The following is an 82,768-nucleotide window of genomic DNA, read 5'->3' on the forward strand; positions in this document are numbered from 1 at the left end:
ATTCTGCCTCAATAATTTTAACCTTTTTGCGTTCACACAAATCTCTCAAGATTTTTCCTACATCTTGTTTTAACTGGCGATAAATTGCCTGTCTACGATACTTTGGTGCAAAAACAATATGATATTTGCAACGCCATTTGCTATGTGATAAACTTTTCACGTCGTTCATCGACAAAACCTCCTATACTTTTTCTCCGCGGTTGCCAGACCACGCAGATTGTAGCATAGGAGGTTTTTTACTAAAAGAAATTTTTACTTACCACCAGCATAGCTGGTGGTTTAATATCGCCTATTCGGCTACCAATAAAAAAATCGGGCAGGATTTCTCCTGTCCGATTTCGTTTTTACGCCTTTATCCGATATCAGGCACCTGTAAAGCCCTGAATAAGCTTCAATTTATCCGATCGGGTCCGGTTCGTATGAACCGCTGCGCACTGCCATTTCGCTGCGGCCCTTGAAGATACCGCCGTCGGAAATGTTCAGGCTTCTGACCTTTACATCGCCTATAAGCTGGCCCGTCTCCTGGATGCTGAGGTTGCCGTCAACATCCGCATTGCCGGTGACACTTCCTGCTACCATGAGACTGGCTGCCTTAATATCTCCATTCACAATGCCGGACTCGCCGATAACAGCATCGCCCTCAACAGCGATTCCGCCGTCCACACGACCGTCAACACGTATGTTTCCGCTGCCGGAAATCTGTCCGTTGATTGCGGTATTTCTTCCGATTATCGTTTCGATGTCATCTCTAGGATTGTCCACGCGTCTTTTCATGCTCTCAAACATGGTTTATAACCTCTTTCTTAGAACAAATAGTTCGCAGGATTCACAATCTCGCCGTTAACATGGACCTCATAATGAACATGCGGGCCTGTGCTGAAGCCTGTGCTTCCCATATAGGCTATGACCTGGCCTTTTTTAACAGTCTGGCCTGCCGACACAACGACCTCCTGGGCGTGACCGTAGCGTGTCCAGATGCCGTTGCCGTGGTCAATATCGACCATGTTGCCGTAGCCGCCGGAGTTCCAGCCTGCTTCAGTAACGACACCGTCTGCCGCCGCATAAATCGGCGTGCCGTAGTCGTTGGCAATATCAATGCCTGGGTGGAAATCACTGCCGCCCCAGCGCATACCGAATGGTGAGCTTACATCTCCGGACGACGGCCAGATTGTAGGCGTCGACGCGTTCAGGCGTTCATGGAGCGCCGCAATCTGCTGCTGCTCTGCCAGCGCGGAACGGATAGCCTCGAGATTCGCACGGCTCTTTTCCAGACGCTGCTCAATATTATCCAGTGCCATACGCACATTTTTTACATCAGGCTTTACCCACGGGCCGCCCTGACCGTCATGAGCCGGTTCTGCCGCCTCGACATCAGGAATGGCTCCCGAAATCTGCTGAAGCTCTTTTTCAATCTGATGAATCTGGTCCATCTGGTCCTGAAGGGTATTTGCTTTTTTCGAAAGCTGCGAAAGCTGCTCCTGCTGCATAGTATTTACCTGCTGGAGCTCACTGATTTCACTCTTGTCACTTGCCTTGGAAAAAGCACTGTAGGTAGCGAAGCTTGCAGCACCTACGAAAAGCAGCGCACCTGCTGCCAGAGATGCAAGTCCGTATTTAAACAGACGGCGCGGTACTCTTATACTGTGTACCGTTTCCCCCTGATGGGGAATAATCTTGATCGTATATTCCCGGCGATCCTCCGGTTCAATCTGCCTTGCCAAGAAAAATCCTCCAAACTTACACTAACAACGGGAAATACTCACGGCATTTCCTCTATATTATACTCAAAAGCACACAGCGGTGCAGAATTAATTATATCATATTGCATGCTTCTCGTCACGCTTCTTTATTCCCGTATTCTCCACCCTAAAGTCCTATATTTCCGTTTTATAGGTTAATTTTTCCTAAGTCTCAAATATTCGGGAGCTGCCAGTCAATAGGTGTCTGCCCCGTCCGCTTCAGAAAATCATTCACCTGTGAAAAAGGTCTGCTTCCGAAAAAGCCTGCATAAGCGGACAGCGGACTTGGGTGCGGCGACTCAACAACAAAATGGTTCGGATTTGTTATCATCGCCTTCTTCATGCGGGCAGGACGTCCCCAAAGTATGAACGCCATGGGCTTTTCACGTTCGTTCAGAATGGAAATGATTCTGTCGGTGAATATCTCCCAGCCTTTTCCCTTGTGCGAGTTTGCCTGATGAGCCCGCACTGTCAGCACCGTGTTCAAAAGAAGAACTCCCTGGTCAGCCCACGGCTTCAGGCATCCGTTGTTGGGGATGGTGCAGCCAAGGTCAGTGGAAAGCTCCTTGAAAATATTTATAAGGGACGGCGGAGGCTGTACCCCCGGCTTCACCGAAAAGCTCAGACCGTGTGCCTGCCCCGGCTCGTGGTACGGGTCCTGCCCCAGAATAACCACCTTGGTATCCGCAAGACTCGTGTAGTGAAGCGCGTTGAAAATATCATACATATCAGGGAAAATCTGCCGCGTGCGGTACTCAGTTATCAAAAATTTCCTGAGCTCCCGGTAGTACTGCTGCTCAAGCTCAGGTGCCAGCGGTGTTTTCCAGTCGTTATGAAAAATTTCCATTTTTCCATCTCCCGCATAGAGTTTACCTATATGATACCACCTTCAATCAATATTTGTGCAAAAAACATCCGTACCACTCGGGCACGGATGTTTTTGAGTTATCTGTATTAAACTTTGAACTTATCAACAGCTGATTTAAGCTCGTCAGCCAGCGATGCAAGGCTGCGGCTTGCGGAAGCAACCTCCTGCATGGAAGCGGACTGCTCCTCTGTCGCAGCGGAAACCGTCTGCGCTTCGTCAGAGTTCTTCGTGCTGATATCCTTGATGGAAATCATGGATTTACGCATATCCTCAGTCTGTCCTGCCATTTCACGGACGCTTGTGGATACTTCACTTACGCCGTCTGCAAGAGTCGTGATGGCTCCGCTGATGTTAGCGAATACCTCATCTGCGGACGCAACTGCCTCACGGCCGTTCTTAACGCTGTCTGTACCTGCTTTGCCGGCCTCGACAGCCTTCTGCATATCAATATTATTCTGGGCAACGAGGTCCGCAATCTGTTTGGAGGATTTACCGGATTCCTCAGCCAGCTTTCTGACTTCGTCAGCAACAACCGCAAAGCCGCGGCCATGCTCACCTGCGCGGGCAGCCTCGATGGCAGCGTTGAGCGCAAGAAGATTCGTCTGCTCTGCAATGCTTGTGATGAGCTCGACGATGGAACGGATTTCCTCAGAGCCCTTTGCCAGCTCCTCGATGGATTTCTGAACCGTAGCGGTTGCTTCATTAATAGTATCCATATGCTGGACAACCTGCTGGATAGAAGCACGTCCGCCTGCAACCTGCTCAACAGCAGAATGCGTGTCACGCGCAAGGGAATCCGTGCGGTCTGCAATACCCTCTGCAGCCTCAGCCATGGAAGCTGATACCTTGTTGGCATTCTCCGCATCATGGGACTGCTCAGTAACACCTGCAGCAATCTCCGTAATGGAGCCTGCAACCTGGTTAGCCGCCTCAGCGGACTGATGAGCCGCTGCTGTCAGCTCCTCACTGGAGGAAGCAACGCTCTCGGATTTCTCGTGAATGCCCTTCAAAAGCTTGCGCATTGTACGGCGCATTTCGTTGAAGCCTTCTGCGAGAGCACCGATTTCATCATTGGAGTCAACAACAACACGGTCCTGACGCAGGTCTCCGCCATTGATGATACGACATTCCTCAAGGAGTGCCTTGATCGGGTCGGAGACTCTCTTCGCGAACATGAAGATAACTCCTACAGCGATAAGAATCGTAATAATTGAAATACCCAGCATAGCCTTCAGAAGCATGGTGGATGCCGCCTCAACCTCGCTTACCGGTGCGCATGCGATAGCCACCCATCTGCGGCCTGCATGATGCACAGGTGTCAAAACTGCTTTGTTATGCACGCCCTTGCGTGTCGTATAATAAGTGGAAACAACCTTATCAGTCTCCAGTACCTCCTTGAATCCATCAACAAGACGCTGATCAAGAGGCTGCTCCTTATCAGACTTGGTGAGATCCAGTTTTCCTACGGCCTCAGGAAGCTGCTTATATCCGATGCAGATACCGCTTTCATCTATCACGTAGACATAGCCTGTGTCCATGAACTTGAACTCTCCGACTATATCCGAAAGAGCCTCAAGCTCAATGGTGCCGTAAACAATTCCCGTTGTACGGCCGTTTTCAAGAATCGGATACGAGATAACAGATATGAGTTTTCCAGTCGAACGTGAAACACTGGGGCCTCCCATAACAGGCTTGCCGGTTGACATTACTTTCTGGAAGGATTTACTTGAGGAACGATCTATCTCAAGATTCTTATCGGTGATGGCAGGCCCGGTTGCCGGCTGATACCCGACGAGAGCCAGTCCCTTCTCGTGCTCCCGGGTTTCGGCAAGCGTTGCCACACGCTGTTCCCGTGTACCGTTACGGATTACAGGATGATAGGAAAGATCATTCAGGCGTATTTCCTTTTCCTGAACGATTTTTTCAAGCTCCTTTGCTGCCTGACCGGCAACCGCACGCGCATACTCGTCAGCATTGCTCACGAGAGCGTTGTTTGATACGTAGTAGCTAATACCCGATAAAGCAATAAAGCATATCAAAAACAACGGAAGAAGCACTACCAAAAATTTTGTCCTTATTGATGAAAACATCATATTCCCCTCCTGACAACAACAAGATTTCCATAACTAAATTCTATAATATATCGTTATACCATTCAATATTCGTATCTTATTGTTAATTGTAATTTAAATTGCCTGACATTGAATTAAGCCATATCCAATCTTCATATAATCAAGGCAGCGTTTTTTTAATTCGTAGAAATATGCTTAATATTTCATCGAATAAGGTGCTGGTCCGTCAGTGAAAATACCTCCGCGGAAACTTTGCCTATGGCAAACTTCAATTGAAGGCATTATAATTATTCTGACAATTACTTTCGGAAAGGACTGAACTCCTTGGAAAAGGAAACCATCATCGAAAACCTCCGTGCCCTTTATCACACGAATCCCTTCGTGAGACTGCTGGATATCTTTATTGACGATGCGGGCCCCGGCATAGCAAAGAGCCACATGGTCGTCCGCCCTGAGCTTGTGAACATGGCAGGCTATCTCCACGGAGGCGCTCTCGAAACCCTGGTGGACAATCTCTGCGGAGTCGCGGGACGCACCCTGGGGAAGGATGTAGTCACGCAGAATATCTCCCTCAGCTACATAAAAAATATAAAGGAAGGCGATACCGCTCACGCGGAGGTGCATGTGCTCCACAGCGGAAGCCACACACTGGTGATGAAATTTGATGCCGTCTCCGACAGCGGCGCGCTCCTCTGCGAAGGAACTGCCACAATGTTTGTCATGCGCACGGACGAGAATTTCACCAACATCTGGGATGAAGGGAGCAGCAGCATTGGATAAAGAAACCTGCCTCAGCATAATACAGGACATTTTCAGCACGAACGAATTCGTGAAGCACTGCGGCATCATAATCGATGATGTGGAATGCGGCGTTTCGCATCTGCACATGGATATAAAAAGCGACATCCATACGAATCTCACAGGCTATGTTCACGGCGGCGCCCTGAACACCCTGGCGAACACCGCCGTGGGAGTCGCCTGCTGCACAGTAGGCGCGCGGACAGTCACCCTGAACATCACAACGGATTTCATATCCAACCTTCAGGCGGGACATACCGCATGGGCTGAATCCCGGGTGAAGCACCGGGGCCACTCCACTATAGTGCTCACCTGCGACATATTCGAAAAAATGCCCGACGGCACAAAGCGTCCCCTGACACACTCCATCGCGTCAATGTACGTCAAAGCCGACGACGACCGCGTACCGAAAAAATGGTAATCAAAAAGCTCTGCTCCCATAATATCCGGGCACAGAGCTTTTATTTATTTGATTATTCGTTACATCTGCGTTACAATTTACATACATAATAGTCGTGAAAGGATGTACCATCATGGAAAAGACCGCAACACTAAATCTTCGACTTAATAGTGATGTCAAAAGAAACGCAGAGGCCGTCCTGTCCTCTCTTGGACTCTCCATGTCCGCTGCAATTACAATTTATTTGAAACAAATAGCGTTGCATGGAGGAATTCCTTTTGACCTGAAGCTTCCAAAAGGACCAAATTCACTCAATACTGACCTCATGTCCGCAGAAGAAATCCGCTCCTTCATTGACAAGGGATTAGATGATATCGACAAAGGCAAGGTTGTTAAAGCAAAAAAATTCTTCGCAGATTTCAGGAGCACACACGCAAATGACTGAATATGAGGTAAACTTATCCGAACAAGCCGCAAAAGACATGTCCGATATATACGATTACATAGCAACGTCCATAGGCATGCCGCAAACCGCAATGGAACAGTTCAATCGTATTGCCGATGCCATCGAAACCCTTTCGCAGTTTCCTGAAAGAATTAAGGTAATGCATGATCCGAAGCGTCCGACCATACAATTTCGACAGTTGTTTGTAGACAATTTTTCAATAATATTCGTCATCAGTGACAAGACTGTGAATGTTCTCCGAGTTGCATATTCTCCATCTAACATTGCAGCGAAACTCGAAAACATCTGAAGCAAATTCAAAAGGCATAAAAGGGTTGTGAAAAAATGCAAAAAAGCCTTCTCCTTTAGGAGAAGGTGGCTGCGAAGCAGTCGGATGAGGTGCTCCCCAAAGTGCCCACTATGTTGATAGTGGCAAGCCTTTGTGTACCTCCTCCACCGCTGACGCGGTCCCAGCCAATATGCCACAGGCATATTGACACCCCTAAAGGGGAAGGCCAAGAAAGAGCATTTTTCACAGCCCTTTATTTCAATTTAGATATATCCAATCCTTCGAGTCCGTCCAGCAGCTCGGCCATCTTTTTTATGATTTCCGCAACGCTTCCCTTTTCACGGCCTTCCACGTTCATCGGCATAAGGGGATCGTGGAGCGACATACGGAGAAGTGCCCAGCCCTGTGGGAATATCAGGCGTACACCCTCATAGGACGGTGATGCGATGCCGATTCCTGCGGCCTTTGCGCGCTTTTCAAGCTCCACAAGAACCACGTCTCCTGCCGCGTGTGCGTCCTCTGCCGTGACAGGCAGGCGGATTTCCTTGCTCTCGGCAGGCTCCCTGAGTGTCGCAACAAGAGAGCCCAAATCCTTTCCTTCATTATGAAGCTTTGCAGCCGCAATCAGAAGTTTAACAGCCAGGAACGCCCCGTCATCGAGATAATAGTTTTCGCTCAGGGCCCCGTGTCCCGAGGTCTCGATAGCGAGAGGAGAAACAACCCCTTCCTTATCAAGACGGATGCTCTCGTTGATTACATTCTTATATCCGCGCTGGAAGCGGTGATGCTTAAGACCCAGCTCCTTTTCCAGGAACACCGTAAGCTCGTCGGAAGTCACGGAGTCGGTGACAATAGTGCTGCCCGGATAATCCGGCGCAAGGATTGCCGCCATCATGGCGATAAGAGCGTTACGGCAGATTTCCCGTCCGTCGGAAAGCACCGCGCTCATGCGGTCAACGTCAGTATCAAAGATAAGTCCCAAGTCAGCCCTGTTTTTGCGAACCGCAGACTGTATAGCCTCCATAGCCTCTTTGTTCTCAGGATTCGGGATGTGGTTCGGGAAATGTCCGTCCGGCTCAAGGAACTGGCTGCCCGAAATATCCGCTCCCAGAGGCTCAAGCACCTCTGTAGCGAAAAATCCGCCTGCGCCGTTTCCGGCATCCACAATAATATGCATACCCTTGAGGGGCTGGGAATCTTCACCTATGCCGTCGCGGATTTTATCCCTGAGGAATCTTGCGTAGCGTGTAATAAGCGCGCAGGGATGCGCTCCACGGTCAGTAGACTGGGGAAGAATAGTTACCGCACTCGTCAAAAGCTCCTTGATGTCCGCCTTCTCAAGACCGCCATCCTTCGTGAAAAACTTCATTCCGTTGCGGTTAAAGGGAAGATGGCTTGCCGTCAGCATGATGGAGCCGTCAGCCTGCGTTTCCTCGAATATTATGGACATGAACATGGCAGGCGTGGACGCAAGACCGCAGTCAAGAGCGCGTGCCCCTGTGGCAGCGATTGCCTGCAGCGCCTCATAACGGAGAGAATCAGCCGTAATGCGGGAATCATTTCCAACAGCAACAGTAAGCTCACGGGCAGGCTTTCCCGTGCGTTTCTCAAGCCACTGCACAAAAGAACCTGCAATGCGGTTTACCACATCAGGCGTAAGATTTACATTTTCTCCCTCTACACCCTCCATGGCCACGCCACGGACATCGCTTCCGTTTTGAAGCTTTAACAACATTTTTTCATCAACCATTCAATTCTCTCCTTATTCAAACTATCTGAGAAAATTATCCCTTAACCTGCTTCGGATACTGCAGATCAAGATCCGATACAGGAATACACAGCGGCTCCTTGCCTCCGTTCAAAAGCTTCGCATTGAGATAAACCTCCGCTGCTTCCTCCACGTACGCGGCCTTCAAAAGTGCCTCGTCAAGAGACTCCCTGTCCACCGTCAGGACCCCGTGTGCCGCCATCAAAAGCGCATCCGCACGGCGAAGCGGCGCCCGCACTGCCTCAGCCAGTGCCTCAGAACCCTGCCGTCCGTACTCAGCGACGGGAATCACCCCGTCAGTAAGGCCGAGATGCCCCATCTCCGCCATTATGCAGGGGATAGGCTGGCGAAGCACCGCAAAAACCAGCGCAAATTTGGAATGAGTATGCACGATGGCCGTGATATCAGGTCTCTCATCATACGCCGCGATGTGCATGAGCGCCTCACTGGTTGGCTTCAGCCCTGAAAGAGACTCCACAACCCGGGCATCCATATCCATGACCACCACATCATCAGGGCGCATAGTCTGCCTGTCCACCCCTGTAGGAGTCATGCAGATAAGACCTGTCTCCTTGTCCCTCATGCTGAAATTTCCCGAACGATGCCGGCAAAGCCCCATATTCTCGGCCGCCCTTGCCGTGCACACGACTTCCTTTTTCAATCCTTCAAGCAATGCGGAACACTTCCTTTCATATAAATATAATATCACACCTGTGCGATAGACAAAAGAAAAGAATATGTGTGGTGGATATCACACGAACCCCACAGAACCAAAAACACCCCGCAAATTGAGCGGGGTGCTTTGTGTGTTTCATGCCTTGTATGTTATTTCTCGAAGAATTCTTCCTCTGCGGCGATGCAGAGCATGTGGTATACAGGCAGATGATATTCCTGTATTTTATAGGTTTCATTTGAGGGAACGCGGATGCAGATATCTGCGAAATCCTTCAGCTTTCCGCCGGATTCTCCCGTCAGCGCGATGGTTTTCATGCCCTTCGCCCTGGCCATCTCGCAGGCATAGACAACATTTTTCGAGTTGCCTGAGGTGGAGATTGCTATGAGCACATCACCTTTTTTCCCGAGGCCCAGCACCTGCTGTGCCATGCAGAGGTCAGGGGCCTGGTCGTTTGCGAAGGCGGTATTGATTGCCACCTGGTCTACCAGTGAAATCGCGGAAAGCGTACCCTGCAGGTTCTTTATGAGGTATTCCGCGTCAGGACAGTCTTCACGGAGCGCCTTCTGCATTTCTTCATCCAGTGGACGTTTTTTTAGGAAGCCCTTCATGAGCTCTCCGACGATATGCTCGGCATCCGCCGCGCTGCCGCCGTTGCCGCAGGTCAGTATTTTCCCGTCTGCCCTGTAGCATTCCACGATTGCCGCAACTGCCGCATCCATATCTGCCCTGCAGCTTTCGAGAGCAGGATACCTCTCTATAAGCTCTCCGACTGTGTTCCTGGTTGTTTCCTTCATATCTCTGCTCCCCTTATCTATCAGTGACGGCGATACCAGTCCGCGGTACGCTTCGGGTCATAGTCGGCTCCGCCTGCGTCACGCTTCGGCGGACGGATGTCGGGGATTTCGTCGTCTCCCCAGTCCGTGCCGGAACTGTAGGACCTGTCATAGTTATTGGAGAAATCCGCCCTGTTTGCATGGTACGGATCACTTGTCTCGCTTGCTCCGCGTCTCCCGAAAAGACGGCGGAACGCCCATATCGCAACGCTGATAATGGCGCCGTAGAGAAGGATGTTAAAGAGGATTCCGAGAATAGTGGAAAAGCCTCCCATTGTTCCGAAGCCCAGCAGATTGCTGAGAAGGCTTCCAAGCATCATGCCGCCTGCAAAAATTCCTATGCCACGGAGTATTCCGCCGAAACCGCCTGAAGTATTTCTGTTCGTAGAGGTCTGGGGTTTTGCCGGTGACTGTGCCGGCTTCGTTGTTGAATTCTTCTGCGTTGAATTTTTCGGCGCAGATGGTTTAGGCGACGACGGTCTCGAGGTCGACGGACGGGACGGCGACGAACGGAAGGAGCCGCCCTTTGCCGCGTACGCAACGGATGGATTTACCGCTGCGGTTTCAACAGTTCCAATCAATACGAATGCGGTAAATACCGCACACAAAAAAGCACTAAATTTTTTCAAGGTCATTAAAGGTCATTCCTCCGAGTCTGTCTTGATATCCTCAGGGAAAGCATAAATTTCGCTGAGTGTGTCCAGCTCTCCCGTGAGATAGCGATCGATGTCCTCTACATCTATCGTAAAATTGCAGGAAACATCGAGATATCTTTCTCCGTTTCCCGAAGCCTCCCGCAGCTTGCGTCTCAGCGCCTCACATTCCGTGCGGGTGGCATGAATGTCCAGTTTTATTACAGGAACGCCGTATTCCTTCAGCACTTCCTGCATTGTCATACGCTCTGACATTTGTCTGCCTCCAAAACTTTTATTTTTCCTATTTTCGTACAGTAATCTGAAAAAATACAGAAAAAAAACTATTTTTTTCCTTTTGGATTAGGCAGCTGACACAGCATGACGGAAAAAGCCCCGGCTATTCATCAGCGCGTTGTATTTCTTTGTCTAAAATCCGCTGCAAAGTACGGATAGTATGCAGATGTGTCTCGTAATCCAAATCGTTTGAGTCTATTTCAAGTCTTTTTTTCAGCGCGTCCACCTGCGCCTGCAGACGCGCGCGCTGTTCGGCGGTCATTGCCATATATTTTCACCCCGCATATATTTTACAATATTTCCCGAACTTTCCAACCCTGTATACCGCAAAACCTTTTGCGCGGTTGAAAAAAACCTTCAATTATGGTTTACTTAGTAATGTAGCATTTTTACAGGAGTGTGTTTTTCATGGAATATATTTTACTCGTCGTTCTTCTTGGTCTTTTGGGACTTTTCCTCAGCGAGATGTACCGCCAGGTCACGAAGCTCAACACTGTGCGCCGTCTCATTGATACCTACGAGCATGACACGGAAAACCCGAAGGTCATCGACGAAATGTATGCCTTCTGCCTGAAGGACAGAAAGCTCAAGAAGGTCATGGCAAAGTACAATCCGACGAAAAAGGATTTCGATATGATATATCATAAGCTTTTGATGTACGGAAATTTCCGCAAAATCAACCGCTTCGTGCCGATTTCATCCTTCTTCGCGGTATATACGCTGGATTATCTGCTGAAAAACAAGGATTTGGACGCATACACACTGACAAAGCGTACAATGAACTTCTTTAATATCTGAAAAGGCGTAAAAAAAGCGCGGTGCCCCTCAGAGCATCGCGCTTTTTTCATTTGTCGCCGAACACCCCGAACAGGGGTGTTTCTCCGTACAGCAGCTTTTCTTTTTCGTCCCACAGTGTCGCGGTGAGGTCCTTCACCGCGTGGGCGTTTCTAAAGCCTGTCATACGCAGAGCTTCCACGTCCCAATAGGGGCGCTTGACTCCGCTCAGGGGAAGCTCCCGCGCATCAAAGGGCTCGCTTATCGGTGTATCACTTTCGAAATCTGCTCCGTAAATACGTATGCATTCCTTGTGACGGCGGTTGTTTTCCCGGTCAAGCGCTTCATCATAAAGACACAGCTGCCAGTTGGCATCAAAAAGCAGCACACGCCCCAGCGGACGAAGCACACGGTACACATCAGCGTACACCTTCCGCGGGTCTGAAAGCGTCCATGTGACATTCCGACTGAGCACGGCATCAAAGGAGTCGTCAGAAAAATCCATGTCCGATACGTCCATCACCTTAAATGTGATTTTGTCCGACAGTCCCGCGCTTTCCGCGTTTTTGCGCGCACGGGAAAGCATTCCCTCTGAGCAGTCAATGGCCGTGACCTTATAGCCCATATCAGCCAGAATGATGCTGAAAAATCCCGGGCCGCAGCCGAAATCAAGCACCTCACAGGCGTTTTTCGGCATCTGCTTTTTCAAAAGCTCCTGCCACGCGCTCACGCGAAAGCTCGAAAGCTCGTCCTCGATGATTTTTCCATAGTTGTCCGCGTCCTCTGACCAGTAACGCGCCATTTTTTCAATATCCATTAACCGCTCTCCCTTTATGTCTTTCAACCTCACCCCTCAAAGCCTTCTTCAAAAAGGGCTGCCTCCAGAAGCTCCCGTGCCGCCGAGGACTTAGGATGTGAGGTTATATCCACTGTACTTCCTGCTTCCACGATTTTTCCTTTTTCCATGACAGCGACAGAGTCTGCCACGTCGTTAAGAAGTGCCAGGTCATGGGTGATGAAGATGCAGGTCATGCCTTTTTCTATTAGGCTTCTTATCAGCGCCGTGATTTCACGCTGTATGGTGACGTCCAGTGCGCTGGTGATTTCATCGCATATCAGCAGCTTCGGATTGAGGGCAAGCGCTCTTGCGATTGCGGCTCTTTGACATTCGCCGCCGCTGACCTCATGGGGATAGCGCTCCGCGTAGTCAGTGTCAAGCCCTACCTCTCTCAAAAGCTGTGCCGTGCGCTCGCGGCAGTCACCTTCAGAAACGCCATGCCTTCTCAACGGCTCGGATATGCTCCAGCCCAGAAGCCGCCGCGGATTAAAGGAGCTTTCGGGCTGCTGGAAAATCATCTGCAGTCCGTCGTAGACATGCCGCAGTCCGTTTCCCTTAAGCTCTGTGATATCACTGCCGTCAAAAAGGATTTTTCCACCGTCAGCTTCCGTGAGCCGCGAGGCAATCCTTGCAAGGGTGCTCTTTCCGCAGCCGCTCTGTCCTACGAGGCCCAGGCATTTTCCTTCCTCTACTGAAACCGTCACATTATCAAGGACGCGCACAGGCTTTCCGTCCTTTTGAAAGCTCTTTACTATATCATGAAGCTCCAAAAGTGCCATCAGCCCACCGCCTTTCCTCTAGGGACACAGGGTACCGCGTCAATAAGGCATCTGGTGTAGGCTTCCTGCGGATTAAGGAAAATCTGCTCCGCTGTGCCGTACTCCACGGCATGTCCCTTTTTCATCACCAGCACCTTGTCCGCCATGGCCCGCGCCACTCCCATGTGATGGGTGACGAGAAGAATCGCCGAGCGCTCTTTTTTCCTGATTTTCAAAAGCTCCCGTACCACCTTCATCTGGGTAACGGTATCAAGCGCAGAGGTTGGCTCATCGGCAAGGAGAAGCTCAGGAGAAAGCATCATGGCAGAGAGGATTCCCGCACGCTGTCCCATGCCTCCCGAAAGAGAAAATGGATAGGCATCCCATACCGAATGCTCAAGCCCTATTGCGTCCATAAGCTCCTCGGCACGGGCGCGTATCTGCTCCCTGCTCCAGTCCTCATGGGCACGGATGCTCTCCGTAATCTGCGTTCCGATACGGCGTATCGGGCAGAAGGACGCCCCGGCATTCTGGAATATCATAGCCATGCCGCGTCCGTTAAGCCCGCGCCTCTCCCTGTCCGAAAGAGACAAAAGCTCCCTTCCGCGGAGGCGTATGCTTCCATATACTTCGGCTTCCTTTCCCAAAAGTCCGATAACTGCCTTCAGGACAGTGCTCTTGCCGCTGCCGGATTCACCGACAATGGCAAGCACCTCAGAGGGCTTCATGGAAAAGGAAATCCCATCCACAGCCATCTTATTTCTATAGGAAACTTTTAAATTTTCAACCTCAAGAAGATTTCCTTCTGCTTCTGTCATTCCTTATCAAGCTCCGATGTGATTTCGTAATAGTCCGAAGGATGTGCCGTGAGGCCCTTTATTCCCTTTTTCATTATGAGACTCATGCGAAGATGGGAGGCGTAGATGTACGCGCAGTCGTCGAGGGCCAGCTGCTCCATGCGGATAGCCAGCTTCGCTCTTGCCTCGGCACCGAAGGCGTTGTGCAGCTCACGTCCGAGAGCGTCCATGGTGGGGTTGCTGTAGAAGCCGTAGTTATAGGACGCGCCCGTAAGGTAATGAGTAGAGAGATAATATTCAGGGTCTCCTGTAGGCGCGGTTACGAAGGCGTTTGCAAACATGTCGTACTCACCGTTTTTGCGGAAGCTCTTGTAGTTATCCGTTACGTTGACATTTAGCTTTACGCCGATTTTCTTCAGGCTTGCCTGTGCTGACTCCGCGAGAAGCGGCAGCTCCTGACGGGACGGATAGGAAAGGTAGCGCAGCTCAAGGTTTTTGCCATTCTTGTCCACGTAACCGTCACCGTCCGTATCCTGATAGCCTGCTTCCTTCAGGAGTGCCTTTGCCCCCTCCAGGTCATAGGCAGATGCCGTGACAGCCTTTCCGCCGAAGGTCATGCTGTCTGGATACGGACCAACTGCAGGAGCGCCGTTGCCCTTCAGCAGCACCTTCGTAAAGCCTTCCTTGTCGATTGCCATGGAGATTGCCTTGCGGACCTTGACATCCTGCAGCTCAGGAGTCTTGAAATTGAAGTCGATTTCAAAGACACGGGAGGTGTTCGCCTGACTCTTTGTGAATTTCGCCGTGTCGTTGAAAAGCTCATGACTTGCATAGGGAAGTCCCTGTGCCGCGTCAATTTCGCCGTTCTGCAGCGCCATGGTAAGCGTGTCACCGTCCAGGATTCCCTTGACAACGATTTTATCCAGCTTCGGTTTTACCGCGCCCCAGTATTTGTCATTTTTCTTCAGCACGATTTCGTTATCCGTAACGGAGACAGCCACATACGGGCCTGTACCCACAACGATACGGTCCTTTTCACCGGCCTCCACGTCGATGATGCAGCCGTACGGGTCAGAAAGGTAATTCAAAAGCGCGGGAGTCTTTTCCTTGCTCTTTATAGTTACCGACTGTCCCTCTGCGGTGATGGATTCGATTTTCAGGTCTCCCGGCGCACGGTCATGATTTTTTATAAGAGCCTCAAGGCATGCCTTGACAGCCTCGCCTGTGACCTTCTTACCGTTGGAGAATGTGATATTGTCCTTCAGATTGATTTTCACAGTGTTGTCGTCAATCTGCTGATAATCCTTTGCCAGCCACGGCTCAAGCTCCAGGTTATCCTTGAAGCGGAACAGCGTCTCACCGATACCGTAGCGTATGGTCGTCCAGCCCACATAGGAATTATGCGGATTTGTTCCCGCGTTTTCGTTGGACGCGCTGTACGCTGTCGTGCCGTAGGTGAATACCTTTTCCTTGGACGCCTGCTGCTTCTCTCCGCCGCCGCAGCCTGCCAGGAGAACAGCTCCACCCAGTGCCAGCGCTGCAAGGACTGCAGCCTTCTTCGAATTCATCATAATCTTCTCTCCTTTATGTTATTTTGGATCAAACACATCACGAAGCTTGTCGCCAAGCATATTGAAAACCGCCACGGACACGAAAATAGCCATGCCCGGAGCAAGGATAACCCACGGAGCCGTCTGAATCATGCTCCTGCCGTTCGACATCATGGCGCCCCACTCTGCCGCAGGAGGCATTGCGCCAAGGCCCAGGAAGGAAAGCCCTGCCAGCTCCATGATGATAGTACCGAGATTAAGCGCCGCCGTCACGAGTATGGGCCCTGCGATATTCCCCAGTACATGGTCGAAAAGAATCTCCCTGTCGCTGCTGCCGCTCATCCGCGCCGCCTCAAGATAAGGCATGGAGCGAATGGTAAGCACGAGCCCTCTTGCAAGACGCGCGTATTTCGGCCAGCTTATGAGAATCAGCGCCATTGCAGCGCCTGCGATGCCTCCGCCTATGACACTTGCCGCCGCAATGGCAAAAACCATTTCAGGAAAAGCAAGAAACACATCGGAAAGGCGCATGACGATAGTATCAAGCCGTCCTCCGCGAAGACCGCAGAGAGCACCAACAACGCTGCCGAAAACCGTCGTCGCGACAAGAAGCAGCAGCGAGGAGCATATAGTAATCTGCGAGCCTACAATGACACGGGACAGCACATCGCGTCCGTACCGGTCCGTGCCCAAAAGATTCACGCTGTCAGGCGGACGAAGAGCCAGGGATAAATCCTGCGCATAGGGATCCATGGGTGCCAGATACGGCGCAAAGACCGCCAGCAAAATTATGAGTCCTGCCGCCAAAGCGTAAGGGAAAAGCCCACGATATCTTCCCATTACCCATCCCCCCTTCCGAGCCGCACCCGCGGGTCAAGGAAATGGTAGAGGATATCCGCCAAAAGATTTACCATGACAAAAATAAACGCCATCCACACCACATAGGTCTGTATCAGAGGATAATCACGCGACAGAATCGCTTCCACCGCAAGCTTTCCAACGCCGTCCCACATGAAAATTGTTTCAACTATGGCTGCACCGCCAAGGAGCGAGCCGACGGAAAGGGCAAGAAGCGTTACAAGCGTTACCAGGGAAGATTTCAGTACACTCTTTACAAGAATCACGGCCTCGGATACGCCGCGGGACCGCGCCCCGGCAACATAATCCTTCCCCAGCTCCTCAAGAACAACCGCGCGAATCTGACGCGTATACTTCGCTCCCATGGAAACGGCGAGAGTCATCGCAGGCATGAGAACACTCCTCCAGTCGGCGGAGCTTCCCATAACAGGAAGAAGATGCAGCTTCACCGCAAGAAAATAAATCAAAAGCAGCGCCACGAAAAAATTCGGCATGGAGTTTCCCACGAAGCTCAAAAAACGGATAACCCTGTCAACAGCGCTTCCCTTCATCACCGCCGAGATAATGCCGAGAGGCAGAGCAAAAACAAGTGTCATAAGAATAGATACCAGCATCAGCTCCACAGTGGCAGGCAGCTTCGTCATAATACTTTCCAAGACAGGCCTTCCAGAGATATATGATTTCCCCATATCCCCTGTCACGATACCGCCAAGCCAGCTTCCATACTGAACAAGGAACGGCTTATCAAGTCCCAGTTCCGCGCGCCTTGCCGCCTTGACCTCCTCGGATACGGCGCCGTTTTTATCATAAAACACATCCACCGCGTCATCATTCGTCAGGCGCATAAGCCCGAAGCTCAGGAGCGTGATACCCAGAAGAATCGGAATCAGGTGCAGCAGCCGCTTCACTATATATTTTTTCACACTATACCCCCCTAGGTATATTGAAGTTGTTATATTTATAGCACAAATTCATTATAAAATCCAATAAAAAAATTTTAAGCCCCCTATGCGGATAGTAAATCCCTATGGGGGGCTTAAAAATTTTACTGAACTTCTCTACAATATTAATTAATAAAATGAAATGAGGCTTTCTTATGAATAAAAATAATTTATCAAAAGTGCAGCAGGAAACCTTTGACCCTGCCATACTGAACGACATTGAAGGCTACTGGAACGAACGCAGCAAGACCTTCAGCGAAACACGTAAAAAGGAAATGTCAGGTCCCGGCGGCGCCGCATGGCTGAAGCTTTTGTCGGAACATCTGCCGACGGGCAGAACCCTCAAGGTACTGGATATCGGCACAGGCGCGGGCTTCTTCGCGATTCTTCTCGCAAAGCTGGGCCATGACGTGACAGGTATCGACATGTCCGCAGACATGCTTCATCAGGCAAAGCTCAACACAGTTGCTCTCGGCGTCCGCGCGAAATTCCAAAAGATGAACGCCCAGGAAACGGACTTTGACGACAACACCTTTGATGCCATCATCAGCCGCAACCTCACGTGGACTCTCCCCGATGCAATGGAAGCCTACCACGAGTGGCACAGAATCCTGAAGCCCGGCGGACTTCTCATGAACTTCGACGGTGACTACGGCAAGGCTGACTTCACGCGCCACGACGATAAGGAAAACGTCCACGCCAATATCCGTCAGGAGCTTGTAGACACCTGCAACCGCATCAAAAACTCCCTGCGCATCAGCACCCACCGCCGCCCCGCGTGGGATATCGAGGTGCTGAAAAATCTCGGCATGCAGGTGGAATATGAAGAAGATATATCCCCCATTGTCTATAACGACCCTGAAATGCACTACGACGGCATACCCCTCTTTGCCATCTACGCAGTAAAATAAGCTGTTATTGGTACTTTCGCAATTAAAAAACTCTCGCAACTTGCAAAAGATTTCTTTTTAACTGCCATTGACTACAGTCATCAAAAAATTTATACTTTAAGTGCTTGTTTGAAGGATATTCGTATCCTTAAATTTAATCCCCCTGCGTGTTGGTAGCACCAGGGGGATTTCTTATTCCTCGAAGAGAAATTCACGGATTAATGCACGAAAGGACTTCCCATTTAGAAACGGCATTTCAAGTAAGTCCTTAAAATTTTCATTTGAAATAACTTCCTTGAAAGCCGGTTGTGTGACAATAGCGTACCTATGTCCAATACGGGTTACCATATACTCCTGCCCGTCATACCAAAATAATGTTTCAACTGTCAGCGGTGGATTATCCTCCCGTTCTGGCCATTCGTCCCAGCTTTGCCATTTTATATATTCATCCATTGTTATTCGAATTACGTGCTTTCCATTGGGCCCACGCATAATCTCTCCTCTCCCTCCACACATCACTGATAAGACTTGCAAGCTTCTTTTCCTTAACCGTCAGTTTTGATGCACCTTTTGGGGAATCGTTTTCGTTGTGCTCATATCCGTGATGAATATGCGGCATCATTCCCGCATGTCCATGCTGAAGGTCAATCTGCTTTTCCTTCTTATTTGACTTGTCGTAATATGAAATATACTTCGGCTCCCCCGTAACTCTATCAAGCGTCACGTACACTCTGTTATTTGTCATGGTTTCTTTGGGAGCTTTCGTATTCCCGTTATTAACAACCACAAATTTTATGTTTCCATATGTAAGCAGCGATGAATACTCTGACCCATATCTTTTTCCCTGTACACTCACACCGGAGCTGCTTCCTCTTCCACCCATTACCTACCCACCTTTCCGAAGGCAGGATAATCTACGGCGATTATATTCCCTTCCATTTCCTCAAATGGTCTGCCAACGCAAAGAATCGCTTCTGGCTCAATTCTTCGAAGCATTTCTCTATATCCGGCCAAAAATTCCTCCTTTGCGTGCTTACATCCTATCATTCCTATTGCAACGGTTGACCCCTTTTCTACTGCATCAAAGCAAAAATCATAAGACGCCTTCGTGCTCCAGCCAATTGTCGGAATAACTTTAACTCCCTGACTTTGCCAAAACGCACCGCACCATCTGCTGTGACCAACACTCTCTATCTGACGCCAATAATTCATGTCTGCGTAAGCAGAGAAATCCGGAGTGCACGCAAACATGTATTGTGAAACCTTTTCCAAAAATTTCTCCGGATTATTATAGGCTGCTAAAAATTTATAGTCATCTACAAAAAAATGCAGTCCCTTTTTCCTGTTTTCCTCGCTATCATTATATTTTGCGTCAGTTGCGGAAATGAGCCTAATTTTGAACAAATCAACGTCCTGTTTCCTTATACGCGGAAATTGGAATTTCCCCTCTGTTTCAAATTCATTTCGAAGGAACAGAGGATTACTACGGTAATCTTTTGATTTCATATTTATTTTCCTCACTTTCTTACGTGAGGATACGAAACTCAACTGCTTGTTTGAAGAATATCCGTATCCTCAAATTTGTTGAATAAACCCTGCTATTGGTAGTAGCGAAGTTTATCTATGCCCAGGTATTGCCGTATTTCAACCCCCTTTCTCCGTAGCTTTACACACCAAACAAATAAATCACATAGCCGCTCACCTCCTAATCAATTTCTTATTATTCCCAACAAATCATAGTAGTAAAATGTCCTGTTTCTCTGTTTGCCATTTGTATATAAGATTTTGTTCTCCAGAAGGATATTTAGGAATCTGTTCAATGTAGCCGTTGGCATCTTCAGCATATTGGAAAGCTGTTTCACAGTCGTAACGGGGCATTTGTAAAGTGAGGTTATCACTTGAACAATATTAGGAGAATTAGATTTTTCCATCGCTAAGCTCAAGTGCTTTTCATACAGATTATTTATTTCTGAAATAATCATTATGTACTTGTCGCACTGCTTGGCTACCGTCTCTAGGAAAAACTTAATCCACTCGTTCCAATCATTATTTGTTCTTATATTCGTGAGCAATGTATAGTATTTGTGTTTGTCGTGTTCCAATGCCTCACTGATAAAAAAGCACGGCAAATCTATCTGCTTCTTATAGAACAAATACATCGGAATAAGCATTCTGCCTACACGCCCGTTACCGTCCATGAAAGGATGTATCGTTTCAAACTGCGCGTGTATAATCGCAGTACGTACTAACGGTCTGTACGAATCATTAGGGTTATTCATATATTCAATTAAATTCGCCATCAGCTCATGAACTTCTTCCGCAGCCGGCGGAATAAACGTAATTGTATGCACGGGATCATTTTTCCCTATATAATTTTGCTTCACTCTATACTTTCCAATAAGCTCTGGTTTTCTTACATTTCCACGCATCAATGCTATATGCATCTCATAGAAAAAATCGTCAGTGAATTTTTCTCTCGCAAGTATCCTATACCCCAATGTCGTTGCATAATGATAATTCAACACTTCATTCAGATTTTGATCATTTGTTTTTTCTTCCGTCTGATATGTGAGCACACCGTCCAAAGTTGCCTGAGTTCCTTCAATTGCAGAGGATGCTAATGCCTCCTTCTGCTGCAGCGTTGGCATAAACCACTCACTACCAAGTTTGCTGTCATGAATTTTTTCCTTATATACTTCCAGTTTAGCTGTAGCATCAATTAATTCTTCCACAAAATACGAATAATCTATTACTCCGCTAGGCAAAGGCAATTTACTTGCTTTGTAAGACTCATTCATCAGCATTAACCCTCCTTTCAACTCGATTATACCAGAATAAGAATCATTTTTCAAGATTTTTGATTCTTATTTTCTTATAGCTATCTTTTTTATTCATTTTTCCTTTTATCGTTATCATGTAAAATCATACTAATTTGCAAAACTCGCTAAAATTCAAGCAAACAGAAACATTAGAATGATTCTTGCTCTCGTAAATGAGTCTAACTTGAAATGCACTACGACGGCATACCCCTCTTTGCCATCTATGCAGTAAAATAAACTCTTATCCCTTCCCCCGGCAGACTAAAACTCGTCCTGTCGGGGACTTTTTTACCTTTTATTTATTTTTCACTTATCGTACAATAAAAAAAACGATACATGTGTATAAGGAACTATTTATTTATTATTTTTTCAGGGAGGGAAAAATAATGATGATCGAAAAGGATTCCGCAGGTTCCATGAGTTCCATGCTGTCAGCAGGCTACAACATAGGAAAATACACGGGGACACTGGCAGAAAAGCTTCAGAAGGCGCGCGTGGATGAGCGTCAGGAGATGGAGCGGGCAGTCCACAACATCCAAAATCCTGCGGGGCAGGGAAACAAGCTTGAGCACCCTGTGGGCATTGGAGGAAAGCTGGAAAATATTTCCCCTTCGATGACAGGAAAGCTTGATACCGAGCACACATGGGACAAGCAGCCCTATGCCGTAGAAATCAGCGTTCAGGGACGTGAAATGCAAAAGCAGTCAAACCCTGATATCAGCAAAGAGGGCCTGGAAATACTGAAGAGAGTAAACCCCAATATCAGCGAGGACGCGATTAAGAATCCTGCCGGGCTGCCTGATATAACATCGGTTGACTCTGCCCACTACCGCTGGACCAAGGAAGACGGTATCGTTGAAAAAATGACCGTGGAGGAAGAAATCGAAATGAGAAAGGCGACTGCCGCCACCGCCATTCATAACAACCTCAGCGGACACATAAGCGACATCATAGGGCAAATCCTGAAACCCTACGATACATACGAGGAAGCGGCATACGAGCTTTACATTAAGGGGCAGGATAATACATGGCTAGGCACGGATGATGAGCTTCGCGTCACATGGTATCTCAGGAACAGCGAAGGCAATCTCCCCGGACGTTTCGGTCAGTTCGCAAACGCTCTTAACAACTACCTTGATGTCTTTGGAAAGGATGCCGAGTATTTCACCAAGCTCGACGAAGCGCTGAGCAAGCTGGAGGACGGCGACAACGCTCTTGTTGCTGAAATGCGCAAGATGATTGCCCAGGTGCAGAGCGGAAACAGAATAAACACCAACAGCGAAGAGTTTAACGAAGATGTCAAAACAGCCGTAGCCAAGGTCTACAGGCAGGACGAAGAAGAAATGGACGCCAAGCCCAACAAGAAAAAGGACGCGGTGCAGGCGCAGGGAAAAAACGGACTTTCCTTTGACGAACTGAGAATGATGTCCTTGGAAGAGGACAAGGAAACCCTTGATAAAATGATGGGCAGGGATAGCGAAGATTCCTCCAAAAAAGACCTCAGCTCCCTTCTCGACAAAAACAAAAAGACAGATGAAACTGACGGTACAAAGGAACGCATCCGCCAGCTGAACAAGGATTTGCTGAAGGACGCAGAAAAAGAAGGCTCGGACCCCCTCATACCGACAGGAAAGGATGCTGAGGAAAAAGAAAAACACCCTATCGACCCTGCCGAACAGAAAAAGCAGGAATCAATAGCTGCTTCATGGAAAAAAATCCGAGATGAATACGGCTGGGGCCCGAAGCCCGGTACGCTGTCTATGGATGAATGATAAAAAAACGCCGACAATCCCGTCGGCGTTTTTTGTACCCATTAGCAGATATTTTTTAGCCAAACCGCTTCAATGTTTCCTTGGCAGAGATGAACAAAATACCTGTCCCGCCAGCTTTTTCCCACTCCTTGATATTTTTCTCATAATCATCTATCAGAATGCAGTCTCTCCCGGTAACATAATTTTTCTTTTCTTCCCTGTAAACGATATTGACCTTGATGTGCTCCCCAAGGTTTCTGCGTACCCATTCGATTTTATCATCAGCGGCTGTGTCAATACCCCTTCTCGGCTTAGGAATACCGCTCAAAATTTCACAGGCACCCGGGTATTTTTTATCAAGCAGCTGAAACATCTCCCTGGCACCATCGCAAAACTCCAGCTTATTATAATGCCTTTAATCAAAGTTTGCCATAGGCAAACTTTCCTCTGCGGCATTTCAACGAGGCGGGAGATATGCTCACCGCCTGTTATTTGTCTTAACCCCCACTTACAGAAGTGGGGGACATCTTGGGGCCGAGTTATAAAAATGCTCTACCGCCCTAATGGCCCCAAACAAACGGTCATCGTCGCCTTTATTTTTATTACTCTGATCAACAGGCTCCATTCCGCATAATTCCCTTACACCTCGATCAAAATCTGCCAATACTCCGTCCAAATCAAAATATATCTTTTGTATTTCCATATATGTGCCCCCGTATATATTCCATGCAATAATATATCTCTGTTAAGCTAACCCTGCATATATTTCGTGATACCTTGCGGTATTCGCCCGGAATTTGGCTTAATGAGCCATCAAGCTCTTGATAACCTTTTCCGGCAATTCGGGATATGTCTCTTTGTAGATTGCTCCGACTTCCTCCGGCGTTTTCGCCTTGGAGAGCTTCTTGTACATCGCGGACAGTTTCTTTTCTATTGAGTAAAACTCTTCTCTCGTTACCATAACAACCGCCTCCTTCGTTATGATTTAACAACAATCTGCTTTCCGTCTATTGATTAATTAATCTTTTCATTCTCCTTAGGGAACTTTTCGATGACCTTCAACCCTATACGGATATTCCCGTCTTTGTGTATTACATTTTCAATGCAGCCTGCTGCTTTTAGAATCGTATCAATACTCACCGGCGGAATCTGCCCATGCTCTTCTTTATAGCCTGCTAAATAATCTACAGTACCCGGATTATCTATTCCCAAGCGGTTACAGCATATCCAGCATGCAGTTTCAGCTTCAAATTCTTCAATTTCCTTGGTCAGGTCATCGCGCACAGGAATGTGCTTCATGCCGAAGGTACCTAGGTGTCCGCAGAAGAAGTGCCCTAATTCGTGCAAAACAGTTATGAATTTCTCAGTAGGCTTGAGGCTGCTGTTTACGACAATACAGGCATGCTGCTCAACAAAATGATTCGCTACGCTTGTCGTTTTTACGAGATGTTTTGAATCTATTCTTTCCATCCTTATGATCTGGCCGCCCATTGTCGTTCCATAGGGTTCTTCACGGTAGCGGATTCCCTCACGGTGAAGCTTTTCGGTGAAATCATACAGAGTTTCCGCATCCACTACCTGCTCGGCACGAAACGGCTCCACGAAATGCTTGCGTATCATTTCATCCGTCACTTCACGCCCCTCCGTGTCCCCATATTCATATACAAATGAAATCGGCCCAAATGGACGCATAATGACAAGAGGTCGGCTTCCTGGTTTAGGATAGCGCCCAAAACGGTCTTTCCACTGACCGGCAGACAAAACCCATCTGCTCCCCGGCTTCTGCATCTGAACCAGCATAGCATTAAACGGTGCAAGGTTCGGAAGCGGCTTCAAGCTTTTCAACATATCCTGAAATGCGTCGATTTCCCTGTATTCTCTTACTTCATCATATAATATATCAATCTGCGCCCGTGTATCTTTCATTTTTCCACCTCAAAACGCTGTGTACTGCGATTCCGCCCGTCTGCATTTTCACTGCTTTCGTTTTTTCTCATCCATGTCCGCCAGTTTTCAACCGTCATTCGCCCGGTGCGTATCGGATAGGTGAGATGCTCAAGCTCTGACAAAAGCTTCTGCTCATCCTTTGCCGAAAGCAGCTCCGATTCTCTGTTCATGCCGATACTTCACCTTATTTCAAAGCAGTGACCATCTCATAATGAGATTTCGGCCTACACTATTTTTCTTACCTTTAGTCTAGCAAAACCAGATGCCGAACAGGTCGCTTTGATAGAGACATTTTATTTTACAAGCAAAGGAAGGCCGTAGTGCGCCAGAAGTTCATTGACGACCATAACGTCATAGATTTGATTATCAAAGCAGAAACGTATAACAACGTCTTCCTTTTGCATTTTGTTCAACGAATAACCGATGAAGGAAAGAAATTCGTCGGCTTCTTCTCGTGAAAGATGAAGCGCCAGCGCAATAGCTATCGTCGTATTTTTGCCCGGATGGTATGATTTTTCGTTGCGGATTTTTGAAAACACACGGCGGTCCAGGCCCGCTTCCTTATATACATCAATATCCTCACGACCTTTTTTAATCAGCCATTCCCTTATATAATCTGCCAGTGACTGCTGTTCTTCCTGAATCGCTTCGTCCAGCTGCTGATAGCCATCGACGGATATGCTGTAATGAATATTTACCCGTTCATTAACACCTGTAGAGATATAATGTCGTGAAATATACGAATCCAGCGACTTTATTAACGATTCATCAAGCATAAAGCATCCTCCCATCTGCATGTGCTTCTAATGTATTTATTAGACAATACGCCCTAAAATCCTGCATGTTTCAAAACTGATTTGTAGAAAAGAACAAAGAGAAGCACCTGTTCTCTCCCGTAATTTAAGGCATTATAACACTAATAAAAACGCCGACAATCCCGTCGGCGTTTTTTATGCCCGTTGGCAAATATTTTTTAGCCATTTAGCGTATTTTTGACTGGCGAGTTGGCACATTTTTAACTAGCCAGTTGGCACTTTTTTGACTGGCGAGTTGGCAGATTCCGTTTTCAATATAATTAAAACCATCCGTTCAACGGGTGGTTTGCCGTGTTATCCATTCACCTTGATTGAGTATGATACAATATGTATGTATTTGGAGAAGTTTAGACAATACGTACAGCAAGGAGATATATATGGCGGATTTACATACGAGAGAATCAGCGTATGCTTCAACCAGACGGCGTAATTTGATGCTGGCAGTTGGGTTCGGGGCAGTCAGTATAACGCTGTGGCTTTTGTGGGCGAAGGATATCATTTACGGCACGGCATTTGACCATCCCATACAATTAAAATTACTGCACTTGGTTGTTTTCGGAGCAACGGGATGGCTGGCTACCCATTTTTGGCAGAACTACAGGAAAACAGCTTCGGGGGATACCGGAGTCGAGCGTTCACTGGATATTTTGAGTGAGCTTCCTGACGGATATCACGTATTCAGCAATCTGCACGTCGATGGAGCGTTCGTTGGTACTGTGGTTGTCGGCAGGAATGGTGTTTTTATCATCAATACGAAAAATCATAACGGGGAAATTACTCCGTCCGATGACCATGAATGGACGCAGAAAAAGGTTGGGCGTGGAGGAACAGAATATACAGCCACGCTTCGAAATCCTGTGAAGCAGACAAAAAAGCAAATCTACAGCATGTCGCAGTTCCTGAAAAAGAATAATATCCGCGCGTGGGTAGACGGCATTGTGTATTTTACGAACCCCGATTTGATTCTTAACGGTACGGGTGACGCGTACACAAACAGAGGGCGCGCGGTTTTGGAGTTTATATTGGATTACCCCGTGCGTACACCGCTGGATGACAGTACTGTTGACGGGATTGTGAAACTGTTTTAAGGCAGCTCGTGTGCAGAGGTTTGACTGAATCATCTATAGGCAAAACCATTTGCATACAACTTTGCGCATGATATATTTTCGACAAAATATTTCCCTTGGCGTTATAATATTCTAAACGTATTTCATGCACGGACATTTCACAGTAAAGGACGAATCGAATGGACTCAAAAAATATCAAGCCGGGCGCTAACGCTTCGGCGCTGCTGCCAATACTAATATTTCTCGTTTTCTATCTGGGCGCGGGTATATGGTATGAATATATCTCCCCGGTGGAAGGACGGATGGGCTTTTATGTGATGTCGGTAGTTGTCGCCTTCGGGCTGGCGCTTATAGTGGCGTTCATGCAGAACAGCAACCGGACGTTCCTGGAAAATATTCACCTCTGCTCCCAAAGCATAGGCAACGACAACATCACCATCATGCTCTTTATTTTCCTTATGGCAGGAGCCTTCGGCGGTATCGCAAAGGCCGCGGGAGGCGTGCAGAGCACGGCGCACCTTCTTTTGAACTTTGTTCCCGGCACGTTTGCAATACCGGGGCTTTTCGTCATCGCGTGTCTTATATCAATGTCCATGGGCACAAGCTGCGGCACTATCACGGTGCTTGTTCCCATAGCCGCTTCCGTGGCGCAGGACGCTGGGCTGAGCCTGCCCTTTGCGGTTGGTTCCGTAGTGGGCGGTGCCATGTTCGGAGACAATCTTTCCTTTATATCCGATACCACGATAGCCGCCACCCGTACACAGGGTACTCAGATGAAGGATAAATTTTATGCGAATCTCAAGGTCGCTGTTCCTGCGGCCGTCCTTACTCTTATTTTGCTTTTGGGGCTTTCCATGAGCGGAAGCCATGTAGACCTTGGAACCTTTGATTACTCCCTGCTTCTGGCGCTGCCGTATTTCATAGTTCTTATTATGGCGCTCAGGGGAATGAATGTGTTTTTCGTTCTCGGCACGGGAATACTTCTTTTCTTTGTTCTCGGAATTGCCGCAGGGCCTATGACAATCCCTGACGCGTTTTCGGCTATGGGCGCGGGTACAAGCGGTATGTTTGAGACAATGATAGTCACCATCCTGGCCGCTTCCATAAGTGCCATCATGCGCGACGGCGGCGGATTTGAGGCAATTCTTACCTTTATCCGCACATATTTCAAGGGACAGCGCGGAGGAAGCTTCGGCATCGGGCTTCTGACGATACTGATGGATATCGCCACAGCCAACAATACCGTAGCGATTGTGGTGGCAGGGCCGATAGCAAAGACCATAAGCGAGGAATACGGCATCGAGCCCAGGGAGAGCGCGTCCCTTCTCGATACCTGCTCCTGCATCGCCCAGGGCATAATCCCCTACGGCGCGCAGCTTCTCATAGCTTCCGCCCTCGCAGGCATCGCAAGCCTCGCTATCATCCCGTATCTTTTCTACCCGTTCTTCCTCGCGGCATGCGTAATAGTATCTATTATGCTGAGCGCAAAAAAGTAATCATAACTACAGAAAACCCACGGCAGAGAATCTCTTTACCGTGGGTTTTATTTTGTTTAAACAACTCGTATGTATTAAAACAAGTCACTGTGAGTTCCCGTGCGTGCTAAAAGCAACGTGAGCTTATCTTCATAAATCCTATATACCAGAATCCAATCCGGCTGAATATGACATTCTCTATAACCGGCATAATTACCCGTAAGCGGATGGTCCTTGTATCTGCCGTCCAGCTTCTGCCCGGTTCTTAAAAGCTCAATAACATCTTTAAGCAGATTAGTATTCAGATTCCGTTTCTTCGCAAGCTTTATGTCTTTTTGAAATTTGTTTGTAAATTGAACTTTTAGAATCATATCCCCAAATCCTTATAAAGCTCCTCCGTGTCCGTATAAACCTTGCTGAGACCTTTTCCGGCTTCGATTTCACGTATAGTTTTTAATAACTCCGAATCCTTCCCGGCAACAGTAAAAGGAATACGGTTCTGATTATCAATTTGGTGAAGCAGCATATTAACTGCAGTACTCATGTTCAATCCCATTGTTTTAAGTTTTTCCTCAACACGCTTCTTTAGTTCGCTCTCAACACGAACCTGTACTATAGCAGTCGCCATAATAATCACCTCCGCAGTTCTATTATATAATAATTACAATATATATACAATGTCCTGCTGCTATCCTATTGTGCATAACACAAAAACCCGCCGTCCAAAGACAGCGGGTTTTGTTATTTTCGTATTTCTGTCATTCCGCAGGCAGCTCGCTTGTGCAGTGCGGGCAGCGGGTAGCATCATCCGCGATGGTACTCTTGCAGAAGGGGCATGTTCTTGCAGGCTTTTCCTCTTTCTTCGGGAAGAGCTTATTGACCTGCTGAATCATGAGGAACACTGCGAAGGCGACTATCAGAAAGTCGATAACGCCATTGATGAAATGACCGTAGGCGATAACAGGAAGTCCTGCCTTCTGTGCCTCTGCCAGCGTTGCCGCAGGTGTGGAGGACAGGTTGATGAACAGGTTGGAAAAATCCACGCGGCCCATCAGCATCCCGAGAGGCCCCATGAGAATATCGCTTACGAATGAGGACGCGACCTTACCGAACGCCGCGCCGATGATAACGCCGACAGCCATATCCATGACATTGCCGCGCATGATAAACTTCTTGAACTCTTCAAACATAGAATCGCTCCTTCGTTTTAGTTATAACTGTGACGAAACGGCCATCATTCATTGCGCTCCGCCGCCTTTTCCAGAATCTTCTTCTGCTCCTTGGATATAGGGAAGATATACGAGCGGATATCCGCGTCACGGAGTACCTCCTCCAGCGCGTCCATAGTCAGCGCCTGAACATCTATGGAAAGGCTGTATTCGTCCCGCTCCCAGCGGCTCGCGTGATAATCCTTCACCTTGTCGGATTTCTTGTCATAGACATAGAGAGAAAGCGAGGCAATACTCTCCACCATGAAGCTGCTGTCCCAATTCATCGAAAGGAATTCCCGCTGATAATGTGTCTCCACAACGGCACATATAACAAGGTCTGCGGGAACTGTCTCCGAAACGCTGCGAATCGCATCGGCATAGATTGATTTTTTACGCCCGCTTTTAAGACCGTCCTTAAAGGCATATTCCACATCAGTATAGGGCAGATGCTCAACCCAGTGCATTGTTTCGTTAAGGGGAACATGAATTTCCTGCTCCATACGCTCGAGAATCTCATCCATCTCGCCCCTGCTTATCCATCCGCCTGTGCGGTCCACAACAGGAACCAGGGCAATCCTCAGAGGCTTTTCACGATTCTCCAGGGGCGCGGGCGCCGGGGCAGCTGTACTCTGCTCCGCCGCTTCGCCAAATGGAATGGAAAGAAGCATTATCCACAAAAAAAGAAACGCTGAAAAAATCCTTCGCATGTCCATTCCTCCCCGGAATCATCCCTCTTTGAAGTTGCGAACCTTTCCTGTAGCACACGGCGCGAGATCCATCAGGTCCGCCAGCTCAATGTCACCCTTGAGGTTAGCCATGATGATGTCGCGAATCTTGAACTCTGCCATGACCTGGCAGCAGGCTCCGCAGGGAACACACGGCTCGTCCGTGTCTGCAACCACCGCGATGGCATCAAACTCACGCTTGCTGTCGGCAACCGCCTTGAAAATGGCGACACGCTCCGCGCAGCAGGAGCTTCCGTATGCTGCGTTCTCGATGCTGCAGCCTCCGTAAAGCGTACCGTCGCTGGCGAGTACACAGGCGCCTACCGGACGTCCCGAGTATGGGCTGTGCGCTTTTGCCATTGCGTCCTTTGCCATACGTATCATCGTATCAATAATTTCTTCATTGATCATTATTTTTCGCCCCCCTCTCTGCCCTTACCTATAATTTAATTTCTGTTTTCATCATACGGTTTTTGTGCCTAAAAATCAAGGATATCAAGCATATATATACACATTATCCACAAAATAGTGGATAATTTACCCCCATGCCTGTGGATAATGTTAATAACTTGGTGCATAACTCAATATATCGGAGTAAAAATTTGTCAACCGCAAGATTTAGTTCAGATTATTTTCAGCTTTCCACAGTTTTTTGGGGAAAGCTTTTTTCTCAGATTTCATCCTTCCATTCACTGAAGGGATGCTCCGCGAGATTTGAGTTGTAATAGTGAGGATCTCCCGATACCTCACGCCCCAGCCATTCGGGACGGCTGAAAGCCTCGTCCTCGGATTTAAGCTCCACCTCGGCAATCATAAGCCCTTCATTCTCCCCGAAGAACTTATCCACCTCCCAGGTGTGCACACCGTCCTCCGCGGGAATGAGATAACGTGTCTTATCTATAAGAGGCCGCCTGCAGAACTCAAACAGCTTTTCCGCGTCATCCACAGGAATAGGATATTCAAACTCCGCCCGTGTGATGCCTGTAGTCTTTCCCTTCAACGTCAGAAACGCCTTGTCATCCTGCCTGCGGACGCGCACCAGCATAGTACCGTCTCCCTGAAGATAGCCCTGCTTTACGCGGATGCCCTTCTCAGGCTGCCGGAACAGCTTTTCATCCACAAGAAACTTCCGCTCAATCTCTAGTGCCATATCTTTTCCTCCTGTACCTTCCTTTTTCTTTTCATTCATATTATATATCATAATTTTGCTGTGAAAAGTTTGTCGCAGACAAACTCTAAACAAACATGCTATAATAGCAACAATGATGATAACAGATTTCTATTGAAATTATTAAATTGAAAAGAAAGAAGTCGTTTTTTTGGGCAAGAAGAAAAACTACAAACCGGCACATGCGAAAAAGAAAAGCCACATATGGATGTGGGTTCTGATGGTTGTCGTGTTCCTCGTCGCAGCAGCGGCAGGAGCGCTTTTTGCTTCCTCCAGTCTTTTTGATACGGAGAAGCTTGACCGCAAGGAGAAAAAGGAATTTACCATGCTGGTGGCAAAGGACAAGGCCACAGTCATGATTATGGGTGTCGATGAGCGTGCCGATGACGCGGGGCGTTCGGATACGCTGATGTTTGCATCCATCGACCCGAAGAAAAGACAGGCATCGCTTCTCTCCATTCCCCGTGATACCCGAGTAAAAATCAAGGGCTACGGCTGGGACAAAATCAACGCTGCCTACGCTTACGGCGGACGGCGGCTCACCCAGTCAACGGTGGAGGATTTCCTCGATACCCCCGTTGACCACTACATATCCATCAACACCCGCGCCTTCCCGCGCATCATTGACGCCATCGGCGGCATTGATATAAACGTAGAAAAGCGCATGTACTACATTGATGAATGGGATGACGCAGTACCGGGCGGCCTCGTCATCGACCTGTACCCCGGCATGCAGCACATGGACGGCGTCACCGCCATGAGCTATGTCCGCTACCGTGACGAAGAGGGCGATATCGGACGAATCGCGCGGCAGCAGAAATTCATGCGCGCCGTCATGGACAAGGTCACATCTCCATCCATCATCATGAAGCTCCCCTCCGCTGTCAGCGAGGTAATAAGCTCCGTTGATACAGACCTCTCGGTAAGACAGCTTCTTGAATTCGCGGGCGCGCTGAAGGAAGCACAGGTCAACGGACTTCATACGGAAATGGTGGAAGGACGTCCTCTGTATATCGACGGAATCAGCTACTGGATTCCTGACATCACAAAGACAAGACGCCAGCTGGCATCAATGCTGGGCATAACAATGAGTCAGCGCGCGCTGGCTGAAATGGAACGCGAGGATGCGGAGTACGAAAGCTCCATTCCTGACGGAGCCTCCGAGGTTCCCGAGGACGACAAGAGCATCGGACGCATACTTAATCCCCGCAGGGATTCAAGGGACGCAAAAAATTCTAAGGACATAAGGGACAGCAGAGACCTAAGAGATCCAAGCGGAAGACCGCTTCCGTCACTGCCGGCAGGCCCGCAGTCCAAGCTTCCTCCGTCGGCAGCTTCTTCCGAGGATGCAGACGAGGAAGAAACGGAAAGCCGCACGGAAAACAGCCGCACAACGGCACCTACGGCTCCAACAGCACCATCCGCTCCATCAGCTCCCGTCGCACCTTCCACAAACGTGCCCAGCATGGGTTCAAGCGGAAAAAGCAGATAAAAACCAAAAGACCGTCGCACGAAAATGTGCGGCGGTCTTTTTTACTTGCGCATGTAAAAATAGTGTAATTTTAGTGTAAAAAATGCTGCTTTTTCTTTTATTCTTTACTCTTTGCCCAGCATTCCGATTTCTATCGGAGCCTCGCCCTTTATGCAGTAATAATATTTTCCGTCCCTGAACACAACTGCCGCGGATTCCTTCGCAGCCTGCAGCCGCGTCATATTTTCTTCGGAAATTCCGTAGATGCGCGCCACCTCCGCAGGTGACTGCGGGGGAAATTCCTTTCTTCTCTGCTTTTTATGAAAGCGCAGCCAGTTGTAGAACTGCCAGCCTCCCAGCACCACAGCGGCGCCGATGGAGGACACGAAAAGTATGAAGAAAATCTGCTCAAGGCTGTCATTTGCTTCAACGTAAAGCTTGATGTAAAGCGTATGTATCAGAAATATCCACATCGCCGCAGTGAGGATAAAGGCTGTAAGGGATTCCAGCGCCCTTACCAGGATACTCCTTCTGTCCTTTGCGTCGTATACCAGCTTCGCAAGCCCATGAGCTTTATTTTGATGTATTACATTTTCCATTAAGGCTTAATCCCCCTGTCCGGGCTGGCCCATACCGCCATGGTGCTCATGTCCCTTCTCAGCCCCGCTGGAGCAGCCGAAACTGCCGCGAGAGCGTTGAAAATCCAGTACACCACAGGATACCAGACAACCCAAAAGTAATTTTTCATCAGCGTTCTGTCGTAATGTCCGTCGATAAAGATGCTCACCGCAAACTGTATCAGGCAAACCAGTGATATGACAGAACCCTTCCAGTTAATCAGGGGATTTCCTATATCGGGAAGATACACGGCATAGTTTACGCCCATGTATTCCATCAAAAGCATAACCGACCAAAGCATCGTGCAGAAAAGGAAGGAATAGGACCAGAACATCCCGAGAAAATACTCAGCGTACACGGGCCAGATACGGCGCTCCTTCCAGCTGCGCCACACGTCGGCATGGGTGCGCATGACCTCTACGCCGCCCTGCGCCCAGCGCTTCCGCTGATTCCATATTCCCGTGAGCGTCTCAGGCACCAGCATCCAGCAGACCATTTTAGGCTCATAGCGCACATCCCAGAACTTCGTTTCCATCTTCCAGGTCATCTCTATATCGTCGGTGATGGCGTTGTTGCTCCAAAGGCCCGCATTGATTATGGCAGTACGCCGCCATGCCGCCACGACTCCCGATACCGTCATGACCTTTCCCAGTATCCGCTGGGTACGCTTTATCAACCCGATAACACTGGAATACTCCGCAGTCTGGATTTTCGCCAGAAGCGATGTGCGGTTCCTGACTCTCGGATTTCCCGTGACCGCGCCCACCCGGGGGAAATTGTTGAAATGCCACACAGCCCACTCGATGGCATGCTCGTCCAGCATGGAATCCGCATCCAGTGTCAGTATGATTTCCCCGTGGCTCATGGCAAGAGCGAGATTCAGACCGTTTGCCTTGCCGAGATTCTTCTCCAGCTTCAGAATCCGAAGCTTCGGATATTCCTCCGTGAGCCCTTCCAGAACCTCCTGTGTGCCGTCGGTGCTGGCATCATTTATTACAATGACCTCCAGCTGCCTGTACCTGTTGGCAAAAATCGAATGAACCGCGTCGGCTATATCCCGCTCCTCGTTATGCGCCGGGATAAGCACAGACACCAGCGGATATTTATCAAGCTTCGGCGCTGTCTCCTCTCTTCCCTTTTCCCATCTAAGATAAAAGCATATTCCGCCAATCATCCACAAAATGCTCATAATCAGCGGATAATAAAACACAAACTCAGCCAACCATGAAATAAAACTGTATATCAAACCATTCATCCTTACAACTCTAAACAAAAAATCAAAAATCAGTTATTCCAGTAAAAATACCCCAGAGGATAGTACCCCATATTTTTTATGCCTTCCTTTTTAAGAGTACTCATCTGACGCTTCATGACATCATCGGAAAGCCATTCCTTCCCGTGCCAGTCATAGGCCTGCACCTTTATTATCGTCTTATCTGAACCGCCCTTCGCTTTTACGATATCGGCGATTTTCTTCAGATACTCATAGGGCTTTTCTTCCTTGTCCATGAAGGGATACGCCATCACAACAGCGTAATCATACCGCTTCAGATAATCCTCATAGCTCTGGCCCAGCCACTCCTCAGCGCCCGGGTAAAGCACAGCTCCCGCGTAGATGTCCCTCATGATGATGCCAAAAGGACGGACAGACCTGAAGGCATTGACCGCGCCCTCCGCGGCCTCGTCCAGAGCGTTGACCTTCCAGAGTATTTTCTCCCCTTTGTCAGCCTCGGAAAGCTCCTTCCCGTACCTCGAGAGGAAATCCTGCCGCGCAGGCTCCGACACATCCTCGTCCTGATTAAGATACAAATCATCCTGCAGGAGAATACCCTCCACCTGAGTATTCGCGGCCAAATCATAAAAAAGCCTGTTCACACGGGAGAGAGCCTCACGGTCAAAGGGACTTAATCGGTTGTACCAGCCCTTTTCCCCTGCCGACTGCACGGCGTTGCTGCCGTCAGCCCTTATAAGACTCTGATAGTTCAGCACAGGAATCCACGCCAGCGTTGTTATTCCCTGCTGCTGGATACGTGTCACCACATCACTGAATATATCCGCCTCCACAGGAATCACGCTGTTCGCGAAATAAACCCTGTCAACATTCCCGTCCCCGTCGCCGTCGGCAAATGCCTGCACCGCCGCCACGTTTATATTATTGGAAAGAAGGCTGTCAACAAGACTGCGGACATTGCGCTCGTACTGCGCCGGGTCCTCATCGTAGATATTGTCCAGATCCACCTGCGCCATGCGGAGATTTTTTGAATTCCACTCATCATGGTCCACGGTAAGAAGCCTTCCAATATCAGAATCCCTTTCCATGATGATGCGCCGCGCGTAAAGACGTGCATCATCTCCCTGTCCGTTTACCCCTCCATCAAGAAGGAATGTGGCCTCCATGCCCGACTCCACAGCCAGCATGACGGACTGCTTCGTGTATATGCCGTAGGGCCATACCATTGCCCTCGCCCTGTGACCGAGATTTTCCGTGAAAAGCCTCTGAGCCTCAGCCATATCATTTGCGATACGCGACGTATAGGCTTCATCAGTCTCATAGGCATCATTCACATAAAGACGGCTCCCCGCGGCACCGTTTCGGCTGCCCTGAGGATTCACCGCCTTCTGCTTGTGCAGGGCGTGGCTGTGGGATACCACCGTCACCAGGCCGCTTTGCTCCATCTCCCGAAGCTCCTGCCATGAAGCAACCGCCCCCACATCGCTTGGATGCTCCTCGCCGTTGGTCCAGGAGCTGACTATGGCCAGCATCCCCGGCACCCTGTATTTCCGCAGCAGAGGATAAACCTTCGTATAAAAGGAGCGGTAGCCGTCGTCAAAGGTTATCATGACACTCTTTTCCGGCAGGCTGATTTCCCCTTTTGTATAGGCAATATACTCATCAAGGCTCACAAAGTGATACCCGTTATTCTTCATCCACTCAAGCTGCCCTTCAAACCGCGAGGCGGTAACGGAAAAAACATCATTTTCCCTGTCCACCTCGTGATAACAAAGAACAACCACCTTCGCCTCCGCCATGCCCAATGGCATAAGGAAGCAGACCAGAAGGCACAGAAGTGCCGCTGTTTTTCTAAGCATACCGTTACCATCCCCAGTTATAGCTTATATCCAAAGCATATCCGCTTTTGCGGTGCTTTCTCTCATCATCGGATTCTTCCTTGTTGAAATATCTCACCAATGTCACCCCGACAACAAGACTCTGATTATCCGCGAAGCCCTTTGTATACTCCAGCCTCATGCCGGGGGCAAAGCTCGTTTTCTCGTCGTTGTCACGGCTCCAGCCCAAACCAGTCGTCAATTCCCATGAGGTCTGTATCTTCGAGAAATCCCACTTACGGGCAAAGCCTACGCTGTAGTCGTCGCGGCGCCACGGAGAATCATAGGCCCTGTCCTCTGCATATTTTTCCTTGCTGTATTCGGCCCTCAGCTTATCCCTGAAATTGTGCCTTACCTGAAGAAGATATTCCACATCAGCGCTGTAGGAACGGAACTTGTTATCATCCGAAAGCCTTGCCCATTCATAGCTTCCCTCAACAGTGAGCCTCGGGGTAAGTATGTGGCTCAGTCTGACGCTCCTGTAGTTTTCGCTGACACCTTCCGCTACAGCAGCCGCGTGACGATGCATACGCCGCCCCACCTCAAGACTCAGCTTCGTCAAATCATTGAACTCATATTCAAGCTCTGCCCTGAAACCATACTTCTTCCCGGTTCCGCTGTATCTCGTCAGCTCTCCGTAAACGCTTCCCCAGTCAAACTGTCTCCTGAGGCCCGAAGCACTCTGCCAGTACACAGCCTTCGTCTCGCCGTTTCTCAGCCAGAAACGGCTCACCTCGCGGCTTACATAGAAGTTGTTTCCCCAGTAGCTTTCATAGGCTGCCCCTGCGCTGCGCTCCCTGTTGTTATCATCATCAAGAGATTCCCTGTAGAACGTCTTCAGCTCATGCTGCGGATTTCTTTCGTATTCGCTCTTTACCGCCAGCGCGGCCGCGTCCCCTGCATCAGCCTCCAGCAGCTTCTTAAGCCCCCTGCGGCTGTCGGCAAGAAGCCCCTTATGGAGCCTGTTGGCATACCTTCCCACCTCCGCGTCGTGAGCAATATCGGGATTGGAGCTTTTCTCAAGCCTCCTGAGGATTCCCTCCGCCTCATGATAAAAATTCCTGTCCCCCAGAAGCTCATCACGCCTGAAATTCAGAGCATCATTATCGTAGTCCTTCCCCACGTTCACCAACGCCAGCGCATAGCGCAGCTGATACTCCTCACGCTCACTCTCCGTCGCGCCCAAAAGCCCGTAGAGCCTCCGCGCAAAACCGACACGTCCCTCGGAAAGGAACGCGTCTCCGTCCCCTGCGATGACATTGTTCAGCCGCTGACTGACATTCGCCATCTTCCCGTAGGCAGAAACAGCTTCCTTATAATGGCCGAGCCTCGCCAGCGCATAAGCATAGCCAAGCTGCACAAAGGGAACATCCTCCGCCTTTTCCCGCGTCAGAATATGAAGATAAATATCCCTTGCCTTCTCATACCTCTTCTGCCTGAGATAAATATCCCCCGCGTTCTGAAGTCCGTAAACAGGCATGCTGCTCCAGTCCGTGACATACCTCTCGAACACCGCCATGGCTTCCTCAGGCTTGTTGTTAAAACGGAGAGCCATGAGATAATCGCTGAGCATGTACATGTCCATGCCCCTCCCCAGATAAGGCGCGAGAATAATCTCCGCACGGCTCGGCTCATTGCTGTTTATGTACATCGCCGCCCGCCGCGCGTCCATTTCCTTTATAAAATCCCGGCTGCCGTTTCTCTCCGCTTCCTCACGGGCACGGCGGAAATAATTTTCCGCCTCCGCGTAATCCTGCCTTTTTATAGCCTCCTGCCCCAGCCTGTTCAAAGAATCCATATTCTGAAACGCTTCGCCGTTTTCATCATTCACAGCAGACGCGTACACAGGCATGCAGATACTCTCCACAAGCATAAGCCCTGCCAGCAAACTGATTTTATTCGTATAAGAACTCATTTCAATCCTTCCTTAATATACATGCATTGATACAAAAAGTAATTATAGCACAATAAACTTTATAATCAAAATCAATGCAATTTCGTATGAAATTTCCGAAAATTAAAAAAAGTTTTTTCGCCCCGTTGTTTTTTCCCTCCCTCACGGCATGTATGTGAGTGAAAGGAGGTGATGAACATGGCAGTTAAGAAAGAGGCACTTTCCACGAAGCTCATTCTGAAGCTCCAGAAAGGCACCAACGAAAACGGGCAGCCGGTATATGCCCAGCGTTCCATCGGAAACATCAACCCGGCAGTCTCTGACGACGACTTCTCCGCCATCGGCGAAGGCATCGGAAGCCTGCAGACACTTCCTGTAGACTCCGTCAACCGTCAGGACCAGGCAGCACTCGTTAACGAAGGCTGATGAACGGACCAAAACTAAAGAAAGGAGGAAAAGACCATGACTGACACGCTTAAAATGACCTTCAACCTCGAAGACGGAAAAACAACCAGCATCTCGCTGGCATCTCCCAAAGAGAGCATCACCGCGGAGGAAGTAAAGCCTGTGATGGAAAACATCATCACGAAGGAAGCAATCCTTGTCAAAGGCCAGAAAGCCGTAAGCATCAAGGACGCCGTCGTACGAACAGTCGAAGAGCACAAACTCTTCTAACCCCAATGCCCGAGGATAAGCCCTCGGGCATTTTCAATTGAAAGGAGAAATCAAAAATGCAGATAGCACGACTTCACATAGTTGACCTCTGTGTCGTACTCACCCTCGGCATATCCCTTTTCGCCTCCATATGGGTAGAAAACTCAGAGCTCTCAACAAGCATCACCAGCGGCCTTCTGGGCTACCTGGGAGGAGTAAAGCTCGCGGCCCAGCAGGGAATCCGCTAAGGAAAGGAGAACAAAATGCGGAAGCTCATGATAAACGAAACCTTCCTCGACACAGAAGCAGACAGCTACATGACGAGAAGAGAAACAAACGCCGTAGTAATCCACCACACAGGCACCCTGGAGGATGCCGACGTATCCGCCGATGAAATCGACTGCACCCATAAAGGCCTGGGCTGGACCGGAATCGGCTACCACTACGTAATACGAAAGGACGGAACAATAGAAAGAGGCCGCCCCCACAGCGCCATAGGAGCCCACGCCTACGGACGGAACTCCGACACCATAGGCATAGCCCTCAGCGGAAACTTCGAACTCACCGAGCCCACACCTCAGCAGATCGAAAGCACCGCCCTCCTCACAGCGCACCTCACATACCGCTATGAAATCCCCATAGACGCAACCCACATCCTCGGGCACAGGGACATCAACGCCACAGCCTGCCCCGGCAGGAACCTGGGCCGCATGCTGCCAACCATCATAGGAAAAGCAATATGGTATCAGGAGCACTAACGCACTAAAAACCCCCATAGGTCAGAAAACACCCTGGCCTATGGGGGTTAATTTTATGCAAACCAACAGTTCTAACGTGCCAAAATTTTATCCATTTTACAGCATTTTAGCGAGCTTTTGATAATATATTATCCATATATTTCAAAACATTATGAACTTCATAGCGGAAAAATCACCTGATGAAAGTATCCCCAACAATCTGCACGCAGGGCCTGTAGGATGAGTGGTCCCTCTTTCCCACGCTTCAACGGTTTTACATGAAACTCCCATACAGTCAGCAAATGTTTTTTGAGTCATTCCGACCTTTTTCCGAATACCCTTTATTTCATGATTAGACAACCTTTTTACAGGTTCGATTTTATAGGTTGTAACCTTAGCTGAGCCTTTGCCCTTCTCATAATCAATGGCTTCCTGAAGTCCTTGGCGCAAATCATCAAATAACGCTCCCATATTTATCGCCCCCTGTTTTTCGCAGCTTCCTCTTTAAGCATCTTAACAAGCTTTTTAAGAACACTCTTCTCAGCAGCAGATAGATTTTCCTGCTCTTTCTTGGTAAACGCCGTAATCAAACTACATTGTATCCCCTATAAAATAGGGTGTCAATTATCAAACAATTACCTCTTCAAAAGCAAACCCGTGCCGACTCAGCCCCTACTCGTCCTTTGTCCACGGCACCTCCCTCCGCTAAAGTATAACCAGCGCGAATACAGAGGAACCGGTTCCTCACCACAAGGTGAGGAAATTGACAAACGAAGAACAGCTTATAGACCTGGCAAAAAAAGGAGACAAAAACGCCATGACAGAACTCTACCTCGGCTACGAAGGACTCATAATAAAGGCCGCGCATCAGACGCACCTTTTCACCATCGAAGAAGAAGCCGTATGCGCCGCGAAGGAAAGCTTCATAAACGCGGTACTGAACTTTGACAGCACCCTCGGCATACACTTTCCTGCCTACGCAAAAGCAAAAATCTACGGAGACCTGCGGACACTTTTCAAACAATACCAAAGACAGTGGAACAGAGAAGTATACCCCGCTGAAACGAATGATGAAATATCCTTCTGGGACACGGTCGAGGACACAGGAACAAGACCTGATAACTTCGCCGACGAAAACACCTTTGAAGAAATAATAAAAGCACTTCCGCCAAGGCAGCAGACACTTCTGAGGCTCATGTACCAAAAAGAATGCACACAAAAAAAGGCCGCCGCCCTGATGGGGATAACCCCACAGGCAGCAGCCGCCATAAAAAAACGTGCCATTGCTTCGCTCCGCACGAAACTATTGAGAGGATGAAATGCGCGGAATAATCACATACCCGTTACCGAACTGCGCCGACCATTTTCAGACGGCGCAGAATTTTTTCGTCCAAAATTTCCAAAAGCTCCCTGCATATACTGAACGCCCTGTCCAGATGCTCCTGCGTAGTCTCAGGCTTCCAGAGAGACCTCAGCTTATGCCCTCCCGCAGTCAGAAGCAGCGTTCCCTCGTCCTCCTTCAACCTGACACCGGCAGCAGCATTTACACACCCCATGATAGCATCCCCGGCCACCCTCGGATGTCTCGCCCTGTACGGCATCAGCACAAGCTCCTCATCCAAAGGCAGAGGATTGTTCAGCCTCTTATGCGTATGCTCCGCAGACCACTCCCTGAGCCGACATATATCCCTGCATGAACGGTACGCAAGAAACTTCAGCACAGTCTTCAGAGTCACATCAATGACATAGTCGCTCCCATCTCTGAGATACACATGCGTCGCATCACCCTTCTCAGTGTACTCAGGCACTAAAGCATCAATTTCACGGTTTTTTGGAAAATCCATTTCCCATCCTCCTGTTTGCAGAACTTCTGTTCCTTTTTAATTTACTTTTATTTTATCACCGTGAAACAAAAAATCAATAGATGAATCAATTTATTTAAGGTTCAATTAGACTTTTTTTTCAAACATTAAATTTTCAGTATTAATTTATGCAAATTTTTCTGCATCTAACCCGATTTCAAATCTCCTGCTACGCGATATTCCACTCCAGCTTTTCCTGCTCCGTAATATGCCTGTAAAACGCACCACACAATCAAAATTATAACTACCGCATCGTAACAGGAGCTTACAGAGAAGGCAACGCATTATCTTCCGAGATCAAAAGTTCAACGTATTAACCATAAAAATGTAGAAATTTTGTTAATACCATTGATTTTAGAATATACGTTTTATATAATAGCATATAAAGAATTAGTGTTCGCTTTGGGGGGTAAAATTTATTACTGCCTGGACTTTTATTTTTTTTGATATTATACTATAGTTATGAACTGTGGTGAAAGGAGCTAACGTTATGTATTATGCCATAGATTTATTTTGTGGTGCTGGTGGATGTTCTGAAGGATTATTACAGGCTGGATTTAATATCTTATTTAGTTCTGATATTAGTCCAATGGTTGAAGAAACATATAAAAACAGACATAAACAGCTTGGCTTAATACAAGGAGAGAATACTTGGTTCCAACGTGCGGATATAAGAAATCTAACTGGGAAAATCATAAAGAAATATATTTCTTCATTAAAGATAATGAAAGGCAAGGATATTCCAGATATAGATTTAATTATTGGCGGTCCTAGTTGTCAAGGTTTTTCAAGAGCAGGCCGCCGAGACAAGTCTGATCCCAGAAATTTATTATTTGGCGAATATGTACGTGTAATAAGTGAGATAAAACCTAAATATATTGTTTTGGAAAATGTTGAAGGTTTTATGGATATGCAGTTTATTGGATATAAAGGAATTACAGGTATAGAATATCCAGATGGAACTGTTACTCCAGACATTCTCAGACGTGAACTTAAAGAGATAGGATATAATACCTTAGAACCTAGAATACTAAACGCCGCTGACTATGGTGTTCCTCAAAGAAGAAATCGGGTAATATTCATAGGCTATAGAAAAGATATGCAAGAACCTGAGTATCCAGAGCCTACAACACCCAATAATCATATATCCTTAAAACAAGCTATAGGAGATTTGATTACTAACAGAGCAGATGATGTAACTTTATCACAATATCAAAAAGAAAGCCGTATAGGCCGAACCCCAGCAGTAAATGGGCAGCCAATTGCAGCTAAAAAAATTGTAAATACTGAGCTATCTAAAATTACTGAAATAGTTGAAGAAAGATTTAGTTTATTTATGCCTGGTGAAACGGGTACACTATTAAAAAGACGCGTTTTAGAAAAAGGTATTGATATAAGCCAAAAACCTGCTCTAATTAAGCTATGTTCTGACAAGTTAGGATTAACTACGGATGAAGTAGTAAAAACCTTTAAAAAAGCAGAAGCTACTCCTGAACAAGTAGAAGTTTTATTAACCAAAAAAAATATTAGACAGCGTTTTAGTGAAGATTTACCATCGGCGACAGTAGTAAGTATAGCTGATGATTATATTAGTCCTTGGGAAGATAGAACTTTTAGTGTAAGAGAACTTGCTAGATTACAGTCTTTTGATGATTCTTTTGTTTTCTGTGGTAAGCGTACAACTGGAGGATTAAAACGACGAGTTGAAGTTCCTCAATTTACACAAGTTGGTAATGCTGTACCACCGTTATTAGCAAAGGCAGTTGCGGAAAAAATCATAGAAGTATTGTAATATAAATAGGCTACTTCAAATTGAAGTAGCCTATTTATATTACAGAGATAACTCTTCCATACTATCAAAAAGCATATTCGTGTAACGCTTATTAATACGCCATGCATTACCATGGTTTTTCCCAGAATATTTTCCTTCCGGAGTAGTATATCCACGCCAATCGTAACTAATAATTCCTCTCTCAATTAGATTAATAAAAGTTGTAAAGTTAGGAGAACGTGAGAAATAAATTTTATTGTATTTAAAGAGCGCTTTTACTCCTTCAGCTCCTTCACGTTCTACTACTGAATTAATCCAAAGTGTTGAAGGATGCTTCTTAACCAATTCATCGCGCAAGGAACCGAAATCCCAGAAAGCAGTTACCACACTTTCGTTTTCCTCAATATGTATCAGTTCCACACGATGAGTATCATAGTTAACATTAAGATAGAAATTCTGATTATTGCGCGGTGAAGGTTGTGCTGCAATAGTGATGTATAGAGATTTCATTTCAGGATGTGCATCAGAAAAATAGCCATATTTTCTAGTGAATGCTGATACACGATTTCTATCAATATGCTCTATTTCAGCTATAGGCGTACCATCAAAGCAAGGGCGTAATGAAAATAAAGTGTCCAGAGTATTTGATCTCTTCGTTTTAAACTCAATAAGACCTCTATAATCCGCCCCTGTAAAATTGTTAGTTTGAATTCCAACAAGGAATTCAAATGTATCGCCGACATCTTTATCGGCAATTTTACCTTCTCCTTTGTTATTCTCATATGGCCCATTATTAACAATACTACTTAGGATTGGTCGCAATTCATTCAATGCATTTGTTATTTCATCACCACTTAAAATACTTCTCAGAAAATCATCCGATGGAACATTGTGAGTGGTATTAATCATATAAACATGATTATTATCTTTGTCATCACTAACAATAAAAATATATAGTAAATCATCTATCTCAATTTCGTGGTTTCTTACTTTTTCAGCTATCTTTTCGATAGAAAAGCGACGATCCCCTCTATTATTGGTTACCCGATACATATTAATAGTAAAGTCCGAAGTTTTGTCAAACTGAATAAATGTTGCTTTAATCGAAACCTTATTGACAGCACCATTATTCAAACTGGAATAATCAACAATATTGGCATCTTCAAAAATTCTCCTAAAATTATCATTTGCGTCAATATTATTTTTTGCAACCATGGTAGGCGTCACACGAATAATTGTATAGTCAGCATTCGTGAACTGATGAATTCTTGCAATAACGGATGCCTCTGAAAATGTTGGTGTAAAAATCATTTTGCCTCCTTGTTTTTAAAAAAATTATTCAGCCGGTTGTAAAAGGTACGTATCTATATACTCATCTTTAACAACCATTTTTCCTTCATCATAAGAAAATCTTAAATAATTATTATTGACAAAAAGCATCGCCAAGTCAGACCATGAATAACCACAGCATAAGGCGATACATCCCAAGGTACTAACATTACAGTCATGGCACAAACCATAACGCAGAATCTTGTTTGTATTACTTCGGCTTATAAAGTCATCGTTTCCAACGTCAGTCCATTCTTTTGGGAATGCCTTTGGGTTATAAATCTTATTAATTTTAAGGTTCTGTTTCTCAAGAGTTTTGTTGATATTACCAATAAAATTTCTAATAAAAAAATCTAATCGGAAATCTGCTTTGTAGGAACGCATCTTAAGTTGCCGATTGTAATTTTCATAATCATCTTTTTTGTAATCACTCCCAAAGATGAATGAAAATATTTCCTCGGCTTCGTTTGAAAATAATACTGGAAAATTAATATTTAACCTTATAGAAAAGTTAAGTACTGTCGAGAGTAGAATATCATTTTTACTTTGCAATTTAGAATATTTATCTCGAGCATAACCTAGAAAATTTGCCGCCTGAGTATCATTGCATGGTTTAAAAGAATCATAAGAAAAATTTCCGTATTTGTTATCAAAAAAGCGCCTTAAATTTGTTGAAATAATAGGACTAATTTTTTTTGACATATCTTTAGCACATCCTCGCTTTGGTTCCATATTACTATATAAAATTGTAAAAAATGTCTATTTCAAGCTATAAATATTAAGGTTGCCATTATTAAAATACAATTATTTAGATATAAAATATAAATCAATATATACGCTATTATTTGTCTATCATAAAAAAATACCCGAGGTTTCCCCCGGGTATTTCTCTAGATCAGTATGTCTCCTGCCGCCGTATTAACACTAAACTTTTTCAGCGATTCATCAAAACATTGTCATTCATTCAGTAAAAAATCACGGATATTCATGTGTATTATACCGTCACGGCTCATATCAAATTCGTCCATTGAAAGAACATATTTGGGATAGTTGTCGCGGATATTTTTATACACACCGAATTCTCTTTCAATCGTTTCAGGTGTGCCAGAAGGTAGCAGACCTGTACGTATATTACATCTGCCCGTCGCTGTGCTATGAAGTCAATTCCTTTTTCCTTTATTATAAAATCACCTTTTTGAAAGCTATAACCTATAAAAATATGCTTAATTTAGTTTTTATCAGTTATAACTTATAAAATCAAATGTACTGCAAAAAATAAGAGGCTGCTTTTTTCACAGCCCCTTCATAATCTCAAAGCATTGTCATGTATTTGGAAAATTCTTTAATGCCTTTGATACGTCATCTTTCTCTCCTTTGGTGCTCAGGAACATTTTTGTTGTCCCATCGTTAAGTTTAACACCGTTATCCTCTTCACACAAATTTCTAAAAAAGCGCAGAGTACGCATTCTCCCCCCGTCAGCCTTCGGCTTTAAGCCAACATGCCACCGGCATGTTGACACTACTCCCGGAGGGGGACTTATTAGCCTCCCTCTAAGAGGGAGGTGGCACGTAGTGCCGGAGGGAGTCTGAGCTTTTCGTTTTCTAGCCGATACAGTTCGACGCGGTCGGATATAATTTGAAATCTGTCTCAGCATTTTCCGCGCGGCTGAAAAACAAATAGCCCGCAGGGCGTTGGCAGGGTCAAGGGGCGGCTGCGAGCCCCCGTAGGGAAGTTTGAAGGGGCAAAGCCCCGTCAATACTGAATAAATGCTATGAAGATGTTGTGAAATGGTAAACAAAAAACTAGACACGCAGGGGGTAAAAATTGGACAAGGCAAAATACAACGTTGGCTGAAAAAACACGGCATTTTCAGCCGTGGTTTTCGTCATTTTAATTAATCGTAAATTTCACCATCAAATACATAGCCGCATTTACACCTAACAGAAATGTTTTTGAGGATACCATTGTCGTAAAAAATATCGACCTTTATCTTTTGATGACATTTAGGACACATTGTGGAGACTGTGCCTTTTTCCATTTTCTCCATCTTGGCCTTTCTTGCTAATTGTTTTGATTCTTCTGTAGGTACTTTCATCGCCATCACCTGAACTCTCCTGAAGTAACTTTTCTTAAATCATCATTTTCAAATCCTTTACAGCAATAATCCCAAAAATATCGGATGGGAAAAGCATATATCGTACCGGTTCAGCATTTCATCAACTGAAATATCCCTGTCCGCATTTCTGTAGAAATCCCGAACAGCGGATGTATTGCTGCCTTTGAATTTAATCGCTAAAATTCCGTGTTGCTCAAGGAACTGAATGGCCTGCTTCACTGTTTTTTGCGAATAAGCTCGCAAATCCCTGGATTCGGTAGTTCCTTTTTCTATTACAGTTTGTTTTCCAACCGCATTGAAGCTTCCTGCCAATCTGCAGACATCCATCAGAACAGCAACATTATCCTCGATCAGGTACGTTTCGTTCAGGAAGATAATATTTGATGTGTTCTTATTGGAAACGATAGACGATTTCAGGCATTCACCGAGGTATTCCTCAAGGCTCCCTTCACGTTTAATTCCATGCCAATTATCCATCCGCGTTCTGCTTGTTTACCTTCATTAGCGATTCTAGATAAAGAATATCGTCCAGCATTTTCTTTTTACTTTTGTGTTTAAGCTGCTTTTCGACTGCTGCTTTTTCATCATGTGGAATTTCCTTCCACGCTTTTGTTTTGCGCAAGGAATTAAAAATCCACTTTAGTTGAGCATATCTCATTCCAGGCTGCAAAAAAATCATTTCACCCTCATCCGCCGCTGGATAAATGACGTCCATCTCAATCAGGAGTTTTTGCAATTCTTCAGCTATCCTGTCGTTTTTCCTGTTTGACCACATACAATCACTGGCATTAAATACGTCACGGAAGTCAAATTTCCCGTCAATGATTTCTTCAGCAAATTTACGGTTGTACGATTCAATGAATTTGTTAACGTATGTTTCCGCCTGATCGTTACACAGCAATTCACCCAGAGCAAATGACAGCTCTCGCTGTTTGTACAGCTGCATCAAACCATGCAACATATTATCTGTTATGGCTGCATTGATATATTCAGTACATTTTTCAAAGCTCTCAAAAACTTCTCCGTCTGTTAACGTTCCTCCGGATTCGATATAATCATCTATCGTTCCATTCAAAATCCGCTGATACTCTCCAAAAGGAATGTATGTTGTGTGAAACAGCTCTATTTTGTCATGCAGTCCGTGCCCCTGCGCAAGTCTTAATTCCAGCGAATTTGCTCCGGCTATTACTATCTTCTTTCCTTTGTTTGCGTAGACATCCGCAAGAACATTACAGCCTTCAAAAAAGTCGTCCATTCTCGTGATTTCATCGATATAGAAAAACTTTATACATTTGTTCTTATCCAAAACATCGTATAAGTCATCAATTGAATCCTTTTTGCTGCACACTATCAACGCAGTATAGTCATAGTCCTGATTGCAGCGAATCAATTGTTCCATCAAAGCAGATTTGCCGGTTCGCCTAAGCCCATATAATGCGGCGATATGATATGCAGTTTTATCGTGGATGTGTTTATTAATGTCATCATATATGTCTCTTTTTTCGCTGAATTGTTTAGATTTAGAGTCATCCAAATAACTTTTTAACTCATGTCCACTAAAAAATATCATGATATCATCTCGGATCTTTCAAAGAAACTTGATATAACCATAACGTGATTTAAATCAAAAGTTCATGCGTCTGCAGATAGTTCTTTCTCATTCATATTAAGTTCTACTGCAGGCAGCCAAAAAGTCGGATACTTCGTTTTCAATATCCTTATATTTTTCTACATCTTTTTTATCAATATATGAAAGACCATATTCTCCATAAAAATCTATGAGATTAAATTTATTAACCCCTAGAAGTTCAGCCGCATAACCATGAGACATTAAACCGGCATCAATATAGGCATATAAAAGAAATGCTGCACGTTTAAACTCCGTGACATCATCAAGAGATTGTTTTTTTAGATAGTCTGCCATTTTATCCGGTAATTCTAATACAGCCTTTTTCATAATGCTCACCATCCTTTTTCAATAACTCTTATTACACAGATTGACAAACAAGCTATCAAAGAAACGACAGCTCATTTATTTTGAGTCGTCCACTAAAGCAGGACCTCTCTTATTCTGAATCGTCCACTAAAGCAGGACCTCTCTTATCATTTGTCGTCCACTGAAGCAGAACCTCTCTTATTTTTAGTCATCCTTAGATCATTTTTACCTTAAAGTTTCTCAACATAGTTTTCAAAATCCATATCCCAATTATTAGTACAAATAACGGTACAGTCTTTTTGCTCTATACACTTGTCTTGCCCTTGATAGATGACGTATCTGCCCGCCAATTCTCTGTCACCAAGCAAATTCCGCAAACTGTCTTGCAGGATAAAAGCAGTATCTTCCAACTTCATATCGTCATTGTCGTTAATTGTACACTCAAATAGATACGCTTTTCTTTTATCGCACAGTATAAAAACTATTTCATTATCGTTCTTTTTTGTTTCTGCATAATACATTTTGAGTGGGCTGTTAATGTCATATACATATTGCATGTACTCGTGACAAACAACCGAAGCTTCAAATAAGTTACTAATATATGTTTTGGGGATTTCGTCAAGTTCATAAATACACTTAACTAATTGGGCGGATATAGTTTGGTTTGTTATATAAGCTCGTGATTTATTCTTTAATTCAATGTCGGCAAACATAATGACAACGCCAATCTCTTTAAGCTTATTGCGTATTTCTTTCAATACGTTAGGTTTAATCTCTATATCACTACGAATTCCAAAATTCTCAAGATAGTCTTCATAAGCTATTCGACTATTTTTCCCATTATTAAAGATAGGAACCGTAGTAGCTTTTTTTGTGTAACTTTTGCAAATACATTCATAAAATATTCTATAAACCGCTGCTTCTATCAATTCTTTTCCATATTGAGGATAATAAGCACCAAGATTTTCCACGATAGCTGTTTTGACATAACCTTTCATAGAACTGTATGTCTCACATGCATGATTTTCAAAAATTCCTCCACAAGTAAGAAATTCATTCATTGAACGCGCATTACGTTCAAGATCAAATAATCGACAGTATTCGTTATACGAAAAGTATGTTGTGTTAAGCTGAACAGCTCTATGGATAAAATCCGTATTAAGCAAATCGTGGATTTTCGCACTATCGGTTCCACTAATAATTACTTTAACACCTTCTGCTGCTTTCCCGGCAAGATATCGCGCAAGAGATTCGTTCTCTCTATTATCTTCTTTTAACCAACTGTATTCATCTATAAAAATCAGGTCATACTCTTTTCCTTTTATTCTTTTTAGTACATAATTTTCAGTTAAGCCTTCTTCTCTACTAGTAGGAGATACAAAAAATATTCTGTCCGACGGAAAATCTGTGACCGCTTGATACACTCCGAATGTTTTTCCTGTGCTTCTCAATCCGACTATCAACATTCCTCGATTCGTATTTTTACGTAAAAGATAATCATTTTTCAATTTCATTGAAAAATCACGACTATGCTTTATATTACGTTTGTTAATTTCACGTTTCGCAAAAACTTTAAAATCTTGCCCTTCTTTTAAAAGCATCTCAACGCAACCCTTTCTTTGTACCCAAAAGATTGACTTTTATCCGTTCAATAAGATATTCTTCGTCCTCGGATTCGGCAACTGGAATAAACAGCATAAGCCTGTTTAAATCAATTCCGGCCAATTGACTGCTTTTTAAATTAAGTTCAAGGACAAGCTGCCGAAGAACATATCCAATCCAATGTGCCGCAAATGGAGGAATTTCTACTTCATTTGAGTTTATCCCGAATTTTGGCTTGATTTCTCTTAATAAGTTATCCATACAGTCTTCTGCATCAGCACAATGATAAACCGAATAACCGGAATCCATTTCTTTATTAGCGAAATGAGAGTTCAGGTATTGTCTAGTAAAGTCATATATGTTATATTTCCGCTTTCCAGCCAGCTCAAACAACTCAGCTTGAGTATCACAGATTTGCTCTTGTATAAGATTTATAATTTAAACTTCCCCCTCCAACTTCACTGCTCGCTTCCAAACATTAATACCGCTAAAACTCTCATCGATCCGGATAGAATCCATATCTATGAAATAGCGTAATCGCCTCTTATCACATATCCGGAATCCTACGAATACTGTAGCCACGACACTTTTTAGCCTCACGCATTTCAGTGAGCTTTCCGAACCACTTTTTTGCTTCCTTTATGTCCTTATCAAACAATCTATTCAAAAGCCCTGTCCCCGTTCCGTACATTTCCTCATAGATTGGAGTCAGCATATCAAGCATTGTCCGTTTAATTGCAGCTTCATCTTTTCCTTCGTCTTTGAGTTGTAAATAAAGCTCATAAGCATAGTTCTCTCTCGACCTGACAATAAATCGGCTAAGCGCATCATTTGAAGAATCATTTCCGAACTCCACTTCTTCAAACCGTTTTGCTGTTGTTTTGTTAAGGCATAAAACTAAGTATTTCACTACCATGTCCTCTGCTGTAGAAAGGAACAGGCAGACCTTTCTGGCTGTTACACCTTCTTTGTACATGGAAAATCACACCTTTCGTTTAACACTTCAAACTAAGATTCAGAATCTTCTCTCGAACACTCCAAAATCATGTCCTGCAATGAGTGCATATGCCCTTCTTGGTTAGCTGCTTCATCAGCGGTAAAACCTACAATCTTTGTCATTTTGCCGTTTGGCAAAAGACATTCCATACGGTCAAAATCGTTGCGTTCATCATTCCACCGCTTAAATTTGACTAAAACATATTCCTTTCCATCTTTCTTTTGAATATCGGAGTATACAACCTTTGTTCCATCAGGAAGCACTAAAAAAGGAAAAAACATTCCATCATCTCCTCTATATATTTTCAAAATACCATTACAATTACCATATCTTTCGCATCTTTTTCGTTTACCATTTCAAATACTTTTTATACATTTCAACCTGAAATGCTTCTATAGCTTTTGTATCAGGGTATTCAGGAAGCTTTGATGCTTTCAGTGCAGCCTTCATTTCTTCGTCATAATCTTTCTGCATTTTGAAGACTTCGTCCAGGGAAATCTTTCCTGAGCGTATATCAAGAAGCATATTCTGCTCTTTGCCGCGATATGTATTGATTCCACTGCCACGCAGGATGTCTATTCCCATCAGGTAAAGACGTATAAGGTGCATAGCATGCTTTCTGAGATGCGCTTCGTCTTTCTTGCTGTTCCTGTGATTAAGCTTGTCGTAGTTCCGCAGCATGCTTGCCATTGCATTGTTGACAGAGATAAAACGCCGCAGGCTGACATGCCTGATAGCTACATCGGTATAGATATCCTTTTTGCCTTCTTCGCCGTCCACAGAGAATGTGATGCTGCCTTTTTCCAAATGGTATTGTTCTTCGCAGGAGTGCATCATGGATTCAAGCGACTGACGAATGTGCTCTGCTTTCTCATCTTCCGGGTAGCTGTCATGAGCCAGCGCGTTTTTGAGACGTCTGAGCTGCGCCGTCGCGTAGCCCGCAAACGTGTAGTACGCCCGTTTTGAGAGAAACAATTCGGCGTGGTTGCGAATACTTTTTCCAAGCTCATTCTGATATAAAATATGGTCTTCTTTAGTTCCCAGCATTTCGATGACATTGGGGTTGCAGTTTTGACATAGATGAATAAATTTTCTTAACGAGTATATGACTGTGTCAGTTTCATTGCTGTCGTACTGCTCATAATCTGTACTGCCAAAGATGTCCGATGGACGTTCAATAAACACGCCACGGATATCTACGTCTGAGTTTTCGTTATTTGTGCCATAGGCACGTGAGCCGCCAATTGTCAGGTAGCAGATATTCGCTCCAAGATGAGGTTCTGTCCTAAGTACATCATAGGCTTCGGTTTCCAGTATTTTTTTGTAGTCCATCTGGCTGTCAATCCTCCTTTTTGATTTCTCTCAGTAAATCAACCATTTCTTTGTCTTCCTGTTTTGCTGCCTCGCGGTCAAGAAGAAGCTTATCCCAGCTGAGGTCTATGACATACTGTTTCAGCATATCCTGCTTTGTTTGCTCTGTTATAACGCCTTTGTTTTCGTACTCGTTCAGGTGCTTCGCAAGAATCGTCTGGTATCTGCGCATTCCCCGGTAACACGAGGCTGACTTAATTTTACGGATAAAGAAGTTCAGCTTTTTCATTTCCTCTGAGGGCGCGTCATCCGAGCTCTGCCAGTAATCTCCCGTTTTTATATCTACTGCTGATATGTATCCCTTTTCGAGAAATGAGCCTGTATCTACCATCCATACATCGTTCTCACGGTGTATGGGTTTTCCTGTTGAGTCGGGAAAGTTCTGAACGGGTGTATGTCCTATGGCTACGGTCTGTGTGCCGTTGTAGAATTTGTAAAATTCGTCGCGTGTCCAGAGCATAGACTCCTGCTGATTTGAGATTGCTGTCTGCGAAAAGCCCGCATGAGTGAGAATATATTTGTCACTTATCACGGCAATCCTTTTCAGGTGCAGAATAAAGTGTACCCATTTATAAAAGGCCTTTTTATCCTGACTTTGCAGTTTCGCCAACCCCTCAATGGTCGGTTTTCCTCCGTTGTCCAGACAATCATAAAATGCTTCTCCGCTATACCCCCACTCATCCTCTTTGAGCAGTTTCCCAAGAACATGTTCATGATTACCCATCAGAGGAATGACATGGGGATTTTCCTCTGCCATCTTCTGAACCAGTGAAACGCAGGCAACCCCTTCCTCTCCGCGGTCAATATAATCTCCGAGGAAAACAAGCAAATCCCGTTGCGGTTCGTAGTCCATACGCTCAAAGAGGGACTCCAGACGGTTCAGGTTGCCGTGGATATCCCCCACCGCAATAATCCTACGAAATTCATTCTCGTCAGGAAAGAACCATGTATATTTATCGTTTTGAGGGCCTTTGTCACCGTAAAGGTTTTTAAGCCGGTCATATTTTTTCTGCTCCATATTACTTCCCTCATTTTGTTATAAGGTGCTGATCAAAGCTCCAGAAGGTAACCTTATTTCAAATTACTAATGGGGCCCTGGTTAATATCAACACAGTCTATACTGTCATATATCCATCTCGCATTACGCTCTTTATCTGCAAAATTCTCATGAAAATGCCCAAACCACCACATCTGATAGGAAATGCGCTTTTCAATTTCGGTCAGCATTTCCATCGTCCTGTCGAAGCTGGTTGTCGGGTTAAAACCAAGCTTTTTCGTGAACGGAACCACAAAGCCCGCGGGAGCCGTATGCGAAAAAACAAAATTCACCTTGTTGTTGACCTTCTCAAGATTCTTAAGCGCATGCTGAAATTCCTCTTCGCTTGGAATTTCACGCTCCCACCAGCTTTCATCCTTTACGCGATATTCCCTATCAACAGACTTTGCTCCGCCAAAGGCAAGAAACCTTACCTTTCCAAAGTTAAAAATCTCTCCACGCATCAGATGAAGCACGTTTGGCTGAAGTCTGTGTACCTTTCCGCCATGCCATTCTACAACCGGATAAGCCTCAAGCATATCATATGCCTCGTGATTTCCGTCTATGAAAAGAAACATCGCTCCTAATTTCCTGAGAATTGAAAGCTGTTTAGCATCTCCACCATGCATCAGGACTCCATTCCAGCGAACGGTCAAATCCCCAATTCCGCAATGCCACGGAATTCCGAAATCACCGCATATCAGCACCACATCATCTTTGGTAATGGGCGCGTACCCCTTTCTCTCCATGTTATCAGGGAGAAACCGCTCCACATTGCCGTGAATGTCTCCCGTAATAAACAAGCGCATGATACAGCCCTCACTTCAAAACTCATAAATACTCATCCATGCAAAAATCGTATCAGCGGGAAGAGCGTCATTCTTTTTCTTTTCCTCTCTTATCCGATATTCACCTATGTAGTATTTGCTGTCACCGACACCTATCCGATAAAGGGCTCTCCCTGATTTCTTTTTGAGATAATCTGACCTCTCGGGTGTTCTTCTGAAGGAAACTGCCAGGATATTGTCATTGCGGGATATGTCATAGACATCTTCCTCGGGAATCACAATACTGTTTTCATCATCTATCTCAATTTCCAAAGGAGATAATTCTCTATTTGCCTTCGTGCCGAAATAATCCCTTTCAAGCGGCTCTCCGATTCCATTCTGACAGAACTCAATCACGTCCCATACACTTGGAACCCAGCCTCTGCTTTTCCACGCGCCTACCCATTTCTTTAGCGTATGCACGAAGTCATAGTCTACTGCGACAGGCTTATAATCCATGTGCTCCAAGGACATCGGCAGGTACAGCCTCATGCCGTCTTCAAAGTGAAGGTCATGCTGATGGCCATGAATGTTGATGTCCTCTGTGTGACCGAAAATCGGCTTGTGTGAAAAAAGTACACTCATCCCGTCAATATTCATCGTAATCGACTCTGTCACAAGTTCAAAGCCCTTCTCCATATATCCGAGGCTGCTCTTTGTATCATGGTTTCCACGCACAAGAATTTTATGTCCCGGCAATCCGGTTAGCCTTTGAAGGTTTTCATCTCCCCACGCGACATCGCCAAGGTGAATTACCGTATCCTCAGGAGCAACACATTTCTTCCAGTTCCTGCACACAAGACTCCCAAAATTCTCAGGCCTTCCGCAGTATTGGATTATATTTTTATGTCCTATATGTGTGTCTGTAATAATCCACAGCATTACTACCTCATCCTCTCATCTTTCTCTTCCACGTTCTTTTCCTTTCCTGCCATTTTTCTTATTTGCGTTCGGTATATCGAGATCATCTTCATAAATCATATGTTTATCCTCAAAATAGAATTTAGGTGGATTTTTCATATCTTCTGCAATTATATAATCATGCTCGTACTCCAGGAAAAATCGTTTTTTTAACGCCATAAACACAGTCTGTGTTTTATCAGCCCTTTCCTTCTTCAGAAGCTCCGTATAATCTTTCCTCAAAAAGGCCGCGGCAGCCTCCTCCACCCAATCGACACGTTTTTCCTTGGGGCGTTCATATTCCATGTATCTGCTAAAAAATTCTTTTGGAAATTCAGAATAGCTGACTTCTGTATCAATCCCGCGTTCCTGATAATATTCCGTCAAAGTTTTATCTTTCAAAGCCCTGAAATAATCAGCAACCGCGCTAACCGCGAGGTATTCATCAATTTCATCATTCCATCCAATTTTTGGCTTCTCCTCATCCTTGCGAATGTAATCACATAAATCCCGTGTTACATCAGCGTAAGGATCAAATCCCGAAAAATATATAAAAAGCAGTAATTCAAACGGTGTAGTAACATCTGTATAATGTAATGTTTCATTGCAGTATTTCTCGAAAATATCAAACTGAATACCAATTGCTCCGGCTATTCCCTGCAGCATAGGCATGTGAAGCTTATGTTCATTTTCAAGGTCAATTTTCCTGCATTTATCTTCCCAGGTCTCTCTTATTCGTCTTCGCAGATATTTATCCCGCAACTCTTCTGCCTCATCCCAAAGATAATAAAAATCCTCGTATTTAGGAAGCAGCTTATGCTTCGTTACCTCATGCTTATCCTCAAGACTCTCGTGAACCTCATTCACAATTCTTTCAATTTTCCTTTCCCTCGAATCGCGTCCGAGAAGCTCATCTGTCGTAACATCGAGTACATCCGCAATTTTTAACAGAATCTCGTAATCAGGTCTCCTGTACCCGAGTTCGTACATTCTGTACGAACCGACTTCGATGTCTATAGCCTTAGCAAAGGCAGACTGAGTAGCATACTCTTTTTCCCTAAGTTCTCTCAATCTATTTCCAAGCGCAGCATTAGGAGCCGCTGTTTTATTTTTGCCCATGAAAAATCCCCCATTTCCCAGTCTGATTTTACCGACCGTATTCCTTATCTCTTAAGGTTCTTATTTGCAATCTTCCTCAGATATACAGGATCCCTGCCAATATCATAACGCTCTGTCAGGAAAGGCTTCTCTCCCCGTCTGATAAAATACTCCGCGCCAACAGGCATATTGCAGACCTCCTCCAAGGGAGCGTTGACCCGCCTTGAAATCTTTTCGCATGTTTTCTCGTCCATGCCGCCAAGATACAGATACGTATCGCAGTTATTTATTATAGTCTGCGCGTCCATCTCTCCATAGATAGAGGCAAGCTGAGTTTCCGACTGAATCAGCATCGTGGCAGCTATCCCCTTCTCGCGGAAAATCGAAATCATCTCAGGAAAATTCGGAACCTTGCAGCCTGTAGCAAAATCATCGCAAAGGACATGCACAGGATACGGAAGCGCTCCCGTTTTTTCCTTCTCGCCAAGCTCAAAAAGCTCCTTGAAAAGCTGATGATAAAAGACACCCGCCAAAGCATGGTGAGCCATATTCACAGGCGAAATATAGATGAAAAGCGCCGTTTTCGGCTTCAAAAGCTCCTTGAAGCTGAATTTCTTATTTTTCCGGAAAAGCTTTTTGATTTCAGGCTGAAATACCCTGTTAAAAGGAGTCAGCATAGTTTGAACAATGCATGAAGCTGTATTATCTACCAAATGCATAAAATTCTTCCAGAACCCGGCTCCCTCAGGATCAAACTTTTCAATATCCCACAGCGTCGCATAAACAGGATACAGTTTCCTCTTTGCCTCCACATCCTTCAGCCTTAATTCTTCGGTAGGGAAAATCTCCGGCTGTGTCATATCTAAGTCATTTTCAGGTACCCGATGAAACTTCGATACAAAATCCATAACATCAGCCATACCCGTCCCGTGTCCATGGTAGTGCCCTGTTTTTACAGCATAAAGAAAAATACGCAAAAGCTCTATTGCTGAATTGTCCCAAAAGGGATCTGAGCGAAGAAACAAACTGTTATTTCCAGTTTCAGAAGAAACAACAGCTTGCGCCAGCGCCTGTAAATCTGCCTTTGTATGGCAGTAGTCCAGCGGGTCATATCCCCATTCGCTCTTTTCAGGACACGTGAAATTTATAACGTGCGTCTTATATCCCTTTTCCCTCATGACGGACATGATTTCCTCAATCTGTCCCGTCTTCGTAAAAACACCTACAAAATTGCTGTGCTCCGCGTGCAAAAGAATGGGATACAGCACGGACCTTGTCTTGCCCGAACCGGTTCCTCCCACAACGTTGATATTGTTATTGCGCTGCGTCTTTACTGAATCCGTATCCAAAATGCAGCGCTTATCCTTTCCGAGAATAAACTTATCATAGCTCTGAGCTTTCAAAACCCTTCTTCGCATATCACATGCATCCTTTCATCATTTCATCCAGTCCCATGATTCCGTCTGCCAACCCAAACTCAATAGCCTCCTCCGCAGAGAAATAATGATCCGTTTTTGTGGCTTCGGCTATTTCGTCAGCGGTTTTGCCTGTGTGCTTTGCCAGAATTTCCTCCATCGACCGTTTTGCTTTCAGAAGCGATTCAGATATCGTCTGAATAGAGCTTGTCTTTCCTCCGACACCGTAAGGAATCAATGGCTCATGAATCATGACCCTGCTATGCGGCAGAAGATATCTTTTTCCCTTCTTTCCGCAGGCCAGAAGCACAGCCCCCATGCTGAACGCCTTACCCACACAGTAAACCTCTACAGGTACGGGACTCGACTGTATCGCATCGTAAATAACCATGCCTGAGTTAATCTCGCCGCCATCTGTTGTGATGAAAAGCTTTACCGGCATCTCTGTATTTGACATACTGAAAAACATAAGCTGTTTTACCATAGCTTCCGCAGCCTTCTCATTAATCTCTCCGGAGAGAAATATCATCCTCTTCTCTGTGAGAGCAGCATCAATCGAAATCTGATTCACGCCTTTCGAATCCCTCATCAACGTATCCATAACCTATTTCCTCCTGTGCTTACAACTGATTACTCCGTTAGCGCTCACGGAATAATTACATTTTGTTACCATAAACCAAAATCAAATCTGTGCACAGCAAAAGCTTTATAACAGAGTGTACTGCTTAAAGCTTTGAAATTTCACTGTTAGTGTACATACTTTCTCGTATGTTTTCAAGCTTTCTTTTTGTTAGCTTTTGTTACATTTTGTAACGCTTTTATTCATAGCAACAGTCCTTCATCTTCCCGGCCTGATACATAGTATATCCTCCTGTCCGCTCAAAAAGGTCTCTTTGAAAGATACATTTTAAATTCGTCAAAAAAGCCCCCACTTGTAAGTGGGGGCCGGGGCAAACTAAAAAAGAGCTGTGTGATTCACAGCTCCTTTTGATTTAATCCTGATCCAAGTACATTAAAACCATTCCGATTCAACATTTCATTGACGTCCGTAATATCGTACTTGTTACGCTCAAAGCAAAACCCTACAATTATGTCCTCTTTCAGCATATTACTGAACGTATACCCCATAAATGACATAAACTCCCTGGCTTCATCATAGGAAAGGTGCAGTGCAAGGGCAATGGCAAATACTGTCCTTTTTTCAGGATGATATTCTCTGTTGTTACGGATTTTCGAAAAAATATTTCTGCTCAGCATTGAACCATTTCGAACATCAGACTCAGACATGCCCTTTTTCTTAATCCATTCCTGTATATACTCCGCCAATGACTGCCTATTTTCGTTTAGTCTTTCCTGAAGCTCAAGCTGAAGTTTATCAAAATCCACACTTCTGGAAAGCTGCCCTTCGGCCAAAAATTTATCTTCGATATAATGCCGCTTTATATATCTATCAAGTTCTCTGAGTAATGCTTCATCAACCATTAATTATCACTCCAGTTCAAAATCCATTCTTCTGATAAATATTTTACAAAACTTCCTAAAATCATGCAAAAAAGACGCAACCCAAAGGATTACGTCTTCCGTTCCCGCTCGAGTAGTACACATACGGCAAATTTTTCATTTCACACCCAAAGCCTTACCATATCCACGGTCACTACTTCGGGATAATCTCCTTACGTATCGTATAGCCGTTATACAGCATCGACTCAACACGTCCTGCTGCCTTCAAAACCGCATCAAAGCTTATTCCATCCGGAATCCTTTCATTATGGTCAAGATAACCATTCAGATAATCCTCTGATGGATTCTTGATACCAAGTCTCTTGCAAACCAGCCAGCACACAGCCTCCGCCTCAAATTCCTTTGCGGCTATGGATAAATTAGAAACACGCCTGGGCAGGTACTTTTCCTCATATTCCCTCAAATGACCGCAAAAAAAGTGCCCCATCTCATGAAATATTGTCGCCGCGGTTGATGTGTCACCAAGATTATTATTAATAACCATCTCGTACCTGAGCTCAACCTGGACTGATTTATTTTTGCTCACATGAAGCATTGTCTTTTTAGCTTCCGCTGCCTTTTTTATAAAACCTGCAAAAGATGTCCCATAATCCTGATACACAATTCGTATACCTTCCCTTGAGAGGTTTTCTGTCAAATTTCTCAGCGTCACCCGGCTTACATCACCTTCAGCCCTGAATGGCCTTATATTATCCGGTATGGGGTCACCCTCCGTATCCTCCAGTTCATACACAAAAGCAACAGGCCCGAAGTTTTTCAGAATAACCAACGGCCTTGCTCCCGGACGAGGTATCCGATTATAATAATCCTTCCATTTTTTAGCCGTTGCAACAAATTGACTGCCGGGTTTCTGCATATGAACAAGCATTGCGTTATAAGGAGCAATATCGGGAAATCTGCTGATAAACTCCAGCATATCCTTTGCATGCTTTGAAGACTTATACTCTTTTACATCTTCATACAGCTGATCAATTTCGGACAACCTATACGGACTGCTTACATCGTCATCTGTAGTAGGCGCCACATATACCCTGATCATATTGTACGCAATATCTAAAATATAATCGCAGCCCAAACATTGCGGATGTTCCTTGATATACTTCTCTTCCCATCTTTCATACGAAAAGCTGCTATTATATACTTCATGGTAAATCTCATGAAGTATACTTTCCAACACGTTTTCATCCGGGAATTCATTGGCAGGGCATCTGCATAATCCACACCACACAGGATAAATAACTCTTTTTATTGATGAAATGTCGTCCGGCGTAAAATTATACAGCGTATTCTCCAAAAACTGCTCTTTTACCGCCTTCTCGTACTCACTGTAGCTATCAAGCCCGACATTATTCTTAATAACCAATATGCAATTAAACAGATCCATCATAAAAGCAAAATCCCGGTCCACAACATTCATTTCCTTCACCTCTTATTTTTAATGCGGCAGTCTTATCCATGTCCAATATACCACATCGGGGCTATTAAAATGTCTCTCTGAAAAATACACCGACAAAAATTCACTTAAAAATTTATATAAAAAAAGAGGCTGCTTTTTTCAGCCTCTTTTTTATCTTAAAGCGTAGTCATATACTCTCGCCTCAACTATTACAGCAAAGCATTTTTCTTGCCAATCTCTGTAATCTGTTCGACAGTTAGTTTGGTCACGCGTGAAATCATATCCACTGATAATTTTTCTTTAAGCATATCAATTGCTGCTTCATTAATTACTTCTTCACGGCCTTCAGCACGGCCTTCAGCACGGCCTTCAGCACGTCCTTCAGCACGGCCTTCTTCTCTTCCTTTGATTTTTCCTTTTTCTTCCATTTCCATCAATGTCTGCTCATAGACCATATACAACGCCCTCTTTCCGTCATCGTCACAGAGCAAAGGCATATAGACTAAATACTCTCAAAGCATAGTCATGTACTTGGGAAATTCTTCCTTTGGAATGCCTGCGGCTTCCATTGCTGCCTCAGCGGAAATTTTCATATTCTTCATAATGTTTTTAATCAGTTCAATCTTACCCTCGGCACGTCCTTCTTCACGGCCTTCTTCACGTCCTTCAGCACGTCCTTCTTCACGTCCTTCAGCACGGCCTTCTTCTCTTCCTTTGATTTTTCCTTTTTCTTCCATTTCCATCAATGTCTGATTATATGTCATATACAACGCCCTCTTTCCATCATCGTCACGCTGCAATTCTACTTCTTCCTGCAAACTGCGGGTAAAGTCATCATTTGGTTCATTGTTATTGATGTAATCCATCAAATTTGCCAAGCTCCTGCTTACCTGATGCCTGTCACCCTGGGTATTCAAGAAAATCTTATACACATCATCATCCAGTGATAATTCGTAATCCTCATGGCATCGGCTGCTGAAGGTATATCTCGTAAAATTCTTATCAAAAGGATCAAATGTGCATATGAAAATAATATACGTATTTCTCAGTCTGCTATACAACTCGCCCTTTTTCAAAGCATCATTATCCAGTACAGACTGATAATATCTTGTTCTCTTTCCCAGGGCTTCCTTAAACGAATCACTTGCCTGCATCTCAACATCTATGACAGTCCCATCGGCAAGCGTAACATAAATATCCAGCCGTACACCTTTGCTGGTTAACTGCGCCTCAAGGCTTTTTTCACCTTCAGGATAATTAACCTCGCATATTTTCACATCAAGAACACGTTCCAATAGCTGCCTGCAAAGCTCCGGCTTTTCCATAACCAGCCGAAACATGAAATTATTGCTGATCGTCGCATTTCTCAGGTCATCCACACAGTCCACCCTCTCAATTATACCACACTATATATCGTTTTGTATATTTTAGAATATACGTTCCCTATATTATGCTCTTATTTTTCTGAATAGTCAACTTAATTGATAAAATTTTTACATTTTTCATTAAATGAGAAGGCTATTTTTACATTTTTCCAGAACCTATAAAAAGCATTATGACTCGGCAAAATTTGAACAATGGCGTTATGGCTCGTTCCTCGCCGAAATGCCGCTAAGGAGAGTTTGCTTGTGGCAAACTCTGATTAAAGGCATTATGACTCGGCATAAATGCCTCGTCGAAATGCTGACATATGAAGTTTTGCCTTTGGCAAAACCTGAACCAATGCATTATGACTCGGCATAAAATGCCTCGCCGAAATGCCGCTACGGAGAGTTTGCTTGTGGCAAACTCTGATTAAAGGCATTATAATACATACATGAATTATGTTATGTAAGGAGCTTTTTGATGTCGGGTACTTTTCGTTATTTGCTGTTTATTTTTGCAGTTATAGTACAGTCTTCGGGTATTCCTCTTGTGGTCAGAAGTCTGCTTGGTATATCCCCTACCTCAAGCCTTCCGTATGTTATCAGTGTCGCTTCGAATTTTTCTTTGGGGCAGATGACGTTTGCTTTTAATATGCTGCTGATTTTGGCACAGTTTATGCTGCTCCGCAGCAAATTTCACAAAATCCAGCTTCTGCAGGTTCCTATGACTATAGTATTTTCATTTTTCATTGACGTGTTCATGGATGTATGGTCATGGGTTAATCCCGTGAATTATTTTTTCAAGCTGGCTGCTCTGCTTATAGGTACGGCACTTATTGCCTTCGGTATTGCTGTTCAGGGGATTGCCAATGTTCTCATGCTTCCGGGCGAGGGACTGGTTTATGCTGTGTCCAGATATTTTCGGATAGATCTGAGCAAGGTAAAGACGGGAAATGATGTGATTCTGGTTGTTTGTGCCGCTGTTCTTTCTGTCATATATCTTGGCATTATTGACGGCATCCGTGAGGGGACTCTTATTGCCGCGCTGCTTACAGGTGTTTTGGCAAAGTTTTTCCTGACTCATCTCGGGGCTGTTGATGAACACGGCCGCCTGATTTTCCGTCCTCATTGGTAAAATTTGATAACGCAAGAGACTGTGAATTTTTTACGGTCTCTTTTTTATTTTGCTTTTATCGTCAAAGTATGCCGCGCGATGATATTATATTTGTGTAAAAAAATTTGTGTTGCGGATGTTAAGAATCTGAACTGGAGGTTTTTTATGCGAAACAAAGATAAAAAAGGCTCAGAAATCAGCAGACGTGATTTTCTGAAGCTTGCTGCCCTTGGAACGGCTGCAGGTCTCTCTTCCATGCTTCCTCACGGCGCTGCTGAGGCTGCTGAGGGAGAGTCCGGCTCTGCCAGTGCTTCTCAGCTGCATGGTCTCGCTGCAGACTCCGTCAGCAATTTAGAGATTCTGCCGCCGGGGAAAAAAATCCGCTATGATATTATCGACTCTCATCTTCATTATCTGGATTTTCTTGAGAAGACGGACGGTTTTCCTGCTCTCTGCAGGGCAATGGATTTGTCCGGGGTTTCTAAGTCCGTAATTTTCGGTATGGGTATTGCGAAGCAATGGGACAGCACTATGCCCGAGCCTCCTGCCTATTATCTTTCCAATGACAGCAGATGCTATTATTATTCGGCGACGGATTATATTCTTGCTGAGGAGCTTTTGGCGCAGCCAAGGGAGATACGGGAGAGGTTTTATCCCTTCTGCTGCGGTTTTAACTGCAACGACCGTTTTGCGGCGGACTATGTTGAGAGGCTTCTTCGGCTTTATCCCGGGTTCTGGCACGGAATCGGGGAGATTATGAGCCGTCATGATGACCTGACGGCGCTGACCTACGGTGAGCCTCCCCACATGGACGGAGGCGGCTTCCTTGGTATATATGACATTGCCGCTGCGGAAGGGCTTCCTGTTCTGGTTCATCATAATATTACCGCCCAGAATATGGAGCGTGTTATTTATCTTGATGAGCTGAAGCGCGCGCTGGCGTACAACCGTGACTGCAAAATAATATGGGCGCATATCGGTATCTCGCGGCGTGTGGAGATAAAAGGGCTGACGAAAATCGCTGACGAGCTTCTCAGTGAGAATAAAAATCTCTGGGTGGATATTTCATGGCTTGTTTATGATTATTATTTTCTCGACCTGTTCCCCGATAATTATCTCGACGGCGACAATCTCGATGACTGGGCGGGACTTATCGAGCGTCATCCTGACCGTTTTATGATTGGTACGGACAAGGTCGGTCACTGGAAAACTTATCCGAATGAGGTAGTAAAATATTATTCTCTGCTGGATAAGCTGAAGCCAAAAACTGTCGATATGATATGCCGTGAAAATATAATGTCGCTGCTCAAATTCTATTAAAAAAACAAGCAGGAAAATGGCAAAAATTTCTTCTGTTTTTTTCCATTTTTTTCGCAAAAAAAGAGGCTGTTTTTTGATGATTTTTTTCGTCAAAAATAACCTCTTTTTATTTGCATTTTTTGAGCATATTTTTCAAAAATGCAAATACTGTAAAGCTTGATATATCAGGAATTTTGCGCATTTGCTTTTCCGTTTTTCCTTACATTTTTCTGTCAAAAAAACAGGCATATTTTTTTGCGTTTTTTTTCTCTGAAAAATGTCATTTTTTTCACCCTAAAAAATGCAAAAAAAATCTCCAAAAATATTTCATTTTGGAGATTTAAATTTCATTATTTTTATTTCATCTTTACGCAGCATCAGAGTAATCAATAATAAAAATTTCACTTAATTATTTTTTCTCCGTCCAGGACTGCCTCTGTAAGTTTTTCTCCTATATATTGAAGCTTCAGTGAGAAGAATGGGTGATTTTCCTCCAGCAGTTTGAAAAAGATTTTGTCGCCCTCCCACACCGGAAGATTATATACTTCTTTTTTCGGCAGCCATTCCAGAACTCCTTCTCTGCAGTCGGTAAGCTCTCCTTCGAATTTGTCTGCGGTATAGAGGAACATGTACTCCGTCGGATACTTGTCTGTGGAAAATGTAACTATTCCTCTCAGGCGGTAGGATGTAAGCTTCAGTCCTGTTTCTTCCATGGCTTCCCTTAGAAGGCATTCCTCCGGGGATTCTCCTTCCTCGAAGTGGCCTCCTATTCCTACCCATTTATCCCTGTTTATGTCGTTTTCTTTTTTTACTCTGTGCATCATGAGGTACGAGTCTTTGTTCTCTATATAGCAAAGTGTCGTCATAGGGCTTCTATCCATAGCTGCCTCCTGTTTTTTATGAACCTTTCCACATATCACATGGGATATGTGGATATCTTATTCTGCTGATTATCTTTTACTATTATTATTATCTATACTTTTTATTTTTTCAAATTTATTTAATTCGAAATATGATATTTTTACTATCAGTGTAGTCCTTTTCTCCCTTCCTTTTAATACGATTTTATGATAAAATCAAATAAATATATGTAATTATATATACAGAAAAATTGTTTTTTTTAATAGAGGAGATTATGTATGACAAATAAAATTTATGCTTTTATAGGCCCTCATGCGGCGGGAAAAACCACATTTCTCAAGAAGCTTCTTGCCATGGGCGTAAATTATGTACCTACATACACAACACGTCAGCCCGGCAAGTTTTCCAGTGACAGGTCTGTCTACAGATTTATCGAGAAAATTGACTTTTTCAAGCGTGATTTTATAGTAAAGACTACCTATAAAGGCGATTATTACGGGCTGGTAAAGAAGGACGTGCTGGATTCTCTTAATGATTATCCGATTACTGTTATTGTGGGAGATACTTCCACTATAAAGCAGCTCGCCAAGCTCCTGAAGGACAGCTTCGAATCCATCTATATCATGACGGATTATGTTTCCCTGATTGAGCGTATGCTTAAGCTCGGACATACGAACGAAGAGATAAAGCATCATCTGGAGTATGCCGAGAATAACGGAGAGTTCGAGTCATGGAAGTTCGCTACCCACGTTGTTAAGAATGTTTCCACAGAGGAAAAGGCAATGAATCAGATTCTTTCTATCATGGGGCTTACGGAGATGCTGCCTGTGGAAAAAATAAAGGCACTCACCTCCCGTCGTGTGACAGAGTAAGGCTGACAGAAAATCACATATGACATAAAAATGGCACCGTCTGATTTCAGACGATGCCTTATTTTTTTACTTCATTTCCCGTGCCTGTTCTCTCAGACGGCGGATACGTTCTTCCGTTGCCGGATGTGTGCTGAAAAGGCTTGCAAATGTCATGCGTGCGTTTTTCAGCGGGTTGATGATGAAGAGATGTGCCGTTGCCGGCGTTGCATCCTCCATCGGACGGGCATGGGTTGCGTAGTATTCGATTTTCTCAAGAGCCGAAGCGAGGTAGAGTGGGTTTCCGCAGATTCTTCCGCCGCTTTCGTCGGCCTCGTATTCACGTGAGCGTGATATAGCCATCTGTATGAGCATGGCTGCAATCGGCGCAACGATGATTGTGAAAAGAAGTCCGATTGCTCCGCCGTTGTCGTCCCTGTCGCTGGAGCGGCCTGTTCCGAAGATGGCAGCCCACTGTGCCATGTTCGCAATCCATGAGATGACACCTGCGATGGAAGCGGCAACCGTGGAAATAAGTGTATCGCGGTGCTTTACGTGGGAAAGCTCATGTCCAAGGACTCCGCTGAGCTCTTCGTAGTTCAGGGCACGCATGATGCCCGTCGTAACTGCGACAGCCGCGTGGGACGGGCTTCTTCCCGTTGCAAAGGCGTTCGGTACATCAGAGTTTATGATGCAGACCTTCGGCATGGGAAGCTCGGCGCGTTCAGCCAGCTTCTTTACGAGGTTATAAAGCTCCGGGGCCTGGGATTCGTTTATCTCTCTTGCTCCGTATGCCTTAAGAACCATGGTGTCGCTGAACCAGTAGGAGAAGAAGTTTATACCCAGCGAAATAATCAGCATGATTGTCGCGCCCTGCTGACCTCCGAAGGCCCCTCCCACTGCCACCAGGACACCCATCAAAAGTGCCATGAGAAGCGTTGTTTTTATGGTATTCATTGTTATATTCCTCCCTTTAATGGAGATTCTATATTTGTGAAATGAAAAAATGATGAAGAAAAAAAGCCTTCTCCTTTAGGAGAAGGTGGGCCCGTAGGGCTCGGATGAGGTGCACCCCAAAGTACCTTCTATCTACGCAGATAGTGGCAGGCTTTTGTGTACCTCATCCACCGCTGACGCGGTCCCCCTTCCCCAAATGGGGAAGGCATATAATGTTTTTAAATATCAAGGTTCTTGACCTTTTTCGCGTTTTCTTCGATGAACTGACGGCGCGGCTCTACCTTGTCACCCATGAGGATAGTAAAGAGCTCGTCTGCTTCCTCCGCGTCCTCCATGTCAACACGGAGCATGGTGCGGCGCTCAGGGTCCATTGTGGTTTCCCAGAGCTGCTCAGGGTTCATCTCACCAAGACCTTTGTAGCGCTGGACGCTGATGTTGTCGCGGCCGATTTCGTTGAGCTTCGATGCCAGCTCCTCGTCGCTGTAGGTATACCAGTGCTTGTTCCCCTTCTTGATAAGGTAAAGAGGCGGCTGTGCGATATATACGCGGCCGTGCTCGATGAGCGGCTTCATGTAGCGGTAGAAGAATGTCAGAAGCAGAGTACGGATATGTGCTCCGTCAACATCGGCATCTGTCATGATGATGATTTTTCCGTAGCGGCTCTTTGCCAGGTCAAAGTCCTCGGAGATACCGTTTCCGAAGGCGGTGATCATGGTACGGATTTCCGCGTTCGCGAAAATTTTGTCAAGGCGTGCCTTCTCTACGTTGAGAATCTTACCGCGGAGAGGAAGGATTGCCTGGAATCTTCTGTCACGGCCCTGTTTTGCGGAGCCGCCTGCGGAGTCACCCTCTACGAGGTAAATCTCTGCCTGCTCAGGATCCCTTATGGAGCAGTCGGCAAGCTTGCCCGGAAGACTCGTTACCTCAAGGGCGTTCTTCCTGCGTGTGAGCTCGCGTGCTTTTCTTGCAGCCATGCGTGCGCGGGCTGCCATGATGGATTTTTCAAGAATCCTCTTTGTGATTGCAGGATTCTCCTCGAAGAATTCCGTGAGTCCCTCTGTAACGATGGAGTCAACAATACCGCGTACCTCGGAGTTTCCGAGCTTCGTCTTCGTCTGTCCCTCGAACTGCGGCTCATGAATCTTGAGGCTGATGACGCATGCAAGTCCTTCGCGGACGTCCTCGCCTGTGAGGTTTTCGTCATTCGCCTTCAGTACACCTGATTTGCGCGCAAAATCGTTTGCCGCGCGGGTAAGGGCGAGCTTGAAGCCTGCAAGGTGAGTACCGCCCTCCTCGGTGTTGATGTTGTTAACAAAGCTGTATATTGTTTCCTGATAGCTCTCGTTGTACTGCATGGCGATTTCAACGAGCGTATCGTCCTTTTTGCCGTTGAAGTAAATCGGCTCAGGATTAATGGTTTCCTTTTTGCGGTTGAGATGCTCGACGAAGGAACGGATACCGCCGTCATAGTGGTAGGTTTCCTCCAGAAGCTCCTCCGTGCGCTCGTCCCTGAGAATAATCGTGATTCCCTGGTTCAGGAATGCCAGCTCTCTCAGGCGGTGACGGAGAATCTCGTATTTATAGACAGTATCGGTGAAAATCTCGTCGTCAGGCAGGAAGCTTACCTTCGTTCCCGTAGTCTCGGACTCTCCTACAACGGTAAGTGGCTTCGTTGTGTTTCCGCGCTCAAACTCAATCTCATGAATCTTTCCGGCGCGGCGGACTTCTACCTTCATGTACTTGGAAAGGGCGTTAACAACGGACACACCGACGCCGTGAAGACCGCCGGATACCTTGTAGCCGTTGCCGCCGAATTTACCGCCTGCGTGAAGCACCGTAAGAACGACCTCGACAGCGGGTTTTCCGCTTTCGTGCATGTCTACAGGAATACCGCGTCCGTTATCTACGACCGTGATGCTGTTGTCCTTATGGATTGTTACCTCTACCTTTGAGCAGTAGCCTGCAAGAGCCTCGTCGATTGAGTTGTCCACAACCTCATAAACGAGATGATGAAGGCCGCGCTCCGAGGTGCTTCCGATGTACATGCCCGGACGCTTGCGGACGGCCTCAAGTCCTTCGAGAACCTGAATCTGGTTTGCGTTATAAGGACCCTTTACAGTCGATACCTCTTCCTTGTCAACGGCATCGAGATGAATCTCTACATTCGATGTATCAAGCTCATCGTCCCGAAAATCATCCTGTGCAGCAGCTTCCTCTGCAGTGATTTTTTCGTCTTCGTTCATCAATATCGATCCTCCAGTATGTTAAAGTTTATTCGTCGAAAAATAGCCGGAATCAGGGTGTGCCACCCTCTCATAAATGAGAAATCCCATATATACACGTACCCTTTATTTTACCATGTAATCCGCTTTTTAATCAAGAAATCATGTCGTGAAGCACTTACTCCTGACTAAGTAACAGCTTTGTTTGAATTACTGTAACTTAATAATATTTATTAAATTTCTATTTATTTCATCCATTTTTCCATACGGCCCTTAAGTGTCAGGGTTGAAATCGCAGATATATAAAGCTTATCCGGCGTCACTATTATGGATTTCGGTTCGCTGTCGGAAATATCTATGATGCTTTCCCTTCTCTTTTCGAGAAAATCCCTGTTTGCCGCGTTTTTTACGGTCTTTTCGTAGTCGTGAATCGACAGTATATCCGCGAATGCCACGGAGTAATCTCCCCCTATATGAAGAAACATGCTGCCTTCACCTACTCTTTCCTTTTTCTCTCGTACTTTCTCGGCGTGAACCTTCTGCCCTCAGGCTTTTTCTTTTTCTTGAAGGCATCGGGGTCGTATATGAGGTTCGCGGACATTCTGCCCAGCACCTCATGTATTTTTTCTTCTGTGAGCTTTTCGGGAGGAAGAAGAGTTTTCAGCATGACTATTTTCCTCGCGTCCTCGCTTGTTTCGTCTCCTACCTTTACCCTTCTTGAAAGGCTCCTTATCAGCTCAAGACGCTGCTCCATTGCCGCCTGCGGGCTGCAGTGGAAGCTCTCATACAGCTCCGCGTAGGAGCACCAGGGCTTTTTGAGGATTGCCCTTCTGATTGCTTCCTTTTCCTTCTCCCGTCTTTTTCTCTCGCATATTCCGCATACGCTTTTGCCGGGAGGACACAGTACTCCGCAGTCTGCACAGACGTGACAGCCCTTTTTCCTTTTGTCCCTGTCTGTTGCTTCCTTCTTCGCAAAGGCCCGTTCCGCTGCTTTTCTTACGTCCTCGTCCTTTATGCTGCCGCATGCGGAGGCTGCCTTTTCTATATCGCAGCCCTCGGGATTTATTATGACAGGCTCATTTTCCCCATCATTTGTATCTTTTTTTATTTGTTTTTCTTTTATTATAAAGTTTGTGTAACGTATTGATGTTACAAGCTCCGTTGCGACGAAGCCGTTTATTTTGTCTATCAGCTCACGCTCCATGTATTTTAGCTGGGTTGACCATGCCGGACTGTCGGCATTGAGAAAAAGCGTCCGAAAGTCCATGCGCACGGGCTTTACGTGCATAGCAATCTGCGGTCCGACTATTTTTTCCCAGTTATAAAACATAAGGTGCATCTGATAATCCTTTTTGCCCTTCATGTTGTTTATGAACCTTGGCAATATTGCCTGCAGGCTTTCTGTGGTTTTCGTCCTTGGCATACACTCACCCCGCTTCGACGGTTCCTGCCTTTACATGATATATGTGTCCGAACTCTTTTTCAGGAAAATATGCCTCGTCCGTGGCTGTGATAAGCGTCTGTATATGCTCCTCGCGGATAAAATCAAGGAGCTTTTCGCGGCGTCCGCGGTCCAGCTCGCTCATTACATCATCAAGAAGAAGGACGGGATATTCCCCTGTTTCCTCCTTAAAGAACGCAAGCTCGGAGAGCTTCAGCGCCAGTGCTCCCGTTCTCTGCTGGCCCTGTGAGCCATAGGAGCGGAGGTCCATTCCGTTCACGAAAAAGGCAAGGTCGTCCCGATGAGGCCCTACCCCCGTGGCGCCTCTAATGATGTCCTTTTCCTGAGACTCCCTCAGCCTCTGATTATACCATGATGAAAGCTCCTCTGTCACAGTACCCTCCTCCATGCCGTGCAGCTCGTACACAAGAGAAAGCTCTTCCCTTTCCCCTGATATTTTCCGCTGCATCCTGTCGGCTATTTCATTGAGGAGTCCTACTGCCTTCTGTCTTTTTTTCACTATGCGCGCGGCAAGTGGTGCCAGCTGCTCATCCCACAAATCCAGCATGGAGCGCTGAGCCTGATGCTCCCTTATCCTTTTAAGCAGCGTGTTTCTCTGGGTAATAACCCTCGTATAGACCGCAAGGTCATGAAAATACGCAGGGTCTGCCTGGGATATTTCCATATCAAGAAAGCGCCGGCGTCCTGCCGGCGCTCCCTTTATGAGAAAAAGATCCTCCGGAGAAAAAAGTACGACGTTTATCGCGCCAATAAGCTCCTTTGTGCGTATCGGCTGACCATTGTACATTATTCTGCGTCTTTTTCCCCGTTCAAAATGAAACTCAAGGGTGTTTTCGACTCCTATGCGTTCGAAAACAAGGGAAAGAAATCCCTTTGGCTCCTCCCAACGAATCAGCTCACCGTCAACAGAGGTGCGGTGAGAACGTGCCAATGCCGAGTAATACACGGCCTCAAGCACGTTTGTTTTTCCCTGGGCGTTCTGCCCGAGGAAAACATTTATGTCCTCATCGAGAGAAAGAGACAGGGCTTCATAGTTCCTGTAGTTTCTCAATTCCATGGAGCGGATTTTCATAGTTATCCCTCACGCACGACCTTGTATTCCACTTTTCCGTCGTCTGTAATCAGCGTTATCACGTCGCCGTCGTGCAGCTTTCTTCTGCGGGCGGTTTCTACCTCTCCGTTTTTGAGTATTCTTTCGTCAGCTATCCATGCCTTTACCTCGCCGCCTGTCATGACAGCTCCGGCAATTTTAAGGAACTGGTCCAGCTGAATATCCTCTGTGTGAATGCTTATGTTTTCCATTTTTCTTCCTCTTACCTTGAAACACGTACAGGCGTGACTATATAGATAAATGCCTCGTCCTCTGTCTCACGTACAGCTGCAGGATTAAGGGATTCATTCAGGGAAAGGTAAAATTCCTTCGTGTCCACATGCTTCAGAACGTCTGTGATATATGTACCGTTGAAGGCTATCTGCACGTCAGGTCCGTCTATTACTACCGGCACGGTTTCCTCCGCGTGTCCTATCTCGGGGCTGTTTGAGGAAATGTGTACCTGTCCCATGCTGAAATCCAGCTTTACGATGTTGTATTCCGAAGAACGGGCGATAAGGGACACACGGTTCACCGCAGCCATAAACGCCGCCGTGTCAATGGTGACGCGGGTTTTGAAGTCTGACGGTATTACACGGTGATAGTCAGGGAACTGGCCCTCAATAAGACGTGATGTAAGGTAAAGATTATCGAAGGAGAAACTAATCTCATTATATGAGATATTTACTGTAACATCACACGGAATATCAGAATTAAGTCCGTGCTCCAGCTCTCCCAAAATTCTTGCAGGGATAATTACCTGTTTTTTATCTCCTTCGTATCCCTCAAGCACCTCCTGGTCAAGGGAAAGACGGTGTGTGTTTGTGGCAGCCATGCGTACTGCTTCCTCCTCCAGCTCCAGAAGGCAGCCTGTGAAGATAAGACGTGTTTCGTCGTTCGCGCAGGCGAAGGAGGTTTTTCTGATGAGCTTTTTCAGCACCGTATCGCGGATTGTGAAGTGCGACGCGTTGTTGAGCGGCCTGATGCATGGGAATTCCTCGGAGTTCATCTTCAGAAGGGTGAAGTGTGCTGAACCGGAGGAAATATGGATTGTATTGTCATTGTTATCGTTTGTGAGTGTTACAGTATTTCCCGGAAGATTTCTTGATACTTCAGAAAAATAACGTCCCGGAGCGACGAGAATGCCTTCCTCCTCTACGTCAGCTTCGATTTTGCATACTACACCTATTTCGTAGTCTGTTGCCTGAAGCTCCAATGTTCCTTCAGAGGCTTTCATGTAGATGCCTGAAAGAATAGGTGTCTGGGGCTTTGTTGCTACAGCCCGTCCTGCTATCTGAAGTGCCTGTATAAGGTCATTTTTTGAGCAATTGAATTTCAATGTTATGCACCTCTCCCGTTTTTTTATGATAGATTATAAATTTTAAAAAAATAGTAGACGTAGTAGTAGGGCCTGTGGAAATGTGGAAAAATATCTTTTCCTCCGAAAAATTAAGAGAAAATCGGCGTGGAAAAAGTTGTCAATAACTAAGAATAGTTATCCACATATAAACATGGATAACCGTCCTTGTGATCTTATCAACATTTGGCCCACAGGATTTGCAGAGGATATTCACAGGAAAATATGGATATCCTCAAACCCGTTCTATTCTTTGTCTCAAATCCTTTATGGTTGTGTCGAGCTTGTTGTCTTTTTTCATTTCTTCCTCTATCGTGGTGCAGGCGTGCATGACTGTTGTATGGTCACGGCCGAAGCAGCTTCCGATATTCGGAAGGGATATGTCTGTAAGAGTCCTGCAGAGATACATTGCTATCTGGCGCGGGACTACAAGGTCGCGGGTTCTTTTCTTGGAGAGAAGTGCCTCAACCTTGATTTTGAAGTACTGTGCCACGATTTCCTGAATCAGCTCAATGGTGATTTCCACGGTTTTCGTCGTCGGGTAGATGTTCTTCATGGCTTCCGCGACTATTTCCGTTGTTATCGGCTGATTGCTGAGGGACGCAAAGGCGCTGACGCGTGTAAGGGCGCCCTCAAGCTCACGGATGTTGCTGTTGATGCGGCTTGCGATGTAGTAAAGAACCTCGTTCGGCGCGTCAATGTTTTCGAGAATTGCCTTTTTCTTCAGGATTGCGATTCTCGTTTCAAGGTCAGGTGCCTGAATATCCGTGATGAGTCCCCATTCAAAGCGTGAGCGGAGACGTTCCTCCAGGGTCTGGATTTCCTTCGGATGACGGTCGCTGGAGAGGATTATCTGTTTCCCCGCGTCGTAGAGCGTGTTGAAGGTGTGGAAGAATTCCTCCTGGGTATGCTCTTTCTTGTAGAGGAACTGGATATCGTCAACAAGAAGCACGTCAATGGTGCGGTATTTCTGTCTGAAATTCTCGGATTTACCGTCCATGATGGAGTTAATCAGCTCGTTTGTGAATTTTTCACTGGAAATATACAAAACGCGCTTCTGCGGGTCGTTTTTCAGAATCTGATTTCCGATTGCCTGCATCAGATGTGTTTTTCCGAGTCCCACACTTCCGTACATGAAAAGAGGATTGTATGCCTTGCCCGGCGCTTCCGCGACAGCGAGGGCAGCTGCGTGGGCAAGCTTGTTGGAGCTGCCTGTTACGAACGTATCAAAGGTGTATTTCGCGTTCAGCGAGGAACGGTCTCCCGGAGGAATCGGCGCCAATGGCTGTGCCTCTGCCTCCTGCTGATATGCTTCTGTCACTTCCGCAGTGCTTTCCGCGGCGGGCTGCGGTGAAGTGAAGAGCGTCGGCTGTGTTTCCTTTTCCTCCGGTTTGCTTTCCTCCTGCTTCTGAACGACCTGAAGAGTGATATCAACCGGATGTCCCAGTATCTGCTTTGTAGATTCATTGATAAAGGGGAGATACAGGTTATTTATATAATCCTTTGAAAAGCTGTTGGGAATTCCGAGGGTGAGCTCGGTCTCCGAAAGAGAAATCGGAGTGATCGGTTCAAGCCAGCGCTGGAACTTTTCCTCGGCAAAGCTTTCCCGCAGTTTTCCAAGTATCTCTGTCCAGATCACCTGAAGTTCATTCTGTTCCATTCTTTAAATCCTTCCTGCAGTTAAAAAATTCTTATCCACATTTTTATGCACACTTGTGGATAAGTAATCAGCGTTTTCCTGTTATTTAAGTTTTTTTATGAAATATGCGTCAGATTTTGCCTTTTTCAAGGGATATATAATAGAAAGAAAAATAAAATTTCCTTCAAAATCTCAAAATGACACCAAAAACAGTTTATCAAACAAAGAAAAAGTTATCAACAATTTTTACTGGAAAAAGGTGGAAAAGATTTATGTTTATCCACAGAATGAAGTGGATGACGGACTGTAAAAATCTTGACACCCCGATAGCTGTAGTCTATAATCTTTATAGTTTCGTTCGTGGTATTCATGTTTTTTATAATATAGAAGCAATAGTTACCCGAATGCTGAAAAGGAGGTGCACATTGTGAAACAGACGTATCAGCCGAATAAGCATTGGCGTAAAGTAACCCATGGCTTCCGTGCCCGCATGAAGACGAAGGGCGGTCGACTGGTCCTGAAGGCTCGCCGCCAGAAGGGCAGAAAGAAGCTGTCGGCTTAATCATAGGTCACTCCGGTGACCTATTTTTTCCATCTGAGGAAAAAGAGGTTCGTTCTCTATGCTAAAGCTGCCAAAGCGCAGGATTCTGCGCAATAAGCGGATGTTCCAGGAAGTTTACAAAAAAGGACGTTCGTGGGCAAACCGTTATCTGGTTCTTTATGTGTTTCCGGCGATTGGGCTGGAACGCAAGGCCGGCTTCGCTGCAGGAAAAAAACTTGGAAATGCAGTTACACGCAACCGTATGAAAAGGCTAATGCGTGAAAGCTACAGGAAAAATCAGCTCATCCTTAAGGATGAGATATGGCTTCTCCTTGTGGCGCGCAAGCCTGCTGTTGCTGTAAAGCAGCCGGTCATGGAAAAAGCCTTTCTCGATTTGGGCAGAAAGGCGGACATTATACGGCAGGAGGCGGAATGATGGTAAAGAAATTCATCCTGTTTCTCATTTCGTTTTATCAGGTATGTATTTCTCCGCTGAAAATGCCGTGTTGCCGCTATGTTCCGACATGCTCGGAATACGCGCGCATTGCCGTTGAAAAATATGGGCCCCGGAAGGGCTGCTGGCTGGCGTTCAAGCGCATTATGCGCTGTCACCCGTTTCATGCCGGCGGCTACGACCCTGTTCCATGAGTATAGAATCCGGTCTTGACGGCCGGATTGCTTTTTAACTGGGATGTGATTTTTTGGATTTTTTGTGGTCCTTGTTTGAACCGTTCGTGCTGATGATTCAGAAGGGCGTGGAGTTTATTCACGGTATTCTTGAGTCCTCCGCGGGGATTGAGAGCTATGGTCTTTCCATCATCATTCTGACGATTGTTCTTAAAATGGTGATGTATCCTCTGACGGTCAAGCAGATCAAGTCTATGAAGGCTATGCAGGAGCTGCAGCCTGAGATGAAGCGTCTCCAGCAGACGTATCAGGGAGATCCGCAGAGGCTTCAGGCCGAAATGGCCAAGCTTTATAAGGACAAGGGTGTAAATCCTCTTTCCGGATGTCTTCCGATGCTGGTGCAGATGCCTATTCTCATGGCTATTTATTATGCCCTGCGGGATACGACGTATCAGGGAGGAAATCCTGCCTTCCTTTGGATGCCGACTCTTTCCGAGCCGGATCCGTACTACATTCTGCCGATTCTGTCGATGGCGTCTACGTTCCTCGTACAGCAGCAGACTACCGCGGACAACAATAATCAGCAGATGAAGATGATGATGTATATCATGCCTCTTTTCATCGGCTGGATGAGTATGAACTTTGCTGCAGGTCTTGTCCTTTACTGGGTAACGATGAATATCGTCCAGATTGGCCAGCAGTGGTGGATGTTCCGTAACGAGGAAGCACCCAAGAATGCGGCAAAGGAATCGAAAAAGAAGGATAAAAAGGGCAGGAAGGGGTAAATATGATGGATGCAAGTGTTGAAAAGACCGGCAAAACCATCGAAGAAGCACGCCAGGCAGCTCTTGATGAGCTTGGTGCGTCTCTCGAGGAAGTTAAAGTAGAGATTATTGCGGAACCTTCTAAGGGCTTTTTTGGAATCATAGGGGGACACGAGGCAAAGGTCCGTGTTACCCGTATAGAGAAATCCCCGGCGGATACAGCAAAGGATTTCATGAAGAAAATCTTTGCTTCCATGGACCTTGATGTAAAAATCGAGGAGGAGAAGACGGAGGATGCTGTCTGCTTCAATCTCGTCGGTGAGAATCTCGGTGTGCTTATCGGAAAGCACGGGCAGACTCTGGACGCCCTGCAGTATCTGGTAAATCTTGCTGCAAACAGGAGCCGTACCGAGGACAGGGTTTACTTCATTCTCGATATCGAGAAATACCGCGAGAGACGTGAGGAAACTCTCTGCCATCTTGCAGCCCGTCTTGCGGATAAGGTTTCCCGTTCCGGGGACAAGATTGTGCTTGAGCCGATGAACAGGCACGAGCGTAAAATCATACATGTGGCATTGCAGAACGATAAGCGCGTGCGCACCTACAGCTCCGGCGAGGAGCCGTTCCGCAAGGTCGTAATCGAAGCGAACCGTCCGAAGAGATAAGGACGGTCCGTAAGGAGAGAACTGTGAAAGGGCTGTCTCAATACCGGAGGCAGCTCTTTTTTGGTAGGAGGAATATATGATGCAGCAGGAGGATACCATAAGCGCCATTGCCACGCCGCCCGGAGAAGGCGGAATAGGTATAGTGCGTATCAGCGGTCCGAATGCGGTAAAGACTGCGGCTGAGATTTTTTGGCCGAAGAGCTGCGCTTCCTTTACGGAGGCGGAATCCCACCGCGCCTATTACGGAAAAATAATGGACGGGGGACGCATGGTGGATGAAGCTGTTGTCATTTTGATGCGGGCGCCTCATTCCTATACAAAAGAGGACGTCGTGGAGCTTCAGTGCCACGGGGGAAGCTTCGTTCTGCGCCGTGTCCTTGAGCTTACCTTCAGGCACGGGGCAAGACCTGCGGAACCGGGAGAGTTCACGAAGCGGGCCTTTTTGAACGGGCGTCTTGACCTCACCCAGGCCCAGGCTGTCATGGACCTTATAGAGGCAAAGACAGACTCGTCCCTCCGCATGGCAGCGGGCCATCTTGAGGGCATGGTATCAAAGGAGATAAAGGGGCTTCGTCATGATATCCTTGAGATGATTGCCCATCTTGAGGCTTCCATAGATTTCCCTGAGGACGATATTGATGATGTGGTTATTGACGAGGTCCGTGAGAGAATATCGGATATCAGGGAAAAGCTTGTAAAGCTTGTCAAAACGGCGCACACGGGGAAAATCCTTCGCGACGGCCTTGAGACTGCCATAGTTGGACGTCCCAATGTGGGAAAATCCAGCCTTCTGAACGCCCTTCTCCATGAGGAGAGGGCCATAGTCACGGATATACCGGGAACGACAAGGGACAGCATAGAGGAATACGCCAATGTGGCAGGAGTTCCTCTCCATATAATAGATACCGCGGGAATCCGCGCCACCGATGACCGCGTGGAAATGATGGGCGTGGAGCGCTCAAGGGGCTATATCGAAAAGGCGTCCCTGGTGCTGGCGCTCTTTGACGCGTCCTCAACCCTTCAAAAGGAGGACGAGGAGATTATAGGTCTTCTTCAGGACAAGGAAGCCATCGTGCTTCTCACGAAGGGGGACCTTGCGGCGGAGCTTACAAAGGAAGGCTTTGAGAAGCTTCTCCCGGGGAAAACCGTTCTGACAATCTCCACGAAATCAGGGGAGGGCATAGAGGCTCTTGAGCAGGAAATTCTTTCCCGTGTTTACGGTGATGAAGCCATCGAGCAGGAGGGGGCCTTCGTCGCCTCTGCCCGTGAAGCCCATCTTCTGAATGAAGCTGTTTCGGATATAGACGCGGTTCTTGATACCATCGAAAACGGAATGAGTGCCGACTTCGTGGTGATAGACCTCCGCACCCTTTGGGAAAAGCTGGGAGAAATAACAGGCGAAACCGTTGGCGAGGATATTATTGACGAGATATTCAGCCGTTTCTGCCTTGGAAAATAGTTTTGGATTAAGGAGTAATACTTAGATGTTTGTAGCCGGAGAATATGAAGTAATAGTCATAGGCGCGGGACACGCGGGTGTTGAGGCGGCGCTTGCTTCCGCACGCATAGGGTGCAGTACGCTTCTCGCTACCCTCAGTATGGACAACATTGCCCTGATGCCCTGCAATCCTTCCGTGGGAGGGCCTGCAAAGGGACACCTCGTCCGTGAGCTGGACGCTCTGGGTGGTGAGATGGGAATAAACGCGGACAGGACCTGCATACAGTTCCGTCTTCTGAATACGGGAAAAGGCCCTGCGGTACACGCGCTCCGCGCCCAGGCAGATAAAAAGCTCTATCAGTTCACCATGAAGGAGACCTGCGAAAAGCAGGAAAACCTCGACGTGAAGCAGCTTCTCATAGATGAAATCCTCTTTGAGGAGGGCCATGTAAAGGGCGTAGTGGTGGAAACGGGAGAGGTGTATCTCTGCCGTGCCGTGATTCTCGCCTCGGGCACATACCTGAAGGGAAAAATCATAATCGGAGAAACAACCTACAGCTCAGGCCCCAACGGACAGAGAGCAGCAATGAAGCTTTCCGACTGTCTTGAAAAGGCAGGGGTGAAGCTCATGCGCTTCAAGACGGGAACGCCTGCCCGCGTTGACGCCCGTTCTCTTGACTACGACAAGATGGAAATGCAGCCCGGTGACGAGGAGGCAAGGAATTTCTCCTTTATGAGCGACGAGGTGACAAGGGAGCAGACTCCCTGCTGGCTCACGTATACCAATGAAGAAACCCATAAGATTCTTCGTGACAACATACACCGCGCGCCTATGGCAAACGGTGTAATAAAGGGTATCGGGCCGCGCTACTGCCCGTCAATAGAAACGAAGATAGTCAGGTTCCCCGACAAGGAGCGCCATCAGCTCTTTGTTGAGCCTGAGGGCATACACACGCAGGAAATGTATGTGCAGGGCATGTCCACCAGCATGCCGATAGATGTGCAGATTGCCTTTCTCCATACGATACCGGGGCTGGAGCACTGCCGTGTAATGCGCCCGGGCTACGCCATCGAGTACGACTGCATTGACCCGCTGCAGCTGAAGCCGACTCTGGAATTCAAGAACATCGGGGGCTTTTTCTCCGCGGGCCAGTCAAACGGCACGTCGGGCTACGAGGAGGCCGCGGCACAGGGTATCATGGCAGGCATCAACGCCGCTATGTATGTTAAGGGGAAGGAGCCTCTTGTGCTGAAGCGCTCCGAGGCTTATATAGGCGTTCTCATTGATGACCTTGTTACCAAGGGAACCCAGGAGCCATACCGCATGATGACCTCCCGCGCGGAGTACCGTCTGCTTCTCCGTCAGGACAACGCCGACCTCCGTCTTACGGAATACGGAAGACGCGTGGGGCTAGTGAAGGACGACCGCTACGCCCGATACCTGATGAAAAAAGAGGACATAGAGCGCGCTGAGAAATTCCTTCGGGAAAACAGCATAAATCCCAGCCGCGAGACGAATGAAAAGCTTGAGGCCCTTGGCATGAAGCCAATCCATGTTGTAACAACGCTTTATGACCTCATGCGCCGCCCCGAGGCAGATTACGCCCGTTTGCAGCCTGTATTCGGATTCCCTGAGATTTCAAAGGAAGCACGTCAGCAGATAGATATCGCCATCACCTATGACGGATACATAAAGAAGCAGCAGGAGCAGGTAAACCACATGGAGCGCCTTGAGAACAAGCTCCTTTCAGAGGATATTGATTACCGCTCCATCACCAGCCTTCGTGACGAGGCAAGGGAGAAGCTCTCAGCAATACGTCCCCGCTCTGTTGGGCAGGCAAGCCGTATATCGGGAGTATCCCCTGCGGATATTTCCGTGCTTCTCATCTACCTTGAGCAGCAGCACCGCATGCAGGAGGAAAAGAAATGAGCTTTGCAGAGATACTGAAAAAGGCCGCGGAGGAATACGGCATTTCCCTGAGCGAAACACAGCTCCGGCAGTTCGACCGCTATCAGGAGCTTCTTGTGGAGTGGAACCAGAAGATGAACCTCACGGCGCTCACGGAGCCGAAGGACGTGGCGATAAAGCACATGATTGACTCCGTCAGCGTATATGATGAAAAATGGTTCAGCGAAGGCATGTCCGTAATCGACGTCGGAACAGGAGCAGGCTTTCCGGGACTGCCCCTGAAAATTCTCTGCCCCTCCCTAAAGGTCACACTTCTTGACAGCCTGAACAAGAGGGTGAAATTCCTTGAAACAGTTGTCTCGGAGCTGGGACTTTCTGATATAGTATGCGTCCACGCCCGGGCGGAGGAGGCCGCAAGGCAGAAGCAGTACCGCGAAAAATTCGATGCCGTGGTATCCCGTGCCGTTGCAAGACTCCCGATTCTCGCAGAGTACGACCTGCCCTTTGTACGGGTGGGAGGATTTTTCGCTGCCATGAAGGGCGCGAAATACGAGGAAGAGGCCGAGGAAGCAAAAAAGGCCGTGAAGCTTCTTGGAGGCGGCGAGCCTCACCTCCGTGAAATCAAGCTTCCGGGGCTGGAGGATAAGAGAGGAATCATATATATAAGAAAGGAAAAAAAGACTCCCTCCGTCTATCCGAGAAAAGCAGGAACCCCTGAAAAAAATCCTATTCTTTAAGGGAAAAAAGGATTTTTTGTTACAAGGTCGAATACTATATGTACGAGATTTAGTAAGGAAGGTGCAGGGTAATGAGAAAACGCTGGATAAATATGCTTCTTGCCGTGCTTGTCTGCGCGGGAGGATTTTTTGCGGCTCCTTCGGCTGCCTACGCTGATGACGGCGAAACAGCGGCAGAGGAAACAAAGGAAGAAAAATTCGTTGTGATATACAGGGATTCCTCCTACACATATTATCTTGACAAGGAAAATATGAAGCGCAGGGAAATCCCCTTCCAGAAAAAGCAGATGCTGGACGTGTGGATTAAGCTGGTGCCGACACGGGAGCTGCTGTCCAACTCCGACGGCACAGCGGAAAGCTCAGGCACCTACTATCTGGAGCACTATCTTATCCGCAAGGATAAAAAGCAGATACAGTTCCTCTGTGAGCTGGAGGTAAACGGCCGTCCAAACAACGATATAAACGCCGGAAAGTACGACCCCATGAAATGGGAGGACCTGGTGCCTGAGAGCATCGAGGACCGCATATACCACGGTGTGGTGCAGTACGCCCCGGACAACGCTGACCCGGGAGACGTGCTGGAGGACGTGTTCAGAGTCTCCGTCTGATGAAAGACTGTGGAGTCAGGAAGAGCTGAATGGGGAAATTGTCGTCAGTATTGACAGCAGAGAAAATTTGCGTTAATCTTTTTTCAGGTGGAAAACCTTCGGGAGGCCGCGGAATCCGCATATCCTCGTTGAGGTTTTCCAATTTGAAAGCAAAACGCGGGAAGCCTTACTGGGAGAGGCTTGGAAGCCTGTGCTCCAATGAATTTTGGAACACATTTTCGCGGGGAGAACCCGAAAAATGCAAATTTTTACGGAGGTTTTCCAAATCCCTGTTTTCGGGGCAGTGTACGCAAGGCTTCGCGGACACAGTATTGCATGCACCCTAATACCGCTCGCGGTATTGAAACATAAATCGGTCGAGTTCTACGCCATTTTCATCGGCGATTGCATGCACCCTAATACCGC

The 82,768-nt window shown here is 46.2% G+C and carries 97 protein-coding genes; 28 read left to right on the top strand and 69 right to left on the bottom strand.

What is annotated here, in order from left to right; all coding sequences use genetic code 11:
- From tnpA to BUA83_RS08010, 5 genes are all read right to left on the bottom strand, one after another.
- Positions 1-169, bottom strand: a 169-nt coding sequence (gene tnpA / locus BUA83_RS07990; RefSeq protein WP_144340504.1) for an IS200/IS605 family transposase, incomplete at its 3' end; no start/stop codon positions are given.
- Between the two features lie 227 nt (positions 170-396).
- Positions 397-786, bottom strand: a complete 390-nt coding sequence (locus tag BUA83_RS07995; protein ID WP_072935725.1) for a bactofilin family protein — start codon at positions 784-786, stop codon at positions 397-399.
- Between the two features lie 17 nt (positions 787-803).
- Positions 804-1,721 (bottom strand): M23 family metallopeptidase, encoded by a 918-nt coding sequence (locus BUA83_RS08000; protein WP_072935726.1) that lies wholly within the window; start codon positions 1,719-1,721, stop codon positions 804-806.
- A gap of 190 nt (positions 1,722-1,911) precedes the next feature.
- Positions 1,912-2,586, bottom strand: a complete 675-nt coding sequence (locus tag BUA83_RS08005; RefSeq protein WP_072935727.1) for a uracil-DNA glycosylase — start codon at positions 2,584-2,586, stop codon at positions 1,912-1,914.
- 107 nt (positions 2,587-2,693) lie between these two features.
- Positions 2,694-4,700: a methyl-accepting chemotaxis protein gene (locus BUA83_RS08010; protein WP_072935728.1), complete on the bottom strand. Its 2,007-nt coding sequence runs from the start codon at positions 4,698-4,700 to the stop codon at positions 2,694-2,696.
- Between the two features lie 303 nt (positions 4,701-5,003).
- Here BUA83_RS08010 and BUA83_RS08015 point away from each other — a divergent pair, with 303 nt between their 5' ends.
- From BUA83_RS08015 to BUA83_RS08030, 4 genes are all read left to right on the top strand, one after another.
- Positions 5,004-5,459: a PaaI family thioesterase gene (locus tag BUA83_RS08015; RefSeq protein WP_072935729.1), complete on the top strand. Its 456-nt coding sequence runs from the start codon at positions 5,004-5,006 to the stop codon at positions 5,457-5,459.
- Positions 5,452-5,898, top strand: a complete 447-nt coding sequence (locus BUA83_RS08020; RefSeq protein WP_072935730.1) for a PaaI family thioesterase — start codon at positions 5,452-5,454, stop codon at positions 5,896-5,898. The genes BUA83_RS08015 and BUA83_RS08020 overlap by 8 nt, the downstream gene beginning before the upstream one ends.
- A 112-nt stretch (positions 5,899-6,010) precedes the next feature.
- Positions 6,011-6,322, top strand: a complete 312-nt coding sequence (locus BUA83_RS08025; protein ID WP_072935731.1) for a type II toxin-antitoxin system RelB/DinJ family antitoxin — start codon at positions 6,011-6,013, stop codon at positions 6,320-6,322.
- Positions 6,315-6,632 (top strand): type II toxin-antitoxin system RelE/ParE family toxin, encoded by a 318-nt coding sequence (locus tag BUA83_RS08030; protein WP_072935732.1) that lies wholly within the window; start codon positions 6,315-6,317, stop codon positions 6,630-6,632. Before BUA83_RS08025 ends, BUA83_RS08030 begins: the two co-directional genes overlap by 8 nt.
- Positions 6,633-6,864: 232 nt before the next feature.
- Here BUA83_RS08030 and BUA83_RS08035 read toward each other — a convergent pair whose 3' ends face one another.
- The 6 genes from BUA83_RS08035 to BUA83_RS08060 form a co-directional block, all read right to left on the bottom strand.
- Positions 6,865-8,361, bottom strand: a complete 1,497-nt coding sequence (locus BUA83_RS08035; RefSeq protein ID WP_094756552.1) for a phosphohexomutase domain-containing protein — start codon at positions 8,359-8,361, stop codon at positions 6,865-6,867.
- 34 nt (positions 8,362-8,395) lie between these two features.
- Positions 8,396-9,052, bottom strand: coding sequence for a class II aldolase/adducin family protein (locus BUA83_RS08040; protein WP_072935733.1), 657 nt, complete (start codon positions 9,050-9,052; stop codon positions 8,396-8,398).
- A gap of 152 nt (positions 9,053-9,204) precedes the next feature.
- Positions 9,205-9,849 carry a D-sedoheptulose-7-phosphate isomerase gene (locus tag BUA83_RS08045; protein ID WP_072935734.1) on the bottom strand — a complete coding sequence of 215 codons (645 nt, stop codon included), beginning with the start codon at positions 9,847-9,849 and terminating at the stop codon, positions 9,205-9,207.
- Between the two features lie 20 nt (positions 9,850-9,869).
- Entirely contained in the window at positions 9,870-10,523 is a 654-nt protein-coding gene (locus tag BUA83_RS08050; protein WP_072935735.1) for a hypothetical protein, read from the bottom strand.
- Positions 10,524-10,529: 6 nt separating this feature from the next.
- Positions 10,530-10,796: a hypothetical protein gene (locus BUA83_RS08055; protein WP_072935736.1), complete on the bottom strand. Its 267-nt coding sequence runs from the start codon at positions 10,794-10,796 to the stop codon at positions 10,530-10,532.
- A gap of 124 nt (positions 10,797-10,920) precedes the next feature.
- The gene (locus BUA83_RS08060; protein WP_072935737.1) at positions 10,921-11,085 is read right to left on the bottom strand and encodes an aminoglycoside phosphotransferase; all 165 of its coding nucleotides are present in this window, start codon (positions 11,083-11,085) and stop codon (positions 10,921-10,923) included.
- A 140-nt stretch (positions 11,086-11,225) separates the two neighbouring features.
- On the opposite strand from BUA83_RS08060, the gene BUA83_RS08065 reads away from it, so the two are divergent.
- The gene (locus BUA83_RS08065) at positions 11,226-11,615 is read left to right on the top strand and encodes a hypothetical protein (protein WP_072935738.1); all 390 of its coding nucleotides are present in this window, start codon (positions 11,226-11,228) and stop codon (positions 11,613-11,615) included.
- A gap of 46 nt (positions 11,616-11,661) precedes the next feature.
- Here BUA83_RS08065 and BUA83_RS08070 read toward each other — a convergent pair whose 3' ends face one another.
- Genes BUA83_RS08070 through nikB form a run of 6 tightly spaced genes read right to left on the bottom strand, consistent with a single transcriptional unit; the run spans position 11,662 to position 17,315 of the window.
- A complete protein-coding gene (locus tag BUA83_RS08070) occupies positions 11,662-12,408 on the bottom strand; it encodes a class I SAM-dependent methyltransferase (protein WP_072935739.1) in 747 nt (248 codons plus the stop codon).
- Between the two features lie 29 nt (positions 12,409-12,437).
- Positions 12,438-13,208, bottom strand: coding sequence for an ABC transporter ATP-binding protein (locus BUA83_RS08075; protein WP_072935740.1), 771 nt, complete (start codon positions 13,206-13,208; stop codon positions 12,438-12,440).
- A complete protein-coding gene (locus BUA83_RS08080) occupies positions 13,208-14,005 on the bottom strand; it encodes an ABC transporter ATP-binding protein (RefSeq protein ID WP_072935741.1) in 798 nt (265 codons plus the stop codon). Before BUA83_RS08080 ends, BUA83_RS08075 begins: the two co-directional genes overlap by 1 nt.
- Positions 14,002-15,555 (bottom strand): ABC transporter substrate-binding protein, encoded by a 1,554-nt coding sequence (locus tag BUA83_RS08085; RefSeq protein ID WP_072935742.1) that lies wholly within the window; start codon positions 15,553-15,555, stop codon positions 14,002-14,004. Before BUA83_RS08085 ends, BUA83_RS08080 begins: the two co-directional genes overlap by 4 nt.
- Before the next feature lie 18 nt (positions 15,556-15,573).
- Complete coding sequence (locus BUA83_RS08090; protein ID WP_072935743.1) at positions 15,574-16,374, bottom strand: ABC transporter permease; 801 nt, start codon at positions 16,372-16,374, stop codon at positions 15,574-15,576.
- Positions 16,374-17,315 carry a nickel ABC transporter permease gene (gene nikB, locus BUA83_RS08095; protein WP_072935744.1) on the bottom strand — a complete coding sequence of 314 codons (942 nt, stop codon included), beginning with the start codon at positions 17,313-17,315 and terminating at the stop codon, positions 16,374-16,376. Before nikB ends, BUA83_RS08090 begins: the two co-directional genes overlap by 1 nt.
- Positions 17,316-17,488: 173 nt before the next feature.
- Here nikB and BUA83_RS08100 point away from each other — a divergent pair, with 173 nt between their 5' ends.
- The gene (locus tag BUA83_RS08100; protein WP_072935745.1) at positions 17,489-18,244 is read left to right on the top strand and encodes a class I SAM-dependent methyltransferase; all 756 of its coding nucleotides are present in this window, start codon (positions 17,489-17,491) and stop codon (positions 18,242-18,244) included.
- A gap of 171 nt (positions 18,245-18,415) precedes the next feature.
- Here BUA83_RS08100 and BUA83_RS08105 read toward each other — a convergent pair whose 3' ends face one another.
- The 4 genes from BUA83_RS08105 to BUA83_RS08120 form a co-directional block, all read right to left on the bottom strand.
- The gene (locus tag BUA83_RS08105; RefSeq protein ID WP_072935746.1) at positions 18,416-18,676 is read right to left on the bottom strand and encodes a hypothetical protein; all 261 of its coding nucleotides are present in this window, start codon (positions 18,674-18,676) and stop codon (positions 18,416-18,418) included.
- Complete coding sequence (locus BUA83_RS08110) at positions 18,669-19,106, bottom strand: hypothetical protein (RefSeq protein WP_072935747.1); 438 nt, start codon at positions 19,104-19,106, stop codon at positions 18,669-18,671. The genes BUA83_RS08105 and BUA83_RS08110 overlap by 8 nt, the downstream gene beginning before the upstream one ends.
- On the bottom strand, positions 19,106-19,729 hold the full coding sequence (locus BUA83_RS08115) for a DUF4417 domain-containing protein (RefSeq protein ID WP_072935748.1): 624 nt from the start codon (positions 19,727-19,729) through the stop codon (positions 19,106-19,108). The genes BUA83_RS08110 and BUA83_RS08115 overlap by 1 nt, the downstream gene beginning before the upstream one ends.
- Before the next feature lie 203 nt (positions 19,730-19,932).
- On the bottom strand, positions 19,933-21,027 hold the full coding sequence (locus tag BUA83_RS08120) for a Fic family protein (protein ID WP_094756554.1): 1,095 nt from the start codon (positions 21,025-21,027) through the stop codon (positions 19,933-19,935).
- A gap of 401 nt (positions 21,028-21,428) precedes the next feature.
- On the opposite strand from BUA83_RS08120, the gene BUA83_RS08125 reads away from it, so the two are divergent.
- On the top strand, positions 21,429-22,814 hold the full coding sequence (locus BUA83_RS08125) for a hypothetical protein (protein WP_072935750.1): 1,386 nt from the start codon (positions 21,429-21,431) through the stop codon (positions 22,812-22,814).
- Between the two features lie 55 nt (positions 22,815-22,869).
- On the opposite strand, the gene BUA83_RS08130 is transcribed toward BUA83_RS08125, so the two are convergent.
- From BUA83_RS08130 to BUA83_RS08150, 6 genes are all read right to left on the bottom strand, one after another.
- Positions 22,870-23,166 (bottom strand): HAD family hydrolase, encoded by a 297-nt coding sequence (locus BUA83_RS08130; protein WP_072935751.1) that lies wholly within the window; start codon positions 23,164-23,166, stop codon positions 22,870-22,872.
- 135 nt (positions 23,167-23,301) lie between these two features.
- Positions 23,302-23,496, bottom strand: coding sequence for a hypothetical protein (locus BUA83_RS08135; RefSeq protein WP_072935752.1), 195 nt, complete (start codon positions 23,494-23,496; stop codon positions 23,302-23,304).
- A gap of 99 nt (positions 23,497-23,595) precedes the next feature.
- Positions 23,596-23,754 (bottom strand): hypothetical protein, encoded by a 159-nt coding sequence (locus BUA83_RS12655; RefSeq protein WP_159430495.1) that lies wholly within the window; start codon positions 23,752-23,754, stop codon positions 23,596-23,598.
- Positions 23,755-23,807: 53 nt separating this feature from the next.
- A complete protein-coding gene (locus tag BUA83_RS08140) occupies positions 23,808-24,719 on the bottom strand; it encodes an ImmA/IrrE family metallo-endopeptidase (protein ID WP_072935753.1) in 912 nt (303 codons plus the stop codon).
- Positions 24,716-24,910 (bottom strand): hypothetical protein, encoded by a 195-nt coding sequence (locus BUA83_RS08145; protein WP_072935754.1) that lies wholly within the window; start codon positions 24,908-24,910, stop codon positions 24,716-24,718. Before BUA83_RS08145 ends, BUA83_RS08140 begins: the two co-directional genes overlap by 4 nt.
- Before the next feature lie 123 nt (positions 24,911-25,033).
- A complete protein-coding gene (locus BUA83_RS08150; protein ID WP_072935755.1) occupies positions 25,034-25,516 on the bottom strand; it encodes a hypothetical protein in 483 nt (160 codons plus the stop codon).
- A gap of 416 nt (positions 25,517-25,932) precedes the next feature.
- On the opposite strand from BUA83_RS08150, the gene BUA83_RS08155 reads away from it, so the two are divergent.
- Both BUA83_RS08155 and BUA83_RS08160 read left to right on the top strand, forming a co-directional pair.
- Positions 25,933-26,643: a nuclease-related domain-containing protein gene (locus BUA83_RS08155; protein WP_072935756.1), complete on the top strand. Its 711-nt coding sequence runs from the start codon at positions 25,933-25,935 to the stop codon at positions 26,641-26,643.
- 158 nt (positions 26,644-26,801) lie between these two features.
- Positions 26,802-28,118, top strand: a complete 1,317-nt coding sequence (locus tag BUA83_RS08160; protein ID WP_072935757.1) for a Na+/H+ antiporter NhaC family protein — start codon at positions 26,802-26,804, stop codon at positions 28,116-28,118.
- 74 nt (positions 28,119-28,192) lie between these two features.
- Here BUA83_RS08160 and BUA83_RS08165 read toward each other — a convergent pair whose 3' ends face one another.
- The 6 genes from BUA83_RS08165 to BUA83_RS08190 form a co-directional block, all read right to left on the bottom strand.
- The gene (locus BUA83_RS08165) at positions 28,193-28,468 is read right to left on the bottom strand and encodes a type II toxin-antitoxin system YafQ family toxin (RefSeq protein ID WP_072935758.1); all 276 of its coding nucleotides are present in this window, start codon (positions 28,466-28,468) and stop codon (positions 28,193-28,195) included.
- Positions 28,465-28,725, bottom strand: a complete 261-nt coding sequence (locus tag BUA83_RS08170) for a type II toxin-antitoxin system RelB/DinJ family antitoxin (RefSeq protein ID WP_072935759.1) — start codon at positions 28,723-28,725, stop codon at positions 28,465-28,467. Before BUA83_RS08170 ends, BUA83_RS08165 begins: the two co-directional genes overlap by 4 nt.
- A 130-nt stretch (positions 28,726-28,855) precedes the next feature.
- On the bottom strand, positions 28,856-29,287 hold the full coding sequence (gene mscL / locus BUA83_RS08175) for a large conductance mechanosensitive channel protein MscL (RefSeq protein ID WP_072935760.1): 432 nt from the start codon (positions 29,285-29,287) through the stop codon (positions 28,856-28,858).
- A 44-nt stretch (positions 29,288-29,331) separates the two neighbouring features.
- Positions 29,332-30,015 (bottom strand): hypothetical protein, encoded by a 684-nt coding sequence (locus tag BUA83_RS08180; RefSeq protein ID WP_072935761.1) that lies wholly within the window; start codon positions 30,013-30,015, stop codon positions 29,332-29,334.
- Positions 30,016-30,033: 18 nt separating this feature from the next.
- Positions 30,034-30,444: a cytidine deaminase gene (gene cdd / locus BUA83_RS08185; protein WP_094756556.1), complete on the bottom strand. Its 411-nt coding sequence runs from the start codon at positions 30,442-30,444 to the stop codon at positions 30,034-30,036.
- A 259-nt stretch (positions 30,445-30,703) separates the two neighbouring features.
- Positions 30,704-31,183, bottom strand: coding sequence for a CYTH domain-containing protein (locus BUA83_RS08190; RefSeq protein ID WP_072935890.1), 480 nt, complete (start codon positions 31,181-31,183; stop codon positions 30,704-30,706).
- A 226-nt stretch (positions 31,184-31,409) separates the two neighbouring features.
- Between BUA83_RS08190 and BUA83_RS08195 the strand changes: the two genes are divergently transcribed.
- Positions 31,410-32,693, top strand: coding sequence for an LCP family protein (locus BUA83_RS08195; RefSeq protein ID WP_072935891.1), 1,284 nt, complete (start codon positions 31,410-31,412; stop codon positions 32,691-32,693).
- A 104-nt stretch (positions 32,694-32,797) separates the two neighbouring features.
- Here the strand turns inward: BUA83_RS08195 and pgaD are convergent, their stop codons facing one another.
- The 4 genes from pgaD to BUA83_RS08215 are packed head-to-tail and all read right to left on the bottom strand — an operon-like array spanning position 32,798 to position 38,313.
- Positions 32,798-33,271, bottom strand: coding sequence for a poly-beta-1,6-N-acetyl-D-glucosamine biosynthesis protein PgaD (pgaD, locus tag BUA83_RS08200; protein WP_072935762.1), 474 nt, complete (start codon positions 33,269-33,271; stop codon positions 32,798-32,800).
- The gene (pgaC, locus tag BUA83_RS08205; RefSeq protein WP_072935763.1) at positions 33,271-34,545 is read right to left on the bottom strand and encodes a poly-beta-1,6-N-acetyl-D-glucosamine synthase; all 1,275 of its coding nucleotides are present in this window, start codon (positions 34,543-34,545) and stop codon (positions 33,271-33,273) included. The genes pgaD and pgaC overlap by 1 nt, the downstream gene beginning before the upstream one ends.
- A 29-nt stretch (positions 34,546-34,574) precedes the next feature.
- Entirely contained in the window at positions 34,575-36,380 is a 1,806-nt protein-coding gene (gene pgaB, locus BUA83_RS08210) for a poly-beta-1,6-N-acetyl-D-glucosamine N-deacetylase PgaB (RefSeq protein ID WP_072935764.1), read from the bottom strand.
- Between the two features lie 4 nt (positions 36,381-36,384).
- Positions 36,385-38,313 carry a PgaA family protein gene (locus tag BUA83_RS08215; protein WP_072935765.1) on the bottom strand — a complete coding sequence of 643 codons (1,929 nt, stop codon included), beginning with the start codon at positions 38,311-38,313 and terminating at the stop codon, positions 36,385-36,387.
- 177 nt (positions 38,314-38,490) lie between these two features.
- On the opposite strand from BUA83_RS08215, the gene BUA83_RS08220 reads away from it, so the two are divergent.
- From BUA83_RS08220 to BUA83_RS08230, 4 genes are read left to right on the top strand one after another with little or no spacing between them, the layout of a single operon-like run.
- On the top strand, positions 38,491-38,718 hold the full coding sequence (locus tag BUA83_RS08220; protein ID WP_072935766.1) for a DUF1659 domain-containing protein: 228 nt from the start codon (positions 38,491-38,493) through the stop codon (positions 38,716-38,718).
- Positions 38,719-38,754: 36 nt separating this feature from the next.
- A complete protein-coding gene (locus tag BUA83_RS08225) occupies positions 38,755-38,967 on the top strand; it encodes a DUF2922 domain-containing protein (protein ID WP_072935767.1) in 213 nt (70 codons plus the stop codon).
- Between the two features lie 56 nt (positions 38,968-39,023).
- Positions 39,024-39,194, top strand: coding sequence for a hypothetical protein (locus BUA83_RS12745; RefSeq protein WP_200796030.1), 171 nt, complete (start codon positions 39,024-39,026; stop codon positions 39,192-39,194).
- Positions 39,195-39,209: 15 nt separating this feature from the next.
- Positions 39,210-39,704 (top strand): N-acetylmuramoyl-L-alanine amidase, encoded by a 495-nt coding sequence (locus tag BUA83_RS08230; protein WP_072935768.1) that lies wholly within the window; start codon positions 39,210-39,212, stop codon positions 39,702-39,704.
- A 141-nt stretch (positions 39,705-39,845) separates the two neighbouring features.
- Here BUA83_RS08230 and BUA83_RS08235 read toward each other — a convergent pair whose 3' ends face one another.
- Positions 39,846-40,154, bottom strand: coding sequence for a helix-turn-helix domain-containing protein (locus BUA83_RS08235; RefSeq protein ID WP_072935769.1), 309 nt, complete (start codon positions 40,152-40,154; stop codon positions 39,846-39,848).
- Between the two features lie 292 nt (positions 40,155-40,446).
- Between BUA83_RS08235 and BUA83_RS08240 the strand changes: the two genes are divergently transcribed.
- Positions 40,447-41,001, top strand: coding sequence for an RNA polymerase sigma factor (locus BUA83_RS08240; RefSeq protein ID WP_072935770.1), 555 nt, complete (start codon positions 40,447-40,449; stop codon positions 40,999-41,001).
- Positions 41,002-41,026: 25 nt separating this feature from the next.
- Here the strand turns inward: BUA83_RS08240 and BUA83_RS08245 are convergent, their stop codons facing one another.
- The gene (locus BUA83_RS08245) at positions 41,027-41,527 is read right to left on the bottom strand and encodes a hypothetical protein (protein ID WP_072935771.1); all 501 of its coding nucleotides are present in this window, start codon (positions 41,525-41,527) and stop codon (positions 41,027-41,029) included.
- Between the two features lie 508 nt (positions 41,528-42,035).
- On the opposite strand from BUA83_RS08245, the gene BUA83_RS08250 reads away from it, so the two are divergent.
- Entirely contained in the window at positions 42,036-43,337 is a 1,302-nt protein-coding gene (locus BUA83_RS08250) for a DNA cytosine methyltransferase (RefSeq protein ID WP_072935772.1), read from the top strand.
- 39 nt (positions 43,338-43,376) lie between these two features.
- Here BUA83_RS08250 and BUA83_RS08255 read toward each other — a convergent pair whose 3' ends face one another.
- The 21 genes from BUA83_RS08255 to BUA83_RS08355 all read right to left on the bottom strand — a co-directional run bounded on the left by BUA83_RS08255 (position 43,377) and on the right by BUA83_RS08355 (position 62,240).
- Positions 43,377-44,627: an MvaI/BcnI family restriction endonuclease gene (locus BUA83_RS08255; RefSeq protein WP_072935773.1), complete on the bottom strand. Its 1,251-nt coding sequence runs from the start codon at positions 44,625-44,627 to the stop codon at positions 43,377-43,379.
- A gap of 24 nt (positions 44,628-44,651) precedes the next feature.
- Positions 44,652-45,347 carry a hypothetical protein gene (locus tag BUA83_RS08260; RefSeq protein ID WP_072935774.1) on the bottom strand — a complete coding sequence of 232 codons (696 nt, stop codon included), beginning with the start codon at positions 45,345-45,347 and terminating at the stop codon, positions 44,652-44,654.
- Positions 45,348-46,540: 1,193 nt separating this feature from the next.
- Entirely contained in the window at positions 46,541-46,747 is a 207-nt protein-coding gene (locus BUA83_RS08265) for a hypothetical protein (protein WP_072935775.1), read from the bottom strand.
- A 51-nt stretch (positions 46,748-46,798) separates the two neighbouring features.
- The gene (locus BUA83_RS08270) at positions 46,799-47,239 is read right to left on the bottom strand and encodes a hypothetical protein (RefSeq protein ID WP_072935776.1); all 441 of its coding nucleotides are present in this window, start codon (positions 47,237-47,239) and stop codon (positions 46,799-46,801) included.
- Positions 47,232-48,296, bottom strand: coding sequence for an AAA family ATPase (locus tag BUA83_RS08275; protein WP_159430496.1), 1,065 nt, complete (start codon positions 48,294-48,296; stop codon positions 47,232-47,234). The genes BUA83_RS08270 and BUA83_RS08275 overlap by 8 nt, the downstream gene beginning before the upstream one ends.
- A 132-nt stretch (positions 48,297-48,428) precedes the next feature.
- Positions 48,429-48,719: a hypothetical protein gene (locus BUA83_RS08280; protein WP_072935778.1), complete on the bottom strand. Its 291-nt coding sequence runs from the start codon at positions 48,717-48,719 to the stop codon at positions 48,429-48,431.
- Between the two features lie 209 nt (positions 48,720-48,928).
- Positions 48,929-50,299: an AAA family ATPase gene (locus tag BUA83_RS08285; protein ID WP_072935779.1), complete on the bottom strand. Its 1,371-nt coding sequence runs from the start codon at positions 50,297-50,299 to the stop codon at positions 48,929-48,931.
- Position 50,300: 1 nt separating this feature from the next.
- Positions 50,301-50,561, bottom strand: a complete 261-nt coding sequence (locus tag BUA83_RS08290; protein WP_159430497.1) for a hypothetical protein — start codon at positions 50,559-50,561, stop codon at positions 50,301-50,303.
- 286 nt (positions 50,562-50,847) lie between these two features.
- The gene (locus tag BUA83_RS08295; RefSeq protein WP_072935781.1) at positions 50,848-51,276 is read right to left on the bottom strand and encodes a hypothetical protein; all 429 of its coding nucleotides are present in this window, start codon (positions 51,274-51,276) and stop codon (positions 50,848-50,850) included.
- A gap of 32 nt (positions 51,277-51,308) precedes the next feature.
- On the bottom strand, positions 51,309-51,578 hold the full coding sequence (locus BUA83_RS08300) for a hypothetical protein (protein WP_072935782.1): 270 nt from the start codon (positions 51,576-51,578) through the stop codon (positions 51,309-51,311).
- Between the two features lie 67 nt (positions 51,579-51,645).
- Entirely contained in the window at positions 51,646-52,629 is a 984-nt protein-coding gene (locus tag BUA83_RS08305; protein ID WP_072935783.1) for a nucleotidyltransferase domain-containing protein, read from the bottom strand.
- Between the two features lie 7 nt (positions 52,630-52,636).
- The gene (locus BUA83_RS08310) at positions 52,637-53,686 is read right to left on the bottom strand and encodes a metallophosphoesterase family protein (RefSeq protein WP_072935784.1); all 1,050 of its coding nucleotides are present in this window, start codon (positions 53,684-53,686) and stop codon (positions 52,637-52,639) included.
- 53 nt (positions 53,687-53,739) lie between these two features.
- Positions 53,740-54,513: a metallophosphoesterase family protein gene (locus BUA83_RS08315; RefSeq protein WP_072935785.1), complete on the bottom strand. Its 774-nt coding sequence runs from the start codon at positions 54,511-54,513 to the stop codon at positions 53,740-53,742.
- Positions 54,514-54,528: 15 nt separating this feature from the next.
- Complete coding sequence (locus BUA83_RS08320; protein ID WP_072935786.1) at positions 54,529-55,413, bottom strand: metallophosphoesterase; 885 nt, start codon at positions 55,411-55,413, stop codon at positions 54,529-54,531.
- Positions 55,414-55,428: 15 nt separating this feature from the next.
- Positions 55,429-56,550 (bottom strand): helix-turn-helix domain-containing protein, encoded by a 1,122-nt coding sequence (locus BUA83_RS08325; RefSeq protein WP_072935787.1) that lies wholly within the window; start codon positions 56,548-56,550, stop codon positions 55,429-55,431.
- A 44-nt stretch (positions 56,551-56,594) separates the two neighbouring features.
- Positions 56,595-57,947 (bottom strand): type IV secretory system conjugative DNA transfer family protein, encoded by a 1,353-nt coding sequence (locus BUA83_RS08330; protein ID WP_072935788.1) that lies wholly within the window; start codon positions 57,945-57,947, stop codon positions 56,595-56,597.
- A gap of 1 nt (position 57,948) precedes the next feature.
- Positions 57,949-58,545 carry a ClpP family protease gene (locus BUA83_RS08335; protein ID WP_072935789.1) on the bottom strand — a complete coding sequence of 199 codons (597 nt, stop codon included), beginning with the start codon at positions 58,543-58,545 and terminating at the stop codon, positions 57,949-57,951.
- Positions 58,546-58,919: 374 nt separating this feature from the next.
- A complete protein-coding gene (locus tag BUA83_RS08340; protein WP_072935790.1) occupies positions 58,920-59,426 on the bottom strand; it encodes a hypothetical protein in 507 nt (168 codons plus the stop codon).
- Between the two features lie 172 nt (positions 59,427-59,598).
- A complete protein-coding gene (locus BUA83_RS08345) occupies positions 59,599-60,882 on the bottom strand; it encodes an ImmA/IrrE family metallo-endopeptidase (protein ID WP_072935791.1) in 1,284 nt (427 codons plus the stop codon).
- Positions 60,883-61,070: 188 nt separating this feature from the next.
- Entirely contained in the window at positions 61,071-61,316 is a 246-nt protein-coding gene (locus BUA83_RS08350) for a hypothetical protein (RefSeq protein WP_072935792.1), read from the bottom strand.
- Between the two features lie 57 nt (positions 61,317-61,373).
- Positions 61,374-62,240, bottom strand: coding sequence for an Rpn family recombination-promoting nuclease/putative transposase (locus BUA83_RS08355; RefSeq protein WP_094756557.1), 867 nt, complete (start codon positions 62,238-62,240; stop codon positions 61,374-61,376).
- A 466-nt stretch (positions 62,241-62,706) separates the two neighbouring features.
- Here BUA83_RS08355 and BUA83_RS08360 point away from each other — a divergent pair, with 466 nt between their 5' ends.
- Together BUA83_RS08360 and BUA83_RS08365 are read left to right on the top strand one after the other, a co-directional pair.
- Positions 62,707-63,360, top strand: coding sequence for a YczE/YyaS/YitT family protein (locus tag BUA83_RS08360; protein ID WP_072935793.1), 654 nt, complete (start codon positions 62,707-62,709; stop codon positions 63,358-63,360).
- Positions 63,361-63,504: 144 nt separating this feature from the next.
- The gene (locus BUA83_RS08365) at positions 63,505-64,659 is read left to right on the top strand and encodes a twin-arginine translocation signal domain-containing protein (protein ID WP_159430501.1); all 1,155 of its coding nucleotides are present in this window, start codon (positions 63,505-63,507) and stop codon (positions 64,657-64,659) included.
- 380 nt (positions 64,660-65,039) lie between these two features.
- Here BUA83_RS08365 and BUA83_RS08375 read toward each other — a convergent pair whose 3' ends face one another.
- Entirely contained in the window at positions 65,040-65,519 is a 480-nt protein-coding gene (locus BUA83_RS08375; RefSeq protein WP_072935795.1) for an NUDIX hydrolase, read from the bottom strand.
- Between the two features lie 258 nt (positions 65,520-65,777).
- Here BUA83_RS08375 and BUA83_RS08380 point away from each other — a divergent pair, with 258 nt between their 5' ends.
- The gene (locus BUA83_RS08380) at positions 65,778-66,371 is read left to right on the top strand and encodes a guanylate kinase (RefSeq protein ID WP_072935796.1); all 594 of its coding nucleotides are present in this window, start codon (positions 65,778-65,780) and stop codon (positions 66,369-66,371) included.
- A gap of 66 nt (positions 66,372-66,437) precedes the next feature.
- Here BUA83_RS08380 and htpX read toward each other — a convergent pair whose 3' ends face one another.
- From htpX to dnaA, 8 genes are all read right to left on the bottom strand, one after another.
- On the bottom strand, positions 66,438-67,304 hold the full coding sequence (gene htpX / locus BUA83_RS08385; protein WP_072935797.1) for a zinc metalloprotease HtpX: 867 nt from the start codon (positions 67,302-67,304) through the stop codon (positions 66,438-66,440).
- Positions 67,305-67,522: 218 nt separating this feature from the next.
- Positions 67,523-69,547 (bottom strand): DNA topoisomerase (ATP-hydrolyzing) subunit B, encoded by a 2,025-nt coding sequence (gyrB, locus tag BUA83_RS08390; RefSeq protein ID WP_072935798.1) that lies wholly within the window; start codon positions 69,545-69,547, stop codon positions 67,523-67,525.
- Positions 69,548-69,771: 224 nt separating this feature from the next.
- Entirely contained in the window at positions 69,772-70,011 is a 240-nt protein-coding gene (remB, locus tag BUA83_RS08395) for an extracellular matrix regulator RemB (protein WP_072935799.1), read from the bottom strand.
- An 11-nt stretch (positions 70,012-70,022) separates the two neighbouring features.
- On the bottom strand, positions 70,023-70,949 hold the full coding sequence (locus BUA83_RS08400; RefSeq protein ID WP_072935800.1) for a DciA family protein: 927 nt from the start codon (positions 70,947-70,949) through the stop codon (positions 70,023-70,025).
- 4 nt (positions 70,950-70,953) lie between these two features.
- Positions 70,954-72,060, bottom strand: a complete 1,107-nt coding sequence (recF, locus tag BUA83_RS08405) for a DNA replication/repair protein RecF (RefSeq protein WP_072935801.1) — start codon at positions 72,058-72,060, stop codon at positions 70,954-70,956.
- A gap of 2 nt (positions 72,061-72,062) precedes the next feature.
- On the bottom strand, positions 72,063-72,290 hold the full coding sequence (locus tag BUA83_RS08410) for an RNA-binding S4 domain-containing protein (protein ID WP_072935802.1): 228 nt from the start codon (positions 72,288-72,290) through the stop codon (positions 72,063-72,065).
- Between the two features lie 11 nt (positions 72,291-72,301).
- Positions 72,302-73,417 (bottom strand): DNA polymerase III subunit beta, encoded by a 1,116-nt coding sequence (dnaN, locus tag BUA83_RS08415; RefSeq protein WP_072935803.1) that lies wholly within the window; start codon positions 73,415-73,417, stop codon positions 72,302-72,304.
- 253 nt (positions 73,418-73,670) lie between these two features.
- Positions 73,671-75,095 carry a chromosomal replication initiator protein DnaA gene (gene dnaA, locus BUA83_RS08420; protein WP_072935804.1) on the bottom strand — a complete coding sequence of 475 codons (1,425 nt, stop codon included), beginning with the start codon at positions 75,093-75,095 and terminating at the stop codon, positions 73,671-73,673.
- A gap of 406 nt (positions 75,096-75,501) precedes the next feature.
- On the opposite strand from dnaA, the gene rpmH reads away from it, so the two are divergent.
- The 9 genes from rpmH to BUA83_RS08470 all read left to right on the top strand — a co-directional run bounded on the left by rpmH (position 75,502) and on the right by BUA83_RS08470 (position 82,363).
- Positions 75,502-75,636 carry a 50S ribosomal protein L34 gene (gene rpmH / locus BUA83_RS08430; protein ID WP_072935806.1) on the top strand — a complete coding sequence of 45 codons (135 nt, stop codon included), beginning with the start codon at positions 75,502-75,504 and terminating at the stop codon, positions 75,634-75,636.
- A gap of 58 nt (positions 75,637-75,694) precedes the next feature.
- The gene (gene rnpA, locus BUA83_RS08435; RefSeq protein ID WP_072935807.1) at positions 75,695-76,051 is read left to right on the top strand and encodes a ribonuclease P protein component; all 357 of its coding nucleotides are present in this window, start codon (positions 75,695-75,697) and stop codon (positions 76,049-76,051) included.
- Complete coding sequence (gene yidD, locus BUA83_RS08440; protein ID WP_072935808.1) at positions 76,051-76,263, top strand: membrane protein insertion efficiency factor YidD; 213 nt, start codon at positions 76,051-76,053, stop codon at positions 76,261-76,263. Before rnpA ends, yidD begins: the two co-directional genes overlap by 1 nt.
- A gap of 53 nt (positions 76,264-76,316) precedes the next feature.
- Complete coding sequence (locus BUA83_RS08445; RefSeq protein ID WP_234988305.1) at positions 76,317-77,027, top strand: YidC/Oxa1 family membrane protein insertase; 711 nt, start codon at positions 76,317-76,319, stop codon at positions 77,025-77,027.
- A gap of 5 nt (positions 77,028-77,032) precedes the next feature.
- A complete protein-coding gene (gene jag, locus BUA83_RS08450) occupies positions 77,033-77,671 on the top strand; it encodes an RNA-binding cell elongation regulator Jag/EloR (RefSeq protein WP_072935895.1) in 639 nt (212 codons plus the stop codon).
- 79 nt (positions 77,672-77,750) lie between these two features.
- Complete coding sequence (gene mnmE / locus BUA83_RS08455) at positions 77,751-79,130, top strand: tRNA uridine-5-carboxymethylaminomethyl(34) synthesis GTPase MnmE (protein ID WP_072935809.1); 1,380 nt, start codon at positions 77,751-77,753, stop codon at positions 79,128-79,130.
- 25 nt (positions 79,131-79,155) lie between these two features.
- Complete coding sequence (mnmG, locus tag BUA83_RS08460; RefSeq protein WP_072935810.1) at positions 79,156-81,039, top strand: tRNA uridine-5-carboxymethylaminomethyl(34) synthesis enzyme MnmG; 1,884 nt, start codon at positions 79,156-79,158, stop codon at positions 81,037-81,039.
- Entirely contained in the window at positions 81,036-81,755 is a 720-nt protein-coding gene (rsmG, locus tag BUA83_RS08465) for a 16S rRNA (guanine(527)-N(7))-methyltransferase RsmG (protein WP_072935811.1), read from the top strand. Before mnmG ends, rsmG begins: the two co-directional genes overlap by 4 nt.
- 71 nt (positions 81,756-81,826) lie before the next feature.
- Entirely contained in the window at positions 81,827-82,363 is a 537-nt protein-coding gene (locus BUA83_RS08470) for a hypothetical protein (RefSeq protein WP_072935812.1), read from the top strand.
- Positions 82,364-82,768: the final 405 nt, after the last annotated feature.

The sequence above is a fragment of the Schwartzia succinivorans DSM 10502 genome, from assembly GCF_900129225.1.
GTDB classification, from domain to species: domain Bacteria; phylum Bacillota; class Negativicutes; order Selenomonadales; family Selenomonadaceae; genus Schwartzia; species Schwartzia succinivorans.

Coding starts and splice junctions, on each gene's coding strand:
- BUA83_RS08325 (WP_072935787.1), bottom strand. CDS start 56,550: ATGGGCAAAAATAAAACAGCGGCTCCTAATGCTGCGCTTGGAAATAGA.
- gyrB (WP_072935798.1), bottom strand. CDS start 69,547: ATGAACGAAGACGAAAAAATCACTGCAGAGGAAGCTGCTGCACAGGAT.
- BUA83_RS08235 (WP_072935769.1), bottom strand. CDS start 40,154: ATGGGAGCGTTATTTGATGATTTGCGCCAAGGACTTCAGGAAGCCATT.
- BUA83_RS08045 (WP_072935734.1), bottom strand. CDS start 9,849: ATGAAGGAAACAACCAGGAACACAGTCGGAGAGCTTATAGAGAGGTAT.
- BUA83_RS08025 (WP_072935731.1), top strand. CDS start 6,011: ATGGAAAAGACCGCAACACTAAATCTTCGACTTAATAGTGATGTCAAA.
- BUA83_RS08215 (WP_072935765.1), bottom strand. CDS start 38,313: ATGAGTTCTTATACGAATAAAATCAGTTTGCTGGCAGGGCTTATGCTT.
- BUA83_RS08155 (WP_072935756.1), top strand. CDS start 25,933: ATGGCGGATTTACATACGAGAGAATCAGCGTATGCTTCAACCAGACGG.
- BUA83_RS08190 (WP_072935890.1), bottom strand. CDS start 31,183: ATGGCACTAGAGATTGAGCGGAAGTTTCTTGTGGATGAAAAGCTGTTC.
- BUA83_RS08080 (WP_072935741.1), bottom strand. CDS start 14,005: ATGACAGAAGCAGAAGGAAATCTTCTTGAGGTTGAAAATTTAAAAGTT.
- BUA83_RS08320 (WP_072935786.1), bottom strand. CDS start 55,413: ATGCTGTGGATTATTACAGACACACATATAGGACATAAAAATATAATC.
- mscL (WP_072935760.1), bottom strand. CDS start 29,287: ATGTTTGAAGAGTTCAAGAAGTTTATCATGCGCGGCAATGTCATGGAT.
- BUA83_RS08350 (WP_072935792.1), bottom strand. CDS start 61,316: ATGGTCTATGAGCAGACATTGATGGAAATGGAAGAAAAAGGAAAAATC.
- mnmG (WP_072935810.1), top strand. CDS start 79,156: ATGTTTGTAGCCGGAGAATATGAAGTAATAGTCATAGGCGCGGGACAC.
- BUA83_RS08115 (WP_072935748.1), bottom strand. CDS start 19,729: ATGAAATCAAAAGATTACCGTAGTAATCCTCTGTTCCTTCGAAATGAA.
- dnaA (WP_072935804.1), bottom strand. CDS start 75,095: ATGGAACAGAATGAACTTCAGGTGATCTGGACAGAGATACTTGGAAAA.
- pgaD (WP_072935762.1), bottom strand. CDS start 33,271: ATGGAAAATGTAATACATCAAAATAAAGCTCATGGGCTTGCGAAGCTG.
- BUA83_RS08315 (WP_072935785.1), bottom strand. CDS start 54,513: ATGCGCTTGTTTATTACGGGAGACATTCACGGCAATGTGGAGCGGTTT.
- BUA83_RS08105 (WP_072935746.1), bottom strand. CDS start 18,676: ATGGATGAATATATAAAATGGCAAAGCTGGGACGAATGGCCAGAACGG.
- BUA83_RS08125 (WP_072935750.1), top strand. CDS start 21,429: ATGATGATCGAAAAGGATTCCGCAGGTTCCATGAGTTCCATGCTGTCA.
- BUA83_RS08310 (WP_072935784.1), bottom strand. CDS start 53,686: ATGGAGCAGAAAAAATATGACCGGCTTAAAAACCTTTACGGTGACAAA.
- BUA83_RS08135 (WP_072935752.1), bottom strand. CDS start 23,496: ATGGAAATACAAAAGATATATTTTGATTTGGACGGAGTATTGGCAGAT.
- BUA83_RS08180 (WP_072935761.1), bottom strand. CDS start 30,015: ATGCGAAGGATTTTTTCAGCGTTTCTTTTTTTGTGGATAATGCTTCTT.
- BUA83_RS08150 (WP_072935755.1), bottom strand. CDS start 25,516: ATGCTTGATGAATCGTTAATAAAGTCGCTGGATTCGTATATTTCACGA.
- BUA83_RS08110 (WP_072935747.1), bottom strand. CDS start 19,106: ATGGGTGGAAGAGGAAGCAGCTCCGGTGTGAGTGTACAGGGAAAAAGA.
- BUA83_RS08335 (WP_072935789.1), bottom strand. CDS start 58,545: ATGGATACGTTGATGAGGGATTCGAAAGGCGTGAATCAGATTTCGATT.
- BUA83_RS08170 (WP_072935759.1), bottom strand. CDS start 28,725: ATGGCGACTGCTATAGTACAGGTTCGTGTTGAGAGCGAACTAAAGAAG.
- BUA83_RS08060 (WP_072935737.1), bottom strand. CDS start 11,085: ATGGCAATGACCGCCGAACAGCGCGCGCGTCTGCAGGCGCAGGTGGAC.
- BUA83_RS08380 (WP_072935796.1), top strand. CDS start 65,778: ATGACAAATAAAATTTATGCTTTTATAGGCCCTCATGCGGCGGGAAAA.
- BUA83_RS08340 (WP_072935790.1), bottom strand. CDS start 59,426: ATGGTTGATGAAGCATTACTCAGAGAACTTGATAGATATATAAAGCGG.
- BUA83_RS08055 (WP_072935736.1), bottom strand. CDS start 10,796: ATGTCAGAGCGTATGACAATGCAGGAAGTGCTGAAGGAATACGGCGTT.
- BUA83_RS08295 (WP_072935781.1), bottom strand. CDS start 51,276: ATGTACAAAGAAGGTGTAACAGCCAGAAAGGTCTGCCTGTTCCTTTCT.
- BUA83_RS08160 (WP_072935757.1), top strand. CDS start 26,802: ATGGACTCAAAAAATATCAAGCCGGGCGCTAACGCTTCGGCGCTGCTG.
- BUA83_RS08255 (WP_072935773.1), bottom strand. CDS start 44,627: ATGATTTTTACACCAACATTTTCAGAGGCATCCGTTATTGCAAGAATT.
- BUA83_RS07995 (WP_072935725.1), bottom strand. CDS start 786: ATGTTTGAGAGCATGAAAAGACGCGTGGACAATCCTAGAGATGACATC.
- BUA83_RS08195 (WP_072935891.1), top strand. CDS start 31,410: ATGTGGGTTCTGATGGTTGTCGTGTTCCTCGTCGCAGCAGCGGCAGGA.
- BUA83_RS08090 (WP_072935743.1), bottom strand. CDS start 16,374: ATGGGAAGATATCGTGGGCTTTTCCCTTACGCTTTGGCGGCAGGACTC.
- pgaC (WP_072935763.1), bottom strand. CDS start 34,545: ATGAATGGTTTGATATACAGTTTTATTTCATGGTTGGCTGAGTTTGTG.
- BUA83_RS08100 (WP_072935745.1), top strand. CDS start 17,489: ATGAATAAAAATAATTTATCAAAAGTGCAGCAGGAAACCTTTGACCCT.
- rnpA (WP_072935807.1), top strand. CDS start 75,695: ATGCTAAAGCTGCCAAAGCGCAGGATTCTGCGCAATAAGCGGATGTTC.
- pgaB (WP_072935764.1), bottom strand. CDS start 36,380: ATGCTTAGAAAAACAGCGGCACTTCTGTGCCTTCTGGTCTGCTTCCTT.
- cdd (WP_094756556.1), bottom strand. CDS start 30,444: ATGATCAATGAAGAAATTATTGATACGATGATACGTATGGCAAAGGAC.
- htpX (WP_072935797.1), bottom strand. CDS start 67,304: ATGAATACCATAAAAACAACGCTTCTCATGGCACTTTTGATGGGTGTC.
- BUA83_RS08120 (WP_094756554.1), bottom strand. CDS start 21,027: ATGCTGATGAATGAGTCTTACAAAGCAAGTAAATTGCCTTTGCCTAGC.
- BUA83_RS08375 (WP_072935795.1), bottom strand. CDS start 65,519: ATGGATAGAAGCCCTATGACGACACTTTGCTATATAGAGAACAAAGAC.
- BUA83_RS08130 (WP_072935751.1), bottom strand. CDS start 23,166: ATGTTTCAGCTGCTTGATAAAAAATACCCGGGTGCCTGTGAAATTTTG.
- BUA83_RS08330 (WP_072935788.1), bottom strand. CDS start 57,947: ATGCGAAGAAGGGTTTTGAAAGCTCAGAGCTATGATAAGTTTATTCTC.
- BUA83_RS12745 (WP_200796030.1), top strand. CDS start 39,024: ATGCAGATAGCACGACTTCACATAGTTGACCTCTGTGTCGTACTCACC.
- BUA83_RS08245 (WP_072935771.1), bottom strand. CDS start 41,527: ATGGATTTTCCAAAAAACCGTGAAATTGATGCTTTAGTGCCTGAGTAC.
- BUA83_RS08305 (WP_072935783.1), bottom strand. CDS start 52,629: ATGGACTACAAAAAAATACTGGAAACCGAAGCCTATGATGTACTTAGG.
- BUA83_RS08285 (WP_072935779.1), bottom strand. CDS start 50,299: ATGCTTTTAAAAGAAGGGCAAGATTTTAAAGTTTTTGCGAAACGTGAA.
- BUA83_RS08140 (WP_072935753.1), bottom strand. CDS start 24,719: ATGAAAGATACACGGGCGCAGATTGATATATTATATGATGAAGTAAGA.
- mnmE (WP_072935809.1), top strand. CDS start 77,751: ATGCAGCAGGAGGATACCATAAGCGCCATTGCCACGCCGCCCGGAGAA.
- BUA83_RS08250 (WP_072935772.1), top strand. CDS start 42,036: ATGTATTATGCCATAGATTTATTTTGTGGTGCTGGTGGATGTTCTGAA.
- BUA83_RS08270 (WP_072935776.1), bottom strand. CDS start 47,239: ATGGATAATTGGCATGGAATTAAACGTGAAGGGAGCCTTGAGGAATAC.
- BUA83_RS08410 (WP_072935802.1), bottom strand. CDS start 72,290: ATGGAAAACATAAGCATTCACACAGAGGATATTCAGCTGGACCAGTTC.
- BUA83_RS08085 (WP_072935742.1), bottom strand. CDS start 15,555: ATGATGAATTCGAAGAAGGCTGCAGTCCTTGCAGCGCTGGCACTGGGT.
- BUA83_RS08070 (WP_072935739.1), bottom strand. CDS start 12,408: ATGGATATTGAAAAAATGGCGCGTTACTGGTCAGAGGACGCGGACAAC.
- yidD (WP_072935808.1), top strand. CDS start 76,051: ATGGTAAAGAAATTCATCCTGTTTCTCATTTCGTTTTATCAGGTATGT.
- BUA83_RS08225 (WP_072935767.1), top strand. CDS start 38,755: ATGACTGACACGCTTAAAATGACCTTCAACCTCGAAGACGGAAAAACA.
- BUA83_RS08290 (WP_159430497.1), bottom strand. CDS start 50,561: ATGGATAACTTATTAAGAGAAATCAAGCCAAAATTCGGGATAAACTCA.
- BUA83_RS08230 (WP_072935768.1), top strand. CDS start 39,210: ATGCGGAAGCTCATGATAAACGAAACCTTCCTCGACACAGAAGCAGAC.
- BUA83_RS08220 (WP_072935766.1), top strand. CDS start 38,491: ATGGCAGTTAAGAAAGAGGCACTTTCCACGAAGCTCATTCTGAAGCTC.
- BUA83_RS08065 (WP_072935738.1), top strand. CDS start 11,226: ATGGAATATATTTTACTCGTCGTTCTTCTTGGTCTTTTGGGACTTTTC.
- BUA83_RS08010 (WP_072935728.1), bottom strand. CDS start 4,700: ATGATGTTTTCATCAATAAGGACAAAATTTTTGGTAGTGCTTCTTCCG.
- BUA83_RS08035 (WP_094756552.1), bottom strand. CDS start 8,361: ATGGTTGATGAAAAAATGTTGTTAAAGCTTCAAAACGGAAGCGATGTC.
- rsmG (WP_072935811.1), top strand. CDS start 81,036: ATGAGCTTTGCAGAGATACTGAAAAAGGCCGCGGAGGAATACGGCATT.
- BUA83_RS08050 (WP_072935735.1), bottom strand. CDS start 10,523: ATGACCTTGAAAAAATTTAGTGCTTTTTTGTGTGCGGTATTTACCGCA.
- BUA83_RS08470 (WP_072935812.1), top strand. CDS start 81,827: ATGAGAAAACGCTGGATAAATATGCTTCTTGCCGTGCTTGTCTGCGCG.
- recF (WP_072935801.1), bottom strand. CDS start 72,060: ATGAAAATCCGCTCCATGGAATTGAGAAACTACAGGAACTATGAAGCC.
- BUA83_RS08260 (WP_072935774.1), bottom strand. CDS start 45,347: ATGTCAAAAAAAATTAGTCCTATTATTTCAACAAATTTAAGGCGCTTT.
- remB (WP_072935799.1), bottom strand. CDS start 70,011: ATGTTTCTTCATATAGGGGGAGATTACTCCGTGGCATTCGCGGATATA.
- BUA83_RS08075 (WP_072935740.1), bottom strand. CDS start 13,208: ATGGCACTTTTGGAGCTTCATGATATAGTAAAGAGCTTTCAAAAGGAC.
- BUA83_RS12655 (WP_159430495.1), bottom strand. CDS start 23,754: ATGGTAACGAGAGAAGAGTTTTACTCAATAGAAAAGAAACTGTCCGCG.
- BUA83_RS08165 (WP_072935758.1), bottom strand. CDS start 28,468: ATGATTCTAAAAGTTCAATTTACAAACAAATTTCAAAAAGACATAAAG.
- BUA83_RS08030 (WP_072935732.1), top strand. CDS start 6,315: ATGACTGAATATGAGGTAAACTTATCCGAACAAGCCGCAAAAGACATG.
- BUA83_RS08145 (WP_072935754.1), bottom strand. CDS start 24,910: ATGAACAGAGAATCGGAGCTGCTTTCGGCAAAGGATGAGCAGAAGCTT.
- BUA83_RS08400 (WP_072935800.1), bottom strand. CDS start 70,949: ATGCCAAGGACGAAAACCACAGAAAGCCTGCAGGCAATATTGCCAAGG.
- BUA83_RS08005 (WP_072935727.1), bottom strand. CDS start 2,586: ATGGAAATTTTTCATAACGACTGGAAAACACCGCTGGCACCTGAGCTT.
- jag (WP_072935895.1), top strand. CDS start 77,033: ATGGATGCAAGTGTTGAAAAGACCGGCAAAACCATCGAAGAAGCACGC.
- BUA83_RS08365 (WP_159430501.1), top strand. CDS start 63,505: ATGCGAAACAAAGATAAAAAAGGCTCAGAAATCAGCAGACGTGATTTT.
- BUA83_RS08345 (WP_072935791.1), bottom strand. CDS start 60,882: ATGAATGTTGTGGACCGGGATTTTGCTTTTATGATGGATCTGTTTAAT.
- BUA83_RS08360 (WP_072935793.1), top strand. CDS start 62,707: ATGTCGGGTACTTTTCGTTATTTGCTGTTTATTTTTGCAGTTATAGTA.
- BUA83_RS08280 (WP_072935778.1), bottom strand. CDS start 48,719: ATGAAAAAGGCTGTATTAGAATTACCGGATAAAATGGCAGACTATCTA.
- BUA83_RS08300 (WP_072935782.1), bottom strand. CDS start 51,578: ATGTTTTTTCCTTTTTTAGTGCTTCCTGATGGAACAAAGGTTGTATAC.
- BUA83_RS08265 (WP_072935775.1), bottom strand. CDS start 46,747: ATGGCGATGAAAGTACCTACAGAAGAATCAAAACAATTAGCAAGAAAG.